Here is a 115,343-nt window from a genome sequence, read left to right as displayed (position 1 = left end):
GTCCTCGGCGCGCTGATGCTGGCCCCCGCCTACGCCGTCTCCCTCGCCGTCCAGGGCGGCTTCGAGGTCACCCCCGGCTCGGCCGGGCAACTGCTGTACGTCGGCGTCCTCTCCTCCGCCGTCGCCTTCTTCGCCTGGAACAAGGCCGTCTCGGTGATCGGCGCGGCCCGGGCGGGCGTCGTCTACTACCTCCAGCCCGTGTGCGTCGCCGGACTCGGCTTCCTGCTCCTCGGGGAACACACCGGCCCCGCGCAACTGCTGTGCATGGCGCTGATCCTGGGCGGCGTGGGACTGGGTGCCCGCCGGTAGGTTCGGTCCCATGACCGAGTGGGACATCAAGAAGCTGCGGATCCTGCGGACCCTGGCCGACCGGGGCACCGTGACCGCGACGGCCGAGGCGCTGCACATGACGCCGTCGGCCGTCTCGCAGCAGTTGACCAACCTGGCCCGGCAGCTCGGGGTCCCGCTGCTGGAGGCCCAGGGCCGGCGGGTCCGGCTCACCGACGCCGCCCACTTGGTCCTGCGGCACACCGAGGCCGTCTTCGCGCAACTGGAACGCGCCGACGCCGAACTCGCCGGGTACCTGTCCGGGGAGGCCGGCGAGGTACGGATCGGAGCCTTCTCCACCGCCGTGCCCGTCCTGGTCGTCCCCGCCGTCGCCGCCCTGCGGCGCACCCATCCGGGCGTGGAGGTACGGGTCCGCGAGACCGAGGCCGCCGAGTCGTACGAGCTGCTGACCGCCGGGGCCGTGGACCTCGCCCTGTCGCTGGCCGCGCACGCGCCCGGCGCCCGCGACCCCCGCTTCAGCCGGGTCACGCTGTTGGAGGACCCCCTCGACGTGGCCCTGCCGCCCGGCCACCCGCTGACGGCGGCGCCCGCGCTGCGCCTGGCCGACCTGTCCGGGGAGCGCTGGATCTACGGGGGCAGCGGCCCCTGGTCGGAGATCACCCGCAACGCCTGTGAGGCCGCCGGGTTCGTCCCCGAGCAGGCCCACTCGGCCTCCGGCTGGACCGCGATCCTGGCCATGGTGGAGGCCGGCATGGGCGTGGCGCTCGTCCCGCGCATGGTCACCGGCCGGGCCGCGGGGGTCACCGTACGGGTCCTGGCCCACGACCGGCCCGCCCGGCACGTCATCGCCGCACTGCGCCGGGGCTCCGAATCGGCGCCCGCGGTGTCCCGCGTCCTGGCGGCCCTCCGGGAGACCGCGGCCACGCTCCGCCGCACCGGGGCCGGACGCGACCCGGCCCCCGCCCCATGACCGGGGCGGGGGCCGGGGCCGGTCGGGGACCGGATCAGACGGCGGCGGCGGCGGCCGCCGCGTCGGCCTCCTGGGCCTTCAGGGCGCGCTCGACGCCCGACCGGGACTCCGACACCAGCCGGCGCAGGCCCGCGTTCGGCTCGGCCGACGCCAGCCAGGCGTCCGTGGCGTCCAGGGTCTCCTGCGAGACCTGGAGCGACGGGTACAGGCCCACCGCGATCTGCTGGGCGATCTCGTGGCTGCGGGTGTCCCAGACCTCCTTGACCGCGGCGAAGTACTTCGCCGTGTACGGGGCGAGCAGCTCGCGCTGGTCGGTCTGGACGAAGCCGCCGATCACGGCCTCCTGCACCGCGTTCGGCAGGTCGCCGGACTCCACCACCGAGGCCCACGCGGCGGCCTTGGCCTCCGCCGTCGGGCGCGCGGCCCGCGCGGTCGCCGCGTGGCGCTCGCCCGCGGCCGTCGCGTCCCGGGTCAGCTCGGCGTCGATCGCCGCCTCCCCGACGACGCCGGTCGCCACCAGGCGCTCCAGGAACGCCCAGCGCAGCTCGGTGTCCACGACCAGGCCTTCGAGCTCGGCCGCACCGTCCAGCAGCGCCGCCAGGTAGGTCAGCTGCCCCTCGGTGCGGGCCGTCGCCGCGAAGGCGCGGGCCCAGGCCAGCTGGTGATCGCCGCCCGGCTCGGCGCCGCGCAGGTGCTCCAGCGTGGCCTCCGTCCAGATGGCGAGGCCCTGCTCGCGCCAGGCCGGGTCGGCGTACAGCTCGACGGCCAGCTTCACCTGGCGGTGCAGCGACTGCACGACGCCGATGTCCGACTCCTTGCCGATGCCCGACAGCACCAGCGCGACGTAGTCGCGGGCCGCGAGTTCGCCGTCGCGGGTCATGTCCCAGGCGGAGGCCCAGCACAGGGCGCGCGGCAGCGACTCCGTGAAGTCGCCCAGGTAGGCGGTCACGTTGGCGAGGGACACCTCGTCCAGGCGGACCTTCGCGTACGACAGGTCGTCGTCGTTGAGCAGCACGACCGCCGGACGGGCCCGGCCCACCAGCTCCGGCACCGCCGTGAGGGCGCCGTCGATGTCCAGCTCGATCCGGTCCGTGCGCACGAGCGCGCCGTCGCTCAGGTCGTACAGGCCGACCGCGATGCGGTGCGGACGCAGCACCGGCTCGCCCTTCGCGCCCGCGGGGAGCGCCGGGGCCTCCTGGCGGATCGCGAAGGCGGTGATGACGCCCTGCGCGTCCGTCTCGACCTCCGGACGCAGGACGTTGATGCCGGCCGTCTCCAGCCACGCCGTCGACCAGGCCGTCAGGTCGCGGCCCGAGGTCTCCTCCAGGGCGCCCAGCAGGTCCGACAGCCGGGTGTTGCCGAAGGCGTGCGCCTTGAAGTAGGCCTGCACGCCCTGGAAGAAGGCGTCCTTGCCGACGTACGCGACGAGCTGCTTGAGCACCGAGGCGCCCTTGGCGTACGTGATGCCGTCGAAGTTGACCAGGACGTCGTCCAGGTCACGGATGTCCGCCATGATCGGGTGCGTCGACGGCAGCTGGTCCTGCCGGTACGCCCACGTCTTCATGGAGTTGGCGAACGTGGTCCACGCGTGCGGCCACTTCGAGCCCTCGGCGTCCGCCTGGCAGGCGATCGAGGTGTAGGTGGCGAACGACTCGTTCAGCCACAGGTCGTTCCACCACTCCATGGTGACGAGGTCGCCGAACCACATGTGGGCGAGCTCGTGCAGGATCGTCTCCGCGCGCACCTCGTACGCCGCGTCCGTCACCTTCGAGCGGAAGACGTACTGGTCGCGGATGGTGACCGCGCCCGCGTTCTCCATGGCGCCCGCGTTGAACTCCGGCACGAAGAGCTGGTCGTACTTCGCGAACGGGTAGTCGTAGGCGAACTTCTCCTGGAACCAGTCGAAGCCCTGCCGGGTCACGTCGAAGATCTCGTCCGCGTCGAGGAACTCGGCGAGCGAGGGACGGCAGTAGATGCCGAGCGGCACGGACTGGCCGTCCTTGCCCTCGTACGAGCTGTGCACCGCGTGGTACGGGCCCACGATCAGCGCGGTGATGTACGAGGAGATCCGCGGGGTCGGCTCGAAGGCCCACACCCGGTCCTTGACGTCGGCGGCGTCCGGCGTCGGGGAGTTCGAGATGACCGTCCAGCCCTCGGGGGCCGTCACGGTGAACTGGAACGTGGCCTTCAGATCGGGCTGCTCGAAGCTGGCGAACACGCGCCGCGCGTCCGGCACCTCGAACTGGGTGTACAGGTAGGCCTGCTGGTCGACCGGGTCGACGAAGCGGTGCAGGCCCTCCCCGGTGTTGGTGTAGGCGCAGTCGGCGACGACGCGCAGCTCGTTGTCCCCGGCGGCGAGGTGGTGCAGCGCGATCCGGGAATCCCGGAAGACGGCGGCCACGTCCAGCGACTTGCCGTTCAGGACGACCTCGTGCACGGCGGGCGCGACGAGGTCGATGAAGGTCTCGGCGCCGGCCTCGGCCGACCGGAAGCGCACGGTGGTGACGGACGGGTAGGTACCGCCCTCCTGCGCACCGCTGAGGTCGAGTTCGACCTCGTACGAGTCGACGGTGAGCAGCGCCGCGCGCTGCTGAGCCTCTTCACGGGTGAGATTCGTGCCAGGCACGCGGTCATCTCCTTTGATGGTGACGTAGCCCCGCCATCCTTCCACGAGGTCCGGGCGACCGCGCCGGAGTATCCCGCGGGCGAACGCGAGGTCCGATTCCCGCCGGCGCCGGCCGGCCGGCAGCGCCACGATCGCCGCCATGACCTCCTTCACTGCACCCCTCACCGCCCGCGCCGTCGACCCCGCCGCCCTCGCCGAACTGCGCCTGCGCGACGACGCGGGCCGGCCCTGCCTCCCGTACGCGGACCCGGAGGGCGGCGCCCCGCTGCGCTGCTGCCTGCGCCGCAGCCGGGCCGGCGAGCGCATCGCCCTGGTCTGCTACGCGCCGCTGCGCCGCTGGGCGGCCGGCGTCGGCGCCGATCCGGGGGCGTACGACGAGCAGGGGCCCGTGTTCGTGCACGCCGAACCCTGCGCCGGCCCGGCCGGGGGAGACGGCCTGCCCTTCGGGACCCCGGGGGCGCTGCGCGTCGCCCGGCGCTACGACGCGGCCGGCCGGATCCTCGGCGGCCGCGCGCTGGAACTCGGCGAGGAGCCCGACGCGGTCGTCGGGCGGGCGCTCGCCGAGGCCTTCACCGACCCGGAGGTCGCCCTCGTGCACGTCCGGGCGGTGGAGTACGGCTGCTTCCTCTACGAGGTGCGGCGGCCGTGAAACGGGGGAGGGGCGGGCGCCGTACGGCACCCGCCCCTCACGCGCCCGGAGGACCGGGTCAGCCCTGGCGGAGCTCCTCGGCGACGAGCTCGGCGATCTGCACCGCGTTCAGCGCCGCGCCCTTGCGCAGGTTGTCGTTCGACAGGAACAGCGCGAGGCCGTTGTCGACGGTCTCGTCCACGCGGATGCGGCCCACGTACGAGGCGTCCTTGCCGGCGGCCTGGAGCGGCGTCGGGATCTCGGACAGCTCGACGCCCGGGGCGTCCTTGAGCAGCTCGTAGGCGCGCTCGACGCCGAGCGGGCGCTCGAAGCGGACGTTGACCTGGAGCGAGTGGCCCGAGAAGACGGGAACGCGCACGCAGGTGCCGGAGACCTTGAGCTCCGGGATCTCCAGGATCTTGCGGGACTCGTTGCGGAGCTTCTGCTCCTCGTCGGTCTCGAAGGAGCCGTCGTCGACGATCGAGCCCGCCAGGGGGAGCACGTTGAAGGCGATCGGACGCTTGTAGACGCCCGGCTCCGGGAAGTCGACGGCCCCGCCGTCGTGGACCAGGGCGGCCGCGCCCTCGACCACGGCCTTGACCTGGCCGTCGAGCTCGGCGACACCGGCCACGCCCGAGCCGGAGACGGCCTGGTAGGTGGTGGCGATCAGCGCGGTCAGGCCGGCCTCCTCGTGGAGGGGGCGCAGCACCGGCATCGCGGCCATGGTGGTGCAGTTCGGGTTCGCGATGATGCCCTTGGGGCGGTTCTTGATCGCGTGCGGGTTGACCTCGGAGACCACGAGCGGGACCTCGGGGTCCTTGCGCCACGCGGACGAGTTGTCGATCACGACGGCGCCCTGGCCCGCGACCTTCTCGGCGAGGGCCTTGGAGGTGGCGCCGCCCGCGGAGAAGAGCACGATGTCCAGACCGGAGTAGTCGGCCGTGGAGGCGTCCTCGACGGTGATCTCCCGGCCCTCCCACTCCAGGGTCGAGCCGGCCGAGCGGGCCGAGGCGAACAGCCGCAGCTCGTCCAGCGGGAACTTCCGCTCGGCGAGGATTGCGCGCATCACTGCGCCGACCTGTCCGGTGGCTCCGACGATTCCGACCCTCACGGTGACTCCTCTGCGTTGGTACGACGCGGGCGCGCGTGGAGCCATCATGCGTTCGACCCCACGAGCCTTGTCCAATCCATTGTCCGAGGGACGGACGGCGTCCCGGACGCGGACCCCCGCGACGCGCGCGGGACGGGCGTGTCGCCGGGCCCGGTGAGGGGGCGGGCGCCCGGACCCGGTCCGGGCACGTGAGGAAGACCACCCACGACGTGATCGCCGGCACCCGCGGCTCCCGCGCCCGCCGGGTCCGCCCCCGCCTTCCGCCCGGGCTCCGGAAAGCCCGGAGGGGCGGTGCTCGTGGTGAGCGCCGCCCCTCCGGTTCGTGCGGGTCCTACCGGGTTACGGGAGGACCTTGTCGATCTGGACGCTGCCGGTGCCGGCGGCGGTGCCGCGGGCGTTGAGCAGCTGGACCTGGCCGAAGAACTGACGGCCCTCGGGGGCCGCGCTGTTGACCAGGACGTTCGCCGAGACCTGCGCCGAGGCGCCGGAGGCGAGGGTCACCGTGGCGGCCTCGTCGACCTGGACGGAGCCCAGACCGGCCGAGAAGAACACGTCGCGGTAGTCGTACGTGGTGGTGCCGGCCGGGATCGCGTAGCCGATCACCTTGACGCTGTAGGTGCCCGCGGCCGGCTTGACCAGGCTCACGGCCTCCTCGGAGTCGCCGTCGGCGGCCGTGCCGACCTTGACGCCGTCCTTGTAGACCTCCAGGTCCAGGTCGGCGCCCGTGTCGGACGTCTTGCCGATGGCGACGTCGAGGCGGGAGACGCCCTCGCCGATGGTGACCTCGGTGGTCTGGGTCTCACCGGCGGCGATGGTCGGCTTGGCGACCTTCGCGGAACCGAGCGGACCACCCAGGAGCTTGCCGCCGGCGATCGCCGCGGCCTCGTTCTTCACGGTCCACTGGACCGGCGCCGGGGTGCCCTGCTTGACCTCGGGAAGGACCTTGACCGCCGGGTCGAAGGCCGCGCCGAGGACGGACACGTCCAGCTTGTACGGGTTGTCGAGCAGCGGCGACGTACGACGCGACTCGACCTCGATCTCCCAGACGCCCGGGGTCGGCTCGGCGTACGAGCGCAGGTCGGGGCGGCAGGTGTTCGCCGGGTTGTCGTAGTTCGGGTAGCACTGGGTGGTCGCGCTGTCCTCGACGCCCAGACCGTACGGGTGGATCGAGATGAAGCGGGTCTGGCTGTCGGGCTTCAGACCGCCCAGGGCGACCTCAAGGGTCTTGGTGCCCGGGGGGACCGTCACGAAGTACGACTTGTGGCTGTTGCGCTGCACGGACGAGGTGTCCGACAGGGTGAAGGTCGGCTTGGCCAGCGGGGCGGCCGCGACGACCGTCGCCAGGACCTGCTTGTCGATGCCCTCGGTGGTCGGGTCGTCGAGCTGCAGGATGCCGCTGTGGACGCCGGCCGACTTGACGTTGGCCTCGACCTTGATGGTGACGGGCTTGTTCAGCGGCAGCGTGACGTAGTCGTAGCCGCCGATGACCTTGAAGCTACCGTCGTCGTTGCGCCAGCTGAGGTTGTGCCGGGTGCCGTACTTCACGCCGGTGGTGCGCGTGACGACGACGTTGTAGACCTTCTTCTGGCCGACCTTCAGACCGCCCTCGCGGTCGTAGACGCCGGTGCCGAAGCCGGGGGTCTTCAGGAACTGGTCGATCGCGGTGTCGACCGGGGCCTTGACCGTGAACTCCTCGGCCTTCGCGTCGCGCTGGATTGACTCCCACGCGGCGTTCACGTCGAGCAGGCCCGCGCCCTGGGCGTGCGCCGGGACGTCGGCGATCTTCTTGGCGGTGCTGGTCAGCGCGACCCGCAGGTTCGCCGGCTTCAGCGCGATGTTGTTCTGCTTCGCGGCCGAGATCAGCAGGGCGCCGGCGCCCGCCGCCTGCGGCGAGGACATCGAGGTGCCCTGGAGCATGCCGTAACCGGCCGGGAGGTTGTAGCCGGCCTCCTTCACGGGCGCGCCGGGCAGCCAGGTCTGGATGGTGTTGATGGCCGAGCCGGGGGCGGTGATGGTCGGCGTGAAGCCGCCGTCCTCACGCGGACCGCGGGAGGAGAACGGGAACATGTTGTACTGCTTGCTCACGCCGGAGCCGTAGTTGGCGGCCCAGGTCTCCTTGGAGACCGCGGCACCCACGGAGATGACCTTGTCGGCCAGTCCGGGGTCACCGATGGTGTTGACGCCGGGACCCTCGTTGCCCGCCGAGATGACGAGCTGGACACCGTAGGTGTCGATGAGGTTCTTGTAGAGCTCGGAACGGGCGTTGTTGCCGTCGTTGAGCGCCGGCAGGCCACCGATCGACATGTTGACGATGTCGACGCCGCGGTTGACGACGAGGTCGATCATGCCCTCGGTCAGCGCGACGTTGGTGCAGCCGCCGGACCAGGAGCAGGCGCGCGAGGAGACGAGCTTGGCGCCGGGGGCCTGGCCGTTCATCTGGCCGCCGAAGAGGCCGTTGGCGGCGGTGATGCCCGCGACGTGCGTGCCGTGCTCGGACTCGATGATGCCGACGTTGACGAAGTCGGCCTTCTTGCCGACCCAGTCACCGCCCAGCGGGTCCATCGGGACGTCCTTGCGGATCTCGATCACGAACGGGATGCGCTCGGCGACCTCGGTCGCCGGGTTGTCCGTCCCGAACCAGCCGATCTGGTTGCCGTCCTTGTACTGCTTCATCGGCTCGTTGTTGGTGAAGTCGCCGTCCTGGTCGGTGTCGACGCGGACGGTGCCGGCGGCGACGTCGTAGAGCAGGCCGAACCGGTCGGTGGTGTCCCCGTCCCGGTTGACGTCGCCCTTCATGTCACCGGTGGCGGTGATCGACTCGCTGAAACGGCTCCACTGGAAGTTGCCCTCCGGGGCCTTCCAGCTCTGCCCGCCCGCGCTGAAGGTGCCGCCCGCGGCCGTGACCGGGGTGATCTGGGCGCGCCAGGTCCCGTCGTTGTCCGTGATCGGGTCGGTCGCCGTCACCCAGTCGACGATCTTGCGCTCGCCGGTGGTGGTCTTCTGCAGGGCCGGGTGACCGACGTCGACGCCCGAGTCCATGATGCCGATGGTCACGCCGCGGCCGTCGGCCTGCGGGTTGTTCTTGACGAAGTCCACCGACCCGGTCTCGAACGAGGGGTTGTACGGGTTCTTCGCCGGGGTGTTCTTGTCCGGCGCCGCGTACGTCTCGGCCGCGGTCTTCTTGACCGTGCCGGTCTCCCGGTCGGCGTCCGGACGGGGGTCCGGACGCTGGATCTCGTGCCGCAGGTCGATGCCGTGGACGGAGTCCAGCTTGCCGGCGGCCTTCAGCGCCGCGTCGGCCTTGCCGGTCGGCAGGGTGGCGCGGACGTAACCGAGCTTGTCGTACGTCCGGCCCACCGAGGCGCCCTGGACGGCGCCCAGCTGGTCGGCGACCTGCTTGGTCCGGCCGGGGGCCGTCGCGACCATCACCGTGACGGTGGCGTCGCCCTTGGCCTTGGCCTCCTGGAGCAGTTCGGCGTCGGCCGAACCGAGCTTCTGGTCGGCGGACTTGACCGGCGCGGTGGCCGGACCCGGCACGGGGCCGGCGGCGGTGCCCACCGCGAAGGCGGGCATGGCGCCGGTGGCGCAGAGGGCGGCCACCAGGCCCGCGGCCGCGGCGACGCGGGCTACGCGCCGGGTGCCCGGTATGGCCCCGTTGGTGGAGCTGGGGGAGTCGAGGGTCATCAGCATCCCTGGCTAAGTGAAAGATACGGTCCGGATTTCGGTGCCGGATGACCGGTCAGCTTTGCCGAAGTGACTGCTGTTTGGGGAGTGTTGTCATTGACCGAGACCTGACATGGCGGACTCTCGCCACCGCGCAGCATCCGCCAGAGGGCGCAAGGTCGGGCAAGTCAGGGCAATTCATAGGTGTCTGCGAGTGGATTTATAGACTTTCCCGGCTCGCGGCATGGCCGGAGCGGGCTTCCGTCTCGCGTCGGGTGTGACAGATTCCGATCGCTCAGCGCACGCGCGTGCGCGCGTAATGACGCGAGGCCTTCGCGCGGTTTCCGCAGGCCGCCATCGAGCACCAGCGCCGGGTGCCGTTGCGCGAGATGTCGTGGAAGTGCAGGACGCAGGACTCGGCGGCGCACTTGCGGATCCGGTCCGGTCCGGCGACCAACAGGTCCAGGTAGTTCCGGGCGGCGATCCAGGCGGGACCCCAGGCGGGATCGGCGAACTCGGCCCGCTCGCCCGGCCCTTCGGACGTCAGGGTGGCCCGGATCCGGCCGTGTTCCAGGACGGCGTCGACCAATGCGCGCGCCCCCTCGTCGGCCGGGTCCGCGACGGCGCGGGCCAGCGACTCGCGCGCGGTCAGCAGGTGGACGAGCGTCGCCGCGTCGGCCCGGAAGCGGTCGGCGAGGCCGACGCTCTCCAGCCAGAGCGCGAGGCCTTCGACGCGGGTCAGCCCGAAGGCCCCGGCGAAGAGGTCGAAGGGTTCGCCGTCGACGACCCAGCGCGTGTTCAGCAGGTCGAGGGCGACCGGTTCCCCGGTCAGCGGACGCCGGTCCGTCACCTGTGCCGTCATGCCGCCTCCTCGCGTCGCTAACCGCTCAAGAGTACGTGGCCGGTTGACCTTCGGTGTCCTAACCGTTAATCTCGCACTAGAAGGTTAGAGCACCTCGGCAAATCCGGCATTCCTCCGGGAAGGGACCCACCATGACCACTGCCTCCGCCGCCGCCCTCGGCACGCTCCGCACCGGCCACATCGGCCTGAACGTCACCGACCTCGACCGCTCGCTGGCCTTCTACCGCGACGCGCTGGACTTCGCCCCGCTCGGCGAGGGCAAGGAGGAGGGCCGCCGCTTCGCCTTCCTCGGTCGGGACGGCGAACTGGTCCTCACGCTCTGGCAGCAGGCCGAGGACGGCTACCTGCCGACCACCGCCGGACTGCACCACCTGGCGTTCACCGCCGCCGGCATCGAGGAGGTCCGGGCGTACGAGGAGCGGCTGCGCGGGCTGGGCGTCACCTTCGCCCACGAGGGCGTCGTCGCCCACGCCGAGGGCGCGGCCTCCGGCGGGATCTTCTTCCACGACCCCGACGGCACCCGCCTGGAGATCTCCGTACCCACGGGCGCGGAAGGGGCGCCCGCCCCCACGGAATCCGCTCCCACCTGCGGGTTCTTCTAGACCACCCCGGTTCCGGGGCAACAGCGCGCAGGAAGAGGAGCACCGTCATGACGTACCACTGGGGCTCGCTGGCCGTGCAGGAACGGGTCGGCGTGCGCGACCTGGCCGATCACGTCGGCCGCTCGATCGGCACGGAGATCAGGGACGTGGCCGCGGCCTTCCTCGCCGAGCAGCCGCACCTCGTCGTCGGAGCCGCCGACACCGACGGCCGGATGTGGGCCTCGCTGCTCACCGGCGCGCCGGGTTTCGTACGAGCCACCGGGCGGGCCCGGATCGTGGTGACCGGGGGGCTGCCGCAGGGCGATCCGCTGGAGGGGGCGTTGGCCGCGGCCGGCACCCCGGTCGGCACCATCGCCCTCGACCCCCGGACCAGGCGCCGGATGCGACTGGGCGGCACGGTCACGCCGGTGCCCGGCGGCTTCGCGGTCGAGGCGGACCGGGTCTTCGCGAACTGCCCGAAGTACCTGCAGAAGCGCCGACCGCTGGAGCTGGTGGCGGAGGGGGCCGGGATCGTCCGGCGCGGTACGGCGCTCACTCCCGACCAGCGGGCGACGGTCCGCGCCGCCGACACCTTCTTCGTGGCCACCGCGTCGCCGGACGGGGCCGACGCCAGCCACCGGGGCGGGTTCCCGGGCTTCGTGGACGTGCTCTCGGCGACCGAGCTGAGCTGGCCGGACTATCCGGGCAACGCCATGTTCCTCACCCTGGGGAACCTGGCGGCCGACGGACGGGCCGGGCTGCTGCTGCCCGACTGGGAGGGCGGCGGCGTGCTCCAGCTGAGCGGGCGGGCCCGGACCGGCTTCGGGCCGGACGGGGCGCGGGCCGTGCGGTTCACCGTGGAGTCGGTGGTGGAGGGCGTGCACCCGGGACGGCTGCGCTGGAGCGCCCCGGAGTACTCCCCGGCCAATCCGCCGCTCGCGCGGCCGGCGGCTCACCGGGGGAGCACCACCAGGTAGGCCGCGGGCTCGCGGTCATCGGCGGCCGTCAGGGCGGTGCGGACGACGGCGGCCTGCTGCTCGGGCCAGTCCCGCAGCTTGCGCGGGGTCAGGTGCAGCACGGTCACCCCGAGGCGCTCCAACGCCTCGCGCTTGCGGACGCCCTCCGACCAGTCCTCGTCCTCGTGTTGGCGCGGGGCGCGGGTGTCGATCTCGATGGCGACCGCCTGCTCCGGCCAGTACGCGTCGACCCCGCCCAGGTGCGGGCCGCCGGGGAGGCGCAGGTCCACGTTCCAGACGGGCTCCGGCAGCTCGTAGCCCCGTACGAGCTGGTACAGCCGGTCCTCCGCGACGGCCCGGCCCTCGGCCAGCAGCGCTTCGACGGCGTCCACCACGTGCGGCCGGTTCAGCAGCTGGGCCACCGTCAGCTCGCGCACGACGGCCGCCGGTTCGCAGTGTCCGGCGCGGACGGCCTCGCTCAACAGGCGGCGTACGGTCGTGGCGTCGGACAGCTGCGCGACGGCGTCGGCCACGGCCCGGGCCACCGGCGCCACCGGCAGCCCGGTGACCTCCACGGAGCGCGGCGGGGTGTGCGTACGGATGATCCGCACGTCACCGGTGGACCGCAGCCGGCGGGTGTTGGTCACGAGGACGTCGATGTGGGAGAGCCCCAGCAGGGCGGGGGTGGAGGTGAACCGGTACAGCGCGAGGGCCGCCAGTCCGGTGATCATGACCTCGGCGCCGCCCCGGCGGCCGGCGTACAGCAGGGCCGCGTGCAGCCGCTCCTCGCTCGTCGCGGGACCGGCGTGGAGCAGGAACACCCCGGGCAGCACCTGCTGCCAGGGTCGCCCCGCCGCGTCGGAGGCGCTGACGCCGTGCTCGCGGAGCTGGGCGAGGGTCAGCACGCGCGGGCGGCCGGTGGTGAGGTGGGCGAGGGGGAGGGGTGCGTTCTGGTTCATGACGCGGTGATTCCCTCAGGCCATGGCCTTGCTAACGCCTGTTACACGCTCGTCGGCAAATCGGGACAAGCCAGGGCTAAAGTACGGGCGTTCGACTGCCGAAAGGGACCCCGCCGGTCGATATCCGTCGTATGACCATACTGATGCCGTGGTCGGCGGGGAAGCGGGCGGGAAACGGGCCCCAGGCGAGCGGACGGCGGACAGCGGGCGGGGGCGGGGACGGACCCGAGTCCGCCCCCGCCCCCGCCCACCGGTGGCCGTCTACCGCCTGCCGTCAGCCGGCCGCCGCGTCGCAGGCCTGGGCGCGCAGGGCCCGGGCCAGGTCGTCGCGGGACTCCAGCACCAGCCGCCGCAGCGCCGGCGCCGCGTCCGGGTGGGCCGTGAGCCAGGCGTCGGTCGCCGCGACCGTGGCCGGCGAGTCCTGGAGCGAGGGGTACAGGCCCCGCACCACGTGGATCCCGATCTGGATCGAACGGTCCGCCCACACCCGTTCGAGCACCTCGAAGTAGCGGTCCGCGTAGGCCGCCAGCAGGTCCCGCTGGGAGGCCTGCTGCATTCCCGAGATCGTCGCCTCCACCAGCGCGTTCGACAGGGCGTCCGATTCGACGGTCGCCGCCCACGCCTGGTCCTTGACCGCCGCCGACGGCCGCGCCGCCAGGCAGCGCACCTGGTGCTGCTTGCCCGACGCCGTGTCGTCGCGGACCAGTTCGGCGGCCAGGACGGCCTCGTCCACCGAGCCGTGCGCCGTCAGCGGCAGCAGGAAGTCCCAGCGCAGCTCCTGGTCGACCTCCAACCCGTCGATCCGCGCGCTCCCGTCCAGCAGGCCGAGCAGCAGCTGGTGGTCGCCCTCGGTGGCGGCGCTCGACGCGAAGAACCGCGCCCAGGTCAGCTGGTGCTCCGAGCCCGGTTCGGCCAGCCGCAGTTCGCGCAGCGCGCCGGCCGCCAGTTCCCGGCCGCGCTGCTCGCGCAGCTCCGGCGTCGTGTACCGGCTGACCGCGCCCAATGCCTGGACGTGCAGCATCTGCAGGACGCCCACGTCGGTCTCCCGGCCCGCGTGCGCGAGCAGCAGCGCGAGGAAGTCCCGGGCCGGCATCAGGGCGTCGCGGGTCAGGTTCCACAGCGCCGACCAGCACAGGGCCCGGGCGAGCGGGTCCGTCAGACCGCCCAGGTGGGAGCGGAGCGTGGCCAGGGACGCCTCGTCGAAGCGGATCTTGCAGTAGGTCAGGTCCTCGTCGTTCACCAGGACCAGGTCGGGCCGCTCGGACCCGGCCAGCTCGGCGACCACCGTACGGGTGCCCGCGACGTCCGCCTCGGCCCGCGCGTAGCGGACCAGGGTGCCGTCGGTCTCCAGGCGGTACAGGCCCACAGCGACCCGGTGCGGGCGGAGCTCGTCGCCCTCCTGGAGCACCGCCAGCTCCGTGACGCGACCGCCCGCGTCGCAGGTCAGCGCCGGCGTCAGCGCGTTCACGCCGGCCGTCTGGAGCCAGGCGCGCGACCACTCGGCCATGTCCCGGCCGGAGACCTCGCCGAGCACCGACAGCAGGTCGTCCAGCGTGGTGTTCCCGTAGGCGTGCGCCGCGAAGTAGCGCCGCGCGCCCTCCAGGAACGCCTCCCGGCCCACGTACGCGACCAGCTGCTTGAGGACGGCCGCGCCCTTGGCGTAGGTGATGCCGTCGAAGTTCAGCTTGGCGTCCTCCAGGTCACGGATGTCGGCCGTGATCGGGTGCGTGGACGGCAGCTGGTCGGCCCGGTAGGCCCACGCCTTGCGGCTGTTGGCGAAGGTGACCCAGGCCTGGTCGAAGCGGGTGGCCTCGACGAGCCCGAAGGAGCCCATGAAGTCCGCGAAGGACTCCTTCAGCCACAGGTCGTCCCACCACTTCATGGTGACCAGGTCGCCGAACCACATGTGCGCCATCTCGTGCAGGATGACGTTCGCGCGCCGCTCGTACGAGGCCTGCGTGACCTTCCCGCGGAAGATGTACTCCTCGCGGAAGGTCACCATCCCCGGGTTCTCCATCGCGCCCAGGTTGTACTCGGGCACGAACGCCTGGTCGTACTTGCCGAAGGGGTACGGGTAGTCGAAGAGCTCGTGGAACAGGTCGAAGCCCTGCTTGGTGACGAGGAAGACGTCGTCCGCGTCGAAGTGCTCGGCCAGCCCCTTGCGGCACATCGCGCCCAGCGGGATCGTCAGGTCCCCGCGGGTGTAGGTGTCCGTGACGTAGTGGTACGGGCCGGCCACCACGCAGGTGATGTACGTGGAGATCGGCGCGGTCTCGGCGAAGCGCCGGGTCAGCCCCTCGCGGGACTCCTCGACGCCGTTGCTCCACACCTGCCAGCCCTCGGGCGCGGTCACCTCGAAGCGGTACGGGGCCTTCAGGTCGGGCTGCTCGAAGTTCGCGTACACCCGGCGGGCGTCCGCCGGCTCGTACTGGGTGTAGAGGTAGACCTCGCCGTCCTGCGGGTCCACGAACCGGTGCATGCCCTCGCCGGTGCGGCTGTAGGCGCAGTTCGCGTCCACCACGAGGACGTTCTCGGCGGCCAGCCCGTCCAGGGCGATCCGGGTCCCGTCGAAGACGGCGGCGCCGTCCAGCGGCTTGCCGTTGAGGGTGACCGCGTTCACCGAAGGGGCGATCAGGTCCGCGAACGAGGAGGCACCGGGGGTCGCGGCGCGGAAGCGGACGGTCGTCACCGAACGGAAGGTCCGGGGGCCGTCGGCCGGCTCGGTCTCGTCCACCGCGGACCTCAGGTCGAGGACCACCTCGTACCCGTCGACGGACAGCAGCTCGGCCCGCTCGCGGGCCTCGTCACGGGACAGATTCTCTCCGGGCACGTGCACTCCTTCGTGCGTGATCGCGTTCTTCGGTTCGAATCCTCCCACGGGGAATGCGGCCGGTCCCGGCCTGGTTGGCGCAGGGGATGGTGCTGGGCAATGGCTTGTTGTGGACACAAGGAGAGACATGGCCGACACGCAGGTGAGCGAGAAGACTCCGGTCGACTTCTGGTTCGACCCGCTCTGCCCCTGGGCCTGGATGACGTCCCGGTGGATGCTGGAGGTCGAGAAGGTCCGTGACGTGGAGGTCCGCTGGCACGTGATGAGCCTGGGCGTCCTGAACGAGGACAAGCTCGACGAGCTGCCCGAGAGCTACCGCAAGCTGCTCGGCCCCGAGGCCTGGATACCGGTACGGGTGGTGACGGCCGCGCAGCAGAAGCACGGCAAGGAGATCACCGGCAAGCTCTACACCGCGCTCGGCACCCGCATCCACAACGAGGGACGCGGCAACACCGCCGAGGTCGTCGCGGAGGCGCTGGCCGAGGTCGGCCTGCCGGCCGAGCTCGCCGAGTACGGCACCTCCGACGCGTACGACGCCGAGCTGCGCGCGTCGCACAACGAGGGGATCAACCGGGTCGGCCAGGAGGTCGGCACGCCGGTCATCTCGGTGCCCGGCGCGGACGGCGCGGAGGTGGCCTTCTTCGGCCCGGTCGTCACCCCGACCCCGCGCGGCGACGACGCGGCCCGACTGTGGGACGGCACCCTGCTCGTCGCCTCCACCCCGGGCTTCTTCGAGATCAAGCGCACCCGCGACAAGGGCCCCAGCTTCGAGTAGTCCGCCCGCAGTGATGCGCAGAAAGCCCCCGCGAGTCACGTCCTCGCGGGGGCCTTCTGGTGGAAACGTCCGCTGTGAAGGTTGAGAAGACGATCACGAGGCGGACGGTCGGGGAGTGCCGATCAGCCCTTGGCGGGGATCAGCAGCGGGGTGTTCGCCTTGGCGTCGGCGTAGCGCTTGGCCACGTCCTGCCAGTTGACGACGTTCCACATGGCCTCGATGAAGTCGACCTTCTGGTTCTTGTACTGCAGGTAGAAGGCGTGCTCCCAGGCGTCGAAGACGAGGACCGGGGTGCTGGCGATGCCCACGTTGCCCTGGTGGTCGTACACCTGCTCGACGAGGAGGCGCCCGCTGACGGGCTCGTACGCGAGCACGCCCCAGCCGGAGCCCTGGGTCGCGGAGGCCGCGAACGTCAGCTGCTTCTTGAACTTCGCGAACGAGCCGAAGGACTCGGTGATCGCGTCGCTCAGGTCGCCGAGACCGTCGGCCGCGGTGGGCTCGCCGCCGCCCTCGCCGGTCTTCGGGCTGGCCATGTTGTGCCAGTAGATGCTGTGCAGGATGTGGCCGGAGAGGTGGAACGCGAGGTTCTTCTCCAGGCCGTTGAGGGCGCCCCAGTTCTCCTTGTCGCGCGCCTCCTCCAGCTGCTCCAGGGTGTTGTTGGCACCCGTCACGTAAGCCGCGTGGTGCTTGTCGTGGTGCAGCTCGATGATCTGCGGGTTGATCACCGGCTCCAGCGCCGCGTAGTCGTAAGGAAGCTCAGGAAGCGTGTAAATGGCCATGTCTGTATCCGGTCCCCTCGGCGTGCCAATCGCTTATTGCAATCAATGCGCAACTGCACGCTAGCAGTATCTAATCCTCCGTTCGAGTAAGGGTTACCTCTCCTGTGCGGGCCTCCGGAACGCCCGAGGCCGGGCCCATGCGGTCGCATGAACCCGGCCTCCGACGTGCCGTTCCTCGGGGGGTGTTACCCCGTTCCCGCGTGCTCCCGGTCAGGCTCCGGCGCGGGCTGCCGCGCGGCGCTGCATCACGTAACCCGTCACGGCGAGGGCCACCGTCAGCCCGCCGGTGAAGAGCACCTGCACCCGGGTGTCCTCGTCCCAGGCCATCAGCACCAGCACCCCGGCGACCCCGGCCAGCGCCACCCAGGTCAGGTACGGGAAGCCCCACATCCTCACGACGAGCTTCTCGGGGGCCTCGCGCTCGGTGCGGCGGCGCAGCACGAACTGCGAGACGGCGATGAAGCCCCAGACGACGAGGATGACGCCGCCGACCATGTTCAGCAGCCAGGCGAACAGGGTGTCCGGGTACCAGTACGAGAGCAGGACGGTGACGAAGCCGAAGCCGGAGGAGGCCAGCACCGCGCGGCGCGGGACCCGGCCGGTGACCTTGCCGAGCGCCCGGGGGCCCTGGCCGCGGGAGACCAGGGAGTACGCCATCCGGGAGGAGCCGTAGATGTTGGCGTTCATCGCGGACAGCAGCGCGATCAGGATGACCACGTTCATGATCTGACCGGCGGCCGGGATGCCCAGGTGGTCCAGGGTCGCCGCGTACGGACCGGTCCCGGTGACGGCCGGGTCGTTCCACGGCAGCAGGGTGACGATGACCAGCATCGAGCCGACGTAGACGATCGCGATCCGCCACATGGTGGTCCGCACGGCCCTGGCGACGCCCTTGATCGGGTCGTCGGACTCGGCGGCGGCGATGGTCACCGTCTCCAGACCGCCGTACGCGACGACCGAGGCGAGCAGGCCGACCAGCAGGCCGTCGAGGCCGTTGGGCAGGAAGCCGCCGTCGTGCAGCAGGTTCGCCGAGCCGGGGGAGGCGGTGCCGGGCAGCAGGCCGAGGACGGCCAGCACGCCCAGGCCCAGGAAGAGCCCGATGGCGCCGATCTTGAGGGCGGCGAACCAGAACTCGAACTCGCCGAAGTGGGAGACCGCGGCCAGGTTGCTGCCGCAGAACACCGCCATGAAGACCAGCACCCACATCCACGACGGGGTCCCGGGGAACCAGCCCGTCATGATGTGCGCCGCGCCGATCGCCTCGATGGCCACGCCCACGCACAGCAGGGTCCAGAACATCCAGCCCGCGGTGAAACCGGCCCAGGGGCCGATCGCCCGGTCGGCGTGCACCGAGAAGGAGCCGGAGGCCGGGTTGGCGGCGGACATCTCGCCGAGCATCCGCATCACGAACATCACGAGCAGCCCGGACGCGGCGTACGCGAGGACGATCGAGGGTCCCGCGGCCGCGATGCCGGCGCCGGAACCGACGAAGAGACCGGCGCCGATGACTCCGCCGAGGGCGATCATCGAGAGGTGGCGCTGCTTGAGGCCGTTGCCGAGGGGGGACCCGGTGTCGTCCTGCGGGGGCGCGGGGGGCGTCAGGGTGCTGCTGTGGCTCATGGGGGTGTGCCTGTCCGGTGTGCGGGGGTCGAACGATGCCTTCAGTGTGCCGAGCGTCCGTTCAGCGGACGTTTTCTGTCCGGTATCCGGACAGCTGGCTCACGGGCCGTGATCGCGGCCGCACGCTCACCCGGCCGTGCGCCGGGCCCCATCCGCGCCTCCCGCACGCGCGAGGACCCCCGCGCCGACGGGGCGCGGGGGTCCTTCGCGGACGGGGATCAGGCGGCGGCCCGGCGCGCCCGGACCTCCCGCAGCCACGCCACCAGCAGCACCGCCGCCGCAGCGCCCGAGGACCACAGCAGCTGGGGCCGGGCCGAGTCGTCGAGCAGCATCAGGACCAGCACCGCAGCCATCCCGATCAGCGCCGCCCACGTCAGGTACGGGAACAGCCACATCCGCAGCGTCAGCCGTTCCGGCATCTCCCGTTCCAGCATGCCGCGCAGCTTCAGCTGCGAGACCGCGATCAGCGCCCACACGAACAGCAGCACCGCGCCGACCGCGTTGAGCATGTAGAGGAACACCGTGTCCGGCCACAGCAGGTTCAGCACCACCGACACGAAGCCGAAGGCCACCGACGCGAACACGGCCCGGCGCGGCACGCCGCCGGGGGACACCTTCAGCAGCGATCGCGGGGCCTCACCGCGCTCGGCGAGCGAGAACACCATGCGGGAGGAGCCGTAGAGGTTGGCGTTGAGCGCCGACAACAGTGCCACGAACACCACGATGTTCATGATCTGACCGGCGGCCGGAATGCCGATCGAGTCGAGCACGGCCACGTACGGGCTCTGCCCGGGCTCCAGCGAGTCCCAGGGCAACAGGGTGACGATGACCAGCATCGAGCCGACGTAGAAGAAGAGGATGCGCCACACGGCGCTGCGCACGGCGCGGGCCACCGACCGGGCCGGGTCGTCGGACTCGGCGGCGGCGATGGTGACGACTTCCAGACCGCCGAAGGCGAAGACCACCGCGAGCATGCCGGCGACGACCCCGCCCATCCCGGCGGGGAAGAAGCCGCCGTGGCCGGTCAGGTTGGCCATGCCCACCGGATCGGTGTCCGGCAGCACCCCGAAGATCGCGAGCGTGCCGAGGATCAGGAACAGCACGATCGCGCCGACCTTGAGGGCGGCGAACCAGAACTCGAACTCACCGAATTTCCGCACGGCCGCCAGGTTGCAGACCGTGAACACCACCATGAAGACCAGCACCCACACCCACTGGTCGACCGAGGGCAGCCAGCCGTTCGCGATCTTCGCGGCGCCGGTCGCCTCCACGGCGAGCACCACGACCAGCAGGAACCAGTACAGCCAGCCCGCCGAGAATCCGGCCCAGCGCCCCAGTGCCTTCTGCGCGTAGACGGAGAAGGAACCGGACGCGGGCATCGCGGCGGACATCTCGCCGAGCATCCGCATCACCAGCATCGCGAGCACGCCCGCGAGGAGGTACGACAGGATGATCGCCGGGCCGGCGATGCCGATGCCGGCGCCGGAGCCGACGAAGAGCCCGGCGCCGATCACGCCGCCGAGGCCCAGCATGGTCAGGTGGCGCTGCTTGAGGCTGTGGCTCAGGGGTTCCTGGAACCCGTCCTCGGTGAGGGGCGGGTCGGGCAGGCGGTCGCGCATGAGGATGCTCGCACTCTCGGTCGGCCGAGCGGCGCTGGGGGCTGCACGGGGGATTGGCGGTGGCTGCACAGGGGATTGGCGGGAACCTACAGTCTGGCCGGAAGGCACCCGTCGGAGCAAAAAGGGCGTGGCGGTGAATGTCGCCCGTGATGCGGATCACTTCAACTCGGGCGTGGGTCGGGACCTTTGTCCACTCCCCACGAAACCGGGCAGTACGGCTTTGTGCCGGACGACGGTGGGGCGGCGGCCGGTCGCGGACTAACGTCACGGTGTCCCGATCGATCACCACCTCGCGGAGCCCCACGATGAGCACTGCTTCCGTTTCCTTCCGGCCCGGCGCCGTCCTCGCCGACCTGCTGCCCGCGAGCCGCGTCCGCGACGTCGCGCTGGTCGTCGGCGGAGCCGCGCTCACCGGCGTCGCCGCCCAGATGGCCGTCAAGGTCGACGGACTGGCCGCGCCGATCACCGGCCAGACCTTCGCCGCCCTGCTGGTGGGCACCGCCCTCGGCGCGGGCCGCGGCTTCCTCTCCCTCGCGCTGTACACGCTGGTCGGCATGGCCGGGGTTCCGTGGTTCGCGAACGGTGACTCCGGCGCTGGCGGCGCCACCTTCGGCTACGTGCTCGGCATGCTGCTCGCCGCCACCGTCGTGGGCGCGCTCGCGCGGCGCGGCGCCGACCGCTCGGTGCTCCGCACGGCCGGGGCGATGGTGCTGGGCTCGGCCGTGGTCTACGCGGTGGGCGTGCCGTACCTGATGGGCGTCACCGGGATGTCGCTCGGTACGGCCGTCGCGACCGGCCTGGTCCCGTTCCTGATCGGCGACGCCCTCAAGGCCGCGCTGGCCATGGGCGTCCTGCCGACCGCCTGGAAGCTGCTGGGCCACCGGGGCTGAACCCCCGCGCCGCACCCGCGCGAAACAGCCCCGGACCGCGAGCGCGGTCCGGGGCTGTTGCGTGCGTGCGGTCCGTTTTCGGTCCGTACTACGCGGCCGTGACGGCCTTGCGGCGGAGGGCGTCGCGGATCGCGCCGATCGCGACGACCACGCCCGCCACCACCAGCGACAGCACCACGACCTGGCGGTTGTCGTCGTCGAAGAGCATGTAGACCAGCACGAAGCTGATCATCGCGGCGGTCGCCCACGTCAGGTAGGGGAAGAGCCACATCTTGACGGTGACCTTCTCCGGCGCCTCGCGCATCAGGATCCCGCGCATCCGCAGCTGGGTGAAGCAGATCACCAGCCACACGAAGAGCGCGATCGCACCGGAGGAGTTCAGCAGGAAGTTGAAGACCGTGTCCTTGAAGGCGTAGTTGAAGTAGACGGCGGCGAAGCCGAAGACCACGGAGCCCAGGATCGCGGCCACCGGCACGCCCCGCTTGTTGACCTTGGCGAACGCCTTCGGCGCGTCGCCGCGCTCACCGAGCGAGAACGCCATGCGCGAGGCGGTGTAGAGGCCCGAGTTCAGGCAGGACAGCACGGCCGTCAGGACGATCACGTTCATGATCTGACCGGCGTGCGCGATGCCGATCGAGTCCAGGGCGGCGACGTACGAGCCCTTCTCGGTGATCGACTTGTCGTTCCACGGCAGCAGGGTGAGGACGACGAAGATCGAACCCAGGTAGAAGATGCCGATGCGCCAGATCACCGAGTTGGTGGCCTTGGTGACCGCGCGGCGCGGGTCCTCGGACTCGCCCGCCGCCAGGGTGACGATCTCGCTGCCCATGAAGGAGAAGACGACCATCAGCACACCGGTGAGGATGGCGCCCCAGCCGTTCGGTGCGAACCCGCCGGTGTCGGTCAGGTGGGCGAAGCCCGCGCCGGGGTTGTCGGAGCCGGGCAGCACGCCGAAGACGGCGAGCATGCCGATGACCACGAACGCGCCGATGGCGACGACCTTGATCCCGGCGAACCAGAACTCGAACTCGCCGTACGAGGCGACCGAGCCGAGGTTCGTGATCGTCAGCACGACCATCACGATCAGCGCCCAGGCCCACTGCGGGACGGCCGGGACCCAGCCTTCGAGGATGACGGCGCCGGCGGTGGCCTCGACGGCCAGCACGACGACCCAGAAGAACCAGTACAGCCAGCCGATGGAGAAGCCGGCCCAGCGGCCGAGCGCGCGGTCGGCGTACGCGGAGAAGGAGCCCGAGTTCGGGCTGGCCGCGGCCATCTCGCCGAGCATCCGCATCACGAAGACGACCATCGCGCCGACGAGGAAGTACGACACGAGGATGGCGGGGCCGGCCTTGGCGATGCCGCCGCCGGAGCCTACGAACAGGCCGGCGCCGATGACGCCGCCGATGGCGATCATGGAAAGGTGGCGGTTCTTGAGACCGGCCTTCAGTCCGTCGGAGGGCTGGCCGTCACCGGGGTTGCCGGAGGGGTCGCCTGCCTTCTGAAGGGTCGTCGTGGAGCTCATGGACGGATCCTTAGGTTCTCGGGTTTCGAGCCCCGGCATTCAAACCCGACACGCCGTCGGGACGGAAGACCCTATTCCGTATCGTTGCCTGGGGCAGGAAGTCCCGGACCTTCGTCCCGCCGCGTCCCATCTGCGTTGTTGTGGATTATTTGAGCTTCCGGAGTGACCTACGCGACACCCCTCCACCGGCCTTCGACCGCCCGCATGCCACACTCGACCCATGCGCGTGTACCTCGGATCCGACCATGCCGGTTTTGAGCTCAAGAACACCCTGGTGGACTGGCTCAAGAACAACGGCCACGAGCCCGTCGACTGCGGGCCCCACATCTACGACGAAGTCGACGACTACCCGCCGTTCTGCCTGCGCGCCGCCGCGAAGACCGCCGCGGACGCCGACAGCCTCGGCATCGTCATCGGCGGCTCCGGCAACGGAGAGCAGATCGCCGCGAACAAGGTGAAGGGCATCCGCGCCATCCTGGCCTGGAGCGTCCAGACCGCCGAGCTGGGCCGGGAGCACAACAACGCCAACGTCATCTCCGTAGGCGGCCGCATGCACACCCAGGACGAGGTGATCAGCTTCATCGACGCCTTCCTGAAGACCCCGTACTCCGACGCCGAGCGCCACACCCGCCGCATCGACATGCTCACCGCGTACGAGCAGACGGGCGAGCTGCCCCCGATCCCGGCCCACCACCCGCAGGACCAGTAGGACCCGCCCCGCCCGTTGCCGCCGGACCGGAGTCCGGCGGCACGGTCATGTCCACGCGCCGGTCACGTGTCGACTCACGCCCGGTCGCTTGCCGGTCGCGTGTCGACGTGTTCACGCCGAGGAGAACAGCCGTGCCCGAAGGGCATACGATCCACCGCCTCGCCCAGGACCACACCGAGCGGTTCGCCGCCCGACCCGTCCGGGTCAGCAGCCCCCAGGGCCGCTTCGCCGAAAGCGCCGCCCTGCTCGACGGCCGCACCCTGGAGAGCGCCGAGGCGCACGGCAAGCACCTCTTCCTCGAACTCGGCGACGCCTGGATCCACATCCACCTCGGCCTCTTCGGCAAACTCCGCTTCGGTCCCGCCCCCGCCCCGCCGGCCGGCGACACCGTCCGACTGCGCCTGCTGAACGACGAGCACCACGCCGACCTGCGCGGCCCCACCGCCTGCGCGCTGCTCGCCGAGGGCGAGAAGAAGGCGATACACGACCGGCTCGGCCCCGACCCGCTGCGCCCGGCCGACGACCCCGGCCGTGCCTGGGCCCGGATCTCGCGCTCCCGCACCACCGTCGCCGCCCTCCTCATGGACCAGAAGGTCGTCGCCGGAGTCGGCAACGTCTACCGCGCCGAAGTCCTCTTCCGGCACGGCATCGACCCGTACCGGCTCGGCAAGGACCTCACCCGCGCCGAATGGGACGCGATGTGGACCGACCTCGTCGACCTGATGCGCGAGGGCGTGCGCCACAACCGCATCGACACCGTCCGCGACGAGCACCTCCCCGAGGCCATGGGCCGCCCTCCCAGGGTCGACGACCACGGCGGCGAGGTGTACGTCTACCGCAGGGCGAACCTGCCCTGCCACATCTGCGGGGGCGAGATCCGCACCGCCGACCTCGCCGCCCGCAACCTCTTCTGGTGCCCGACCTGCCAGACCCGCTGAACCCCCCACGGGCGGCCGGCGTCGTCCAGGGCGTGTTGTGAAAGTCTCGCCTGACCCGCGACGCCCTAGAACTGGTGGGGCAGCCAGGGCGCCACGTCCCCGGCGAAGGCCCGCGAGGCCTCCCGCAGCGCGCCCGGACGCAGCTCGCGCACCCGGCCCGCCGCCGCCAACGCGTTCAGCGTCACCCCGCCCAGGTAGGCCGAGCCCAGCTCCCGCACCGACAGTGCCAGCTCCGCCGCGTCCTCGGTCCGAGCGCAGCGCGCGGCGCCCCCGGCGGCGGCCGTCAGCCGCCACCGGCCCGTGTTCCACGGGCAGAACGCGTCCTCGACCTCCAGGACCACGTCCATTGCAGCCCCGTACGTCCGCGCCTCCAACGCCGCGCCCAGCTCCACAAGCCGCAGGTGCAGCGCGTCGCGCTGCCACGCCCGGGTCCGGCGGACGTCACTGACCAGGTGCAGCAGGGGATCGTCCATCGGCCGCCCGAACGCCCGTACGTGCCAAGTCAGGTCGATCTCGAACAGGTAGCGCCACAGCGCCGCGTACGCCACCGGGTCCAACGCGTTCACCTCGCCGACGTGGACCTTGCCCTCCGAACCCGTCGGCTCCCAGTCCGGCGTGACCCGGTAGCGCGCGTACCCGACGACCTCGCCGTCCGTGCCCTCGGCCACCACGCACTTGAGCGGCGACGCGCCCTCCCGCCGCCCCGGCGGGTCCAGCAGCCCCTGCCGCTCCCAGCCCGGCCGGCGCGCCGTCATCCCCGGCCGGGTCGGGACCAGCGCCGCGTAGACCCGCTCGCAGTCGGCCAGCGCCTTCTCCGGGTCCACCAGCCGCAACCGCACCGCGTCCGCCCCCGGCGGCGCGATCAACCGCGCGCGGGTCGTGTCGATGTCCACGGACAGGGCGTACGCGGCCGTCCCGTAGCCGAACCGCCCGTAGATCTCCGGCTCCGAGGCCGTCAACACCGCGATCGGCTCACCGCCCGCCCGGACGTCGTCCAACTGGCGGCGCATCAACGAGGTCAGCACCCCGCGCCGACGGTGCGTCGGAGCCACCCCGACCATCGTGACCCCGGCCGCCGGAACCAGCGCACCGCCCGGCACCGACAGCCGGAAACTGAACGCGCCGGCCGAGCCGACGCACGTCCCGCCGTCCCAGACCCCCAGCGAACGCTCCGGCTCCGTCAACGAGCGGTACAGCTCCCGCTCCTCCGGCGGCTCGGCCACACCTCCGAACGCCAGTTCCAGATGGTCGTACCAGACATCCCACTCATCGGATTGCAATACTTGCGTGACCAGTGCCATAAGCCCATGCCTACCAGGGCCTTCCGCTCCGTACGAAGCGAATTTCTCCCGGAACGGACCGGTCGTCCGGGGGTACCCCTGCGCACACACAGCCAGGATGGATAAGGTCCCGAACAATGGCCGGAGCACGCGTGGAGACCCTCACGGCCCGGGCGCGCATGCTGTCGCACCGGGCCCGCACCGCCCTGCGCAAATCCGCCGTCGACTACTTCCGCGGCGACGCCTCCGACTGGCTCGCCTTCGGCGGCCTGCTCCTGACCATTCCCGCGATCGCCTGCGGCACGCTCATGATGCCGGTCTGGTTCTCACCCTCCGCCCTCGTCCTGCCCATCGTGGCCGGCGGCCTGCTGCTGCGCCCCGCGAGCCTGCTCGCCCTGTACGCCGCCTCCGCCGCCGCCCTCATCGTCGAGGCACTCGTCCTCGGCCCCTACACCCAGGGCCCGGCCCGGGTCACCCCCGGCACCGTCCTCGTCGTGGCCGCCTGCGGCTTCTTCGGACTGGTCATCGCCCAGTTCCGCAGCCGCGTCGGCGTGCCCTGGAGACGCGGCGGCACCATGCTCTTCGACCTGCGCGAACGCATCCGCGTGCAGAGCAAACTGCCCGCCCTGCCCCGCGGCTGGCACCAGGAGATGGCCCTGCGACCGGCCGGCGGGCAGTCCTTCTCCGGCGACTTCGTCGTCGCCGCCCGCACCAACGGGGGCCGGACCCTGGAGATCGTCCTCACCGACGTCTCCGGCAAGGGCATGGAAGCCGGCTCCCGCGCCCTGCTCCTGTCCGGTGCCTTCGGCGGCCTCCTCGGCGCGCTGCCCCCGCACGGCTTCCTGCCCGCCGCCAACGGCTACCTCCTGCGCCAGGACTGGGACGAGGGCTTCGCCACCTCCATCCACCTCGTCCTCGACCTGGAGACCGGCGACTACGAACTCCTCTCCGCCGGCCACCTCCCCGCCCTCCAACTCTCCGCCGGCACCGGCCGCTGGCAGGAGGTCTCCGGCGAGGGACCGCTCCTCGGCGTCTACGACGGGGCCGAGTTCGAACCCGCCCGCGGCAACCTGCGGCGCGGCGACGTCCTCATGCTCTTCACCGACGGTCTCGTCGAGACCGCCGAGCGCGAGATCAGCGAGGGCATGGACCGCCTCACCGGCGAAGCCGACCGCTACGTCGCCGCCGGCTGGGACGGCGCCGCCTGGCACCTGATCGAGAAGGTCGCCAAGGACGTCAACGACGACCGCGCGCTGCTCCTGATCCGCCGGTCGGCCTGACCGGGCGGTCGGCCTGATCGGCGGGCTCGGCTCCCTTCGCGCGGCCGGCTGATCCTCATGCCGGTCCGTCGGGTCCGTCGGGTCCGTCGGGTCCGTCGGTCCGTCCGGTCGGCCCGCCGACCCACCCGCCCCCACCCGCCCGGTGGGGTTTACCCCACCCCCGACCGACCGGCCTCCGTCATGTCCCCGTCGCACGCCGCTCCGTAGCGTCGAGGACATCACCCCGGCAGGGCACGGCACGCCGCGACGGACACGGCGTACGACGGCACGGAAGGCGGCACACCATGGGGCTCCGGCGGAGCAAGCGGCGCGACCAGGAGACCTCGCGGGGCCCGGTGGCGGAGACGACGCGGACGACGCGGACGGCTCGCGCGTACAAGGGCCCCGGCCCCACCGACCCCGGCCCCACCGACCCCACCACCGCCTGCGCCGTCGAACTGCGCGGCGTCCGACGCCGGTACGGGCGCGGCGCCGCCACCGTCCACGCCCTGCGCGGCATCGACCTCAGCCTGCCCCGCGGCAGCTTCACCGCCGTGATGGGCCCCTCCGGCTCCGGCAAGTCCACCTTCCTGCAGTGCGCCGCCGGACTCGACCTGCCCACCGAGGGCTCCGTCCGCCTCGGCGGCACCGAGATCACCGGCATGAACGAGAACGAACTCACCGAACTGCGCCGCGGCCGCCTCGGCTTCGTCTTCCAGGCCTTCAACCTGCTGCCCTCCCTCACCGTCGAGCAGAACGTGCTGCTCCCGATGCGCCTCGCCGGCGGCCGCGCCGCCTCCCGCGGCGCGCAGCGGGTCGCCGACCTGCTCGAACGGGTCGGCCTGGAGGGCAAGGGCCGCCGCCGCCCCGCCGAACTCTCCGGCGGCCAGCAGCAGCGCGTCGCCCTCGCCCGGGCGCTGGTCACCCACCCCGACGTCATCTTCGCCGACGAGCCCACCGGCGCCCTCGACACCACCACCGCCGCCGAGGTCCTCGCCCTGCTGCGCGACGCCGTGGACTCCCTCGGCGCCACCGTCGTCATGGTCACCCACGACCCGGTGGCCGCCTCCCACGCCGACCAGGTGCTCTTCCTCGCCGACGGCCTCATCGTGGACCGGCTGCCGCGCGGCTCCGCCGCCGCCGTCGCCGCCCGGATGGCCGCCCTCACGGCCCGCCCCGTCCCGGCGTACGCGGACGCGGCGCTCTGATGCCGATGCGCCCCAACGGACTCGCCCGCGCGGCGGTCCGGTTCCGTCCGGCCGCCTTCGCCGGCACCTTCGTCGCCCTGTTCCTGACCGTCGCCATCGTCTCCGCCTGCGGCATCCTGCTGGAGAGCGGCCTGCGCGCGAGCCTCCCGCCGACCCGCTACGCCGCCGTGCCCGTCGTGATCGCCGCCGACCAGGAGACCCACCTGCGGGTCGGCAGCGGCGAGGGCGCCTACGAGGTCTCGGCGCCGGTCCCCGAACGCGCCCGGGTCGACGCCGCCCTCCTCGACGCCCTGGCCCCCCTCGGCCGAGCGGTGCCGGACGTGGTGTTCCCCGTCCGCGACGCCGCGGGCGTCCGCCACGAGGCCTCCGGCTGGGGCGCCACCGCCTTCACCGGTACGCGGCTCAGCGCGGGCCGCGCGCCCGGCGCGGGCGAGGTCGTCCTCGGCGGCGCCGCGACCGGCCCGGACCAGGTGACCCTGGAAACCCCCGTCGGCACCCGCGCGTTCCGCGTGGTGGGACGCACCGCCGCCCCCGGCGCCCGCTTCTCCGACCCCGAAGCCCGCACCCTCTCCGGCCACCCGAACACCCTGGACGCCATCGCCCTCCTGCCCGCGTCGCCGGACGCCGCAGGGGCCGTCCTCGACCAGCGGCTCGCCGCGTCCGCCCGGGACGCCGTCGCCGGGCGGGCCGAGGTGCTCACCGGCGCGGACCGCGCCGTCGACCGGCGGCTCGCCGGGGCCAAGGAACTCCTGACCGCACTCGGCGGCTCGTTCGGCGGCACCGCCACCCTCGTCGCCGTCTTCACCGCCGCCGGGACCGTCGCCCTCTCCGTCGGGCAGCGCTCCCGCGAGTTCGCCCTGCTGCGCGCCGTCGGGGCCACCCCGCGCCAGATCCGCCGCACCGTCGCCACCGAGGCCCTCCTCGTGGCCCCCGTGGCCGGCGTACTCGGCTGCCTGCCCGGCTACGCCCTCGCCTCCTGGTGGTTCGGCGCGCTACAGACCAAGGGGGCCGTGCCCGACGCCGTCGAACTGTCCGTCTCCTGGATCCCCCTCGCCGGGGCCGCCGGCATCGGCCTGCTCACCGCCCTGGTCTCCGGCTGGGCCGCCGCCCGCAAACCCGCCCGGATCCGCCCCGGCCGGGCCCTCGCCGCCGCCGCGGTCGAACGCGTCCGCTCCGGGTGGATCCGTACGCCGCTCGGCGTCCTCGCCCTCGCCGGCGGCGTCGCCTGCGGCGGCCTCGCCGCCAGTGGCAGCGGGGCGGACGCCGCCAACGCCGCCCTCGGCGTCGTCATGCTCTTCATGCTGGCCGTCGCCCTGCTCGGCCCCCTCATCGCCCGCGCCTGCGCCACCGTCCTCGGGTTCCCGCTGCGCCTCGGCGACGCGTCCGCCTCACTCGCCGCCGCCAACTCCCGGGCCCACGCCCGCCGCCTCACCTCCGCGATCACCCCGATCGTGCTCGCCATGGCCTTCTCCTCGACCCTGGTGTTCCTGCACACCAGTGAGGACCGGGCCACCCGCGAACAGCAGACCAGCGGCCTGCTCGCCGACCGCGTCGTCACCGACCCGCCCGCCGACGTCGCCTCCCGACCACTGCCCGCCGGCGTCACCGCCGCCGTACCCGTCACCCGTACGTCCGTCATCGCCGAACTCGGCTCCGGTTCCGACCACTGGCTCCAGGGCGCGTCCGCCCAGGCCGTCACCGGACCCGGCGCGGCCCTCGCCCGCGTCCAGGACCTCGACGTCCGCGAGGGCGACCTCGACGCCCTGCGCCCCGGCACCGTCGCCGTCGACCGCAACCTCGCCGGCTCCGCGCACGCCGGCCTCGGCGACCGGCTCAGCCTGCGGCTGCCCGACGGCACCGAGGCCGCACCCGAGATCGTCGCCCTCTACACCCGAGGGCTCGGCTTCGCCGAAGTCACCCTGCCCGCCGCCGACCTGGCCGGGCACCTGACCTCCCCGGCCCCCACCGAACTCCTCGTACGCGGCGACTCGCCCGCCCTCGCGGAACTCGGCCCCGTCACCGACCGGCGCGGCTGGACCACCGCGCAGGACACCGACCGGCAGGTCAACGCCTGGGCCAACACCACCATGGCGTCCGTCCTCGGCGGCTTCGCGGCCGTCGCCGCCGTCAACACCCTGGTCATGACCGTCCTGGACCGCCGCCGCGAACTGCGGATGCTGCGCATGGTCGGCTCCACCCGCCGCCAGGTGCTCCGCATGATCCGCTGGGAGGCCCTGCTCATCACCGGCACCGGCGTCACCCTCGGTTCCGCGATCGCCTTCGCCACCCTGTTCCCCATGACCCGGGCCCTCACCGGCGCCCCGCCGCACATCCCGCCGCTGCTCTACGGCTCCTTCGTGGCCGCGGCCCTCGCCCTGGGCCTGGCCGCCACCACCCTCCCGGCCCGCAACGCCCTGCGCCACCCCGGCCCCTGACCGGCCGCCGATCGTCCCGCACCGCCCCCGGGGCAGCCGTCCCGCCCACCTTCGGACACCGCCCCGGTTCCCGTCCCGCACCACCGCGTCACCGCGGCGGGCCGTCACGTGGACCGGGCCGGCCCCCGCCCCGCCCACCGGCCAATCCCGCCGAATTGGCCCGCCCCCGACCACCGCGCCCCCGTCTACCGTGCCGCCATGGACCGCAGCCTCGCCGATGACCTCGCCCGCCTCCCCGAACTCCTCGACGCCACCCGCCGCGCCGCGACCGAGGCCCTCACGACCCTGGACGCCCGGCCCGTCGTACCGGCCCCCGCCGCCCCGCCCCCACCCGTACCGCTCCCCGAGCACGGCGACGGTACGGAGCAGGCCCTCGCCGAGTTCGGGACCCGCTGGGCGCCGCGCCTGTCGGCCTCCGCCGGCCCCCGCTACCTCGGCTTCGTCACCGGCGGCGCCACCCCCGCCGCCCTCGCCGGGGACTGGCTGACCGCCGCCCACGACCAGAACTCCAACTCCTCCTTCGACGGCGCCGGTCAGCTCCTCGAACGCGAGACCGTCGGCTGGCTCCGCGAACTGTTCGGCCTCTCCGACGCCCACAGCGGCACCTTCGTCAGCGGCGCCACCATGTCCAACACCACCGGCCTCGCGATCGCCCGCGAATGGCTCGGCGAACGCCTCGGGGTCTCCCCGGCCCAGGACGGCGCCGCCGCCCTCGGCCCCGTACGGGTGCTGTCCGGAGCCCCGCACTCCTCCATCGCCAAGGCCCTCTCGTTCCTCGGCCTCGGCCGCTCCGCCCTCGTACGGGTCCCCACCCTGCCCGGCCGCGAGGCCGTCGACCCCGCCGCCCTGGCGCGGGCCCTCGCCGACACCCCCGGCCCGGCGGTCGTCGTCGCCAACGCCGGCACCGTCAACACCGTCGACTTCGACGACCTCCGGGCCGTCGCCGCCCTGAAGGACCACCACGACTTCTGGCTGCACACCGACGCCGCCTTCGGCGCCTTCGCGGCCCTCTCCCCGCGGTACGCCCACCTCGCCGACGGACTCGACGCCTCCGACTCCGTCTGCGTCGACCTCCACAAGTGGCTCAACGTCCCCTACGACAGCGCCGTCCAGTTCACCCGCCGCCGCGACCTCCAGGCCCGCGTCTTCCAGAACGCCGCCGCCTACCTCGGCCCCCTCGGCGACCATCCCGACCTGGTCCACCTCACCCCCGAGAACTCGCACCGGCTGCGCGCCCTCGCCGCCTGGTTCACCCTGCGCGCCTACGGCCGCCGCGGCCACCGGGAGATCGTCGAACGCGACATCGCCTGCGCCCGCGACCTCGGCGAACGCCTCGCCGCCGACCCGGCCTTCAGGCTCCTCGCCCCGGTCCGCCTCAACGTCGTCTGCTTCACCCTCGCAGCCGACCCCACCCCCGAACGGCTCACCGCCCTGCGGGAGGCCGTCGCCGCCGAGGTGTTCGTCACCCCGACCGTCCACGAGGGAACCCCCGCGCTGCGCGCCGCGTTCTCCAACTGGCGTACCACGCAGGCAGATGTGCGCCGGGCCACCGAGGCCCTCCGTACGGCAGCGAAGGAGATCGCATGACGGGACGACCACTGACCCTCCTGGAGGTCGAAGCCCTCGCCCGCACGGCGCACGAGGGCCAGACCGACAAAGCCGGCCGGCCGTACGCCGAGCACCTCGCGGCCGTCGCCGAGGGCGTCCGCCTGCGCGGCGGCAGCGCCGAACAGCAGGCCGCCGCCTGGCTCCACGACTCCGTCGAGGACGACGCCCTCAGCGCCGAATGGCTGGCCGGCGCGGCCCTCCCGGACGCGGTCAAGGCCATGGTCCTGGCCCTGACCAAACGCCCCCGGGAGCCACTGGAGGAGTACGCCGCCCGCATCCTGGCCACCCCGGGCGCCGTCCTCGTCAAGGAGGCGGACCTCGCGCACAACGCCGACCCCGTCCGGCTCTCCGTCCTGGACGACCCCACCCGCGCGCGGTTGTCCGCGAAGTACGCGTATGTCCGCTCCCTCCTCGGCATCACCACGCCGTGAACCCCGCAACACGCCCGCGCGGACGCAAAGATGCGAGGGCGATTTGCCACGAGACGGATAGCCGGGGCCGGTTGGTGGGAGGATGGAGCGTGTGGGGGTGCACACGGCCGTGCACCCCGGGCCGGCCAGGGGACGACCGAAGGTGTGATCAGTAGTGGCCATTTCGCTGTCAGTGGTGGTTCTGTTGGCGATCATCCTGGTGATCATGATCCGCGGCAAGCACATGAAGGCCGGTCCCGCGATCGTCGCGGTCCTCTTCGGCTTCTTCCTGGCGTCCAGCTCCATCGCCCCGGACGTCAACCGCTTCCTGAACTCCCTCGCCGACACCATCGCCGGCATCAAGCTCTGACCCGCCCCCCCGAATCCCGCTGCGGGAGGGGCGCGGTGGGCTGATCGGAGCCCCGCGAACGGCGAAGGGCCAGGTCGAGGAAACATCCTCTGACCTGGCCCTTTTCGCTTCAGAGCGGGTGACGGGAATCGAACCCGCGTAGCTAGTTTGGAAGACTAGTGCTCTACCATTGAGCTACACCCGCAAGACGTGCGCCGCAGGTCCGTGGACCGCGGCACGGACAGCATCCTAGCGGGTTCCGCTGGGGGATTGCACACCGCTTTGTGCGCCGGCTCGCGCGCCCCGCGTCGCGCGCGCGGTCGTCCGCAGGGGAAACGCGCGTGTCGGAGGGTCTCCGGGCATGTACCCTACGTGTCGCACCGACGGGGTGTGGCGCAGCTTGGTAGCGCGTCCGCTTTGGGAGCGGAAGGTCGTCGGTTCGAATCCGGCCACCCCGACCATGAGTACGACCTCCACGAACGATCGCGTCGATGATCGCGTTGTGGGCTGATTGCCGCTTGCGGTTACTATGCAAGCTGCGTGCCCGTGTGTCTGATGCCGGGCCGAATCCGCTGAACCGCTGCACCGCAGCGTGACGGCAGAACCCCCAGCAGTCAGCCACAAGGAGACCGAACCGTGAAGAGCGCCGTGGAGACCCTGAACCCGACTCGGGTTCGGCTCACTGTTGAGGTGCCCTTCGAGGAGCTCAAGGACAGCCTCGACGCGGCCTACAAGAAGATCAACCAGCAGGTCACGGTGAAGGGCTTCCGCAAGGGCAAGATCCCGGCCCGCGTCATCGACCAGCGCTTCGGCCGCGGTGCGGTGCTGGAGGAGGCCGTCAACGACGCCCTCCCGAAGTTCTACACCGAGGCGGTCAACGAGGCCGACCTGAACCCGCTGGGCCAGCCCGAGGTCGACATCAAGGAGCTGAAGGACGGCGAGCTGCTGTCCTTCACCGCCGAGGTGGACGTCCGCCCCGAGATCGAGATCCCGGACTACTCCGGCATCGAGGTCGAGGTCGACGCCGTCGAGGTGTCCGACGAGGACGTCGAGAAGGCGGTCGAGCAGCTGCGCGGCCGTTTCGCGTCCACCAAGGACGTCGAGCGCGCCGCCCAGGACGGCGACGTCGTCACGATCGACCTTGAGGCCAAGGTCGACGGCGAGGTGCTGGAGGACGGCGTCGCGAGCGACGTTTCCTACACCATCGGCTCGGGCGAGCTCCTCGACGGCATCGACGAGGCCGTCAAGGGCCTGGAGGCCGGTGGCGAGGCCACCTTCACCTCCCAGCTGAAGGGCGGCTCCGCCGAGGGCAAGGACGCCGAGGTCACCGTCAAGGTCACCAAGGTCTCCGCCCGCGAGCTGCCGGAGCTGGACGACGAGTTCGCCCAGATGGCGAGCGAGTTCGACACCCTCGACGAGCTCAAGGCCGACAGCCGCAAGCGCCTTGAGGACACCAAGCAGTTCGACCAGGCCACCCAGGCCCAGGAGCGCGTGCTGGAGAAGTTCCTGGAGCTCGCGGAGATCCCGGTCCCCGAGAAGCTGCTCGCGGACGAGGTCCAGACCCGCAAGCACAACCTGGAGCACCACCAGCTCGGCCAGATGGGTCTGACCATCGAGAAGTACCTGGAGTTCCAGGGCAAGACGGTCGAGGAGTTCGACGCCGAGACCACCGAGCAGGCCGTCAAGGGCATCAAGACCCAGTTCCTGCTGGACGCCCTGGTCAACAAGGAGAAGCTGGGCGTCAACCAGGAGGAGCTCACCGAGCACCTCATGCGCCGCGCGCAGTCCTCCGGCATGTCGCCCGACCAGTTCGCCCAGGCGGTCGTCGAAGGCGGCCAGGTCCCGATGCTGGTCGGCGAGGTCGCTCGCGGCAAGGCCCTCGCGGTCGTCGTCGAGAAGGCCAAGGTCACCGACACCAACGGTGAGGTCATCGACCTCTCCGACGACGAGGACGAGACCGAGGCCGTCGAGGCCGCGGCCGACGCCGACGTCGAGGGCGACGCGGACGCCGAGCCGGCGGCCGACGAGACCAAGTAACACCCCGGGCGAAGCCCATTGAGCAGTGCCGTGAAGGGCCCGGACGCAGCCGCGTCCGGGCCCTTCCGCACGCCCGGTGCGAGAGGCCCGGACCTTGCGCTCCGAGCGAACAGTTCGGGAAGCGGGATGGCGTTGTCCTACCTGCGCGTTAGGGTCCATGAATACGAGGGCACGGGAGTACCCGAAGCCGGAGGGCATCGCTCCACCGGTAGGTCCGCGCCCCAGAACGAGACGCTGAGACGGCACATGGCCGTCGGAGACGAGCAGGTGGATACGTGACGAATCTGAAGCCTTACGCCGCGGGTGAGCCGTCCATCGGTGGCGGCCTCGGCGACCATGTCTACAACCGGCTGCTCGGCGAGCGCATCATCTTCCTCGGGCAGCAGGTCGACGACGACATCGCGAACAAGATCACGGCGCAGCTCCTCCTCCTGGCCGCCGAGCCGGACAAGGACATCTACCTGTACATCAACAGCCCCGGTGGCTCGGTGACGGCCGGTATGGCCGTCTACGACACCATGCAGTACATCCCGAACGACGTCGTCACCATCGGTATGGGCATGGCGGCCTCGATGGGCCAGTTCCTGCTCACCGGCGGCACCGCAGGCAAGCGCTTCTCGCTGCCGAACACCGACATCCTGATGCACCAGGGCTCCGCCGGCATCGGCGGCACGGCCTCGGACATCAAGATCCAGGCCCAGTACCTGCTGCGCACCAAGCAGCGCATGGCTGAGATCACCGCGCTCCACTCGGGCCAGACCGTGGAAGCGATCATCCGTGACGGTGACCGCGACCGCTGGTTCACGGCCGAGGAGGCCAAGGCGTACGGCCTGATCGACGAGATCATCTCCGCGGCGTCCCTGGTCCCGGGCGGCGGCGGCACCGGGGCCTGATCCCGGTCCCGCGCACGGACCCCCGTACGCCCGCCCGCTCCAGGCAAGCCTCAGCCCGCAGAACGCCACCAGGATGGTGAACACCCCGATGTACATGAACAACCTCTCTCCCGCGAGCGGCCTCCACAACGGTCCGCAGGTGGACAACCGCTACGTCATCCCGCGCTTCGTCGAGCGCACCTCGCAGGGCGTGCGCGAGTACGACCCGTACGCGAAGCTCTTCGAGGAGCGCGTGATCTTCCTCGGCGTGCAGATCGACGACGCGTCCGCGAACGACGTCATGGCGCAGCTGCTGTGCCTGGAGTCGATGGACCCGGACCGCGACATCTCCATCTACATCAACAGCCCCGGTGGCTCGTTCACCGCGCTGACGGCGATCTACGACACGATGCAGTTCGTGAAGCCGGACATCCAGACGGTCTGCATGGGCCAGGCGGCTTCCGCCGCCGCGGTCCTGCTGGCCGCCGGCACCCCCGGCAAGCGCATGGCGCTGCCGAACGCCCGCGTGCTGATCCACCAGCCCTCGGGCGGCACCGGCCGCGAGCAGCTCTCCGACCTGGAGATCGCGGCCAACGAGATCCTGCGCATGCGTGACCAGCTGGAGTCCATGCTGGCCAAGCACTCGACGACCCCGCTGGAGAAGATCCGCGAGGACATCGAGCGCGACAAGATCCTGACGGCCGAGGACGCTCTCGCGTACGGCCTGATCGACCAGATCGTCTCCACCCGTAAGAGCAGCGCGGTCTGATCCTTGCCGCCCATCGACGTGGGCGCGTCGCCGTTCGGCGATGTGAACCACGTCAAGGGGGCCCCGCACGGGGCCCCCGGCAAGGTACCGTCGGATATGAGGCACCAGGAGCGCTGAACCAGGCGTCTCCCAGGCGAAGGGGAAGCACCTCGTGGCACGCATCGGTGACGGCGGCGACCTGCTCAAGTGCTCGTTCTGCGGAAAGAGCCAGAAGCAGGTGAAGAAGCTCATCGCAGGACCCGGTGTGTACATCTGCGACGAGTGCATCGACCTCTGCAACGAGATCATCGAAGAGGAACTCGCGGAGACTTCCGAGGTCCGGTGGGAGGAACTCCCCAAGCCCCGTGAGATCTACGAGTTCCTGGAGAGCTACGTCGTCGGCCAGGAGCCGGCGAAGAAGGCGCTCTCCGTAGCGGTCTACAACCACTACAAGCGGGTCCAGGCCGGCGAGAACGGCGGCGCGCAGGGCCGTGACGACGCGATCGAACTCGCCAAGTCCAACATCCTGCTGCTGGGTCCCACGGGTTCCGGCAAGACCCTCCTCGCGCAGACGCTCGCACGCATGCTGAACGTCCCGTTCGCCATCGCGGACGCGACCGCGCTGACGGAGGCCGGGTACGTCGGCGAGGACGTCGAGAACATCCTGCTGAAGCTGATCCAGGCGGCGGACTACGACGTCAAGAAGGCCGAGACCGGGATCATCTACATCGACGAGATCGACAAGGTCGCCCGCAAGAGCGAGAACCCGTCGATCACGCGCGATGTCAGCGGCGAGGGCGTGCAGCAGGCCCTGCTGAAGATCCTGGAGGGCACGACCGCCTCGGTGCCGCCGCAGGGCGGACGCAAGCACCCGCACCAGGAGTTCATCCAGATCGACACGACGAACGTGCTCTTCATCGTGGGCGGCGCGTTCTCCGGCCTGGAGAAGATCATCGAGTCGCGTGCCGGCGCCAAGGGCATCGGCTTCGGGGCCACGATCCGCTCGAAGCGCGAGATCGAGGCCAGCGACCAGTTCCACGAGGTCATGCCGGAGGACCTGGTGAAGTTCGGGATGATCCCCGAGTTCATCGGCCGTCTGCCCGTACTGACCTCCGTGCACAACCTGGACCGCGAGGCGCTGCTGCAGATCCTCGTCGAGCCGCGCAACGCGCTGGTCAAGCAGTACCAGCGGCTGTTCGAACTCGACGGCGTCGAGCTGGACTTCGAGCGCGAGGCCCTCGAAGCCATCGCCGACCAGGCGATCCTGCGCCAGACGGGCGCGCGCGGTCTGCGCGCCATCATGGAAGAGGTCCTGATGTCGGTGATGTACGAGGTCCCGTCCCGCAAGGACGTGGCCCGCGTGGTCATCACCTCGGACGTGGTCCGCTCCAACGTCAACCCGACGCTGGTGCCGCGCATCGTCCCGAAGGACCAGGGCCCGCACGAGAAGTCGGCGTAGCGGTACCGAGGTTACGTACGAGAAGGGGCGCCCCCGCGGGGGCGCCCCTTCTCGCGTGTGCGGCCGATCGGTGTCAGTTCTTGACGCGGGCGGTGTTGTAGAGCTTCGCCGCGAACTCGGCGTTCTGCTCCAGGGTGTAGCCCGGCTTGCCCGCGAGGAGGGCTATTGCGTCGGAGGCGGAGACGAGGCTCAGGGTGCTGTAGTCACCCCAGACGCAGAGCGGGAACGTCATGACCTTGGGTCCCTTGAAGCTGGGGTCCGTGTTCGTGGCCTTCATCTCCTGGCACTTCATGATGGCTCCGTCGAAACCGGCGGGGCTCATCACCTTGGGGCTGCCGATCAGTTCGACCTGACCCTTGCCCTCCTTGGTGGCCTTCAGTTGGAACGCCGTGAAGTACGAGTCGACGGACTTCTCCGGGTCGGCGACCTCGCCGTAGAGCCCGTTGAAGCTCAGACCCTTGACCGCGAGGGGATTATTGGGGTCGGTGATCTGGTAATCCATGGCCACCGAGGTCGGGTTCTTGACGCCGGCGGCCTCCGCCTCCTTGCGGTCCTCGTCCGTGAACGGCTTCTGCTGGTACTTGGGGCTCTTCTTGAAGTCGTCCACCGTCTCCGGCGCGACCAGCTTGTAGCCCTTGGTGGCGTCGGAGACCGAACCGCCGCTGCCGCCGCCCAGGAAGTACCAGCCGCCGCCCGCGATCACCGCGACGGCCACGACCGCGCCGATGATGACGCCCGTCCTGGACTTCTTCGGGGTCTGCTGCGGGGGCGTCCCGCCGTACGGGGGCTGCTGGGGCTGCTGGTAGCCGTACGCGGGCTGCTGCTGCGGCTGCTGCGGGTAGCCGGGCGCCGCCGGGGGCTGCTGGGGGTAGCCCGGCGGGGGCGAGGCCGGGGGCTGCTGCCCGTAGCCCGGGGAGGGGGCGCCGGGCGGCGGCGGGGCCTGCTGCGGGTATCCGTAGCCGGGCTGCGGGGCGGGCTGTCCGTACGGGTTCGGCTGCTGCGGGGGCTGCTGCCCGTACGGTCCGGGCTGCTGCGGCTGCTGGCCGTATGGTCCCGGCTGGTTGAAACTCATCCCGCGTCCCCCTGTGAGGTGTGCTGCTTATCCGTTCCTCACATCCTGACGGAAGAGCGCCCCGGTCGGGGCGTCGGGGTCCCATGCGTTACCGAACCACGACGGGGCCGGGACCTCCGCGTACGCCCCCGGGGACGGTCCGGCCGCAGGTCGCGCCGACGCAGGGCCCGGGCGCGGAATGGATTCGTACCGTGGGCGGCACCCCCCGTATCCTGTGCCCCGTGACCGAGAACACGCAGACACCCAGCGCCCCCAACTCCGAATTGCCGACCCAGTACGCGCCGGCCGAGGTAGAGGGGAAGCTCTACGAGCGCTGGGTTGAGCGCGGTTACTTCGAGGCGGACGCCAAGAGCGAGAAGCCCCCGTACACGATCGTCATCCCGCCGCCGAACGTCACGGGCAGCCTGCACCTGGGGCACGCCTTCGAGCACACGCTGATCGACGCCCTGACCCGCCGCAAGCGCATGCAGGGCTTCGAGACCCTGTGGCAGCCCGGCATGGACCACGCCGGCATCGCGACGCAGAACGTCGTCGAGCGCGAGCTGGCCAAGGAGGGCAAGTCCCGGCACGACCTCGGCCGCGAGGCGTTCGTCGAGCGCGTCTGGCAGTGGAAGGGTGAGTCCGGCGGGCAGATCTCCGGCCAGATGCGTCGCCTCGGCGACGGCGTCGACTGGTCGCGCGAGCGCTTCACCATGGACGACGGCCTGTCCGAGGCAGTCCAGACGATCTTCAAGAAGCTCCATGACGACGAGCTGATCTACCGCGCCGAACGCATCATCAACTGGTGTCCGCGCTGCCTCACCGCGATCTCCGACATCGAGGTCGAGTACCAGGACGACGACGGCGAGCTGGTCTCCATCCGCTACGGCGAGGGCGACGACGCCATCGTCGTCGCGACGACCCGCGCCGAGACGATGCTCGGTGACACGGCCGTCGCCGTCCACCCCGAGGACGAGCGCTACAAGCACCTCGTCGGCACCGAGATCGAGTTGCCGCTGACCGGCCGCCGCATTCCGATCGTCGCCGACGAGCACGTCGACCCCGAGTTCGGCACCGGCGCCGTCAAGGTGACTCCGGCGCACGACCCCAACGACTTCGAGATCGGCCAGCGCCACGGCCTGCCGAACATCGCCGTCATGGACGAGCACGCCGTCATCACCGTCCACGGCCCGTTCCTGGGACTGGACCGCCTCGAAGCACGCTCCGCCATCGTCGCCGCGCTGCGCGCCGAGGGTCGGATCGTCGCCGAGAAGCGCCCGTACAGCCACTCCGTGGGCCACTGTTCGCGCTGCAAGACCACCATCGAGCCGCGCCTGTCGATGCAGTGGTGGGTCAAGGTCGCCCCGCTGGCGAAGGCGGCGGGCGACGCCGTCCGCGACGGCCGGGTCAAGATCCACCCGCAGGAGATGGAGAAGCGCTACTTCGACTGGGTCGACAACCTCCACGACTGGTGCATCTCGCGCCAGCTGTGGTGGGGTCACCGCATCCCGGTCTGGTACGGCCCGAACGGCGAGATCGTCTGCGTCGGACCGGACGAGCAGCCGCCGACGGGCGAGGGCTGGCACCAGGACACCGACGTCCTGGACACCTGGTTCTCCTCCGGCCTGTGGCCCTTCTCCACGCTCGGCTGGCCGCAGCAGACGGAGAGCCTGGCGAAGTTCTACCCGAACTCCGTCCTGGTCACCGGCTACGACATCCTCTTCTTCTGGGTCGCCCGGATGATGATGTTCGGCCTGTACGCGATGGACGGCACCCCGCCGTTCCACACCATCGCCCTGCACGGCATGGTCCGCGACCAGTTCGGCAAGAAGATGTCGAAGTCCTTCGGCAACGCCGTCAACCCGCTGGACTGGATGGACGAGTACGGCTCCGACGCCGTCCGCTTCACCCTGGCCCGCGGCGCCAACCCGGGCGTCGACGTTCCGATCGGCGAGGACTGGGTCCAGGCCTCCCGCAACTTCGCCAACAAGATCTGGAACGCCACCCGCTTCGCGCTGATGAACGGCGCGACCATCGAGGGCGAGCTGCCGGCCCCCGAGGAGATGTCGGCGACCGACCGTTGGATCCTGTCGCGGCTCAACAAGACCGTGGCCGAGGTCGACGCGTTCTACGACGACTACCAGTTCTCGAAGCTGTCGGACTCGCTCTACCACTTCGCGTGGGACGAGGTCTTCAGCTGGTACGTCGAGCTGTCGAAGACGACCTTCTTCGCGGGCGGCGAGCAGGCGAAGGTCTCCGGCCGGGTCCTGGGCGAGGTCCTCGACGTCATGCTGCGGCTCCTGCACCCGGTGGTCCCCTTCGTCACCGAGACGCTGTGGACCACGCTGACCGGCGGCGAGTCGCTCGTCATCGCCGACTGGCCGAAGGACAGCGGTTTCCGCGACGAGGCCGCCGAGGCCGAGATCGCGACCGTCCAGGCCGTGGTCACCGAGGTCCGTCGGTTCCGCAAGGAGCAGGGCCTCCAGGACGGGCAGAAGGTTCCGGCCCGTCTGGACCTGTCGGGTACCGCGCTCGCCGCGCACGAGGGTGCCATCCGGCAGTTGCTGCGCCTCCAGCCGGAGGGTGACGCGTTCAGCGCCACCGCGACGCTCCCGGTCGCCGGTGCCACCGTCGCGCTCGACCTGTCGGGCACCATCGACGTGGCCGCCGAGCGCAAGCGCCTCTCCAAGGACCTCGGCCTCGCGGAGAAGGAGAAGCAGCAGGCCGAGGCGAAGCTCGGGAACGAGGCGTTCATCGCCAAGGCCCCCGACAACGTCGTGGACAAGATCAAGGGCCGGCTGGCCAAGGCCGAGGCGGACATCGCCCGGATCCAGGCCCAGCTGGACGGGCTGCCCGCCGCGTAAGCACGGGTGAGGGGCCCCCGTACGGCTGTCCGGCCGTACGGGGGCCCTTCGCGTTTCCCGACCGCGCCCGACCGCGCTCTCCTCACAGCAGCCGGGTGCCGAACCGTTCCAGGACGAGGACGAGGGCGAGGACGAGGACGAGGGCGAGGACGGCGACGACCGCGTACGGGGTCACCGGGACCAGCCAGTGGGGGAGGGCGCGAGGGTCCGGAGCGCTCTCCCAGGGCGGAAGGTCGCGGGTGCGCGGGTCGAGCGGCCTTGTCGGGCGGCAACCGGAGTGCCGCATATCACTTCATATGCCCCCCGCGCGGCTCCGATCCCGGTACGCCGACCACGGATGATGGAGGGCATGCGCGTCAAGCCCGTCGCCCTCGCGGCGTACCACCGGGTCGCCGCCTCGGGCCGCCGGCGGGCCGAGTGCTGGGCGGCCTCGTCCCGGGCGTCGGACGTCCTCACGACGCTGAGTTGCCTGGCCCTGGTGGCGTTGGACCTGCCCGGTCTCGCCGCCGCCGACAACTCCCTGAACGGGTGGCTGGCCGCCCTCGTGCTGGCGGTGGGTTGCGCGAGCCTGCTGGTGCGGCGTCGGGCGCCCTGGGTGGCGTACGCGACGGCCCTGCTGTTCGTCGGTTGGCTGCACGAGCTGACCCTGATCCAGTTCGCGCTGTACTCGGTCGGCCGCTACCGGGGCCGACGGGCCGGGATCCTGGCCACCGTCGGCTACGTCGCCTTCGCGTTCGCGGTGTTCAGCATTCCGGGCTGGCCCGAGCCGCGGATCCAGACGCTGAGCTCCTTCCTCAGCCTCGTCGTGCCGATCGGGGTACTGGCCTCGGCCGTGGGCATCGCCGCCTACCGGCACGACCTGGTGCGGGAGCTGGAGGCCCGGCGGGCGGAGTCGGCGGTGCTCAACGCCGTCCAGCAGGAGCGGACCTCGGTCGCCCGGGACGTCCACGACTTCGTCGGGCGGGAGCTGACCCTGCTGACGGTGCGCTCCGAGGTGCTCTCGGTGCGGGCGCGCGGGACGGCGTACGCGAAGGACTTCGAGGAGCTCGCCGACACCGCGCGGAGGGCGCACCTGGTGCTGAACGAGATCATCGTGCAGCGCGGGGAGCGGGACGCGACCCCCGGCGTGGAGGGGCTCACCGCGCTGGCGCGGGAGAGCGACCGGGCGGGCTCGCCGGTCCGGCTGACGCTGGATCCGCAGGTGCACGGGCTGTCGCCGCTGCGGCAGGCGGCGGTGTACCGGGTGGTGCAGGAGTGCCTGACGAACGCGGCCAAGCACGCCCGCGGGGAGACCATCGAGGTGTCCATCGCCATGGACGGCCCGCTGCTGAGGATCGCCGTGAGCAACGGCCTCCCGGACGGGACGCCGGGCCGGGCCCCCGTCTCGGCGGGCTCCGGCACGGCGAGCATGTCCGAGCGCGTCGGCAGCCTGGGCGGCACCCTGACGGCGACCCGTACGGACGAGGCCTACCGGGTGGTGGCCACCCTGCCCCGCTCCTGACGGTGCGTTCCCGGCCCCGCGGGGTCAGCCCTTCGCCGGCGCGAGGAGGGCGCTCAGGGTGTCCAGGTCCTCGACGCAGCGGCCCGAGCCGAGGGCCACGCAGTCCAGCGGGTCGTCCGCGACGAAGACCGGGATGCCGGTCGCCGCGGCGATGCGCGGGTCCAGGCCGGGCAGGAGCGCGCCGCCGCCGGTGAGGACGATGCCGTGTTCCATGACGTCGCCGGAGAGTTCCGGGGGGCACTCCTCCAGGGTGGTGCGGACGGCCGCGATGATGGCCTCGATCGGTTCGTCGAGCGCCGCCCGGACGTCCTGGGCGGTGAGTTCCAGGGTCTTGGGCATGCCGCCCACCCGCTCGCGGCCGCGCACGGTGAAAGTGCGGGTCTCCAGTTCGGGCCGGTCCGGGACGGGCCCGGCGGAGCCGATGGCGACCTTGACGTCCTCGGCGGTGCGCTCGCCGATCAGGAGGGAGTGTTCCCTGCGGACGTGGTCGATGATCGCCGCGTCGAGCCGGTCGCCGCCGATCCGCAGGGACTGCGCGGTGACGATGCCGCCCAGCGAGATCACGGCCACCTCGGAGGTGCCGCCGCCGATGTCGACGACCATCGAGCCGCGGGCCTCGGCGACGGGGAGTCCCGCGCCGATGGCAGCGGCCATCGGTTCCTCGATGAGGTGGACGGACTTCGCGCCGGCCCGGGTGGAGGCGTTCACGATGGCCCGCCGCTCGACCGGCGTCACCCCCGAGGGCACGCAGATGACCATCCGGGTGCGCGGCCGGCGGCCCGGGACGGCCTTGCGCACGAAGTGCCGGAGCATCTCCTCGGCGGCCTCGTAGTCGCAGATCACCCCGCCCCGCAGGGGGCGGATCGCGGTGATGGAACCCGGGGTGCGGCCGATGGTCTCCTTGGCCTCCGTACCGACGGCGAGCGCCGTGGTCGTACCGGCCTTGACCGCCACCACGGACGGCTCATTGAGGACGATCCCGTGGCCCCGGGCGTAGACGAGGGTGTTGGCGGTCCTGAGGTCGATTCCTATGTCGCGGCTGGAAGCGGTCTTTTTGGTGCTGGCCTGCGGCATTTGTTCCCCAATCTCCTGTCCGCAAGGCTTGCATAACGATCCGGTCGCGTTCCCCGCCGAAGGTCCCGAAACGGCCGGGCCGAAAGTCCTCGGGGCCCCCGTCCGTAGACTGGGGTCCGTGAGTGACCAGCAGCCCGAGAGCCCCGACCGAGACAACACCGTCGACGCGTTCGACCAGATCGTGGCGGAGGAGTCCGACCGCGACCCCGACCTGGCGGTGATCGAGGCCGGCAGCCGCACCCTGCGCGCGCAGGCCGGAGCACCGCAGGGCGACCCCGTGCCGTCCCGCCCCGAGGACCCCGAGGTGGCGAAGGCGCTGCTGGAGGTGGAGCAGGAGCTGGCGACCCGCTGGGGCGAGACCAAGCTGGAGCCCTCCGTCAGTCGGATCTCCGCGCTGATGGACGTCCTGGGCGAGCCGCAGCGCGCGTACCCGTCGATCCACCTGACCGGCACCAACGGCAAGACCAGCACCGCCCGCATGATCGAGGCCCTGCTGAACGCCTTCGAGCTGCGCACGGGCCGCTACACCAGCCCGCACGTGCAGTCCGTCACCGAGCGGATCAGCCTGGACGGCGCCCCGATCAGCGCCGAGCGCTTCATCGAGACGTACCACGACGTGAAGCCGTACGTGGAGATGGTGGACGCCGCCGAGGAGTACCGGCTGTCCTTCTTCGAGGTGCTCACGGGCATGGCGTACGCGGCCTTCGCGGACGCGCCCGTGGACGTGGCCGTCGTCGAGGTCGGCATGGGCGGCAGCTGGGACGCGACGAACGTCATCGACGGCACGGTCGCGGTGGTCACCCCGATCAGCCTCGACCACACCGACCGGCTCGGCACGACGCCCGGTGAGATCGCCCAGGAGAAGGGCGGCATCATCAAGCAGGACGCGACGGTCATCCTGGCGCAGCAGCCGGTGGACGCGGCGCAGGTGCTGCTGAAGAAGGCCGTCGAGGTCGACGCGACGGTGGCCCGCGAGGGCATGGAGTTCGGCGTCGTCTCCCGCGAGGTGGCGGTCGGCGGCCAGATGCTGACCCTGCGCGGGGTGGGCGGCGAGTACGACGGCATCTTCCTGCCGCTGTACGGCGCCCACATGGCGCACAACGCGGCCGTCGCCCTGGCGGCCGTCGAGGCGTTCTTCGGGATCGGCGGGGAGCACGCCCGCGAGCTCGACGGGGACACCGTGCGGAAGGCGTTCGCCTCGGTGACCTCGCCGGGCCGCATGGAGGTGGTGCGCCGCAGTCCGACCGTGGTGTTGGACGCCGCGCACAACCCGGCCGGGGCGCGGGTCACGGCCGAGGCGGTCACCGAGGCGTTCGGCTTCAGCCGGCTCATCGGGGTCGTGGCGGCGAGCGAGGGCAAGGACGTCAAGGGGGTGCTGGAGGCCTTCGAGCCGATCTTCGCGGAGGTCGTCGTCACGGAGAACACCAGCCACCGGGCGATGGGCGCGGACGAGCTGGCGGCCGTCGCCGTCGAGGTCTTCGGCGCCGACCGGGTGCAGGTCGAGCCGCGGCTCGACGACGCGCTGGAGGCCGCCGTCACCCTGGCGGAGGAAGAGGCCGAGTACGGAGGGGCCGGGGTCCTGGTGACCGGTTCCGTGATCACGGTGGGCGAGGCCCGCCTGCTGTTCAAGAGAGGCTGAGGGATCGATGCGCACGCTCTGCGCGAGCACGCTGATCGGTGAGTTCTTCATCGTCGGCTTCGCGGGCCTGGTGGCCATGAAGAACCCGGACCTGACCCAGGCCCAGGTGTGGACGGTCTGCGGCGTGACGATGCTGCTGTCGGTGCTGTTGTGCGGGATGCTCTCGCGCCCGGGCGCCGTACAGCTGGGCTGGGCGCTCCAGGTCGGGCTGATCGCGAGCGGTTTCGTGGTGCCGACGATGTTCTTCCTGGGCGCGGTGTTCGCCGCCCTGTGGTGGTGCTCGGTGCACTACGGCCGGCGGATCGACGCCGTCAAGGCCCGCTGGGCCGCGCAGGCGGAAGCGGCAGCTCCTGACGCTGCGTGACGGTTCACCGTGACGGCCCTGTAGATTCGCCCTACCGCACCCGTATGCCGCAAGGAGTTCCCACATGACCCAGCGCACGCTCGTCCTGCTCAAGCCCGACGCCGTCCGCCGCGGCCTGATCGGCGAGATCGTCGGCCGCATCGAGCGCAAGGCCGGTTGGACCATCCCCGCGCTGGAGCTGCGCACGCTGGACGCGCAGACGCTGGAGACCCACTACGGCGAGCACCGGGGCAAGCCCTTCTACGAGCCGCTCATAAGCTTCATGTCGAGCGGTCCCGTCGTCGCCCTGGTGGTCGAAGGGGAACGCGTCATCGAGGGCGTCCGGCAGCTGGCCGGACCCACCGACCCGATCGCCGCCGCGCCCGGCTCCATCCGGGGTGACTTCGGCAGCATCACCCGGGAGAACCTGATCCACGCGTCGGATTCCGAGGAGTCCGCGGAGCGGGAACTGAAGCTGTTCTTCCCCGCGCTCTGATTAGTCCTTACTGACGAGACATCAGCCGAATAGCGCTCATGACCTGGGGCGACCGAAGTAATTTCGGTCGCCCTTCGGTATAGCCGGGCCCTTCGGGGAACGCATGGGCAGGACGCGACGTCACCACTAAGGGGACGGGTATCCGTTCCGGCGGGATTGCCGGAGTCCCGTCGCGCGGTGTCCGCACTTGCGGCACTACGATGGGGCCTCCACCCACACACCCACCTCGCCGACCTGACAGCAGCCGCTATCAACTGGAAGGCCAGACGCTCCTCATGGGGAACAAGGGGAACACTATGTCGTTCATCGGCCGTGACATGGCGATCGACCTCGGGACCGCCAACACGCTGGTGTACGTGAGGGGCCGGGGAATCGTCCTGAACGAGCCGTCCGTGGTCGCCATCAACACGAACACCGGTGGCATCCTGGCGGTCGGCTCCGAGGCGAAGAAGATGATCGGGCGGACGCCCGGCAACATCGTCGCCGTACGGCCCCTCAAGGACGGCGTGATCGCCGACTTCGAGATCACCGAGCGGATGCTCCGGTACTTCATCCTCAAGATCCACAAGCGCCGCTACCTGGCCCGCCCGCGCGTGGTGGTCTGCGTGCCCTCCGGCATCACGGGAGTGGAGCGGCGCGCCGTCATCGAGGCGTCCACGCAGGCCGGCGCCCGCCAGGTGCACATCATCGAGGAGCCCATGGCCGCCGCCATCGGCGCGGGCCTGCCCGTCCACGAGGCCACCGGAAACATGGTCGTGGACATCGGCGGCGGCACCACCGAGGTCGCCGTCATCTCCCTCGGCGGAATCGTCACGGCACAGTCCATCCGGGTCGCCGGTGACGAGCTGGACAACGCGATCATCCAGCACATCAAGAAGGAGTACTCGCTCCTCCTCGGCGAGCGCACCGCCGAACAGATCAAGATCACGATCGGGTCGGCGTACGACCTCGACAAGGACGAGCACACCGAGATCCGCGGTCGCGACCTCGTCTCGGGCCTGCCCAAGACCGTGGTCATCTCCGCGGCCGAGGTGCGCAAGGCCATCGAGGAGCCGGTCAACGCCATCGTCGACGCGGTCAAGACGACCCTCGACAAGTGCCCGCCGGAACTCTCCGGCGACATCATGGACCGCGGCATCGTGCTGACCGGAGGCGGCGCCCTGCTGCGCGGCCTCGACGAGCGGCTGCGCCGCGAGACGGGCATGCCGATCCACATCGCGGAGGATCCGCTCGACTCCGTCGCACTCGGCTCCGGCAAGTGCGTGGAGGAGTTCGAAGCCCTCCAGCAGGTCCTGGACGCCCAGCCCCGACGATGAGCGGATCCCCGTCGAAGGGGCAAGCGGAACACAAGGATCCGCCGTACGGGTGCTAGCGCGCCGGTGCGGCGGATCGTTGATATACAGGCACAGTCCGGTCGGAGTCCCGGCTCCACCGGAGCGGCTCCGCCGCACGGTATCTACGAGGAAGGCACGGCCGCCGCACGTGAGGGACACACGAGAGAGCCGGCTGCTCCTGGTGCTTCTGATCGCCATCGCGTTCGCATTGATCACGGTGGACATCAGAGCGGGTGAGGAGTCCCCGGTCGACGGTGCCCGGCAGGCCGCCGCGGCGGTCTTCGGCCCGGTGGAAAAGGGCGTCGCGACCGCGGTGGACCCGGTCGCCCACGCCATAGGGGCGGTACGCGACTCCGGTGAGCGCCACAACCGGATCGCCACGCTCGAACGCGAGAACAGCATGATGAAGGCGAAGCTCGGCAGCGAGGACCAGAACCGCAGCCGGATCCGCGAACTCGACGAGATGCTCAAGCGGGCCGGCGCCGGCCAGTACGGCATCAAGGGCGCCGAGGTCATCGCCATAGGAGCGGCCCAGGGCTTCTCCTGGACCGTCACCATCGACGCCGGCAGCAAGGACGGCATCGAGCGCGACATGACCGTCCTCAACGGCGACGGCCTCGTCGGCCGGGTCGCCACCGTCGGCCCCGACACCTCCACCGTCGTCCTGGCCAACGACCCCGACTTCACCGTCGGAACGCGGCTGGAGAAGACCAACGAACTCGGCTTCGCCACCGGGCAGGGCGACCGGGCGCTGTCCGTCCAGATGCTCAACGGCAAGGCCAAGGTGAGCCCGGGCGACCGGCTCGTCACCTTCGGCTCGCGCGGGAACAAGCCCTTCGTTCCCGGCGTCCCGATCGGCGAGGTCGTCAAGGTAGACCCCTCGCGCGGCGACCTGACCCGGACCGTGTGGATCCGCCCGTACGTGGGCTTCTCCCGTCTGGACATCGTCGGCGTCGTCGTCATGCCCCCGCGCGAGGACCCCCGCGACACCGTCCTGCCGCCCAAGCCCGAGGCCCCCAAGCCGACCCCGACCGTCACGGTCACCGTCACCCCGTCCGCCGGCGTGTCCGGCAAGCCGGCCGACGAGTAGGAGCTGACCGTCATGCGCTTCAACCGGATCCTGCTCTCGGCCACCCTCATCGTGGTAGCCCTCGTCGTCCAGGTCTGCGTGCTCGGCCGGCTCCAACTGCCGGGGGCGGTACCCGACCTCGTGCTGCTGACCGTCGTCGCCCTCGCCCTGGTCTACGGGCACCTCAGCGGTGCCCTCATCGGCTTCGGCGCCGGACTGCTCACCGACCTGGCGCCGCCCGCCGACCACGCCGCCGGGCGCTACGCGCTCGTGCTGTGCCTGATCGGCTACCTCGTCGGCCTGGTCCGGCCCGACAACGGACGGTTCCGCTCGGCCTGGGGGCCGATGCTCACCGTCGTCGCCGCCGCCATCGGCTCGACCCTGCTGTACGCCGGCGTGGGCGCCCTCGTCGGCGACACCGCCGCCCGGCACGTGGGCCTGACCGGGCTGGTGTTCACCGCCACCCTCTACGACCTGCTCCTCGCGCCCTTCACGGTGCCGTTCATCATGGCCCTGGCCCGGCGCGCCGAGAACGACCCGATGGCGGTCGAAGCGGGCGGCGGACCGCCCCAGGGCAACGACGTGTCCAGCGGCTGGCTCGCCGGCGGCACCGGACTGCGCATCGGCAGCCAGCGCGGCGGCCTGCGCCTGAAGACCGCACGGGGCCGTGCCAACCGGGCCGGCCGCATAAAGGGCGTCAAGGCAGTGAAGAGCGTGAAGAGCGTCAAGAAACTGTGAGACGGGAGCGGACGTGAGCAACATCCCCGAGACCGGCCGCACCTCACGGGTGCGGATCCGCCTGGTCATCATCCAGGTGCTCGTCCTCTCCATGTTCGTCACCCTCGGCGGACGCCTGTGGTACCTCCAGATCCGCAACGGCGAGGAGTACTACCACGAGGCGAAGAGCAACCACGTCCAGCGGGTCGTGCAGCCCGCCGTGCGCGGCTCCATCCTCGACGCCCGCGGCGTCGCCCTCGCCGACAACGAGACCCGCCTGGTCGTCTCCGCCAGCCGCACCCGACTGATGAAGATGAAGGACCGGGGCAAGGCCGTCATGACCCGCCTCGCCGGCGTCCTGGACATGACCCCCAAGGAGGTCATGGACAAGGTCAGGCTCTGCGACTCCGAGACCCCCAAGCCCTGCTGGAACGGCTCCCCGTACCAGCCGATCCCGGTCACCCTCGAAGCCACCACGCAGCAGGCACTGCAACTGCGCGAACGCCCCGAGGACTTCCCCGGCATCACCGCGGAACCCACCGCCGTCCGCCGCTACCCCGCCCCCGGCGGGACCCGTACCGCGCAGGTCCTCGGCTACCTCTCGCCCGTCACCGACGTGGAGATCCAGAAGGCCAAGGACACCGACTCGCCCCACCTGCGCTCCGACCAGGTCGGCCGCTCCGGCATCGAGCGGACCTACGACACGCAGCTGCGGGGCAAGGCGGAGGTCACCTCGTACGAGGTGGACAACCTCGGCCGCGTCATGGGTCAGACCAAGTCCGACCCGGGCGTCCCCGGGGCCACGCTCGTCACCAGCATCGACGCGCGGGTCCAGTCCGTCGCCGAGTTCGAACTCCAAGCGGCGATGAAGACCGTCCGCAACGAGACCGACAACATCACCGGCCGCAAGTACGAGGCCGACTCGGGCGCCGTCGTCGTCATGGAGACCAAGACCGGCCGCATCGTGGCGATGGCCTCCCAGCCCGACTACGACCCCAACGCCTGGGTCGGCGGCATCTCCGGCACCGACTACGCCCGGCTCACCAGCAAGAGCTCCAACTACCCGCTGCTCAACCGGGCCATCCAGGGCCAGGCCCCCGCCGGCTCCATCTTCAAGGTGGTCTCGGCGAGCGCGGCCGTACGGGCCGGCTACGCCTTCGACAGCAGGTACAACTGCAGCAGCTCCTACAGCCTGGGCGGCCGCAGCTTCGCGAACTTCGAGTCCAAGGGCCACGGCCCCATCAGCCTCGGGGACGCCCTCAAGTTCTCCTGCAACACCGTCTTCTACGCCCTCGGCCACAAGGAATGGCAGCGCGACGGCGGCCTCAAGCCCAAGAAGGACGCCCACGACTGGTTCTACCGGACCGCCCGCGAGTTCGGGCTCGGCTCGGAGACCGGCGTCGACCTGCCGAACGAGGTCACCGGCCGGATCCCCGACCGCCGCTGGAAGAAGAACTTCTGGACGGCCAACAAGGACTCCTGGTGCAAGCAGGGCAAGAAGGGCGGCACCTACGTCCAGCAGATCGCCTACGAGAACTGCCTGGAGGGCAACCAGCTCAAGGCGTTCGACAGCATCAACTTCGCCATCGGCCAGGGCGACGTCCTCGTCACCCCCATCCAGATGGCCACCGCCTACGCCGCCATCAGCAACGGCGGCACCCTCTACAACCCCACCGTCGGCAAGGCCGTGATCAGCCCCGACGGCAAGCGCGTCGACATGATCAAGCCCGCCTCCCACGGCCGGCTGCCCATCGACGCCAAGACGATCAACGACCTGGACAAGGGCCTGCGCTCCGTCGTCGCGCCCGGCGGCACCGCCGCCTGGCGGTTCGGCGGCTGGCCCCTCGACAAGATCCCGATGCGGGCCAAGACCGGCACCGCCCAGGTCTACGGCAAGCAGACCACCTCCTGGCTCGCGACCTACACCGACGACTTCACCATCGTCATGACGATCTCCCAGGGCGGCACCGGCTCCGGCGCCTCCGGGCCCGCCGTCCGCAACATCTACAACGCCATGTACGGGCTCGACATGGCCGGCAACCAGGACCCGAAGCGGGCCCTGCTGCCGAAGCCGCAGGCCCAACTCCCCAGGGTCAACCCGGACGGCTCCATCGAGGCCCCCGAGATCAAGCCCTACGTGCCGCCGTCCCCGGAGGAGCTGGCACCGCCCGCACTCGCCGGGCCCCCCGCCGCACCCCCCAAGCACCAGGACTGAGGACCGAGGACCGCACGACATGCAGACCCCCAACAAGTTCTCCGTCTCCCGGTACGCGCCCGAGCGCGGGACGGTGGCCAAGCTCACCGCCCGCGACTCCGTCGTACGCCGGCTCGACTGGCCGATACTCCTCTCCGCCCTCGCCCTGTCCTTCATCGGCTCCCTGCTGGTGTGGTCCGCCACCCGCAACCGGACCCAGCTGAACCAGGGTGACCCGTACTACTTCCTGTTCCGGCACGCCATGAACACCGGCATCGGCCTCCTGCTGATGATCGGCACCATCTGGCTCGGACACCGCACCCTGCGCGGCGCCGTACCGGTCCTGTACGGGCTCTCGCTGGTCCTGATCATCGCGGTGCTCACCCCGCTGGGCGCCACCATCAACGGCGCCCACGCGTGGATCGTCATCGGCGGCGGCTTCTCGCTCCAGCCCTCCGAGTTCGTGAAGATCACGATCATCCTGGGCATGGCGATGCTGCTCGCGGCGCGGGTGGACGCGGGCGACCTCGCCCACCCCGACCACCGCACCGTCGTCAAGGCGCTGTGTCTGGCCGCCGCCCCGATGGGCATCGTCATGCTGATGCCCGACCTCGGCTCCGTCATGGTGATGGTCGTCATCGTGCTCGGCGTCCTGCTCGGCTCCGGCGCGTCCAACCGCTGGGTGCTCGGCCTGATCGGCTCCGGCGCCGGCGGGGCGATCCTGATCTGGCAGCTCGGCGTCCTCGACGAGTACCAGATCAACCGCTTCGCCGCCTTCGCCAACCCCGAACTCGACCCGGCGGGCGTCGGTTACAACACCAACCAGGCCCGCATCGCGATCGGCTCCGGCGGACTGACCGGCTCCGGCCTCTTCAAGGGCTCCCAGACCACCGGCCAGTTCGTGCCCGAGCAGCAGACCGACTTCGTCTTCACGGTCGCGGGGGAGGAGCTGGGCTTCCTCGGAGCCGGAGTGATCCTCGTCCTGATCGGCATCGTGCTGTGGCGGGCCTGCATGATCGCCCGCGAGACCACCGAGCTGTACGGGACGATCGTCTGCGCCGGGATCATCGCCTGGTTCGCCTTCCAGTCCTTCGAGAACATCGGCATGACCCTCGGCATCATGCCGGTGGCCGGCCTGCCGCTGCCCTTCGTGTCCTACGGCGGATCCTCGATGTTCGCCGTGTGGATAGCGGTGGGCCTGCTCCAATCCATCCGGGTGCAACGGCCCCTGTCCGCCTGACGGCGGACGGGGCCGAACGGGGACCGACAGCGGGTCCGCGGGCGGGTCGGGACCACCCCGGCCCGCCCGCGGTGCGTCGTGGCGCCCTCCCGCCGCGACCCGAACCGGTCTAGATTCGGTTCATGGCGGACAGCAAGCGTGAGATCGAGCGGAAATTCGAGTTCGCGCCCGGCAAGGCCGGGAAACCCGCGAAGGACGACCGCCCCCGCAAGGGCGCGAAACCGGGCAAGCGCGCGAAATCCGGGGCGGACCCGGCCCGCGTCCCCGACCTGACCGGCACCGCCGGGATCGCGCGGACCCGCGGCCGCGGCACCGTCCTGCTCGACGCCGTCTACTACGACACCCCCGACCGCCGGCTCGCCGCCGGCGGGGTGACCCTGCGGCGCAGAACGGGCGGCGAGGACGCCGGCTGGCACCTCAAACTGCCCGTCTCCCCGGGAGTCCGCGACGAGGTCCACGCCCCGCTCGCCGCGTCCGAGGACCCCGATCGGGACTCCGACTCCGTACCCGGCGCCCTCGCCGCCCTCGTACGCTCCCGGATCCGGCGACAGCCCCTGGAACCGCAGGTCCGACTGGTCTCCTCCCGCGACCTGACCCACCTGCTCGACGCCGACGGCCACCTGCTCGCCGAACTGTCCACCGACGCCGTCCTCGCCGAGCGGGGCGCCGCCACCGCCGAATGGACCGAGGTCGAGGTCGAACTCGCCGACGGGACGGACCCCGCCCTGCTGGACGCCGTCGAGAAGACCTTCCACGCAGCCGGCCTCAAGGTCTCCGACGCCCCCTCGAAACTGGCCCGCGCCCTCGCCGACACCGGCGCCGCGCCGCCCGCCCCGCCCGGCACCGGGCCCGCCGACGGATCGGCCGGCGCGCACGTGCTCGCGTACCTGCGCGAGCAGCGCGACATCCTCGTGGCGCAGGACCCCGCCGTCCGCCGCGACCTCCCCGACTCCGTGCACCAGATGCGCGTCGCCACCCGCCGACTGCGCAGCGCCTTCAAGAGCCACCGCAAGGTCCTGGACCGCGAGGTCACCGACCCCATCGCCGAGCAACTGCGCCGGCTGGCCGCCGAACTCGGCGTCGACCGCGACCAGGAGGTCCTCGCGCGGCGGCTGCGCGAGCGGCTCGACGAGGTCCCCGCCGAGCTGCGGCTCGGCCCCGTCGCCGACCGGCTGCGGACCTGGGACACCGCCCGCCGCCAGGCCTCCCGCGGCAAGGCCCTGGCCGCGCTCGACAGCGCCTGGTACCTGGCCCTGCTGGACTCCCTCGACGCCGTGCTCGCCGACCCGCCGCTGCTCAAGGCCGCCGCCCGGCCCGCCGAAAGCGTCCTGCCGAAGGGCCTGCTGCACGACGACGAGCGCCTCGCGGAGCGCGTCGAGCAGGCCCTGGCGATGGAGCCGGGAGCCGACCGCGACGTGGCCCTGCACGGCGCCCGCAAGGCCGCCAAACGGGCCCGGTACGCGGCCGACGCCGCCCGCTCCGCGCTCGGCAAACCGGCGAAGCGGATGTCGAAGGCCGCCAAGTCCGTACAGACCCTGCTCGGCGACCACCAGGACAGCGTGGTGTCCCGCGAGGCGCTGCGCGGCATCGCCGAGGAGGCGGTCGGCGCGAGCGAGGCGTCCTTCACGTGGGGTCTGCTGTACGCCCGCGAGGAGGCGTTCGCCGAACGCCTCGAACGGGAACTCCCGGACGTCTGGGACCGGGCGCGCGACCCGGAACTGAGGTCCGCCCTCACGTGATCATGTGGGCGGGGGCCGGCGGCCCTCGGGGTACGCTTGAGAGTCGCCCCCTGCCCGCTTCACGAAAGTCGCGTGATGTCCGAGTCGGTCTTCCCACAGCTCGAAGCTCTGCTCCCGCATGTGCAGAAGCCCATCCAGTACGTCGGCGGTGAGCTCAACTCCACGGTGAAGCCGTGGGAGAGCGCGGACGTCCGCTGGGCGCTCATGTACCCGGACGCGTACGAGGTCGGGCTGCCCAACCAGGGCGTCATGATCCTCTACGAGGTGCTGAACGAGCGGGAGGGCGTCCTCGCGGAGCGCACCTACTCCGTGTGGCCGGACCTCGAAGAACTGATGCGCGAGCACAAGGTGCCGCAGTTCACCGTGGACAGCCACCGCCCGGTCGGCTCCTTCGACGTCTTCGGACTGTCGTTCTCCACCGAACTCGGTTACACCAACATGCTGACGGCCCTGGACCTCGCGGGCATCCCGCTGGAGGCCAGGAACCGCACGATCGACCACCCGATCGTCCTCGCGGGCGGCCACGCGGCCTTCAACCCCGAGCCGATCGCGGAGTTCATCGACTGCGCCGTCATCGGCGACGGCGAACAGGCCGTCCTCGACATGACCGAGATCATCCGCGCCTGGAAGGCCGAGGGCCGCCCCGGCGGTCGCGAGGAGGTCCTGCTCCGCCTCGCCAAGACCGGCGGCGTGTACGTCCCGGGCTTCTACGACGTCGAGTACCTGCCGGACGGCCGCATCGGCCGTGTCGTGCCGAACCGCTCCGGCGTGCCGTGGCGCGTGTCCAAGCACACCGTCATGGACCTCGACGAATGGCCGTACCCCAAGCAGCCCCTGGTCCCGCTCGCCGAGACCGTCCACGAGCGGATGTCCGTGGAGATCTTCCGCGGCTGCACCCGCGGCTGCCGCTTCTGCCAGGCCGGCATGATCACGCGCCCCGTACGGGAGCGAAGCATCACCGGCATCGGCGAAATGGTGGAGAAGGGCCTGAAGGCGACCGGCTTCGAGGAGGTCGGCCTGCTCTCGCTGTCCTCCGCCGACCACACCGAGATCGCCGACATCGCCAAGGGCCTCGCGGACCGCTACGCGGACGACAAGGTGGGCCTGTCCCTCCCGTCGACCCGCGTGGACGCCTTCAACGTGGACCTCGCCAACGAGCTGACCCGCAACGGCCGCCGCTCGGGCCTCACCTTCGCCCCCGAGGGCGGCTCCGAGCGCATGCGCAAGGTCATCAACAAGATGGTCTCGGAAGAGGACCTGATCCGCACCGTCGCCACCGCGTACGGCAACGGCTGGCGCCAGGTGAAGCTGTACTTCATGGTCGGCCTGCCGACCGAGACCGACGAGGACGTCCTCCAGATCGGCGACATGGCGGTCAACGTCATCGCCAAGGGCCGCGAGGTCTCCGGCCAGAACGACATCCGCTGCACGGTGTCCATCGGCGGGTTCGTGCCCAAGCCGCACACCCCGTTCCAGTGGGCGCCGCAGCTGTCGGCCGAGGAGACGGACGCCCGTCTCGGCAAGCTCCGCGACAAGCTGCGCGGCGACAAGAAGTACGGCCGCTCCATCGGCTTCCGCTACCACGACGGCAAGCCCGGCATCGTCGAGGGCCTGCTCTCGCGCGGCGACCGCCGCATCGGCGACGTCATCCGCGCCGTGTACGAGTCCGGCGGCCGCTTCGACGGCTGGCGCGAACACTTCTCGTACGACCGTTGGATGCAGGCCGCCGAGAAGGCGCTGCCCGCGTACGGCGTGGACGTGGCCTGGTACACGACCCGCGAACGCACCTACGAGGAGGTCCTGCCCTGGGACCACCTGGACTCCGGTCTCGACAAGGACTGGCTCTGGGAGGACTGGCAGGACGCCCTCGACGAGACCGAGGTCGAGGACTGCCGCTGGACCCCGTGCTTCGACTGCGGCGTTTGTCCGCAGATGGACACCCAGATCCAGATCGGCCCGACCGGCCAGAAGCTTCTGCCGCTGTCGGTCGTGAAGTGACCTCCGGCCGACCCGGCCGCTGAAGCTCCGGACGTGCCCCTCGCCGAAATCGGTGGGGGGCACGTCCGCGTTCGGTGCCCCTCCCGGGGAACCGGGGAGGTCACGGGCGCGTACTGTGGGTAGTACGAAAGCCGCAGGCAACGCGCCCGCTCCCGAGATCTCCCTGCGCAGGACGCAGGGGTGAGCCGGAGGCAGGGCGTGGCCGGCAGGCCCCACAGACACTCCGGGCGACGTGCGAGCCGCGCCGCCCCGCACAAGGAGAAGAACCACTGGGCAAGCGACAGCCCGAAGGCCCGCCTCCCGCACCGGTGGTGCAGCGCATTCGACTGCGTTACACCAAGCGTGGCCGCCTCCGGTTCACCAGCCACCGAGACTTCCAACGAGCCTTCGAGCGGGCCCTGCGCCGCGCCGAGGTCCCCATGGCGTACTCGGCCGGCTTCACCCCGCACCCCCGCGTCTCGTACGCGAACGCCGCGCCGACCGGTACCGGCAGTGAGGCGGAATACCTGGAGATCGCCCTCGCGGCCCCCCGGGACCCCGAGAAGCTCCGCGCCCTGCTCGACGAGTCCATGCCCACCGGGCTCGACATCATCGACGCCGTCGAAGCCCGCTCCTCGGGCCTCGCCGACCGGCTGACGGCCTCCGTGTGGGAACTGCGCCTGGAGGGCGTCGAGCCCGCGGACGCGGAGCGCGCCGTCACCACCTTCCTCGCGGCCGAGGCCGTGGAGGTCCAGCGCCGCACCAAGAACGGCGTGCGGACCTTCGACACCCGCGGGGCCGTGGTCAGCCTCGAAGCACTTCCGGCTGAGGCTGATAGGCCGCTGGACCAAGCTTGTGCGATACTGCGGCTGGTTGTTCGGCACTTGACACCTGCCGTGCGACCCGACGACGTCCTGTCCGGTCTCCACGCTGTGGCCGACCTCGCGCCGCCGGTCCCCGCAGCGGTGACCAGGCTGGCGCAGGGGCTCTTCGACGAGGAGTCCGGCACGGTGACCGACCCGCTCGCGCCCGACCGCGAGGCCGTCACGGCCGCCCTACCCACGGCCGCCGTAACGACCGACGCGAAGGCGCCGGAAGGTCCCGCCGCGTAGGGATCGTCGTTGTCGCGCCGCCCTGGCACTCGGGAGCCACCTGGGTCGGGCAGCGCATTGACCTAAAAGACTTCCGCCAGGCCGTACGGACAACACGTACGGAACCGGCGGCCATGGACTACAGCTCCCGTGTGGCGAACGCGCCCCGGAGGCCGGCTCCGCGCTCATTACGCGGCAGCCGTGCCGGACCGGACGTCAGCCGCGGCGCCCGGGAGCGTGACGGGAGAACCCCGCATGCTCAACACCGAAAACGAGAACACCCCCGCCGCCGACAGCGGCAGCCCCAGCGACAACCTGCCCCCGCGCAGGCGTCGTCGCGCCGCTTCCCGGCCCGCCGGCCCGCCCGGCGGCGGCGTCGCCGCTGCCGAGACCCCCACCGCGGAAGCCCCCGCGCCCGTGGTCGAGGAGCCCGCTGCCGCTCCGGCGCCGCGTGCCCGTCGTCGTGCCACCCGCGCCGTCGCCGCTCCGGCCGCCGTCGAGGCGGTCGCCGAGCCCGTGGTGGAGGCCGCTCCGGTCGCCGAGCCCGTGGCCGCGCCTGCGGTCGAGGAGCCCGTGGCGGCTCCGGTTTCCGCCCCGCGTGCCCGTCGTCGTGCCACCCGGGCGGGGACCGCTCCGGAGGCGCCCGTCGCCGAGCCCGTCGTGGAGGCCGTCCCCGCGCCCGTGGTCGAGGAGCCCGCCGCCGCTCCGGCGCCGCGTGCCCGTCGTCGTGCCACCCGCGCCGTCGCCGCTCCGGCCGCCGTCGAGGCGGTCGCCGAGCCCGTGGTGGAGGCCGCTCCGGTCGCCGAGCCCGTGGCCGCGCCTGCGGTCGAGGAGCCCGTGGCGGCTCCGGTTTCCGCCCCGCGTGCCCGTCGTCGTGCCACCCGCGCGGTGACCGCCCCCGAGGCGCCCGTCGCCGAGCCCGTCGTGGAAGCCGCGCCGGCGCCCGTCGCCGCTGCCGCGGCCGAGGACGAGGTCCCGGCCGCCGCTCCGCCGCGTGGCCGTCGTCGTGCCACCCGCGCCGTCGCCGCCCCGGCCGTCGTCGAGGCGCCCGCCGCCGAGAGCGCCGTCGAGACCCCGGCCGTCGTGCAGGAGGCCCCGCGGGCCGCCGCCCGCGCCGTGACCGTCGCCGACGCCGTCGACTCCCCGAAGCGCGGCGGTCGCCGCCGCGCCACCCGCGCCGGCTCGCCGGCCGCCCCCGCGCAGCCCGAGTCCGACGCGGCCGCCGCCCCGGCCCAGAACCGCGCCGCCCGCCGCGCCGCGCGTCCCGCCGTGGCCGTCTTCCAGGCCCCGGTCTTCGCCGAGCCGATGTTCCAGACCCCGGAGACCGCCGCCATGGCGGCCGCGGCCGCCGCCGCCTCCCCCGCGGAGGAGGTCGAGGAGGAAGAGGACGAGACCGAGGTCGAGGTCCTGGCCCCGGCCCCCGTGGAGCAGCCCGCCGGTCGCCGGCGCCGCCGTCGTGGCGCCGCCGCCGAGCCCGTCGCCGCACCGGCGCCCGCCGCCCCCGCGACCGGCGCCCCCGTGTCGCTGGCCGACGTCGAGCTGCTGGACGAGGAGCAGGACGCCGAGGCGGCCGACCTCGACGAGGACGAGGCCGACGAGTCGGGCGAACGCCCCTCGCGCCGTCGCCGTCGCGGTGGCCGTCGTCGCCGTCGCGGTGAGTCCGCCGACCTCGACGAGTCCGCCGAGGAGGAGACCGGCACCGCCGAGGAGCCCGAGGAGGAGGACGCCGACGACGCGGACGACGCCGAGCTCGGTTCCTCGTCCAGCCGTCGCCGCCGTCGCAGGCGCCGTCGCAGCGGTGAATCCGCCGCCGAGGCCGAGACCGCCGAGGACGACGGCGTACGCACCGTCGTCAAGGTCCGCGAGCCGCGTCCGGCGCGCGAGCGCGGCGAGTCCACCTCCGGCTCCACCTCCTCCGACGAGGTCCAGTCCATCAAGGGCTCGACCCGCCTGGAGGCCAAGAAGCAGCGCCGCCGCGAAGGCCGCGAGCAGGGCCGCCGCCGCGTCCCGATCATCACGGAGGCCGAGTTCCTGGCCCGCCGCGAGGCCGTCGAGCGCGTCATGGTCGTCCGCCAGGCCGGCGAGCGCACCCAGATCGGCGTGCTGGAGGACAACGTCCTCGTCGAGCACTACGTCAACAAGGAGGAGGCCACCTCCTACGTCGGCAACGTCTACCTGGGCAAGGTCCAGAACGTGCTGCCGTCCATGGAGGCCGCCTTCATCGACATCGGCAAGGGCCGCAACGCGGTCCTGTACGCCGGTGAGGTCAACTTCGAGGCGCTCGGCATGGCCAACGGGCCGCGCCGCATCGAGTCCGCCCTCAAGTCCGGCCAGTCGGTCCTGGTGCAGGTCACCAAGGACCCGATCGGCCACAAGGGTGCCCGCCTGACCAGCCAGGTCTCGCTGCCCGGCCGCTACCTGGTCTACGTGCCCGAGGGCTCGATGACCGGCATCAGCCGCAAGCTGCCCGACACCGAGCGCGCGCGTCTGAAGACCATCCTCAAGAAGATCGTCCCCGAGGACGCGGGCGTCATCGTGCGCACCGCCGCCGAGGGCGCGAGCGAGGACGAGCTGCGCCGCGACGTCGAGCGCCTGCAGGGCCAGTGGGAGGACATCCAGAAGAAGTCGAAGCAGATCTCGACCTCTTCGCCGAGCCTGCTGTACGGCGAGCCGGACATGACCGTCCGGGTCGTCCGCGACATCTTCAACGAGGACTTCTCGAAGGTCATCGTCAGCGGTGACACCGCCTGGGAGACCATCCACGGCTACGTGAACCACGTGGCCCCGGACCTTGCCGACCGGCTGTCGCGCTGGACCTCCGAGGTCGACGTCTTCGCGACGTACCGGATCGACGAGCAGCTCGCCAAGGCGCTCGACCGCAAGGTGTGGCTGCCCTCGGGCGGCTCCCTGGTGATCGACAAGACCGAAGCGATGATCGTCATCGACGTCAACACCGGCAAGTTCACCGGTCAGGGCGGCAACCTCGAAGAGACCGTCACCAGGAACAACCTGGAGGCGGCCGAGGAGATCGTGCGCCAGCTGCGGCTGCGCGACCTGGGCGGCATCGTCGTCATCGACTTCATCGACATGGTCCTGGAGTCGAACCGGGACCTGGTCCTGCGACGGATGCTGGAGTGCCTGGGCCGCGACCGCACCAAGCACCAGGTGGCCGAGGTCACCTCGCTGGGCCTGGTCCAGATGACCCGCAAGCGGGTGGGCCAGGGTCTGCTGGAGTCCTTCTCCGAGACCTGCGTCCACTGCAACGGGCGCGGTGTCATCGTGCACATGGAGATCCCGACCGTGGTCGGCGGCGGTGGCAACGGCAAGCGTGCCAAGCGCCGTGGCGGCCGTGGCACGGAGCACGACCACGACCACGAGACGGTCGAGGCCCTCGGTACCGACGGGTTCGAGGCGGACGCGGAGATCGAGTCGGAGACCGAGGCCGAGGTGGCCGCCGAGGCCGCCGCGCCGCGGGCCCTGCCCGAGCCGGAGTTCGTCGCCGACGAGGAGCTGTACGGCAGCGCCGCCGAGGCGGAGGCCGCGGCCGGTGTCAGTGGCCGTCGCAACCGCCGTCGCGCCACCCGCAAGGCGACCGCTCCGGCGGGTGCCCCGCGCGGTGCGGTGCGGCCCGCCGCGAGCCCGGTGACCCCGGTGGTCGAGGACGAGCCGGTCGCCGAGCCCGCCGACACGGTGCTGGAGCCGGCCCCCGAGGCCGTCGCGGTCGTCGAGGCGGTCGCCGTCGAGACCCCGCAGGCCCCGGAGGTTCCCGTCGAGGAGGCCGCGCCCAAGGGCCGGACCCGTCGTCGCGCCACCCGTAAGGCGACCGCTCCGGCGGGCGCCCCGGCCGGCGAGGCCGCTGCCCCGGAGGCGCCTGCCGCCGTCGAGGCCCCGGTGGCCGTCGAGCCGGAGCCCGTCGCCCCGGTCGTGGCCGAGGAGGCCCCGGCCGTCGTCGAGGCCGCACCGGCCGTCGAGGCCGCACCGGCCCGGCCGCGGCGTCGCGCCGTCCGCAAGGCCACCGCACCCGCGGGTGCGGCGGAGGCGGCCGTCGTGGTGGTCGAGAGCGCCGCGGGCGACGTCGCCGAGCCGGTGACCGCTGCCGAAGTCCCGGCCGCCGAGGCCGAGGTCGACGCCGAGGTCGAGCAGGCTCCGGTCAAGAAGGCCCGTAAGGCGCCGGCCAAGAAGGCGACGACCACGGCCGCGAAGAAGGCCCCGGCCAAGAAGGCGGCGGCCGCGAAGAAGACCGTCGCGAAGAAGACGACGGCCAAGAAGACCGTGGCGAAGCGGGCGACGAAGAAGACCGCGGCGGCGGAGCAGACGCTCCCGTCCGTCTCGGCTCCGACCGACGAAGCCTGATCCGCTCCACGCCGTTGGCCCCGCCGGAAGGCGGGGCCCACGGCCGTGCGGGGGCCGGTTTGACCCTCCGGAACCAGCCCCGTAACCTAGACCGTCGGCGTGTCTTGAACGATTACCGTTCAACGTGCGTCGCGCTCCTGAGCACCTTCCTCCCACATCGTCCGCGCGAGCGGACGGGTCACGGGAGAGGCCGCTCGTCCAATCCGGATCACCGTGGGCCCCGGCCCGCGTGAGTGGCTGGCTTCAGGAGCATCCGTCCCGAGTGAGAGAGAGATCCGCGTGTACGCCATCGTGCGCAGCGGTGGTCGCCAGCACAAGGTTGCTGTCGGCGACATCGTTGAGGTTGACAAGATTTCCACTGCCAAGGTTGGCGACACGGTCGAGCTCTCGACCCTGCTCGTTGTCGACGGCGACGCCGTGACCAGCGACCCGTGGGTGCTGGCCGGGATCAAGGTTCAGGCCGAGATCGTGGACCACCACAAGGGCGCCAAGATCGACATCCTGCGCTACAAGAACAAGACCGGCTACCGCCGTCGCCAGGGTCACCGCCAGCAGTACACGGCGATCAAGGTCACCGGTATCCCCACGGCTGCGAAGTAAGAGGGACTGAGACATGGCACACAAGAAGGGCGCATCGTCCACCCGGAACGGGCGCGATTCCAATGCTCAGCGGCTCGGCGTGAAGCGCTTCGGCGGTCAGGTCGTTTCCGCTGGTGAGATCCTCGTCCGCCAGCGCGGCACCCACTTCCACCCGGGTTCGGGTGTGGGCCGTGGCGGCGACGACACGCTGTTCGCGCTGCTTCCCGGTGCCGTCGAGTTCGGCACCCACCGCGGTCGCAAGGTCGTCAACATCGTTCCGGCCGCCTGATTCAGCTCCTGCTGATCAAGGCGTACTGAACTCCCCGAGGGCGGATCTCAACTCTTCCCGGCGCATGCCGGGAAGAGAGGTCCGCCCTCGGCGCGTTGTCATATCGACACGTTTAATGGGTAGCAAGGCCTACCCGGGACATTCCCGCATGTATCTGGAGGAACAACCATGACCACCTTCGTGGACCGCGTCGAGCTGCACGTCGCCGCGGGTAACGGGGGCCACGGCTGCGCCTCCGTTCACCGGGAGAAGTTCAAGCCGCTGGGCGGCCCCGACGGCGGCAACGGCGGCCGTGGCGGCGACGTCATCCTCGTGGTGGAGCAGGCGGTCACCACCCTGCTGGACTACCACCACAGCCCCCACCGCAAGGCGACCAACGGTCAGCCCGGCGCCGGCGACAACCGCTCCGGCAAGGACGGCCAGGACCTGATCCTGCCCGTGCCGGACGGCACCGTCGTCCTCGACAAGGAGGGCAACGTCCTCGCCGACCTCGTCGGCCAGGGCACCACCTACGTCGCCGGTGAGGGCGGTCGCGGCGGCCTCGGCAACGCCGCGCTCTCCTCGGCCCGCCGCAAGGCGCCCGGCTTCGCGCTCCTCGGCGTCCCCGGAACCACCGGTGACATCGTCCTGGAGCTCAAGACCGTCGCCGACGTCGCACTGGTCGGCTTCCCGAGCGCGGGCAAGTCCTCGCTGATCTCGGTGCTCTCCGCCGCCAAGCCGAAGATCGCGGACTACCCCTTCACCACCCTCGTCCCGAACCTGGGCGTCGTCACCGCCGGCTCGACCGTCTACACCATCGCCGACGTCCCGGGCCTGATCCCGGGCGCCAGCCAGGGCAAGGGCCTCGGCCTGGAGTTCCTGCGCCACGTCGAGCGCTGCTCGGTGCTGGTGCACGTGCTCGACACCGCCACCCTGGAGTCGGACCGCGACCCGCTCGCCGACCTCGACGTCATCGAGGAGGAGCTGCGGCTGTACGGCGGCGGCCTGGAGAAGCGGCCCCGCCTCGTCGTCCTCAACAAGGTCGACATCCCCGACGGCCAGGACCTCGCCGAGATGGTGCGCCCCGACCTGGAGGCCCGCGGTTACAAGGTCTTCGAGGTCTCCGCGGTCGCCCGCACGGGCCTGAAGGAGCTGTCGTACTTCCTCGCGGAGGTCGTCGCCAAGGCCCGCGCCCGCAAGCCGAAGGAGGAGGCGACCCGCATCGTCATCCGTCCGAAGGCCGTCGACGACTCCGGCTTCACCGTCACCTACGACGAGGTCGAGGACGTCTACCAGGTGCGCGGCGAGAAGCCCGAACGCTGGGTCCGTCAGACCGACTTCAACAACGACGAGGCCGTCGGCTACCTCGCGGACCGGCTCAACCGCCTCGGTGTCGAGGAAGCGCTGAAGAAGGCCGGCGCCCGCGCCGGTGACGGCGTCGCCATCGGCTCCGACGAGAACTCGGTCGTCTTCGACTGGGAGCCGACCATGATGGCCGGCGCCGAGATGCTGGGCCGCCGCGGCGAGGACCACCGCCTGGAGGCACCGCGCCCGGCCACCACGCGCCGCAAGGACAAGGAAGCCAAGCGCGGCGACTCCTCCCAGCAGGAGTACGACGAGTTCCGCCCGTTCTGATCCGGCGGTTCCGGGGACTTGAAGCCGGCTTTACACCGTTCGCCTAGGATCCTGCGGGTGAACAGCAGCAATTCCGGCACCGACGCCGCCCCCGCCGTCTCCGTGGTGGTGATCGCGTACAACGACGCCGGGCTCGTGGGCGAGGCCGTTTCCTCGGCCCTCGCCCAGGGCCCGGTGGTCGCCGAGGTCATCGCGGTCGACGACGCCTCCTCGGACGGGACCGGCCGGGTCCTGGACGAGTTGGCGGCCCTCCACCCCCGGCTGAAGGTCGTCCACCGCACCGACAACAGCGGCGGCTGCGGCACCCCGCGCAACGACGGGATCGCCGCCGCGAGCGCCCCGTACGTCCTGTTCCTGGACAGCGACGACGTCCTGCCGCCCGGCGCCGCCGCGGCGCTGCTGGCGGCCGCCGAGGAGCACCGGGCCCCCGTCACCGTCGGCGCGTGCGTGCGCCGCGAGCTGCCCGAAGGGCGCGACGTGCCGTGGATGCCCGGGCTGCACACGCCGGGCGAGGTCATCGAACGGCCCGCCGACCGGCCCGAACTGGTCCGCGACACGCTCTGCGTCAACAAGCTGTACGAGCGCGCCTTCCTGGAGGAGCACGGCATCCGCTTCCCGGACGGCCGCTTCGTCTACGAGGACTTCCTCTTCACCGCCCGCGTCCTGGCCGCCGCCCCCCGCATCGCCGTCATCGGCGACCTCGTCTACGTGTGGCACGTGCGCCGCAGCGCCGCCCGGAAGTCGATCTCCCTCGACCGCGCCGACGTCAGCAACTGGCGCTCGCGCGTCGAGGCCCACCGGGCCGCCTCCGCCACCCTCGCCGAGGCCTCCGCGGACCTCGGCCGGGCCTGCCAGGTCAAGTTCCTGGACTACGACCTGCGCATGTACCTGCGCGAGCTGGGCCAGGACTCCGGCTACCGCGCCGCTTGGTGGGACCTCACCCGGAGCTACCTGGCGGCCTTCGCCGAGGCCGACGTCGACGCCGCCCCCGCCCGCGCCCGGTGGACCGCCCGCGTGCTGCTGGCCGCCCCGGCCCCGCCCGCCGACGTGGAGCGGCTGACCCGTCTCGCCGCCGAGCCGGCCCGGCTGCCGCCCCCGTACGCCGGCGACCCGGCCGGGCTGCCGGTGTGGAGCGCGGAACTGCCCGTTCCGCTCGACGGGCTCGCCGAGCTGCCCGTCGCCGAACTGCCCGTCACCCTCGACGCCGAGCCCGCCGCGGGCGGCGCCGTCCGCCTGCGCCTCCACGACCTGTACGGCCGCCTCGCGCAGGCCGGGCCGCTGACCGTCGCGCTGACCTTCCACCCCCGCACCGGCGGGGATCCCGTACCGGCCCGTCCGGTGGAGCTGAGCCCCGACGGCGACGGCTGGACGGCCGTCATCCCGCTGCGGCCCGCCGCGCTCGCCGCCCTCGGCCGCCGCCGCGGCCTGCGCGGCATGCAGGCCTGGGACGTCCGGGCGGGCGTGCACTGCGCCGACGGGAGCTCCCTGATCACCTCCCTGCGCCCCCTCGGCGCCCTGCTCCGCCGTCGGGCACTGCCCAGCAGCCGGTACGGTGTTCTGCTGGCGCAGCCCTACCGGACGGCGGCGGGAGCACTGGCGCTGCGCCTGGCCCCCGGAGCCGGGGGCGCCCTGACCTTCGTACGCAACCGCCTCGACCGCGCCCGCACGCGCCGGTCACGCTAGAGCTCGGGAGATACGCATGACATTTCTGATCACCGGTGGCGCCGGTTACATCGGCGCGCACGTCGTTCGCGCGATGCTGCTCGCCGGGGAGGAGGTCGTGGTGCTCGACGACCTCTCCACGGGCAACGAGGACCGGGTCCCGGAGGGCGTCCCGCTGGTGGTCGGCTCGGTCCTGGACCGGCTGGTGCTCGACGAGACGATCCGCCACCACCACATCACGGGCGTCGTGCACCTGGCGGGCAAGAAGCAGGTCGGCGAGTCCGTCGAGAAGCCGATGTACTACTACCACGAGAACGTGCAGGGCCTGACGGTGCTGCTCCAGGCCGTGGCCGCCGCCGGCATCCGCAACTTCCTGTTCTCCTCCTCCGCCTCCGTGTACGGGATGCCCGACGTGGATTCGGTCACCGAGGAGACGCCCTGCCGGCCGCTGAGCCCGTACGGCGAGACCAAGCTGGCCGGCGAGTGGCTGGTGCGCGCCGCCGGCAAGGCGCACGGCATCTCCACCGCCTGCCTGCGCTACTTCAACGTGGCGGGCGCGGCCACCCCCGAGCTGGCGGACACCGGCGTCTTCAACCTGGTCCCGATGGTCTTCGAGCGCTACGACGCCGGCGAGGGCGCCCGCATCTTCGGCGACGACTACCCGACCCCGGACGGCACCTGCATCCGCGACTACATCCACGTCGAGGACCTCGCCGACGCCCACGTGGTCGCCGCGCGCCGGCTCGCCGAATGGGGTGCGGTCGGCGACCACAAGGACCTCACCGTCAACATCGGGCGGGGCGAGGGCGTCTCCGTCAAGGAGATGGTCGAGCTGCTGAACGAGGGCACCGGGCACACCCACGCCCCGGTCGTCACCCCGCGCCGCCCCGGTGACCCGGCGAAGGTCGTCGCCTCGGCCGACCGGATCGCCGCCGAGCTGGGTTGGAAGGCCCGGCACGACGTACGCGAGATGATCACCTCGGCGTGGGCCGGCTGGGAGGCCAACAAGGCGGGCGCCCGCCGGGACCCGCACAAGGACGTCCACGCGGTCTGACGCCACGGCGCCGACGAAGCCGCCCGCCCCGGAACGGTCCGGGGCGGGCGGCTTCGTCGGTACTGCGGGGGCTCAGCGGTCCAGGAACGCGAACAGGGTTTCCCAGCGGTCGGTGATCTCGGCACTGGAGAAGCGCCGCACGTGACGGAAGCCCGCGTCGCCGAGCCGGTCGCGCAGGGCCGCGTCCGACATCAGGGCGTCCAGGTGCCCGGCGAGTTCCATGGTGTTGCCGAGGCGGGCCAGCAGCCCGTCCTCGCCGTGCTCCACGATGGCCCGTACGCCCGGCGCGCAGTCGAAGGCGGCCACCGGCAGGCCCGCCGCCATCGCCTCCAGGAGGGTGATCGGGAAGCCCTCGGCGCGGGAGGCCTGGGCGAAGACCGAGGCCTCGCGCAGGGAGCCCAGTACGTCGTCGGTGCTGCCCATCCACTCCACGCAGTCGTCGAGCCCCAGCGAGGCGCAGTGCGCCCGCAGGGACGTCTCCTCGACGCCGGCGCCGTAGATCCGCAGGGTCCAGTCGGGGTGGTGCGGGGCGGCGTCCGCCCACGCGTCGAGTAGCAGGTCCACGCCCTTCTCGAAGGCGAGGCGGCCGACGCTCGCGACGACCTTCGCGGTGCGCGGGGCGGGGGAGTCCGGCATGAACGGCAGCGGGTTCGGCATGCTGTCGACGTTCTCCATGCCGGCCCGGATCCACAGGTCCGCGTCCTCCGGGGTCAGCACCAGCAGCCGGTCGACCTCGCGGTAGTGCCGACGGACCCGCTCGCCCCGGGTGGACTTCTGGCTGGCCTCGAAGGACTCGTGGCTCATCCCGATGACCGACAGCCCCTTGGTGTCGGCGAGGGCCACCCACTCCATCGCCCAGACCTGGGTGACGATGACCACGGCGCCGGGCCGGGCCGCGCGGAACAGACCGCTCAGCGTCTCCGCCCGGTCGCGCATCCCGGCCCGCCGGGCCGCCTGCCGGCGACGCTCGGGGGCGTTCAGCCGGCCCTTGATGCCGCGCAGCCGGCGGGCCTTCGGCGGGTGGGTGTCGTAGAGCGTCGTCGTCGCGTACGGCAGGTCGGCCGGCAGCTTCTGCCGGATCTCCTCGGCGACGGGAGCGATGCCGACGACGTGCACCCGGTGCCCGCGGTCGGTCAGCAGCCGGGCCATCTGGTGCGACCAGGTGGTGACCCCGCCGAGTTCGTCCACGCTGTTGGAGACGAGGAAGACGTCGCGGCCGCCCGGCGCCGCGGACCCGTGGGGCTGGAGGCTCACTTGCCGCTCCTGGTGAAGAACTTCTCGACGATCTGGCGGGCGGCGTCGCCGCGGTCGTACTCGCCGAACTCGGTGAGGAAACGCTGACGGGCCTCGGCGTACTTGGCGTCCGCCTCGTCGAAGGCCGCGACGGCCTGCATCAGCTCGTCGGCCGTGGACACGACGGGGCCGGGCGCCTTCTCCTTCAGGTCGAAGTACGTGCCGCGGATGTCCGTCGCGTACGCCTCGTAGTCGTACGCGAAGAACAGCATCGGCCGGTCCAGCACCGCGTAGTCGAACATCACGGACGAGTAGTCAGTGATCAGCCCGTCGGCCAGGGCCAGCAGCGGGGTGACGTCGTGGTGCCGGGACACGTCCAGGACCCGGCCCGCGACCGACGGCGGCAGCGACACGCTGTTGAGGTAGTGCGTGCGCACCAGCAGGGTGAAGCGGTCGCCGAGCCGGTCGGCGAACTCCTCCACGTCGAAGGGGAACGTGAAGTTCTCCACCGTGCCGTCCGCGTTCGCCCGGAACGTCGGCGCGTACAGCAGCACCTTCTTGTCCGGGTCGATGCCCAGCTCCGCGGCGAGCGGACCGCGCAGCCGCTCCCCGCTGTCCGCCTCGGCGCGGTGCGCCTCGACCAGGGCGTCGTTGCGCGGGTAGCCGGTGCGCAACAGGACCTCGTCGCGCAGGCGGAACCCCTTCGCGAGGGTGCGGGTGTCGTGCTCGGAGCGGATCAGGAAGTGGTCGAAGCGGTCGACGGCCGCCTGGAAACGGTCCTGCCCGGCCTTGCCCTGCGCCTTGGTACGGGGCTCGTGGAAGCCCATCCGCTTGAGCGCGGACCCGTGCCAGGTCTGGATGTACGTGGTTCCGGGGCGCTTGGTCAGGGCCAACGGGAAGCCCTGGTTGTCGACCCAGAACTCGGCCTGCGCGAGCGCCCGCAGGTACGGCCAGCTCCAGCGCCGCACGAGGGTGGCCTCCTTGGGGAAGCCGGTGGGCTTGCCGCCCGCGTACGACCAGATCGCCTCGAACGGCGCGCCGCTGCGGACCAGCTCCTCGTAGATGGCCTTGGGGCTGTCGCTGTACTGCTTGCCCATGTGGCTCTCGAAGACGACCGTGCCCTTCTTGACGGGCAGCTTCGAGAAGACCTCGTGGTAGACCTTCACCTTCTGCTCGCCCGAGCCGATGTTGCGGCGGGCCCGCAGCGCGCGGCGCAGGCCGCGCTTGACCACCCCGGCGGCCCTGCCGTGCATCGCGCTGTTGATCAGCGTCCGGGTGCGGACGGCCGCGGCGCCCTCGGCGGTCAGCACGTACGAGAGGTTGCCCTTCTTCGTCATCTCCGGCTCGAAGCGGTCGGAGACGAGCCGGGTCAGGCGCGGGCGCACGCGCAGCCGGGCCGCCGAGTCGAGGTCGACGGCGCCGACGGACACGCGGGTCGTCATCCGGTCGGCGCCCGCCGTCAACTTGAGCCGGACGTCCCAGACGGCGTCGATGATGCCGAGCGGGCGGACGGTGGCGCCGACGTCGGCCGTCGTGGACCACTCGATCGAGTCACCGGCGTGGCGCACGTGGGTGACCGGGAAGCTGAACGAGCGGACCCCGATCTGCCGGCGGGCCCGGAATTCGAGCGTCGCCTTCAAGTCGCTGTCGGCGGCGATGCGGCCCAGCGGGTTCACGACGGAGCCGGCCAGGGTGACGGTGCCGCGCCCGTCGTCCGCGTAGGAGGTCAGACGGTTGCCGAGGGCCAGGGAGGCGAGCGGGGCGGTGTGGAAGCCCTGGCCGGTGACGTCCAGTATCCGGCGGCCCTCGGCGTCGTCGAGATGGCCCCCGCACCAGTAGACGCGGCCGTCGCGCTCCGCGAGGGGGGAGGACAGCCGGCCCTTGTTGGTCATCGCGTCGGCCGCGGCGAGCAGGTTGTCCCAGTCCTCCTTGCCGAGCAGGTAGGCGCAGATGGCCTGGAGGTGGGTGACGTTCTCGTACGCGGCCGGGTCGAGGTCCGCGAGGTAACCGTTCGCCAGCCGGGCGAACTGCTGCCGGTAGTCGTGACCGAGGAGCGGCAGGTCACGCAGGTGCAGCACCAGGTCGTGCTTGAGGAACTTGGCGTCCTTCGCCGACTTGATCGCGGTGTGGCCGTTGGCGGCGAGCAGGTCGTCGACGCGGCGGTGGATCTCCATCCGGTGGACGAAGTTCGCGATCTCGTGGCGTCGGTTGCTGATCGACTTCGCCGCCGCCTTCTCGACCACGTTCCAGAAGTAGACGTGGTTCGGGATCAGCGTGATGCGGCGGGCGGCCACGTAGGCCTGCGCGGAGAACAGCAGGTCCTCGTAGTGGATGCCGACCGGGAACTCCAGGCCCTGCTCCAGCAGGAACGCGCGCCGGTAGCACTTGTTCGTGGAGAGGGTGTCGTAGACCAGCAGGTCCGGGTACTCGGTGATCGACTCCAGCGTCCGGGTGCGCGAGTAGATCCACGGGTACCACTCGGTGGTCTTGTTCCACCGGTTGTCCAGGTGCACGCGCACGCACATGCCCGACACCAGGTCGGAGCCGGTGCGCTCGGCGGCCGCCAGCATGTTCCGGCAGGCGTTGCGCTCCAGTACGTCGTCACTGTCCAGGAACATGACGTACGTGCCCGTGGCCTGCTTGATGCCGTGATTGCGCGGCGCGCCGCAGCCGCCGCTGTTCTCGGGCAGCCGGAAGGCGCGCACCCGCCCCGGATGCGCCGCTTCCAGCTCCTTGGCGACCGCGTAGGACCCGTCCTTGCTGCAGTCGTCCACGATCACGACTTCGACCCCGCGCAGGGTCTGGTCCAAAACCGACTGGACGGCTGTCGGCAGACGCTCTGCGTCGTTGTAGACGATGACGACCACGGAGACGTCAGGCACGTGCACCTCGATCCCTTCGTTCCATTCCGCTTATCCCGTCAAAGCTACCGTGTACCGCACGCGACTCCGGCAGGCCGGCCACCGGCGTGCATACTTCTGAGGAAGAGGTGAGTGGCGGGTCCGGTCGCCGACAATCACCCGTTCGGACCCACCAGGAAGTACTCATGACCAAGCTGTCGGTAGTCGTCCCTTGTTACAACGAAGAAGCAGTGATCGACAGCTTCGACGCGGAGATCAGGCGGGTGCTCGACGCCCTGCCCGTCGAGTACGAGGTCTGCTACGTCGACGACGGCAGTCGTGACGGAACTCTCGAGAAGCTCCGCAAGATCGCCTCCGAGTGCCCCGACCGGACCCGGTACGTCTCCTTCAGCCGCAACTTCGGCAAGGAGGCCGGCATGCTCGCCGGTCTGCGCGAGGCCACCGGCGACGCCGTCGTCATCATGGACGCCGACCTCCAGCACCCGCCCGAGCTGATCGCCACCATGCTGGAGCACTACCGGCAGGGCCACGACCAGATCATCGCCCGCCGCACCCGCGAAGGCGACAAGAAGCTCCGCTCGGCCCTGAGCCGCCTCTACTACCGGGGCGTCAACCGCTGGGTCGACGTCGAGCTGGCCGACGGCGTCGGAGACTTCCGCATGCTGTCCCGGCCGGCGGTGGACGCCCTCCTGGCGCTCCCCGAGTACAACCGCTTCTCCAAGGGCCTCTTCTCCTGGATCGGCTTCGACACCGTCCACTTCGACTACCGCAACGCCCAGCGCGGGGCCGGCGAGACGAAGTGGAAGTTCGGCAGCCTGCTGAACTACGGCATGGACGGGCTGATCTCGTTCAACAACCGTCCGCTGCGGATCGGGATCTGGCTCGGCGTGTCGCTCGTCGGGCTGACCGGCCTGTATGCCCTGTGGATCACCGTCATGGCGATCACCAACGGCATCGACTCCCCGGGCTACGTCACCCTCGTCGCGATGATCGCCGGCATCGGCGGCATGCAAATGATCATGCTGGGCCTGATCGGCGAGTACATCGGCCGCATCTACTACGAGACCAAGCGCCGGCCCCACTTCCTGGTCAAGGAGGCCCACGGAGCCGAGCGCATGCCCGAGATCTCCGAAGCCGTGATCGCGGAGCGCAGCCGAGGATGACGAAGAAGGAACAGCTCGGCCAGATCTTCCGGTTCGGCCTCGTCGGCGGCGTCAACACCTGCAGCTTCTTCGGGTGCTACCTGCTCCTGCACCCGTGGATGCCGTACTTCGCCGCCTACACCCTGGCCTTCCTGCTGTCGATGATCGGGTCGTTCTTCATGAACACCTACTTCACCTACCGCACCCGGCCCACCTGGAAGAAGTTCCTCTTCTTCCCGCTGACCAACGTCACCAACTACGTCATCCAGTCCGTCGGCCTCTACGCCCTGGTCAGCTGGGCCGGCATGGACACCCGGATCGCGCCGCTCGTCGCGGCCGTCGTCGCCATCCCCTTCACCTTCCTGCTGTCCCGCAGGATCCTGGTACCCGGCGCCCCCCGCGAAGCGGAACCCGCACCGCGGCCGCCGTCCTCGTCCACGGTCTGAAACCGCCGAGCGCGCGCTCACGGCCACCCCGTAGATTGGGCGGGTCGGCCGGACCAACCGTCCGGCCGTCCGGCAAGGGGCAAGGGGACAGACGTGTCAGCGGCAAGGCAAGGCGTGCTGGACGCCCGCAGGATCGTGGTCAAGGTCGGTTCCTCGTCCTTGACCACGGCCGAAGGCGGACTCGACGCCGACCGGGTGGACGCCCTGGTCGACGTACTGGCCAAGGCGCGCGGCGGCGGGGAGAAGGAGATCGTCCTGGTCTCCTCCGGAGCCATCGCCGCCGGACTCTCCCCGCTCGGGCTGCGCCGCCGGCCCAAGGACCTCGCCCGCCAGCAGGCCGCCGCCAGCGTCGGCCAGGGCCTGCTCGTCGCCCGGTACACCGCCTCCTTCGCCCGCTACGGAATCCGCGTCGGCCAGGTCCTGCTCACCACCGACGACACTAGCCGGCGCGCGCACTACCGCAACGCCTACCGGACCCTCGACCAACTCCTGGCCATGGGCGCGCTGCCCGTCGTCAACGAGAACGACACCGTCGCCACCGACGAGATCCGCTTCGGCGACAACGACCGGCTCGCCGCCCTCGTCGCCCACCTGGTCCGCGCAGACCTCCTCGTCCTGCTGTCCGACGTCGACGGCCTCTACGACGGCGACCCCTCGCAGCCCGGCACCACCCGCATCGACGAGGTGCGCGGCCCCCAGGACATCGCCCACGTCAGCATCGGCAGCGCCGGCAAGGCGGGCGTCGGCACCGGCGGCATGGTCACCAAGGTGGAAGCCGCCCGGATCGCCGCCGCGGCGGGCATCCCCGTCGTCCTCACCTCCGCCAGCCAGGCCGCCGACGCGCTCTCCGGCCGCCCGACCGGTACGCACTTCCACGCCACCGGCCGTCGCTCCGCCGACCGGCTCCTGTGGCTCCAGCACGCCTCGACCCCGCAGGGCCACCTCGTCCTGGACGACGGCGCCGTCCGCGCCGTCACCGAACGCGGCAGCTCCCTGCTGCCCGCCGGGATCGCCGCCGTCGAGGGGGACTTCATCGCGGGGGACCCCGTGGAGCTGCGTTCCGCGGACGGCCGCGCCGTCGCGCGGGGCCTCGTCAACTTCGACGCCAAGGAGCTCCCGCAGCTCCTCGGCCGCTCCACCCGCGAGCTCGCCAGGGAGCTCGGACCGGCGTACGAGCGGGAGGTCGTACACCGTGACGATCTGGTGCTGCTCCAGGGCTGAGGTTCGGCAAAACCGCCGCGCGGGGGGCCGGGGACTGGTCAACTGTGAGGGGCGGACAGGCGTAGCGCAGACAGGAGGCGGCTGGTGAGACGAGCGCTGACCAGCGTCGGCACCGGGGACGGCCACGGCCGGGGGAACGGGCACGGAAACGGGGACGGGGACGGGGACCACGGCCACGGGGACGACGGCCACGGGGACCGGGACGAGTCCCGCCTGTGGCACATCACCCTAAGCGTCTCCGGAAAGCCCGCACCCCTGTCGGAGGTCCGGCGCGGGCTGGAACAACTCGCCCACGACCACCCCTTCCTGCTGACCAGCCGGTACGCCGACGACCACGCGGAGATCCGCTACTGGGAGGAGGCCCGCGACCTCCACGACGCGGCGGCCGTCGCCCTGCGCCTATGGGGCGAACACCGCTCCTCGGCACAACTACCGCCCTGGGAGATCGTCGGCCTGGAGGTCATCGACCGCGCGACCTACCACCAACGCGTGGCGGAGGGCTACGGCCCGCCCCCGGCGCACCCGGTGGGCGTCCACCCGTACTAGGCGGGGACGGGGCGCCCGAAGTCCCCGTCGTCCGACGTCGGAGCCCGGCCCATCCGGCCCCGCCGGCGTTCGAGGCGCGGGGTCCGGGGCGGAGCCCGGCCCCCGACCGGCGGGAGCCGGGGGAGCAGCCCCGCGCAGCGTCCCGCGCCCCCGTCTCGGGGGATGGAACCCCTTCGGACCCGGCCGGACCGGGGACTACCCTGACCGCATGACCTCGCTCGACGACGCCCCCGCCACCACCCCCGTCCTCGCCACCGCGCAGCGGTCCCGTACGGCGGCCGCCACCCTCGCGCCACTCCCGCGGTCCGCCAAGGACACGGCCCTGCTGGCCATCGCGGACGCCCTGGAGGCCCGTACGGCGGAGATCGTCACCGCCAACGCCGTGGACACGGCCAAGGCGCGCGAGGCCGGTACGAGCGAGACGGTCATCGACCGCCTCACCCTCACCCCGGAGCGGATCGGGGCCATCGCCTCCGACGTGCGCGACGTCGCCGCCCTCCCCGACCCCGTCGGCGAGGTCGTCCGCGGCTCGACCCTCCCCAACGGCATCGACCTCCGCCAGATCCGGGTACCGCTCGGCGTCGTCGGCATCATCTACGAGGCCCGCCCCAACGTCACCGTCGACGCCGCCGCCCTCTGCCTGAAGTCCGGCAACGCCGTTCTCCTGCGCGGCAGTTCGTCCGCCTACGCCTCCAACACGGCCCTCGTCGCCATCCTGCGCGACGCCGTGGAGAGCGTCGGCCTGCCCGCCGACGCGATCCAGCTCGTCCCCGGCGAGTCCCGCGACTCCGTCCGCGAACTGATGCGCGCCCGCGGCCTCGTCGACGTCCTCATCCCGCGCGGTGGCGCCTCCCTCATCAAGACCGTCGTCGAGGAGTCGATCGTCCCGGTCATCGAGACCGGTACCGGCAACTGCCACGTCTACGTCGACGCCCAGACGGACCTCGGCATGGCGGTGGACATCCTCGTCAACTCCAAGGCGCAGCGGCCCTCCGTCTGCAACTCCGCCGAGACCCTCCTCGTGCACCGCGACATCGCCGACGCGTTCCTCCCGCTCGCCCTCGACGCCCTCGCCGACGCCGGCGTCACCGTCCACGGCGACGAGCGGGTCCTGGCCGCCGCCGAGGGCACCAAGGCCACCGCGCTGCCCGCCACCGACGAGGACTGGGCCGCCGAGTACCTGTCCTACGACATCGCCGCCGCCGTCGTGGACTCCCTCGACGACGCCGTCACCCACATCCGGCGCTGGACCTCCGGCCACACCGAGGCGATCGTCACCACCTCCCAGGCCGCCGCCCGCCGGTTCACCCAGCTGGTCGACTCCACCACCGTCGCCGTGAACGCCTCCACCCGCTTCACGGACGGTGGCCAGTTCGGCTTCGGCGCCGAGATCGGCATCTCCACCCAGAAGCTGCACGCCCGGGGCCCGATGGGCCTTCCCGAGCTCACCTCCACCAAGTACATCGTCACCGGCGACGGTCACATCCGGTAACCGCCCCGGGAACACGCTGTGGCCGGATGCCGGCGTACGCCTGCCCAAAGCCGCCCCCCAGGTCTACGCTGGTGCTGTGCCGGACGACGTGGGGGGCAAGCCGTTCCCGGACGACGGGGCCCCCGAAGACGATGCAGACGACCGCGGAGGCGCGGAACACGACTTCGCCTCCGTGGTGTTCGACGAGGCCTTCGTCCGGAACGCCGAGATCCATGAACCGAGCGCCGCCGAGCGCCAACGGGCCGCCGACCGGGCCCGCGCCGAGGCCGAGGCCGCCCGCGTCGCCGGAGGCTGGAACGGCGACGACGACCACGGCTACGGCCACCCCGACGGCTACGGCCTCGACGACCCCGGCTGGGACCCCGACCACCACGGCTACGCCGAAGGCCCGTACGGGGCCTACGGCGGCAGCCTGCGCCCCTACCGCGGCCGGTCGCCGTGGCTGCGCCCGGTCGCCTGGGTGCTCGCCTTCGTCATGGGGCTCGGCATGGTCGCCCTCGCCTTCAGCGCCGTGTACCGCAACACCTCCGGCGAAGCGGACCCCACCCCGACACCCGCCAGCACCCCGCTCAGGGAAGTCGGGGACGTCGGCGCGTTTACGTACCCCGTGGTTCGCCAACCCTGAAGGTACGACCCCGCTTGCGCGAACCGGAGACGGGGGCTTCTCTGAAGCGGGGACAGCGGGGAGAAGCGATGGCCGTTCCAGGAGATCCACCAGGCGGCACCCCTGACGGCATCGGCGGGGGCGATGACGAACCGCGCCCGGACGAGTACCGGTCGGTGGTGTTCGACGAGGACTTCGTCCGCGCTGCCCGGCTCCAGGAGTACTCCGCCGAGGAACGCATGGGCGAGCACGCCCGGGCCGTCCGCAGCCGCTCCCTCTGGTCGGCCGGCGGAGCCGCCGCCGGGCAGGGGACGAGCACTCCGGGGCGCGGCGCCCGCCAGGGCATGCTCCTCGTCCTGCTCATCGCCACCGCCTTCGCGGTCGCCGTCTACATGGGCCTGCGCAACCCGTACGTCCCACCGCCCGGTGGCACCGCCGAGCCGCTCAGCAGCGTCGTCGTCCCCCTCGCCCCGGCCGAGCCGGTGCCCGGCGGGAAACCCGCCGAGCTGTACGAGAGGAGCCGGGCGGCCGACTACCGGGTCGGCGCGGCCGGGATCACCCTTCCGGCCCTGCGCCGCACGCACCACTTCACCGAGGGGCAGGTCGTCGCCGCGCTGTCCATCGCCAAGGACTACCTGGTGCAGTCCTCGCTGGACCCCGACGTGCTGTCCGGGACCGCCTCGCGGCCCGTCCGGGTCCTGCTCGACCCCGGTCAGCTCACCCAGTTCGACCGGAGCATGACCGCGCCCGCCGGGGACGGCGGGCACGCCGCGACCGGCTGGCTCGTCCGCTTCGACCCGACCGTCGCCCTGGTGGCCGACACCAGGGTCAGGGTCAGCGGCACCCTCGCCTTCCGGGAGCTGACGCCGGAGGCCCTGGAAGTGACCACCGACCACACCTTCGTGTACGCCGTCCGCCCGGCGGGCGGCGCGCCGGCCGGCGCCGACGGGGCCTCGCTGTTCACCGTCCGGCGCGAGCTGCGGATGCGCATCGACAAGGACGACCTCACGGCCCGCCGCACCGAGCTGACCTCCGCCTACGTGCTCGCCGGCCCGCAGGACTGCGCCAGTGACCCCGCGGGCGGCTTCCGCCCGCTGACGGCCGGGGCGGCGCCCACCACCGTGGGCCCGCCCGCGACCGATCCGTACACCGACGGCAGGCCCCGGCGCACGGCCGGGCTGTGCGGGGTACTGGCTCCGGGCGCGGCGCCCACGGCGCAGCCGCCGCCGGCGCCGCTCGTGCCGGCGCCCGCGCCGCAGGTGGCGGTTCCCGTCAGCCCTGCTCCGGCCCCGTAGCGCCCTTGCCATCGGTACCGCCGCCGGCGGTACCCGTACCCGTACCCGATCCGGATCCCGTGCCCCCGCCGGCCCCGGCTCCGGTGAACCGGTCGCGGAGCTTGCCGCCGAGGTCACCCGCGCCGCCGGCGATGTCCCCGACCAGCTTCATCAGCGGGTCCTTGCTGGTGCGCACGGTGTCCGCGTAGTGCGAGGCCGACTGGCGGAAGGAGTCGGTCACCGAGGTGTCCTTGTCCTCCTCGCGCCGCGGGTAGTGGCCGTCCATGATCCGCTGGTAGTCGCGGTGCTGGGACCACTTCTTCAGCTCGGCCGCGCGGACCGTGGTGAAGGGGTGGGTGCGCGGCAGCACGTTGAGGATCTTCAGCACGGAATCGCGCAGGTCCCCGCTCTTCTCGTACTCGTCCGCCTGGGCCAGGAACGCGTCGACGTTCATCTCGTGGAGGTGGTTGCCGCCCGCGATCTTCATCAGGCCGCGCATCGAGGCGTTCAGGTCCTGGCCGACCAGCAGACCGGCCCGGTCCGCGGACAGCTCCGACTTGCGGAACCACTCCCGCAGCGCGGTGACCAGCGCCATGATCGCCACGTTGCCCAGCGGGATCCACGCGACCTTCAGCGCCAGACCCGTCAGGAACAGCAGGATCGTGCGGTACACGGAGTGCCCGGACAGCGCGTGGCCCACCTCGTGGCCCACCACCGCCCGCATCTCCTCCTCGTCGAGCAGCTCCACGAGGCCGGTCGTCACCACGATGATCGGCTCGTCCAGGCCGATGCACATGGCGTTGGGCGTCGGGTCCTGCCGCACGTACATCTGCGGGACGGTCTCGAGGTCCAGGATGTAACAGGCGTCGCGCAGCATCCCGTGCAGGTGCGGGAACTGCGTCTCGCCGACCCGCACCGAGTCCGACAGGAAGAGCAGGCGCAGACTGCGCTCCGGGAGCAGCCCGCTCAGGGTTTTGAACACCGTGTCGAAGCCGCTCAGCTTGCGCAGCGCGACCAGCGCGGAACGGTCCGCGGGGTGCTCGTACGCCCGTGAGGAGATTCCGGGGAACCTCCTGCGATTGCGTGCCGGTGCCTTCTCGAAACCCGTGTCCGTCATAGCGCCTCCCCCTCGATCGACCTGTGCCCTGTGGCGTCCATCCTCTCCAACGACTGAGTCGGCGTGAGCGTGCCCAGGGGCCCCGCTTACGATGTGAGCGAAGTCTCCGCACGCTCCCCGACTCGATAGGTATCTGCCTGATGAGCCTCTCCACCACCGCCCACAACATGGTCGTTCTCGCATCGGGGGGCGCCGAGCACGGCAGCAACCACGACAGCCTGAGCCCCTACCTCACCGGTGGCGCTGCGTTCGTCATCCTGATGCTGATGCTCTGGGTGACCACGCGCCTGAACCGCGACCGCTAAGCCCCTCCGTGCACGCGGCACCGGGCCAGTAGGCTCTGCGCTCATGGGAGAGCAGGAAATGCCTACCGGCCCGGTCAAGCGCCGGCTCGGCGTGATGGGCGGGACATTCGACCCGATCCACCACGGCCACCTCGTGGCCGCCAGTGAAGTCGCCGCGCTGTTCCACCTCGACGAGGTGATGTTCGTACCGACCGGTGAGCCCTGGCAGAAGTCGCAGCGGGCCGTGTCGCCCGCCGAGGACCGGTACCTCATGACGGTCATCGCGACGGCCTCGAACCCCCAGTTCTCGGTGAGCCGCATCGACATCGACCGCGGCGGCCCGACGTACACGATCGACACCCTGCGGGACCTGAGCGCGCTCAACGACGACGCCGACCTGTTCTTCATCACCGGCGCCGACGCCCTCGCCCAGATCCTGACCTGGCGCAACGCCGAGGAACTCTTCTCCCTCGCGCACTTCATCGGAGTGACCCGCCCCGGCCACGTGCTCACCGACGACGGACTGCCCGAAGGCGGCGTCTCCCTCGTCGAGGTCCCCGCACTGGCCATCTCCTCCACGGACTGCCGAGCCCGGGTCGCCCAGGGCGATCCGGTCTGGTATCTCGTTCCCGACGGTGTGGTGCGCTACATCGACAAGCGTGAGCTGTACCGGGGAGCCTGAGCTTCCGGAAGAGAGGGGCCCGCGGTGAACGACCCACAGGATCCGTACGACCCGTACGCCGCCCAGGAGCGCGAGCTCATCGGCTACGACCCGTACGGCAGACCCGTGTACGGCCCGGTCGCCGCGCCACCCGCCGCCCCGCCCCCGGCCGCGCCCCCTCCGTACGGGTACGCGTACGAATACGGATACGAGCAGCAGCCGTACCCGCAACAGCCGTACCCGCAGCAGCAACAGCAACAGCCGCCCCAGCAGTACCAGCAGCCGTACCAACAGCAGCAGTACCAGCAGCCCCCCTACCCACAGGAGCTCGATCCCGGGTACGACACCCGGCGGGCGCAGCAGTGGATCCCGCAGCAGAGCGCCCCGGAGCCGACGTACCGGCCCCAGGACCCGGAGCCGCCGCACCAGCGGTACGAGGCGGCTCCGGAGCCGCCCCCGCAGGTCCCCGAGCCGCGCCGCGAGCCGACCGGCGACCAGGGCGCCGGCGCGGACCGGCGCGCCGAGCGGTTCGACTTCGTCGACCAGCCCGACGAGGACTCCGAGGACGTCATCGACTGGCTCGCCTTCACCGAGAGCCGCACCGAGCGCCGCGAGGAGGCCCGCCGGCGGGGTCGCAACCGCGGGGTCGCGCTGATCGTCGTCCTGTCCCTGTTCGTCGTCGGGGGCGCCGGCTACCTCTGGTACGCGGACCGGCTGCCGTTCCTCGACGGCCCCGGCGAGCAGCGGAACACCGCGGCTCCCGCCGGCGAGCAGAAGCGCGACATGATCGTCGTCCACCTGCACAACACCAAGCGCGGCGGCACCTCCACCGCCCTCCTCGTGGACAACGTCACCACCCGCCGGGGCGCCACCGTCCTGTTGCCCAACACCCTCGGAGTCACCAAGCAGGACGGCACCCCGGCGGCCCTCGGCAAAGCCGTCGAGGAGGGCGCCCCCGGCACCCGCGAATCCCTCGACACGGTCCTCGGCACCCGCATCGGCGGGACCTGGCGCCTGGACACCCCCTTCCTGGAACGCCTCGTCGAGCTGGTCGGCGGCATCGAGACGGACACCGACACCGCCGTCCCGGCCGACGAGCGGGCCAGGACCCCCGCCGTCGGACAGGGCCCCGAGCAGAGCCTCACCGGGGCGATGGCCGTCGCGTACGCCACCCACCGCGCTCCCGGGGAACCGGAGGCCAAGCAGTTGGAGCGCACCGGCCGCGTGCTGTACGCCGTCCTGCGCAAGATCCCCGGCGATCCGAAGTCGGCCGCGACGACCGTGGAGAGCATGGGCCAGATCCTGGACCCCGGACTCGACGCGCAGAACCTCGGCGCGCTCCTGTCGCGGATCGGCGAGCACGCCAAGGTCGGCGCGTACCGCACTGACGTCCTCGGCGTGAAGCCCGACGGCGGCCTGACCGACGAGGCGAACAAGAAGGTCGTCAAGGAGGTCCTCGGGGGTTCCTTCACCGCGGCCCAGCCGGGCGCCGCCCCCCGGGTCGGTCTCAAGGACGCCACGGGCGACGAACGGACCGGGACCGCGGCGAAGGCGGCCCTGCTCAACGGCGGCTACGCGTTCGTGGACGGCGGGAAGGCCGACAGGACCGACGCCACCTCGCGGATCACCTACCAGGACGACGCCCAGCGGGACCGGGCGATCGACGTCGCCAAGACGCTCGGCCTGCCGGAAACGGCCGTGAAGAAGGCGGAGAACGCGGTCAACGCGGACGTCGTGGTCGTCCTGGGCCGCGACTACAAGGCGTCCTGAGGGCTCCTGAGCTCCCCCGCAGGGGCCCTGAGCTGGGCCTGTGCCCGCGCGGAACGTTCTGCGCGGGCGGGGTCGGCGGTACATGAGACCCTTGTAAGGATCTGCCCGTCAACCCGAAAGCATGGCCACGTGACCGCCACGGACCGCTCCATCGAGCTCATCACCGCCGCCGCCCAGGCCGCGGCCGACCGGCTCGCGCACGACATCATCGCGTACGACGTCAGCGATGTGCTGTCGATCACCGATGCCTTCCTCCTCGCCTCCGCGCCCAACGACCGCCAGGTCAAGTCGATCGTGGACGAGATCGAGGAGCAGCTCCTCAAGAAGCTCGGCGCCAAGCCGGTGCGCCGCGAAGGCGACCGCGACGCCCGCTGGATCCTGCTCGACTACGTCGACATCGTCGTCCACGTCCAGCACAGCGAAGAGCGCGTCTTCTACGCGCTGGAGCGCCTGTGGAAGGACTGCCCCGAGATCGAGCTCCCCGAGGACGCCAAGCTCACCATCGGCAAGGCCGAGGAGCACGCCAAGCTGCGCGAGGCGGCGGGCGACGACGACGAACTGGACGGTGATCTGTTCTGAGCACCAGCCAAACGGGCACGACCAGCAGGAAGATCGTCCTCTGGCGGCACGGCCAGACCTCGTGGAACCTGGAGCGACGCTTCCAGGGCTCCACGGACATAGAGCTGACCGGGACGGGTGTGGCGCAGGCGCGCCGCGCCGCTCGGCTGCTCGCCTCGCTGCAGCCGGACGCCATCGTGGCCTCCGACCTCCGGCGGGCCGCGGACACGGCCGCCGAGCTGGCCGCCGTCACGGGCCTGTCCGTCCAGCACGACGAGGCGCTGCGCGAGACCTACGCCGGCGAGTGGCAGGGCCTCACCCACGACGAGATCCTCGCGAAGTACGGCGAGCAGTACGCCGCCTGGAAGCGCGGCGAGCCCGTCCGCCGCGGCGGCGGTGAACTGGAGACCGAGGTCGCCGACCGCGCCGCTCCGGTGGTGCTGCGGCACGCCGAGGCGCTGCCCGCGGGCGGCACCCTCGTGGTGGTCAGCCACGGCGGCACCATCCGTACGACGATCGGCCGCCTGCTGGGCCTGGAGTCGTACTACTGGGAGGGTCTCGGCGGACTCTCCAACTGCTGCTGGTCCGTCCTCGGCGAGGGCGCGCGCGGTTGGCGGCTGTTGGAGCACAACGCCGGCACGCTGCCCGAACCGGTGCTCGGCGACGACGACTGAGCCCGCGCGGAGCCCGGCCCGAGGCATCGGAACGGGCCTCCCACCCGGATTTCACTTTCCGGCTGGTCGCAGGCTAGAGTTCTTCTTGTTCGCAGCGAAGAACACCGGAAACGGGGGGAACGCGGCGAAGAGCGGGGCTATAGCTCAGTTGGTAGAGCGCCTGCATGGCATGCAGGAGGTCTGGAGTTCAATTCTCCATAGCTCCACAATCAGGATCCCGTCCCCAACAGGGGGCGGGATCCTTGCGTTTGTTCCTTTTGCGACGGCTGCCCCCGCCGGCACCGGCATGGCAGAATCGGACGGCCGGAGGGGGTCACGACGGCCCGACGCGGGAGGGAGTCGCTGACGGATGGGTGCACACCGGCGGCGGTGCGACTGGTGCGACAACGGCACGCCGATCGTGCGGGACATGGAACCGGTCAACCACGACTACCAGTACTGGTGCGAGGAATGCGCGCGGGCGCTGATCATAAAAGGCGACCCGATCGAGACGTACCGGGAGCTCGAAGGGGAACCGATCTACGGGCGGCTGCTCGATGAGCACTGCACGTTGAAGCGGTTCTACCAGTTCGCGCGGGCCTGACGAGCCCGACGAGCCCGACGTGAAGGCGGCGAGAAGGCGGCGATACACCCCAAAGCGGACATGGCCCGGGATCGGCGGAAACCGATTTTTGGACCAGGGCCATGACCGTGTAATGTTTGGGACGTCGCCAAGGGAAACCGGCAAGGGAAACCGAAGCGGCAAGCGGAACAAGGGGCTATAGCTCAGTTGGTAGAGCGCCTGCATGGCATGCAGGAGGTCTGGAGTTCAATTCTCCATAGCTCCACAAGATTCAAGATGAAGAAGCGGGCCACCCTGATCGGGTGGCCCGCTTCTCGTTGTGCCCACCGCTCGGAACGGCAGAGCGGTCGCGGGGGCCGCTGCGGTACCCTGACGCCATGCGTGCCGTACGCCTTCTGCTTACCGAGCCGCGCTGATCAGTACCGACCCATCGAGCCCACGGATGCGTTCGGCATCGGCGTGGCGTCCCCTCCTGTGCGAGGGGTTTTTTCGTTTGGGCAGGCAGAGACGGCAGAGTCGATCGATGGAGCTTCAGGAATCATGAGCGAGACGAACACCCCGGCCCCCGAGGCGGCCGAGGGGCACCGCTACACGGCTGCCATGGCCGCCGACATCGAGGCACGCTGGCAGGACGTATGGGACGCGGAGGGCACGTACGAGGCCCCGAACCCGAGCGGGGACCTGGCCGGTGACCCCGCCGTGGTCGCCCGGCCCAAGAAGTTCATCATGGACATGTTCCCGTACCCGTCCGGTGCGGGCCTGCACGTCGGCCACCCGCTCGGGTACATCGCCACCGACGTCTTCGCCCGCCACCAGCGGATGACCGGCCACAACGTCCTGCACACCCTGGGCTTCGACGCCTTCGGCCTGCCGGCAGAGCAGTACGCCGTGCAGACCGGCACGCACCCGCGCGTGTCGACCGAGGCGAACATCGAGAACATGAAGGTCCAGCTGCGCCGGCTGGGCCTGGGCCACGACAAGCGCCGCTCGTTCGCGACGATCGACCCCGAGTACTACAAGTGGACGCAGTGGATCTTCCTGCAGATCTACAACTCCTTCTACGACACCGAGGCGCGCAAGGCCCGCCCGATCTCCGAGCTGGTCGCCGCCTTCGAGGACGGCAGCCGTGAGGTGCCCGGCGGCCGCGCCTGGGCCCAGCTGACCGCGGGCGAGCGGGCCGACGTGCTGAACGGCTTCCGGCTGGCCTACGCCTCCGACGCGCCGGTCAACTGGTGCCCCGGGCTGGGCACCGTACTGGCCAACGAGGAGGTCACCGCGGACGGCCGCTCCGAGCGCGGCAACTTCCCCGTCTTCAAGGCCAAGCTGAGCCAGTGGAACATGCGGATCACCGCCTACGCGGACCGCCTGCTGGACGACCTGGACGCGCTGGACTGGCCCGAGGCCATCAAGCTGCAGCAGCGGAACTGGATCGGCCGCAGCGAGGGCGCCCGCGTCGACTTCGCCGTCGGCGACGCCGGTGCGATCACCGTCTTCACCACCCGCCCCGACACCCTGTTCGGCGCGACCTACATGGTCCTGGCGCCCGAACACGAGCTGGTCTCCGCGATCGTCCCGGCCGCGTGGCCCGAGGGCACCCACCCGGTGTGGACCGGCGGCTGGGCGACGCCCGCCGAGGCCGTCGACGCGTACCGCAAGCAGGCGGCGTCGAAGTCGGACGTCGAGCGACAGGCCGAGGCCAAGGACAAGACCGGCGTCTTCACCGGCGCCTGGGCGACCAACCCGGTCAGCGGCGAGCAGGTCCCCGTCTTCATCGCCGACTACGTGCTGATGGGCTACGGCACCGGCGCGATCATGGCCGTACCCGCCCACGACGGCCGGGACTTCGAGTTCGCGCGCGCCTTCGAGCTGCCGATGCGCTGCGTCGTGCAGCCGACGGACGGCCGGGGCACCGACCCGGCCGAGTGGGACGCCGCGTTCGTCGCGTACGACGCCACCCTGGTCAACTCCGCCGGCGAGGGCATCTCGCTGGACGGCCTGGGCGTCGTCGAGGCCAAGGCCGCCATCACCGACTGGCTGGCCGAACGCGGCATCGGCGAGGGCACCGTCAACTTCCGCCTGCGCGACTGGCTGTTCAGCCGCCAGCGGTACTGGGGCGAGCCCTTCCCGATCGTCTACGACGAGGACGGCGTCGCCCACCCGCTGCCCGCCTCGATGCTGCCCCTGGAACTGCCCGAGGTCGAGGACTACTCGCCGCGCACCTTCGCCCCGGACGACGCCGCCTCCCAGCCCGAGACGCCGCTGTCGCGCAACGAGGCCTGGGTCAACGTCGAGCTGGACCTGGGCGACGGGGCGGGCGTCAAGCGCTACCGCCGGGAGACCAACACCATGCCCAACTGGGCCGGCTCCTGCTGGTACGAGCTGCGCTACCTGGACCCGCACAACGCGGACGCGCTGGTCGACCCGGAGATCGAGCAGTACTGGATGGGCCCGCGGGAGGGCGCCCCGCACGGCGGCGTCGACCTGTACGTCGGCGGCGCCGAACACGCCGTCCTGCACCTGCTGTACGCCCGCTTCTGGTCGAAGGTGCTGTTCGACCTGGGTCACGTCTCCTCCGTCGAGCCGTTCCACAAGCTGTTCAACCAGGGCATGATCCAGGCGTACGCGTACACCGACTCGCGCGGTGTGTACGTCCCGGCGGCCGAGGTCGAGGAGCGCGACGGCGGCTGGTTCCACCAGGGCGAACCCGTCAAGCGCGAGCACGGCAAGATGGGCAAGTCCCTGAAGAACGCCGTCACGCCGGACGAGATGTGCGAGGAGTACGGCGCGGACACCCTGCGCCTGTACGAGATGGCCATGGGCCCGCTGGACGTCTCGCGTCCGTGGGACACCCGCGCCGTCGTCGGCTCGTACCGACTGCTGCAGCGCCTGTGGCGCAACGTGGTGGACGAGGAGAGCGGCGAGGTCACGGTCGTCGACGCGGAGCCGGGCGAGGACACCCTGCGGGCGCTGCACAAGGCGATCGACGGGGCCGGCGCGGACATGGCGGCGCTGCGGTTCAACACCGCCATCGCCAAGATCACCGAGCTGAACAACTTCCTGACGAAGGCGGGCCGCCCGCTGGAGCGCTCCGTCGCCGAGCGGCTGGTGCTGCTGGTCGCGCCGCTGGCCCCGCACATCGCGGAGGAGCTGTGGCACCGCCTGGGTCACGGCGACTCGGTGGTCCACCAGGACTTCCCGGTCGCGGACCCGGCGTACGTCGTGGACGACGCCGTCACCTGCGTCGTCCAGGTCAAGGGCAAGGTCAAGGCGCGGCTGGAGGTGCCGCCCACGATCTCCGACGCGGACCTGGAGCAGCTGGCCCTCACCGACGCGGGCGTGGTCGCCGCGCTGGGCGGCGCGGAGGTCCGCAAGGTGATCGTGCGGGCGCCGAAGCTGGTCAACATCGTCATCTGAGGAGGGCCTCGTGCGGGGCGCCCTGAGTGAGGGGCGGTTCCGGGTGAGGGACATCCCGTAAGGGCAGGTTGGGGGTTCGACGGGAACCCCCGACCTGCCCTTGGCGTTTACGGTGGAGGGGACGGATTCGGCGGAGGAAGGGAACCTCATGGAGGCGGGCGCTTTGATCATCTTTGCCCTGTTGGTGCTGTTCGCCTTCTTGGGGCTGGGTGCCTGGGCCACGGTGAAGGTGGTGGGCGCGGCGAAGCGCGGCGTGGACCGTACGATCACGCAGGCCCGCCGGACGGTCGAGGACACGACCCTGAAGGCGAAGAGCTTCGGCCAGGTCGGGGTCACGGGGGCACTGGCGCAGCTGCGGCTGGACCTGCGCAACTCCATGCGGGCCACGCAGCAGGCGCTGTACCAGGGCGTGCAGGCGGACAGCTCGCTGAAGGAGTCGATCCACCTCTTCGAGCGGCTCAGCGCCCACGGGTACGAGCTGGACGACGAACTGAAGCGGCTGGAGCACGACCCGGACCGCAAGCGCATCGAGGAGAGCCTCCCGGCCCTCCGCGAGCGCACCGCCAAGATCACGCAGGCCGCGGACGCGCTCCGCTGGGCCGCGCGGGATCGTGCCCGCCGGTTCGCGCAGGACGACCTGGACCTGCTGTCGACCCAGATCGGCGTCGAGTCGGACGCGCTGCGCGACTGGTCCCCGGAGTCGGTCGACGAACTGGCCGCCGCCGCGGCCGCGTGGGACGCGCAGCAGGCCGGGGCCGGGGCCGGGGCCGGGGCCGGTGCTGGTGCTGGTGCTGGTGCGCAGGGCGTGCCGGGCGGGCCGGAGGCACAGGGTTCGCAGGCGCCGGCCGGGTGGGCGGCTCGGGAGGGGCGGCCGGAGGCTGCCGCGCTGAACCCGCCCGCGCCGCAGGTGCGGTACCCGTGGCAGAAGGCTCCCCGGCCTGAGGCCACCACCTGAGGTGGCCGGTGAGCCGGTGCGGTGAGCCGGTGAGCCGGTGAGGTGAGGTGGCCGGTTACGTGGTGGGGCGCGGTGGGTCGGCTGAGGTGGCCGGGCGCGGCGGTTGGCCGCCGTGACCCGGGGCTCGGCGCGTCGTGGTGATGGGCTGAGGTTCGTGGTGGTGGTGAGGCGTGCCCCGGCGCTTTTGGCTCCCGTGGTGGGGGCTCGGGTCCGTCGTGATGAGGGGCCGGGGCTGACGTACGCGCGGGGCTCGGACATGCTGTTCTTCAGGAGAGCAGGGGCCGGGCTGCCGGATCGCCGCCGGTGGCGGTAACCTCCGGCTCATGTCCCGCCATGTCGCGATCATCACCGATTCCACGGCCTATCTGCCCCCACCGGCGATGGCGCGGCACGGGATCAGTTCCGTCCCCCTGACCGTGGTCCTGGGGGGCGAGGCCCTGGAAGAGGGCACCGAGATCTCGGCCCGCAGCCTTGCCACCGCCCTGCAGAAGCGCCGCTCGGTCACCACCTCCCGGCCGGGCCCGGAGGAGTTCGTACGGGCCTACCGGGCCGCCGCGGACGCCGGTGCGACCGGCATCGTCAGCCTCCACCTCTCCGCCGAGTTCTCCGGCACCTACGACGCCGCCGTGGTGGCGGCGAGGACCGCTCCGGTACCCGTGCGGGTCGTCGACACCGGCATGGTCGCGATGGCCCTCGGCTTCTGCGCCCTCGCCGCCGCCGAGGCGGCCGAGGCGGGCGGTTCCGTCGACGAAGCCGTGGCCGCGGCGGAGAAACGGGCCGCGGAGATGTCGGCGTACTTCTACGTGGACACCCTCGACTACCTACGCCGCGGCGGCCGGATCGGGGCCGCGCAGGCCCTCCTCGGCTCGGCCCTGGCGGTCAAGCCGCTGCTGACGCTGGACGGCGGCCGCATCGAGATGCTGGAGAAGGTGCGTACGGCCTCCAAGGCCATCGCGCGGCTGGAGGAACTGGCCGTCGAGCGGGCGGGTTCGCGCAGTGTCGACGTCGCCGTGCACCACCTGGCGGCGCCCGAGCGCGCCGAGAAACTGGCGCAGCGGCTTCGGGAACGGATCCCGGGGCTGGTCGAGCTGCACGTCAGCGAAGTCGGCGCGGTCATCGGGGCGCATACGGGTCCGGGGCTGTTGGCGGCGGTCATTTCGCCGCGTTGAGCGTTGGGCGGTGGGTGCTGGGCGCTGTTGGGGGCGGGGCGGGGCGGGGTCGGGTCCGGAGTCGTGCACGTGCGTTCGGTGCGGGTTGGGCTCGGGGGTCCGTCACCGGAACGGGTGGTCGGGTTATCCACAACGCGACTGATATCCCCTGGAATTGAGGGTTCCGAGCGGGGTTCGGGATTCGTTCCTAACGTCGTGGCATGACTGTGCGAACGCGCTCCTCGCGCCACTCCGTAGCCCTCGGCGCCACCCGTGGCCCCAGCCGGCCCCGCCGTTTCGACGGCCGTCTCCGCGACCGTCGTCGCACCCATCCCGACCCCGACCGCATGCGGCGGCGCGCCGAGGCGTTGCTGTCCGGTGGTGCGGTCGGGGGCGGCCGGGAGACCGGGCGGGCGCCCGATCCGCCACCGCCCGACGTTCGGGAAGGGCCTGACGGGTTCGGCTTGCGCGGGGTGCGGACCGCGGGTGAGGGGCTCGGGCTCGGCGTGGATGCGGAGGGGGTTCGGCCCGCCGTCATCGGTGCGGCGGGGGCGCGGGCCGGAGCGCGGGCTCCGGTGTCGGGTGGATCGGCGGAGGAAGCCGGTGCGCTGAGCGGGGCGGTCGTGCGGCGGCTTGCCGTGCGGGAGCGGCTGCCGGTGTGGGTGCAGGCCCGCTGCGGGGTGGAGCGGCGCACGGTGGCCGCCGTGGCCGTGGTGCTGGCCGTGGCGGTCGGATGCGCCGCCCAGCAGTACTGGTCGGGCCGGCCGCAGCCGGTGACGGCGCCCGCGGTGTTCACCCCGGCGCCCGCGCCGGCTCCCGGCCCGGCGCCGGGGGCCGTCCCCGCGGTGGCGCCGGGCGGGCGCATCGTGGTGGACGTCGGCGGCAAGGTCCGGGACCCCGGCGTACGGAGGCTGCCCGCCGGTTCACGGGTGGAGGACGCGCTGGCGGCGGCCGGAGGAGTGCGGCCGGGCACCGACACCACCGGGCTCAACCGGGCCCGGATCCTGGTGGACGGCGAACAGGTGCTGGTGGGGGTGGCGTCGCAGCCGCCGGTGGCGGGCGCTGCGGGTGCGGCTGCGGGTGCGGGTGCGGGTGCCGGTGGGCGTGCGGGTGCCGGTTCGGGTTCGGGCGTCGTGCCGCTGAGCCTTGCCAGTGCGACCGTCGAGCAGTTGGACGGGCTGCCCGGCGTGGGTCCGGTACTGGCCCGGCACATCATCGACTTCCGTACCGCCCGGGGTGGATTCCGGGCCGTGGAGGAACTCCGTCAGGTCAACGGCATCGGTGAACGCCGCTTCGCCGACCTACGCCCCCTGGTCCGGCTATGAGTCCCCCGGACGGGCGTGGTCCTGAGGGGTACGGGTCCGCCCGGCGTGCTTCAGGCGCCGGGCGTGGCTCGGGTGGGTGCGGTTCGGACGGGGGTGGTGTGGGCGGGTGTGGCTCGGGTGGGTGCGGGGCGTGTGGACCTGGTGAGGGGGGTGGCGGGGGTGCCCCTGGTGGGCGTGTGTCCGGCCGGGTTGGGGTCGTGGGGCGCGTGCGGCGGCCGGCCTTGTCGGTGGAGGCGTCCGGTGGGGTGGAGCGGGCGGTGGAGGCGTCCGGTGGGGCGGAGGGGGCGGGTGGTGCTGCGGGGTTGCGGCGGGGGCGGGGTGGGCCGGTGGATCTGCGGCTCGTGGTGCCGGCGCTCGGCGCTTGGGCGGCGGCGGCCGTGGCCCTAGTGGTTCCGGGGTTCTGGAACGCCGTCGGGGTGGGGGTCGCGGTGGTCGCGGCGGGGGTGCTGCTGGTGTGCGGCGCCCGCGGGCCGCAGCTGTTGCGGGGGGTCGGGGTGACCGCGGCCGCCACCCTGCTCTGCGCGGCCGCGGCGGCGGGCGTGGCCGGGCTGGAGCGGGCCGAGGCGCGGGCGGGACCCATGCCCCGGCTGGCCGGGGAGCACGCCCGGGTCCTCGTGGAACTCACCGTGGGCACTGACCCCCGATCGGCCCGCGCGGGAACCGGGCCGCCCGTGGTGGTGCTGGACGCGGTGGCCACCCGGGTGACGGGCCCCGACGGGACGGTGAGCCGGATCCGGACCCCGGTGCGGGTGCTCGCCGCGCACCCCGGATGGCTTGGGCTGCAGCCCTCCACCCGGGTCGCGGTGCGGGCCCGCCTCGCGCCGGCCCGGAGCGGGGAACGGGCCGTGGCGTTGGTCCGCCCCGCGGGCGATGTGCCGCCCCGGGTGACGGGCGGCCCGGAGGCCGCGCAGCGCCTCGCCGGGATCCTGCGGGCCGGCCTGCGCGAAGCCACCGACGGCCTCGCGCCGGATGCCAGGGCCCTGCTGCCGGGCCTGGTGGTCGGCGACACCTCCCGGGTCACGACCGATCTGCACGACGCGTTCAGGGCCACCGACCTGCTGCACCTGCTGGCCGTCTCCGGGGCGAACCTGACCGTCGTGCTGTACCTGCTCATCGGGCCTCCGGCCCGCGCGCAGCACGTCGAGCGGCAGGGGCTCGCGCCCCGCCTGGGGCTGTCGCTGAGGGCCACCGCGTGGTGCGGGGCGGCGCTGACCCTGGCCTTCGTCGTGGTCTGTCGCCCCGAGCCGAGCGTGCTGCGCGCCGCCGCCTGCGGAGGGATCACCCTGCTGGCCCTCGCCACCGGGCGGCGCAGGTCCCTGATCCCCGCGCTGGCCGGGGCCGTCCTGCTGCTGGTGCTGCACGAGCCGTGGCTGGCCCGCAGCCCCGGGTTCCTGTTGTCCGTCCTGGCCACCGGGTCGCTGCTCACCCTCGGGCCCCGCTGGAGCGAGGCCCTGCGGCGGCGGGGGATGCGGCCACGGTTCGCCGACGCGCTGGCGGCCGCCGTCGCGGCGCAGGCCGTGTGCGCCCCCGTCGTGGTCGTGCTCTCCGCCCGGGTGAGCCTCGTCGCCATCCCGTGCAACCTGCTGGCGGAGCTCGCGGCGGGGCCGGCCACGGTGCTGGGCTTCGCGGTCCTCGCCACGGCTCCGTGGTGCATGCCGCTGGCGGAACTGCTGGCGAGGTGCGCGGGCGTGCCCGCCGGGTGGATCGCCGCGGTCGCGCGGGCCGGGGCGGCGCTGCCGGGGGCGGAGCTGCCCTGGCCGGGCGGGCTGGGCGGAGCCGGGCTGCTGGTGGCCACCACGGTGGTCCTCGTAGGACTCGGCGTCAGGTTCGGCCGGCGGCGGGGCGTGTGCGTCGCCGTCGCCGTGGTGCTGCTGGTCGTGGTGCTACGGCCGCCGTTGCTGATCCGTACGTTCACGGGCTGGCCGCCGCCCGACTGGAGCTACGTACAGTGCGCCGTGGGCCAGGGCGACGCCGCCGTGCTCGCCGTCGGCCCGGGCACCGCCGTCGTGGTGGACACGGGGCCGGAGCCCGGTCCGGTGGACGCCTGCCTGCGGGCCCTGGGTGTGAGTCGCGTCCCACTCCTGCTCCTGACGCACTTTCACGCCGACCACGTGGGAGGGCTCCAGGGGGTGCTGCGGGGTCGGTCCGTGGGTGTGATTCAAACCACCACCGTGCGGGAGCCTCCCGGGCAGGCGGCGTTCGTCGGGCGGGCCGCGGCGGCCGCCGGGGTGCCCGTGACGCAGGCCGTGGCGGGGGAGCGGCGGAGGGCCGGAAGGCTGGAGTGGCAGGTGCTGTGGCCCTCGGCGGCGGGGCCCGCGCCCGAGGGTGCCAACGACGCCAGCGTCGCCCTGCTGGTACGTACCTCCGGATTGACGTTCCTGCTGCTGGGGGACCTGGAACCGCCTTCCCAGGAAGCCCTCTTGAGGGAACATCCCGAGCTGGGACCGGTGGACGTGCTGAAGGTCGCCCACCACGGTTCGGCCCGCCAGGACCCCGCTCTCCACGACCGCGTACGACCGCGGATCGCGATCGTTCCGGTCGGCCCGGACAACCGCTACGGCCACCCCGCGCCGAGCGCGCTGGCCCGGTTGCGGGCCCTCGGGACGACCGTCCTGCGCACCGATACCGACGGTTCGGTCGCGGTTTCCGGCAGTGGCCCCCGGATGCGGGCCTTTCCGGCCGGCCGCCGACGGCGCGGGCTCGGGCATACCGGGGCCGACCATTCTGTTTGCCCACAACCCGGCAGCATGATCGAATGCGTCTTCGCCGGATCGGTCCAGGTCCACACAGCACGGGGGTGCGTCAACCATGTTCGGTCGTCGACGGGGGATGGAGTCGGCCGGAAGCGTCGACTCGCAGAGGACCGCGACGCTCACGCTGCCGCCGACGGCGCGGCTGTTGAGCTGTCGGGTCCTCGACACGGTCCACCAGCCCATCCGGCAAGCCAAGTTCGAGGTCACGGATCCGATCGGCAGACGGGTCGTCAGCGGCGAGACCGACCCGTACGGAGGGTTCACCGCCGCGATGCCGGAGGGCGAGTACCGGCTGGCGGTGACCGCCGAGGGGTACGCGCCGTTCCACGGGGCGATGCTCGTGGGCGACCCGGCGCAGCTCGACACCGCCGAGATCATCCTGGACGCGGTGGAACCGCCGCGGCTGCCGCAGCCGGGCCACTGGGAGCTCGATCCGTCGCACTCCTCGATCGGCTTCGCCGCACGGCACATCGGCTTCGCCCGGATCAACGGCCGCTTCAACACCTTCGCGGGCGCGGTGCGGATCGCGGACCGCATGGAGGAGTCCTCCATGCACGTGATCATCGACGCGACGAGCATCGACACCGGATTGCGCCTACGGGACGACCACCTGCGGTCCGCGGACTTCCTCGACGCCGCCCGGCATCCGACGGTGGAGTTCTACAGCGAGCGGTTCATCCACCGCTCCGGCAGCCGCTGGGCGGTCGCGGGCGCCCTCACCCTCCACGGCGTCAGCCGTTCCGTCACCCTGGACACCCAGTACCTGGGCAACGGCACGGGCCTGGAGGGCGAACCGCGGGCCGCCTGCCGCGCCACGGCCGAACTGAACCGCGAGGACTTCACCCTGAACTGGCAGTCGATGTTGGCGGCCGGGGTCGCGGCGATCGGCGCCAGTGTGGAAGTGGCGCTGGACGTGCAGATCGTCCACAAGGCCTGACGCCGCGTCCCCGCCGCCCGGGCGGGCCCGGCCTGCCGTCAGGGGGCTTCCAACCAGCCCTCGTACTCGGCGGCGAGGTCGTCCAGGGAACCGGCGTCGAGCCGTTCCCGCGGGTCCTCCACGACCACCAGCCACTGGGCGTCCTCGGCGTCGTCCTCACCGGCGAGGGCGTCGCGCACCAGCTGGGGTTCTTCGGGCAGGCCGAAGCGGTCGACGGCTTCCTGGGCCACCTCTTCGGCGGCGTCGCGGTCCGGGAGGACCAGTACATGTCGCACGTTCACCCGACCATTCTCGGGTACCGGACGCGGGGGACTGTCGGTGTGGCGTGGGATGCTGGAGCCGATGGCCACCAGGAAGAACTCAACCGACGACCTGCTCGCCCCGCTCACCCTCGCGGTGGGGCAGGAGGACCTGCTGCTCGACCGTGTCGTACGGGACGTGGTGACGGCGGCCCGCGCGGCCGACGCCGACACGGACGTCCGGGACCTCACCTCCGACCAGCTCCAGCCCGGCACGCTGGCCGAGCTGACCAGCCCCTCGCTCTTCTCCGAGCGCAAGGTCCTGATCGTGCGCAACGCGCAGGACCTGGGGGCGGACACGGTCAAGGAGGTCAAGGCCTACCTCGGCGCACCGTACGAGGAGATCGCCCTCGTCCTCCTCCACGCGGGAGGCGTCAAGGGCAAGGGCCTGCTCGACGCGGCACGCAAGGCGGGTGCCCGCGAGGTCGCCTGCCCGAAGATGACCAAGGCGGCGGACCGGCTGTCGTTCGTGCGCGGAGAGTTCCGGACGTTGGGGCGCTCCGCGACCCCCGAGGCCTGCCAGACCCTGGTCGACGCCATCGGCAGCGACCTGCGGGAGTTGGCGAGTGCGGCGGCGCAACTGTGCGCGGACGTCGAGGGGACCATCGACGAGGCCGTGGTCGGCCGCTACTACACCGGCCGGGCCGAGGCCTCCAGCTTCACAGTCGCCGACCGGGCCGTCGAGGGGCGGGCCGCGGAAGCGCTCGAAGCGTTGCGCTGGTCCCTGTCCACGGGGGTCGCGCCGGTCCTGATCACCAGCGCGCTGGCCCAGGCGGTCCGGGCGATCGGCAAGCTGGCCTCCGCGCCGCGCGGGGCCCGCCCGGGCGACCTCGCCCGTGACCTCGGCATGCCGCCGTGGAAGATCGACCGGGTCCGGCAGCAGATGCGGGGTTGGTCGGCGGACGCCGTCTCCGACGCGTTGCGTGCGGTGGCCGCGGCGGACGCGGGCGTCAAGGGCGGGGGCGACGACCCCGAGTACGCACTGGAGAAGGCAGTCGTGGCGGTGGCCCGCGCGGCCCGCCCGTCCCGCCAGTAGAGCCCGCGAAGGCATCCGTACCGACCCTGCGGGTTCCGTCGGAGGATCAACGCTGCTCCCGGCCCGGCCCGGCCCGAGATGACCCGGGCCGGCCCATACGTCCGACGGCCGCAGCCCCACACGGGCGGCCCGCTCCACGGCGCACGCCGCGAGTCGGCCGGCCGAGGGCCGCTCCCGGTAGGCCCCCGGGGCTCGGCCCGTGGGGAGGTGCCGGGCGCCACCGTGAGGGGGCAGCGCGAAGGCCCCGCAGTCGGTACCGGCATGCCCCCGGGGCTCGGCCCGTGGGGAGGTGCCGGGCGTCACCGTGGTGGGCAGCGCGAAGGCCCCGGCGGTCCGTCCTGGGGAAGGGCGGAGGCCGGGGCCTTCGGTCACTGCTTGGTTGCGCCGCACCCGCGTGGCGAACGCAGGCCGCGTGCGGCGCGTTGTGCCGGTACGGAGCGGGAGAGAGGGCCCGCTGAGTCCCTACCGGCGATTCACATCGAGAGCTCAGCCCTGGAGGGAGCCAACCTTGGTGGCCAGCGCCGACTTCTTGTTGGCGGCGGCGTTCTTGTGGATGACACCCTTCGAGACAGCCTTGTCGAGCGCACGCGCGGCGGCCCGAGAAGCCACGGTGGCCTTCTCGACGTCACCGGCGACGACGGCCTCGCGGGCCTTGCGGATCGCGGTCTTGAGCGAGGACTTGACGGCCTTGTTGCGCAGGCGCGCCTTCTCGTTCGTCTTGTTCCGCTTGATCTGGGACTTGATGTTCGCCACGAAAGAGCCTTTTCAGGTTCAGAGTTTTGTTCTTCGGATTGCGTCCCGCAGCTGAGAGGGCATACGAGACACAGCTGCCCAGGCTACCAGGCACGCTCCGACCGGCCCAAACCGAGCGCACTGCCCCGTCCATGGGACCATGGGAACCTGCGTACAGATCCCCCATCGCGCCGACGAGGCGACGAGAGCCGAACTTCACTTCGGACAACGCTTCCGACTCCGACCGAGAATCAGGACACTGCGTGCCCGCGATCCCCAGCCACGTGCCCGAGCCGAGCCGTACCGACCCGGCGCTGATCCGCAACTTCTGCATCATCGCGCACATCGACCACGGCAAGTCGACGCTCGCCGACCGGATGCTTCAGCTCACCGGTGTCGTCGACCAGCGGCAGATGCGCGCCCAGTACCTCGACCGCATGGACATCGAGCGTGAGCGCGGCATCACGATCAAGTCGCAGGCGGTCCGTCTGCCCTGGGCGCCCACGGAGGGCGAGGGCAAGGGCACCACGCACATCCTGAACATGATCGACACGCCCGGTCACGTCGACTTCACGTACGAGGTCTCGCGGTCGCTGGCGGCCTGCGAGGGCACGGTCCTGCTCGTGGACGCCGCTCAGGGCATCGAGGCGCAGACCCTCGCCAACCTGTACCTGGCGATGGAGAAGGACCTCGCGATCGTCCCGGTCCTGAACAAGATCGACCTGCCGGCCGCCCAGCCGGAGAAGTTCGCCGAGGAGCTCGCGAACCTGGTCGGCTGCCAGCCGGAGGACGTGCTGCGCGTCTCGGCGAAGACCGGTCTCGGCGTGGACGCGCTGCTCGACAAGATCGTCGCCACGGTGCCCGCCCCGGTCGGCCCCAAGGACGCCCCGGCCCGCGCCATGATCTTCGACTCGGTCTACGACTCGTACCGCGGCGTCGTGACGTACGTCCGTGTCGTCGACGGCCAGCTCAACAAGCGCGAGCGCATCCGGATGATGTCCACCGGCGCCACGCACGAGCTGCTGGAGATCGGCGTCTCCTCCCCGGAGATGACCCCGGCCGACGGCATCGGCGTCGGCGAGGTGGGTTACATCATCACCGGCGTGAAGGACGTCCGTCAGTCCAAGGTCGGTGACACCATCACCAGCCTGCACAACGGCGCGACCGAGGCCCTCGGCGGCTACAAGGACCCGCGTCCGATGGTCTTCTCGGGCCTGTACCCGCTCGACGGTTCGGACTACCCGGACCTGCGCGAGGCGCTGGACAAGCTCCAGCTCAACGACGCCGCGCTGGTCTACGAGCCGGAGACCTCCGCGGCCCTCGGCTTCGGCTTCCGCGTGGGCTTCCTCGGCCTGCTGCACCTGGACGTGGTGCGCGAGCGCCTGGAGCGCGAGTTCGGGCTCGACCTGATCGCCACCGCGCCGAACGTGGTCTACCGCGTGGTCCTGGAGGACGGCAAGGAAGTCACCGTCACCAACCCGAGCGAATTCCCCGAGGGCAAGATCTCGGACGTGTTCGAGCCGGTCGTACGGGCCACCGTGCTCGCGCCCACCGAGTTCATCGGCGCGATCATGGAGCTCTGCCAGACCCGCCGCGGCACGCTGCTCGGCATGGACTACCTCTCCGAGGACCGGGTCGAGATCCGCTACACCCTCCCCCTCGCGGAGATCGTCTTCGACTTCTTCGACCAGCTGAAGTCCAAGACGCGCGGCTACGCCTCCCTCGACTACGAGCCCACCGGCGAGCAGTCCGGCAGCCTCGTCAAGGTCGACATCCTGCTGCACGGCGACAAGGTCGACGCCTTCTCCGCCGTCACGCACAAGGACGCCGCCTACGCCTACGGCGTGCGCCTGGTCGCCAAGCTGCGCGAGCTCATCCCGCGGCAGGCCTTCGAGGTGCCGATCCAGGCCGCGGTCGGCTCCCGCGTCATCGCCCGCGAGACGATCCGAGCCATCCGCAAGGACGTCCTCGCAAAGTGCTACGGCGGTGACATCTCCCGTAAGCGGAAGCTGCTGGAGAAGCAGAAGGAGGGCAAGAAGCGGATGAAGATGGTCGGCTCCGTGGAGGTCCCGCAGGAGGCCTTCATCGCCGTCCTCTCCAGCGACGAGTCCGGCGGCAAGAAGAAGTAGCCGTACCCGCGGTCGCCGCGCGCGGCAGCCAAGGGAACACCAAGGGCGGGTCAAGAAGCGGCATCGCCCAAGTCGTACGAAACGGGCCCACATGCACACGCATGGGGGCCCGTTTCGTTATGAAGCGGCCGCTCGCGGGCTCTTACGTGCCGGGCACGCGGCCTCTAGTCTGATCACTGCCCCATGGTTACTCGCCAGTTCTATTGCGCCAGTCGAACCGCCATCCGCACGGGTGGCGGCTGCACCCCGCCAGCCCAAGCGCCCCACGCCCACGCCCTGCCGCGTGGACCCGGTCCGGAGGATGTCGTGAGCGACACACAGACCATGATCGAGAACCGTCCGCCCTCCGTGGCGGCCCTCTTCCTTGACCGCGTCGCCGCCACGCCGAACAGGGAGGCCTACCGCTTCCCCGTGCCGGCGGCCGGCCCCGAGGGCGGACCCGACGACTGGAAGTCGCTCAGCTGGGGACAGGCCGCGGAACGCGTCTTCGCCATCGCCGCCGGACTCATCGAGCTGGGCATCCAGCCCGAGCAGCGCGTCGCCCTCGCCTCGAACACCCGGGTCGAGTGGATCCTCGCCGACCTCGGTGTGATGTGCGCGGGCGGCGCCGTCACCACGATCTACCCCAGCACCAACGCGGAGGAGTCGGCGTACATCCTCGCGGACTCCGAGAGCCTGGTGCTGATCGCCGAGGACGGCACGCAGCTGGCGAAGGCGCGCGAGCGCCGCGCCGACCTGCCGCACCTCGCCCACGTGGTGGTCGTGGAGGCCGCCGACGCGGTCGCGGTCGACGGTGACCCCGAGGGTTGGGTGCTCTCGCTCGCCGACCTGGAGGCGCGCGGCGCGGAGTACCTCGCCAAGCACCCGGAGGCGGTGAAGCAGCGGATCGCGGACATCACCGCGGACCAGCTCGCCACCCTGATCTACACCTCCGGCACCACCGGCCGGCCCAAGGGCGTACGGCTGCCGCACGACAACTGGTCGTACATGGCCAAGGCCACCGTCGCCACCGGTCTGATCACCGCGGACGACGTCCAGTACCTGTGGCTGCCGCTGGCGCACGTCTTCGGCAAGGTGCTCACCTCCGGCCAGATCGAGGTCGGGCACGTCACCGCCGTCGACGGACGCATCGACAAGATCATCGAGAACCTGCCGATCGTCCAGCCGACCTACATGGCGGCCGTCCCGCGCATCTTCGAGAAGGTCTACAACGGTGTCGCGGCCAAGGCCCGGGCGGGCGGCGGCGCCAAGTACAAGATCTTCCAGTGGGCGGCCGGCGTCTCCCGCGAGTACGCCAAGGTCACCCAGGACAACTTCCGGCGCACCGGCCGGGCGAGCGCCCCCTTCGGCCTCAACACCCAGCACAAGATCGCTGACGCGCTCGTCTACTCCAAGCTCCGCGAAGCCTTCGGCGGCAACCTCCGCGCCGCCGTCTCCGGGGCCTCCGCCCTCGCCCCCGAGATCGGCTACTTCTTCTCCGGCGCCGGCATCCACATCCTGGAGGGCTACGGCCTGACGGAGTCCAGCGCGGCCTCCTTCGTAAACCCCGGCGAGGCCTACCGCACCGGCACCGTCGGCAAGCCGCTCCCCGGCACCGAGGTCCGCATCGCCGACGACGGCGAGGTCATGCTGCGCGGCCCCGGCATCATGCAGGGCTACCACCAGCAGCCCGACAAGACCGCCGAGGTGCTGGAGTCGGACGGCTGGCTGCACACCGGTGACATCGGGGAGCTCTCGCCCGACGGCTACCTGCGCATCACCGACCGGAAGAAGGACCTGATCAAGACCTCGGGCGGCAAGTACGTCGCCCCCGCGGAGATCGAGGGCCAGTTCAAGGGCATCTGTCCCTACGTCTCCAGCATCGTCGTGCACGGCGCCGACCGGAACTTCTGCACCGCGCTGATCGCCCTCGACGAGCCCTCGATCCTGGTCTGGGCCGCCGACAACGGCCTGGAGGGCAAGTCGTACGGGCAGGTCCTGGCCGCGCCGGAGACCGAGCGCCTCATCGAGACGTACGTCCAGACCCTCAACGAGGGCCTCCAGCGCTGGCAGACGGTCAAGAAGTTCCGGCTGCTGCCCCGGGACCTGGACGTCGAGCACGGCGACCTCACGCCCAGCCTCAAGCTGAAGCGCCCGGTCGTCGAGCGCGAGTTCAAGTACCTCATCGAGGAGATGTACGAGGGCTCGCGCGAGGCCTGACACCCGCCCGTCCGGACCCGCCCGCGGCCACCTCGCGGGCGGGATCCCGGGCGCCCCGCCGCGGGCGGGCCGCCCGGGGCGGCGGGTGCGGGACAATGGGGGCATGCCTTCCGCACTCCCCGACGGTGAACCCATGCCCGAAGACGGCTCGCTGCCGTCGCACGCCCTGGTGGGTGCGGGGGACCGGCCGCTCGGGTTCTACCTGCACGTCCCGTACTGCGCCACCCGCTGCGGGTACTGCGACTTCAACACCTACACGGCCACCGAGCTGCGCGGCACCGGCGGCGTGCTCGCCTCCCGGGAGAACTACGCCGACACCCTGATCGACGAGGTCCGCCTCGCCCGCAAGGTGCTCGGCGACGACCCGCGCGCCGTGCGCACCGTCTTCGTGGGCGGCGGCACGCCCACGCTGCTGCCCGCCGGTGATCTCGTACGGATGCTCGCGGCGATCCGCGACGAGTTCGGCCTGGCCGAGGACGCGGAGATCACCACCGAGGCCAACCCCGAATCGGTGGACCCGGCCTACCTCGCCGAACTGCGGGCCGGCGGCTTCAACCGGATCTCCTTCGGCATGCAGAGCGCCAAGCAGCACGTCCTGAAGGTCCTCGACCGCACCCACACGCCCGGGCGCCCCGAGGCGTGCGTGGCGGAGGCCCGGGAAGCCGGCTTCGAGCACGTGAACCTGGATTTGATCTACGGCACCCCCGGGGAGTCCGACGACGACTGGCGGGCCTCCCTGGAGGCCGCGCTGGGCGCCGGGCCCGACCACGTCAGCGCCTACGCCCTGATCGTCGAGGAGGGCACCCAGCTGGCCCGCCGCATCCGCCGCGGCGAGGTCCCCATGACCGACGACGACGTGCACGCCGACCGGTACCTGATCGCGGACTCGGTGATGGCCGACGCGGGCTACCACTGGTACGAGGTGTCGAACTGGGCGACCTCGCCGGCGGGCCGCTGCCTGCACAACGAGCTGTACTGGCGCGGCGCCGACTGGTGGGGCGCCGGACCGGGCGCCCACTCGCACGTCGGCGGGGTCCGCTGGTGGAACGTCAAGCACCCCGGCGCCTACGCGGCCGCCCTCGCCCAGGGCCGCTCCCCGGGCGCGGGGCGCGAACTCCTCTCGGCGGAGGACCGGCGGGTGGAGCGGATCCTGCTGGAGCTGCGCCTCGTGGACGGCGTCCCGCTGACGCTGCTCGCCCCCGCCGGGCTCGCGGCGGCCGGCCGGGCCCTGTCCGACGGCCTGCTGGAACCGGAACCGTACGCGGCCGGCCGGGCGGTGCTGACCCTGCGCGGGCGGCTGCTGGCCGACGCGGTGGTCCGGGACCTGGTCGACTAGCCCGGGCGCGGGGCCGGTCGGCCGGGCGCCGGGCCCGTCGGCCGGGCGCGGGGCGCGTCGGCCGGGCCCTCAGGGCGCCGTCACGAAGTCGATCAGCTCTTCGACGCGCCCCAGCAGGGCGGGCTCCAGGTCCCGGTACGAGGTCACCCGCGACAGGATGTGCTGCCAAGCGGCCCCGGTGTTCTCCGGCCAGCCCAGCGCACGGCAGATGCCCGTCTTCCAGTCCTGGCCGCGCGGCACCACGGGCCAGGCCGCGATGCCCAGCGCGGACGGCTTCACCGCCTGCCAGACGTCCACGTACGGGTGGCCCACGACCAGCACGTCCGCGCCGGTCACGGCCGCCGCGATCCGGGACTCCTTCGAGCCGGGAACCAGGTGGTCCACCAGGACGCCCAGGCGGGCGTCCGGAGCCGGGGCGAACTCCGCCACCACGGCGGGCAGGTCGTTGACGCCCTCCAGGTACTCCACGACCACGCCCTCGACGCGCAGGTCGTCGCCCCAGACCCGCTCCACGAGCTCCGCGTCGTGCCGGCCCTCGACGTAGATGCGCCCCGCCCGGGCCACCCGGGCCCGGGCCCCGGGGACGGCCACCGAACCCGACGCCGTACGGGCGGGCGCGGCCGGCGCCCGCGCGGCGCGCACCAGGGTCACGGGGGCGCCCTCCAGCAGGAAGCCGGCCGGCTCCAGGGGGAAGGCCCGGCGCTTGCCGAAGCGGTCCTCCAGGGTCACGACGCCGGCCTCGCACTCGACGACCGCGCCGCAGAAGTCGCCGCCGGCGACCTCGACCACCAGGCCGGGATCGGCCGGCACCTGGGGCACCGCCCGGGGGCGCTTCCACTGCGGGGTCAGGTCGGGGGAGTACTCGCGCATCCGGCCGAGCGTAGGAGAGCCGCGCCGATCACGCCTCCGACACGCCGAACCTGGCCGCCAGTGTGGCGCGTTGCTCACGTACGAAGCCGGCCGTGACCAGCGCTCCGTGACCCGGCACGTACACGGCGTCGTCCCCGCCCAGCGACAGCAGCCGGTCCAGGGCGGCGGGCCACTGCCCGGGAACCGCGTCCCGGCCCGCCTGGGGCTCGCCCGACTCCTCGACGAGGTCCCCGCAGAACACCACCTCGCGCTCGCCCGGCACGAAGACGGTCAGGTCGTACTGCGAGTGCGCGGGCCCCAGATTGGCCAGCAGCACCTGCACCCCGCCCAGCTCCAACGTCCACTCGCCCGACACCAGGTGCCGCGGCGCCCGCAACAGCTCCGCCGCCTCGGCCGCGTCCTGCGGCGCCAGCCCGTTGCGCACCGCGCTCGCCCGCAGCTCCTCGCGGCCCTTGGCGGACGCCAGCAGCCGCTCCAGGCCGACCGCGCCGAAGACCTCGGCCTCCGGGAAGGCCGGCGCACCCATGACGTGGTCGAAATGTCCGTGTGTGAATGCGATATGGGTCACGCGGCGCCCCGTCAGCCGCTCCGCCTCGGCGCGCACCTCGGCGCCCTCCCGGACCGAGGAACCCGGGTCGATCAGGAGGACCGACTCGTCCCCCACCACCAGTCCCACCGTGCAGTCCCACACCGGAAGGCGGCGCCGACCGGCCCGTCCGGTCAGTCGTTCCCAGCCCGCCTCTTCCCAACGTACGTCCATGGCGCGACGCTACCCTGACGGGCCGCCCTTGCCCCGCTCGTACCACCCGGCCGTACACTGACCGGGGGATCTCTGGCACTCGCCCGCCCGGAGTGCCAACAGCGGTCGATCGAGCCGGACCGAAGCAGGGCCGAAGATCGACCGAAGCAGGACCACAGCCCGACCACAGCCCGACCGAGACCGACCGATACGACCGCTTCCGGAGGTGTGCGCGATGCTCAGTGAACGCAGGCTCGAAGTGCTGCGCGCCATCGTCCAGGACTACGTCGGGACGGAGGAACCGGTCGGTTCCAAGGCGCTCACCGAGCGGCACCGCCTCGGCGTCTCCCCGGCGACCGTGCGCAACGACATGGCCGTGCTGGAGGAGGAGGGCTACATCGCCCAACCCCACACCAGCGCCGGTCGGATCCCCACGGACAAGGGCTACCGCCTCTTCGTCGACAAACTGGCGGGGGTCAAACCGCTGTCGACGCCCGAGCGCAGGGCCATCCAGAATTTCCTCGACGGGGCCGTCGACCTCGACGACGTGGTGGGCCGCACGGTGCGCCTGCTGGCGCAGCTCACCCGCCAGGTCGCCGTCGTCCAGTACCCGTCCCTGACCCGCTCCACCGTCCGGCACGTCGAGCTGCTCTCCCTGGCCCCGGCCCGGCTGATGCTCGTGGTGATCACGGACACCGGGCGGGTCGAGCAGCGGCTCGTGGACTGCCAGACGCCCTTCGGGGAGACCTCCCTGGCCGACCTGCGGGCGCGGCTCAACAGTCGGGTCGTCGGCCGTCGGTTCACCGACGTGCCGCAGCTCGTGCAGGACCTTCCGGAGTCGTTCGAGACCGAGGACCGGGCGACGGTCAAGGCCGTCCTCGACACCCTCCTCGAAACGCTGGAGGAGGAGGCGGAGGAGCGGCTGATGATCGGCGGCACCGCCAACCTCACCCGCTTCGGACATGATTTTCCCTTGACGATCAGGCCGGTGCTCGAAGCGCTGGAGGAGCACGTCGTGCTGCTCAAGCTGCTGGGCGAGGCAGGGGAGTCGGGGATGGCGGTACGGATCGGTCACGAGAACGCCTACGAGGGGCTCAACTCCACGTCGGTCGTCTCCGTCGGCTACGGTTCGGGCGGCGAGGCAGTCGCCAAACTCGGCGTGGTCGGACCGACCCGCATGGACTACCCCGGAACGATGGGAGCGGTACGCGCAGTGGCACGTTACGTCGGACAGATCCTGGCGGAGTCGTAAGTGGCCACGGACTACTACGCCGTACTCGGCGTGCGCCGCGACGCATCGCAGGACGAGATCAAGAAGGCGTTCCGGCGGCTCGCCCGCGAGCTGCACCCGGACGTCAATCCCGATCCCAAGACGCAAGAGCGCTTCAAGGAGATCAACGCCGCCTACGAGGTCCTCTCGGACCCGCAGAAGAAGCAGGTCCACGACCTCGGCGGGGACCCACTCTCCGCCGGCGGCGGTGGCGGCGCGGGCGGCTTCGGAGCCGGTGGCTTCGGCAACTTCTCGGACATCATGGACGCCTTCTTCGGCCAGTCCCAGCAGCGCGGACCGCGCTCGCGGACCCGCCGCGGCCAGGACGCCATGATCCGCCTGGAGCTGGAACTGGACGAGGCGGCCTTCGGGACCACCAAGCCCATCCAGGTCGACACGGCCATCGTCTGCACCACCTGCTCCGGTGAGGGCGCCGCACCCGGCACCTCCGCGCAGACGTGCGACATGTGCCGCGGTCGCGGCGAGGTCTCGCAGGTCACCCGGTCCTTCCTGGGCCAGGTCATGACCTCGCGCCCCTGCCCCCAGTGCCAGGGCTTCGGCACCGTGGTCCCCACCCCGTGCACCGAGTGCGCGGGCGACGGCCGGGTCCGGTCCCGCCGCAACCTGACGGTCAAGATCCCCGCCGGCGTCGAGAACGGCACCCGGATTCAGCTCGCGGGCGAGGGCGAGGTCGGCCCCGGCGGCGGCCCCGCCGGCGACCTCTACGTGGAGATCCACGAGCTGCCCCACCCGACCTTCCAGCGGCGCGGCGACGACCTGCACTGCACGGTCACCATCCCGATGACCGCGGCCTCCCTGGGCACCAAGTGCCCGCTGGAGACCCTGGACGGCATGGAGGAGATCGACATCCGGCCCGGCACCCAGTCCGGCCAGTCGATCCCGCTGCACGGGCGCGGCGTCACGCACCTGCGCGGCGGCGGCCGCGGCGACCTCATCGTCCACGTCGAGGTGACCACCCCGAGCAAGCTGGACGCCCCGCAGGAGGAACTGCTGCGCCAGCTGGCCAAGCTGCGGGGCGAGGAGCGGCCCACGGGGCAGTTCGCGCCTGGCCAGCAGGGTCTGTTCAGCCGTCTGAAGGACGCGTTCAACGGCCGCTGAGCGGCCCGCGACACCGCCGCAGGAGCCCGGCCCGGGTCACCCCGGACCGGGCTCCCGCGCGTTCGCGCAGGCCCGAACGGGCCGGGCGGGAAGGGGACTATGCCAGGCGAATGCCGTGATTCGGTCCGGTGGTCGGGACGTGGCACGATGCAGTCCATGTCCTCCGCACCGAACGGTCTCTCCCGGTACCCGATCGTGCAGGCTCCCATGGCGGGCGGCGCCTCCTGCCCGCCCCTGGCGGCCGCCGTGTGCGAGGCCGGCGGGCTGGGCTTCCTCGCCGGCGGCTACAAGACCGCCGACGGCATGTACCAGGAGATCAAGCAGACGCGCGGGCTCACCCGCCGCCCCTTCGGCGTGAACCTCTTCATGCCGCAGACCGGCTACGTCGACCCGGCCGCCGTCGAGGCCTACCGCGGGCAGCTCGCCGGCGAGGCCAGCTGGTACGAGGTCTCCCTCGCCGAGGAGGACATCATCGGGACCTGCGACGACGGCTACGACGCCAAACTCGCCATCCTCCTCGACGACCCCGTCCCCGTCGTCTCCTTCACCTTCGGCTGCCCCGCGCCCGCCGTGTTCACCCGGCTGCGCAACGCCGGCACCTACGGCATCGTCACCGTCACCTCCGTCGACGAGGCCCGCGCCGCGCAGGAAGCCGGCGCCGACGCCCTCTGCGTCCAGGGCGTCGAGGCCGGCGGCCACCAGGGCACCCACCGCGACGACCCGCAGATCGACGGCACCGCCGGCGTGGGCCTGCTCGCCCTGGTCACCCAGGTACGGGAAGCGGTCACCCTGCCCCTCATCGCCTCGGGCGGCCTCATGCGCGGCGCGCAGATCGCCGCCCTCCTCGCCGCCGGCGCGGAGGCGGCGCAGCTCGGCACCGCCTTCCTCGCCTGCCCCGAGTCGGGCGCGCACCCGCTGCACAAGAAGGCCCTGACGGACCCCCTGTTCGCCCACACCGAACTCACCCGGGCGTTCTCGGGCCGGCCGGCCCGGGGCCTGGTCAACCGGTTCATGCGCGAGCACGGACCGTACGCCCCCGCCGCCTACCCGCAGATCCACCACATGACCTCCGGGCTGCGCAAGGCGGCCGCCGCCGCCGGCGACCCGCAGGGCATGTCCCTGTGGGCCGGCCAGGGACACCGCATGGCACGGACGATGCCGGCCGGCGACCTGGTGGAACTACTGACGGCCGAACTGGCCGAGGCACAGAGCACGTTGAAGATGTTGCACCCGAGGAGAGCGTCATGACGGCCCCCGTGTTCGTGGTCGAAGAGGTCCCCGCGGGGCCCGAGTTCGTACTGGACGGCCCCGAGGGCCGGCACGCCGTGTCCGTGAAGCGACTGAACCCGGGCGAGGAACTCGTCCTCACCGACGGCCGCGGCCGCTGGGCCGAGGCCGTCGTGAAGTCCGCCGAGGGCAAGGACCGGCTCGTCGTCTCCCTCTCCGAGGTGTCCGAGGAAGCCGAACCGGCCGTCCGCATCACGGTCGTCCAGGCCCTGCCCAAGGGCGACCGGGGCGAGGTCGCCGTCGAGACGATGACCGAGACCGGCGTCGACGCGATCGTCCCCTGGCAGGCCTCGCGCTGCATCACCCAGTGGCGCGGCGACCGCGGCGCCAAGTCGCTGGCCAAGTGGCGGGCCACCGCCCGGGAATCCGGCAAGCAGTCCCGCCGCGTCCGCTTCCCCGAGGTCGCCGAGGCGCTCTCCACGAAACAGGTCGCCGCGCTGCTCGCCGAGGCCGACCTGGCCATGGTGCTCCACGAGGACCGCGACGCCGCCTCCGACGCCCTCGCCACGGCCCCGCTGCCGGAATCGGGCTCCGTCGTCCTGGTCGTCGGCCCCGAGGGCGGCGTCTCGCCCGAGGAACTGGCCGCCTTCGCGCAGGCGGGCGCCCGGCCCCACCGGCTGGGCCGCAGCGTCCTGCGCACCTCCACCGCGGGCACGGCCGCGACCGCCGTCCTGCTGGCGCGCACCGGCCGCTGGTCCTGAGCCGCCGCCCCCGCCGGGGCGGCCGGGCTCCGGTGGATCTCCGGCGGACCGAGCCTTCCACGGCGCCGGGGGCGGCTACGATGCCCGGACCGATCAACGTCACGGGAGGCGCAGCAATGGCCGGGGAACCGCAGGCGGACTGCCTGTTCTGCAAGATCGTCGCGGGCGCCGTCCCGGCGACCGTGGTCCGGGAGACCGCGACGACCATCGCCTTCCGGGACATCAACCCGCAGGCACCGACCCACGTCCTGGTCATCCCCAAGGCGCACTACCCCGACGCCGCCTCCCTCGCGGCCGGCGCGCCGGCCCTCGCCGCCGACGTACTGGCCGAGGCCGGCCGGGTCGCCGCCGACGAGAAGATCGAGGAGCACGGCTACCGGATCGTCCTCAACACGGGCGCCGGCGCCGGCCAGACCGTCTTCCACGCGCACGCGCACGTGCTCGGTGGCCGCGGCCTCGAATGGCCCCCGGGATAAGTCGTGTCCGTACGCGAATTCGTGGTGCTCGGCACCGCCAGCCAGGTCCCCACGCGGCACCGCAACCACAACGGCTACCTGCTGCGCTGGGACGGCGAGGGCATCCTCTTCGACCCGGGCGAGGGCACGCAGCGCCAGATGCTGCGCGCCGGGGTCGCCGCGCACGACATCAACCGGATCTGCGTCACGCACTTCCACGGTGACCACAGCCTCGGCCTGGCCGGGGTGATCCAGCGCATCAACCTGGACCAGGTCCCGCACCCGGTCACCGCGCACTACCCGGCCTCCGGGCAGAAGTTCTTCGACCGGCTCCGGTACGCGACGGCCTACCGGGAGACGGTGGCGCTCGCCGAGGAGCCCGTCTCGCGGGACGGGGTGCTCGCGCGGGGGCCCTCGTACGTCCTGGAAGCACGACTGCTCTCGCACCCGGTGGAGTCCTTCGGCTACCGGATCACCGAGCCGGACGGGCGTCGGATGGTGCCGGAGCTGCTCGCGCGGCACGGGATCAAGGGGCCGGACGTGGGGCGGATCCAGCGCGAGGGCCGGCTGGGCGGGGTCGGTCTCGACGACGTCAGCGAGCACCGGGCCGGTCAGCGGTTCGCCTTCGTCATGGACACGCGGCTGTGCTCCGGGGTGGACGAGCTGGCGCGGGGCTGCGACATGTTGGTGATCGAGTCGACGTTCCTGGAGGCCGACGAGCGGCTCGCCACCGACCACGGCCACCTCACCGCGGGGCAGGCGGCGCGGGTGGCGCGGGACGCGGGCGTCCGGCACCTGGTCCTGACGCACTTCTCGCAGCGGTACTCCGACCCCTCGGCATTCGAGCGGGAGGCGCGGGCGGCGGGGTTCGAGGGCGAGCTGACGATCGCGGCGGACCTGGTGACGGTGGCGGTACCGAAGCGCCCCTGACGGGGCGCCCGGGCCGCGCGCGGCGGGTGTCGCCCGGAGCGGCGATCCGGCGGTGAGGTGCGTCACACTGGGTTCGGCTCTGCCGGGCGGGGCGGCGCCGGCAGTTTTCCGGCGCCCGTCAGGGCTTTTCACCCGCGACCCCCGAGGAGAAACGACACTTCGCAGACCCGGCCGGAGCCGGCCGGACCGTCCGCACCCATCGGGAGCTTCATGAAGCCTCATGGAGCGCCACAGACCTTCGCGCAGCGGGGAGACCACCGTGACCAGTCGGGACAGCCTCATCGGCCCGCAGGGAGAGCCGGACGAGCCGGGCGAGCCGGACGAGCCGGGCGAGCTGGATGGGCCGGGCGAGCTGGATGGGCCGGGTGAGTCGGACGAGCTCGACCACCTGGACCCGCTGGGTCCGGTCCGCGATCCCCACGAACCGGGCTGCGACGTCTACCTCACCGGCACCGTCTTCCTCGACATCATCTTCACCGGCCTCGACTCCGCCCCGGTGCGCGGTACGGAGTCCTGGGCGCGCGGCATGGGCTCCAGCCCCGGCGGCGTCGCCAACATGGCCACCGCGCTGGCCCGGCTCGGCCTGCGGACCTCCCTCGCCGCCGCCTTCGGCGACGACCACTACGGCGAGTACTGCTGGGACGCGCTCGAACAGGGCGAGGGCATCGACCTCGCCATGTCGCGGACCATCCCCGGCTGGCACAGCCCCGTCACCGTCTCGATGGCCTACGAGGGCGAGCGCACGATGGTCTCCCACGGCCACGAGGCCCCGCCCCCCGCCGGATCCGGGGCCGTCCCCCGCTGCCCCCCTAAGGCCCGGGCGGCCGTGGCCTCGCTGGCCGCCGGGCCGGGGGAGCCGTGGATCGCCGAGGCCGCCCGGCGCGGCTCGCGGATCTTCGCGGACGTGGGCTGGGACGAGACCGGGCGCTGGGACCTGGGCGCCCTCACCGATCTGGAGCACTGCGAGGCCTTCCTCCCCAACGCGGGCGAGGCGATGCGCTACACCGGGACCGAGTGTCCGCGCGCCGCCGCCCGGGCGCTCGCCGAGAAGGTGCCGGTGGCGGTGGTGACGATGGGCTCCGAGGGCTCGTACGCGGTCGACTCCCGGACCGGGGAGACCGCCGAGGTGCCCGCGATCACGGTGGACGCCCTGGACCCCACCGGCGCGGGGGACGTGTACGTCGCCGGGTTCGTCACCGGCAGCCTGGCCGGGTGGCCGCTGGCCGACCGGCTGGCCTTCGCCGGGCTGACGGCCGCCCTGTCCGTCCAGGAGTTCGGCGGCTCCCTCTCCGCGCCGGGCTGGCCGGAAGTGGCCCACTGGTGGCGCGCGGCCCCGGACCCGCTGCGGGAGCGGTACGGCTTCCTGGACGCACTGGTGCCCCCCGGCGCCACCCCCTCGCCGCGCCGCCGCGCCGTCCCGACGATCGGGTTCAAGCACCCCGTGTGACCGTACGCCCGTATCCGACGCGGCCCAGCCGGAAAACCCCTCGGGGAAGCGAGGTCGTGGACGTACCCTTGGTACTCCGGAGGTCGGCGATCCGCGCGACCCTTCAGTGGGAGGTATGCGCAGGCCACAGTGCCGGCCCATGACTCAGACACCGACAGGCCACACCCCCGCGCCGGGTCAGGCGCGCGCCCACTTCACGGTTCCGGCCACCCACCCCATGGTGACGGTGCTCGGTTCCGGCGACGCCCTGCTGCGCGTGATCGAGAGGGCTTTCCCGAAGGCCGACATCCACGTGCGGGGCAATCAGGTCAGCGCGGTGGGTGAAGCGGCGGAAGTCGCACTCATCCAGCGCTTGTTCGACGAGATGATGCTGGTGCTCCGCACCGGGCAGCCGATGACGGAGGACGCAGTGGAACGCTCGATCGGCATGCTCCGGGCCAACGGCTCGGGAGGCGGCGAGGACGAGACCCCCGCCGAGGTGCTCACGCAGAACATCCTCTCCAGCCGCGGCCGGACGATCCGCCCCAAGACGCTCAACCAGAAACGGTACGTCGACGCGATCGACAAGAACACGATCGTCTTCGGCATCGGCCCCGCCGGTACCGGCAAGACCTACCTCGCCATGGCGAAGGCGGTCCAGGCGCTGCAGTCCAAGCAGGTCAGCCGGATCATCCTGACCCGCCCCGCCGTCGAGGCCGGCGAGCGCCTCGGCTTCCTGCCCGGCACCCTGTTCGACAAGATCGACCCGTACCTGCGGCCGCTCTACGACGCCCTGCACGACATGATCGACCCGGACTCCATCCCCCGCCTGATGGCGGCCGGAACGATCGAGGTGGCACCCCTGGCATATATGCGGGGTCGCACCCTTAATGAGGCTTTTGTCGTTCTCGACGAGGCGCAGAACACCACCACCGAGCAGATGAAGATGTTCCTGACCCGGCTCGGCTTCGATTCGAAGATCGTGGTCACCGGGGACGTGACGCAGGTCGACCTGCCGGGTGGCGCCCGTAGCGGTCTGCGGCAGGTGCAGGACATCCTGGAAGGCCTGCCCGACATCCACTTCTCGCGGCTCACGTCCGAGGATGTCGTCCGCCACAAGCTGGTCGGCCGTATCGTCGACGCGTACGAGAAGTACGACGACAGCCAGCAGGCCACGAACGGCCACCAGCGGAAGTAGAGCTCAGCGCACCATGTCGATCGACGTCAACAACGAGTCCGGAACCGAGGTCGACGAGCAGGCGATCCTCGACATCGCCCGCTACGCGCTCACCCGGATGCGGATCCACCCGCTCTCCGAGCTCTCCGTCATCGTCATCGACGAGGACGCCATGGAGCAGCTCCACATCCAGTGGATGGACCTGCCCGGCCCGACCGACGTCATGTCCTTCCCGATGGACGAACTGCGTCCGCCGACGAAGGACGACGAGGAGCCCCCGCAGGGGCTCCTCGGCGACATCGTGCTGTGCCCCGAAGTGGCGAAGAAGCAGGGCGAGGACGCCCCGACGCAGCACTCCATGGACGAGGAGCTCCAACTCCTCACCGTCCACGGAGTGCTGCACCTCCTCGGGTACGACCACGAGGAGCCGGACGAGAAGGCCGAGATGTTCGGCCTCCAGGCGGCCATCGTCGACGGCTGGCGCGGTGAACGCGGCGTGACCGGCCCGTCCCCGGCCCCGACCGTCTCGTGAACGCCCCCCAGCTGATCACGGGAGCGGTCCTGCTGGTGGTGGTGGCCTGGTTCGCGGCGTGCGCCGAGTCCGGGATCGCCCGCGTCTCCAGCTTCCGCGCCGAGCAGGCCGTACGGGAGAACCGGCGCGGCAGCGCGAAGCTCGCGCAGGTCACCGGCGACCCCACCCGCTACGTCAACGTGGCGCTACTGGTGCGCGTCACCTGCGAGATGGCGGCGGGCGTGCTCGTCACGTACGTCTGCCTCGACGAGTTCGGCGAGAACTGGACGGCGCTGTTCGTCGCCATCGGCGTGATGGTGCTGGTCTCCTACGTCGCGGTCGGCGTGTCCCCGCGCACCATCGGCCGCCAGCACCCGCTGAACACCGCGACGGCGGCCGCGTACGTCCTCGTACCGCTCGCCCGGATCATGGGGCCGATCCCGCAACTGCTGATCCTCATCGGCAACGCGCTCACGCCGGGCAAGGGATTCCGCAAGGGGCCGTTCGCCTCCGAGGCGGAGCTGCGCGCGATGGTGGACCTCGCGGAGAAGGAATCGCTGATCGAGGACGACGAGCGCCGGATGGTGCACCAGGTCTTCGAGTTGGGCGACACCCTCGTGCGCGAGGTGATGGTGCCGCGCACCGACCTGGTCTGCATAGAGCGGTACAAGACGGTCCGTCAGGCCACCACGCTCGCCCTGCGGTCCGGTTTCTCGCGGATCCCCGTCACCGGGGAGAACGAGGACGACATCGTCGGGATCGTCTACCTGAAGGACCTCGTCCGCAAGACCCACATCAGCCGGGAGGCGGAGACCGACCTGGTCTCCACGGCGATGCGGCAGGCGGTGTTCGTGCCGGACACGAAGAACGCCGGTGACCTGCTGCGCGAGATGCAGTCGGTGCGCAACCACGTGGCCGTGGTCATCGACGAGTACGGCGGCACGGCCGGGATCGTCACCATCGAGGACATCCTGGAGGAGATCGTCGGCGAGATCACCGACGAGTACGACCGCGAACTGCCGCCCGTCGAGGACCTGGGTGGTGACCGCTACCGGGTCACCGCGCGGCTGGACATCACCGACCTCGGCGAGCTGTTCGGGGCGTTGGCCTTCGACGACGAGGACGTGGAGACGGTCGGCGGGCTGCTGGCGAAGGCGCTGGGCCGGGTGCCGATCGCGGGTGCCTCGGCGATGGTCGACCTGCCGGACGGGCGCCCGCTGCGGCTGACGGCCGAATCCCCGGCGGGCCGCCGGAACAAGATCGTGACGGTGCTGGTCGAGCCGGTGCCGCCGGCGGCGGCCGACGGGGAGCAGGGCGAATGACGCCCGCCGAACTGCGCGAATTCTGCCTGGGCTTCAACGCGGCGGTCGAGGAGTTCCCGTTCACCCCGGAGACCTCGGTGTTCAAGGTGCTGGGCAAGGTGTTCGCGCTGAGCGCGCTGGATGCGGAGCCGCTGAAGGTCAACCTCAAGTGCGAGCCGGAGTTGGCGGTGCGCCAACGCGAGGAGCACGAGGCGATCGTGCCGGGTTGGCACATGAACAAGCGGCACTGGAACACGGTCACCGTGGGCGGTCTGCCGGACGCGCTGGTGCGCGAGCTGGTGGAGGACTCGTACGACCTGGTCGTCGCGGGGCTCCCGAAGGCGGAGCGGCTGCGGCTCGACCGGCCGTGAGCCGACCCGCTCGGGTCCGTGGACGGGGCCGGTCGTAGGGCCCCGCCCGCGCTCTCCCTATGCTTTCGACCATGACGGAGAGCACGGGCATCGACCCCGAGGACACCAAGATCATCACGCTGGCCCGCAGTGCCCGCGCCCGCAACGGGGTGCCCGAGGGGGCGGCCGTGCGCGACGAGACCGGCCGGACGTACGTCGCCGGGACGGTGGCGCTGGACTCCCTGCGGCTGAGCGCGCTGCGGACGGCGGTCGCGATGGCCGTGGCGAGCGGGGCGCGGTCGCTGGAGGCGGCGGCCGTGGTGACGGAGGCCGGGGCTCCGGCGGAGGCCGATCGCGCCGCCGTCGCGGACCTGGGCGGCCCGGACACCCCGATCCTCCTGGCGGCCCCGGACGGCACCCTCCAGTCGACCACCCCGGCCGGCGCCCCGGCCTGACCCGCCGCAGCGGCCTGGGGCTCCGCCCCCGCGGCCGGGGGTTCCGCCCCCGCCCGGACCCCGCGCCTCAATCGCCGGCGCGGCGTCCGGTTCGGCGGCTTGGGGGGCGTCGGGCGCCGGTCCCGGGGGGGGGGGGGGCCCGCCCCCCGCCCCCCCCCCCCCGGGGCGCG

Annotated in this window: 93 protein-coding genes, 4 tRNA genes and 1 pseudogene (1 of these 98 running past the window's edge); 76 read left to right on the top strand and 22 right to left on the bottom strand. The window is 71.8% G+C overall.

The genetic code is table 11. The annotated features are described in order from the left end of the window. Both AB0D46_RS10195 and AB0D46_RS10190 read left to right on the top strand, forming a co-directional pair. Window positions 1-309 carry the 3' portion of a DMT family transporter gene (locus tag AB0D46_RS10195; RefSeq protein WP_362876880.1) on the top strand. Its footprint begins 543 nt before the window's first position, so the window shows 309 of its 852 coding nt (coding positions 544-852); the start codon falls outside the window, past its left edge; the stop codon is at window positions 307-309. Between the two features lie 10 nt (window positions 310-319). Further along, window positions 320-1,258 (top strand): LysR family transcriptional regulator, encoded by a 939-nt coding sequence (locus AB0D46_RS10190; protein WP_362876838.1) that lies wholly within the window; start codon window positions 320-322, stop codon window positions 1,256-1,258. A gap of 34 nt (window positions 1,259-1,292) precedes the next feature. On the opposite strand, the gene pepN (AB0D46_RS10185) is transcribed toward AB0D46_RS10190, so the two are convergent. Then, window positions 1,293-3,884, bottom strand: a complete 2,592-nt coding sequence (pepN, locus tag AB0D46_RS10185) for an aminopeptidase N (RefSeq protein ID WP_362876837.1) — start codon at window positions 3,882-3,884, stop codon at window positions 1,293-1,295. 139 nt (window positions 3,885-4,023) lie between these two features. On the opposite strand from pepN (AB0D46_RS10185), the gene AB0D46_RS10180 reads away from it, so the two are divergent. Then, a complete protein-coding gene (locus AB0D46_RS10180; RefSeq protein ID WP_362876836.1) occupies window positions 4,024-4,533 on the top strand; it encodes a DUF1203 domain-containing protein in 510 nt (169 codons plus the stop codon). Window positions 4,534-4,591: 58 nt separating this feature from the next. Here the strand turns inward: AB0D46_RS10180 and AB0D46_RS10175 are convergent, their stop codons facing one another. The 3 genes from AB0D46_RS10175 to AB0D46_RS10165 form a co-directional block, all read right to left on the bottom strand. Further along, on the bottom strand, window positions 4,592-5,623 hold the full coding sequence (locus AB0D46_RS10175; RefSeq protein ID WP_362876835.1) for an aspartate-semialdehyde dehydrogenase: 1,032 nt from the start codon (window positions 5,621-5,623) through the stop codon (window positions 4,592-4,594). A 339-nt stretch (window positions 5,624-5,962) separates the two neighbouring features. Further along, window positions 5,963-9,307, bottom strand: coding sequence for a S8 family serine peptidase (locus AB0D46_RS10170; protein WP_362876834.1), 3,345 nt, complete (start codon window positions 9,305-9,307; stop codon window positions 5,963-5,965). Between the two features lie 274 nt (window positions 9,308-9,581). Then, window positions 9,582-10,148 carry a CGNR zinc finger domain-containing protein gene (locus AB0D46_RS10165; protein ID WP_362876833.1) on the bottom strand — a complete coding sequence of 189 codons (567 nt, stop codon included), beginning with the start codon at window positions 10,146-10,148 and terminating at the stop codon, window positions 9,582-9,584. A gap of 131 nt (window positions 10,149-10,279) precedes the next feature. Here AB0D46_RS10165 and AB0D46_RS10160 point away from each other — a divergent pair, with 131 nt between their 5' ends. Further along, complete coding sequence (locus tag AB0D46_RS10160) at window positions 10,280-10,750, top strand: VOC family protein (protein ID WP_362876832.1); 471 nt, start codon at window positions 10,280-10,282, stop codon at window positions 10,748-10,750. A 47-nt stretch (window positions 10,751-10,797) separates the two neighbouring features. Next, window positions 10,798-11,706, top strand: a complete 909-nt coding sequence (locus AB0D46_RS10155) for a pyridoxamine 5'-phosphate oxidase family protein (RefSeq protein ID WP_362876831.1) — start codon at window positions 10,798-10,800, stop codon at window positions 11,704-11,706. Here AB0D46_RS10155 and AB0D46_RS10150 read toward each other — a convergent pair. Beyond that, window positions 11,682-12,644 (bottom strand): hypothetical protein, encoded by a 963-nt coding sequence (locus AB0D46_RS10150; RefSeq protein WP_362876830.1) that lies wholly within the window; start codon window positions 12,642-12,644, stop codon window positions 11,682-11,684. The two genes, AB0D46_RS10155 and AB0D46_RS10150, sit on opposite strands and share 25 nt — an antisense overlap. Window positions 12,645-12,918: 274 nt before the next feature. After that, complete coding sequence (pepN, locus tag AB0D46_RS10145) at window positions 12,919-15,474, bottom strand: aminopeptidase N (protein WP_362876829.1); 2,556 nt, start codon at window positions 15,472-15,474, stop codon at window positions 12,919-12,921. 127 nt (window positions 15,475-15,601) lie between these two features. On the opposite strand from pepN (AB0D46_RS10145), the gene AB0D46_RS10140 reads away from it, so the two are divergent. Next, on the top strand, window positions 15,602-16,249 hold the full coding sequence (locus AB0D46_RS10140) for a DsbA family protein (RefSeq protein ID WP_362876828.1): 648 nt from the start codon (window positions 15,602-15,604) through the stop codon (window positions 16,247-16,249). A 122-nt stretch (window positions 16,250-16,371) separates the two neighbouring features. Here AB0D46_RS10140 and AB0D46_RS10135 read toward each other — a convergent pair whose 3' ends face one another. The 3 genes from AB0D46_RS10135 to AB0D46_RS10125 all read right to left on the bottom strand — a co-directional run bounded on the left by AB0D46_RS10135 (window position 16,372) and on the right by AB0D46_RS10125 (window position 20,267). Then, the gene (locus AB0D46_RS10135) at window positions 16,372-17,028 is read right to left on the bottom strand and encodes a superoxide dismutase (protein ID WP_362876827.1); all 657 of its coding nucleotides are present in this window, start codon (window positions 17,026-17,028) and stop codon (window positions 16,372-16,374) included. Between the two features lie 210 nt (window positions 17,029-17,238). Further along, window positions 17,239-18,648, bottom strand: a complete 1,410-nt coding sequence (locus AB0D46_RS10130; RefSeq protein ID WP_362876826.1) for an amino acid permease — start codon at window positions 18,646-18,648, stop codon at window positions 17,239-17,241. Window positions 18,649-18,866: 218 nt separating this feature from the next. After that, window positions 18,867-20,267 (bottom strand): amino acid permease, encoded by a 1,401-nt coding sequence (locus AB0D46_RS10125; protein ID WP_362876825.1) that lies wholly within the window; start codon window positions 20,265-20,267, stop codon window positions 18,867-18,869. Window positions 20,268-20,572: 305 nt separating this feature from the next. Here AB0D46_RS10125 and AB0D46_RS10120 point away from each other — a divergent pair, with 305 nt between their 5' ends. After that, entirely contained in the window at window positions 20,573-21,157 is a 585-nt protein-coding gene (locus AB0D46_RS10120; protein WP_362876824.1) for a biotin transporter BioY, read from the top strand. A gap of 88 nt (window positions 21,158-21,245) precedes the next feature. Here AB0D46_RS10120 and AB0D46_RS10115 read toward each other — a convergent pair whose 3' ends face one another. After that, window positions 21,246-22,682 (bottom strand): amino acid permease, encoded by a 1,437-nt coding sequence (locus AB0D46_RS10115; RefSeq protein ID WP_362876823.1) that lies wholly within the window; start codon window positions 22,680-22,682, stop codon window positions 21,246-21,248. Window positions 22,683-22,902: 220 nt separating this feature from the next. Here AB0D46_RS10115 and AB0D46_RS10110 point away from each other — a divergent pair, with 220 nt between their 5' ends. Together AB0D46_RS10110 and AB0D46_RS10105 are read left to right on the top strand one after the other, a co-directional pair. Beyond that, complete coding sequence (locus AB0D46_RS10110; protein ID WP_362876822.1) at window positions 22,903-23,391, top strand: ribose-5-phosphate isomerase; 489 nt, start codon at window positions 22,903-22,905, stop codon at window positions 23,389-23,391. Between the two features lie 131 nt (window positions 23,392-23,522). Next, window positions 23,523-24,329 (top strand): DNA-formamidopyrimidine glycosylase family protein, encoded by an 807-nt coding sequence (locus AB0D46_RS10105; RefSeq protein WP_362876821.1) that lies wholly within the window; start codon window positions 23,523-23,525, stop codon window positions 24,327-24,329. A 65-nt stretch (window positions 24,330-24,394) separates the two neighbouring features. Here AB0D46_RS10105 and AB0D46_RS10100 read toward each other — a convergent pair whose 3' ends face one another. Further along, a complete protein-coding gene (locus AB0D46_RS10100; protein ID WP_362876820.1) occupies window positions 24,395-25,630 on the bottom strand; it encodes a GNAT family N-acetyltransferase in 1,236 nt (411 codons plus the stop codon). 116 nt (window positions 25,631-25,746) lie between these two features. Between AB0D46_RS10100 and AB0D46_RS10095 the strand changes: the two genes are divergently transcribed. The 6 genes from AB0D46_RS10095 (at window position 25,747) to AB0D46_RS10070 (ending at window position 32,899) form a co-directional block, all read left to right on the top strand. Further along, on the top strand, window positions 25,747-26,889 hold the full coding sequence (locus tag AB0D46_RS10095; protein ID WP_362876819.1) for a PP2C family protein-serine/threonine phosphatase: 1,143 nt from the start codon (window positions 25,747-25,749) through the stop codon (window positions 26,887-26,889). A 284-nt stretch (window positions 26,890-27,173) separates the two neighbouring features. Further along, window positions 27,174-28,076, top strand: a complete 903-nt coding sequence (locus AB0D46_RS10090; protein WP_362876818.1) for an ABC transporter ATP-binding protein — start codon at window positions 27,174-27,176, stop codon at window positions 28,074-28,076. Further along, window positions 28,076-30,511, top strand: coding sequence for an FtsX-like permease family protein (locus AB0D46_RS10085; protein ID WP_362876817.1), 2,436 nt, complete (start codon window positions 28,076-28,078; stop codon window positions 30,509-30,511). Before AB0D46_RS10090 ends, AB0D46_RS10085 begins: the two co-directional genes overlap by 1 nt. Before the next feature lie 198 nt (window positions 30,512-30,709). Beyond that, the gene (locus AB0D46_RS10080; protein ID WP_362876816.1) at window positions 30,710-32,098 is read left to right on the top strand and encodes a pyridoxal-dependent decarboxylase; all 1,389 of its coding nucleotides are present in this window, start codon (window positions 30,710-30,712) and stop codon (window positions 32,096-32,098) included. Further along, a complete protein-coding gene (locus AB0D46_RS10075; protein ID WP_362876815.1) occupies window positions 32,095-32,550 on the top strand; it encodes an HD domain-containing protein in 456 nt (151 codons plus the stop codon). The genes AB0D46_RS10080 and AB0D46_RS10075 overlap by 4 nt, the downstream gene beginning before the upstream one ends. A gap of 154 nt (window positions 32,551-32,704) precedes the next feature. Further along, the gene (locus tag AB0D46_RS10070) at window positions 32,705-32,899 is read left to right on the top strand and encodes a hypothetical protein (protein ID WP_361601697.1); all 195 of its coding nucleotides are present in this window, start codon (window positions 32,705-32,707) and stop codon (window positions 32,897-32,899) included. A 113-nt stretch (window positions 32,900-33,012) separates the two neighbouring features. Here AB0D46_RS10070 and AB0D46_RS10065 read toward each other — a convergent pair. Then, a tRNA-Gly gene (locus tag AB0D46_RS10065) sits at window positions 33,013-33,083 on the bottom strand. Between the two features lie 179 nt (window positions 33,084-33,262). Between AB0D46_RS10065 and AB0D46_RS10060 the strand changes: the two genes are divergently transcribed. The 5 genes from AB0D46_RS10060 to clpX all read left to right on the top strand — a co-directional run bounded on the left by AB0D46_RS10060 (window position 33,263) and on the right by clpX (window position 37,994). Next, window positions 33,263-33,339 (top strand) — tRNA-Pro (locus tag AB0D46_RS10060). A 175-nt stretch (window positions 33,340-33,514) separates the two neighbouring features. Then, a complete protein-coding gene (gene tig, locus AB0D46_RS10055; RefSeq protein WP_362876814.1) occupies window positions 33,515-34,915 on the top strand; it encodes a trigger factor in 1,401 nt (466 codons plus the stop codon). 275 nt (window positions 34,916-35,190) lie between these two features. After that, complete coding sequence (locus AB0D46_RS10050; protein WP_362876813.1) at window positions 35,191-35,808, top strand: ATP-dependent Clp protease proteolytic subunit; 618 nt, start codon at window positions 35,191-35,193, stop codon at window positions 35,806-35,808. 73 nt (window positions 35,809-35,881) lie between these two features. Then, window positions 35,882-36,556, top strand: a complete 675-nt coding sequence (locus AB0D46_RS10045) for an ATP-dependent Clp protease proteolytic subunit (RefSeq protein ID WP_362876812.1) — start codon at window positions 35,882-35,884, stop codon at window positions 36,554-36,556. A 151-nt stretch (window positions 36,557-36,707) separates the two neighbouring features. Further along, entirely contained in the window at window positions 36,708-37,994 is a 1,287-nt protein-coding gene (gene clpX, locus AB0D46_RS10040; RefSeq protein ID WP_362876811.1) for an ATP-dependent Clp protease ATP-binding subunit ClpX, read from the top strand. 73 nt (window positions 37,995-38,067) lie between these two features. Here clpX and AB0D46_RS10035 read toward each other — a convergent pair whose 3' ends face one another. Next, window positions 38,068-39,066: a hypothetical protein gene (locus AB0D46_RS10035; RefSeq protein ID WP_362876810.1), complete on the bottom strand. Its 999-nt coding sequence runs from the start codon at window positions 39,064-39,066 to the stop codon at window positions 38,068-38,070. 221 nt (window positions 39,067-39,287) lie between these two features. Between AB0D46_RS10035 and AB0D46_RS10030 the strand changes: the two genes are divergently transcribed. Beyond that, window positions 39,288-41,909 (top strand): valine--tRNA ligase, encoded by a 2,622-nt coding sequence (locus AB0D46_RS10030; RefSeq protein ID WP_362876809.1) that lies wholly within the window; start codon window positions 39,288-39,290, stop codon window positions 41,907-41,909. A gap of 82 nt (window positions 41,910-41,991) precedes the next feature. Here AB0D46_RS10030 and AB0D46_RS10025 read toward each other — a convergent pair whose 3' ends face one another. Next, window positions 41,992-42,195, bottom strand: a complete 204-nt coding sequence (locus AB0D46_RS10025; RefSeq protein ID WP_362876808.1) for a hypothetical protein — start codon at window positions 42,193-42,195, stop codon at window positions 41,992-41,994. 63 nt (window positions 42,196-42,258) lie between these two features. On the opposite strand from AB0D46_RS10025, the gene AB0D46_RS10020 reads away from it, so the two are divergent. Then, window positions 42,259-43,410, top strand: a complete 1,152-nt coding sequence (locus AB0D46_RS10020; protein WP_362876807.1) for a histidine kinase — start codon at window positions 42,259-42,261, stop codon at window positions 43,408-43,410. Window positions 43,411-43,434: 24 nt separating this feature from the next. Here the strand turns inward: AB0D46_RS10020 and AB0D46_RS10015 are convergent, their stop codons facing one another. Beyond that, a complete protein-coding gene (locus tag AB0D46_RS10015; RefSeq protein WP_362876806.1) occupies window positions 43,435-44,484 on the bottom strand; it encodes a rod shape-determining protein in 1,050 nt (349 codons plus the stop codon). A 118-nt stretch (window positions 44,485-44,602) separates the two neighbouring features. On the opposite strand from AB0D46_RS10015, the gene AB0D46_RS10010 reads away from it, so the two are divergent. The 17 genes from AB0D46_RS10010 to galE all read left to right on the top strand — a co-directional run bounded on the left by AB0D46_RS10010 (window position 44,603) and on the right by galE (window position 67,874). Then, window positions 44,603-46,123, top strand: coding sequence for a folylpolyglutamate synthase/dihydrofolate synthase family protein (locus AB0D46_RS10010; protein ID WP_362876805.1), 1,521 nt, complete (start codon window positions 44,603-44,605; stop codon window positions 46,121-46,123). A 7-nt stretch (window positions 46,124-46,130) separates the two neighbouring features. Beyond that, entirely contained in the window at window positions 46,131-46,487 is a 357-nt protein-coding gene (locus AB0D46_RS10005) for a DUF4233 domain-containing protein (protein ID WP_362876804.1), read from the top strand. Between the two features lie 64 nt (window positions 46,488-46,551). After that, the gene (ndk, locus tag AB0D46_RS10000) at window positions 46,552-46,962 is read left to right on the top strand and encodes a nucleoside-diphosphate kinase (protein WP_362876803.1); all 411 of its coding nucleotides are present in this window, start codon (window positions 46,552-46,554) and stop codon (window positions 46,960-46,962) included. A 296-nt stretch (window positions 46,963-47,258) separates the two neighbouring features. Further along, window positions 47,259-48,278, top strand: coding sequence for a rod shape-determining protein (locus tag AB0D46_RS09995; protein WP_069923827.1), 1,020 nt, complete (start codon window positions 47,259-47,261; stop codon window positions 48,276-48,278). Window positions 48,279-48,444: 166 nt separating this feature from the next. Continuing rightward, window positions 48,445-49,386, top strand: a complete 942-nt coding sequence (gene mreC, locus AB0D46_RS09990; protein WP_362876802.1) for a rod shape-determining protein MreC — start codon at window positions 48,445-48,447, stop codon at window positions 49,384-49,386. A 12-nt stretch (window positions 49,387-49,398) separates the two neighbouring features. Then, a complete protein-coding gene (gene mreD / locus AB0D46_RS09985; RefSeq protein WP_281209717.1) occupies window positions 49,399-50,103 on the top strand; it encodes a rod shape-determining protein MreD in 705 nt (234 codons plus the stop codon). A gap of 13 nt (window positions 50,104-50,116) precedes the next feature. Further along, complete coding sequence (mrdA, locus tag AB0D46_RS09980) at window positions 50,117-52,297, top strand: penicillin-binding protein 2 (RefSeq protein WP_362876801.1); 2,181 nt, start codon at window positions 50,117-50,119, stop codon at window positions 52,295-52,297. Between the two features lie 19 nt (window positions 52,298-52,316). Further along, window positions 52,317-53,516: a rod shape-determining protein RodA gene (gene rodA / locus AB0D46_RS09975; protein WP_362876800.1), complete on the top strand. Its 1,200-nt coding sequence runs from the start codon at window positions 52,317-52,319 to the stop codon at window positions 53,514-53,516. A 122-nt stretch (window positions 53,517-53,638) separates the two neighbouring features. Beyond that, the gene (locus AB0D46_RS09970) at window positions 53,639-55,255 is read left to right on the top strand and encodes a CYTH and CHAD domain-containing protein (RefSeq protein WP_362876799.1); all 1,617 of its coding nucleotides are present in this window, start codon (window positions 53,639-53,641) and stop codon (window positions 55,253-55,255) included. 72 nt (window positions 55,256-55,327) lie between these two features. After that, a complete protein-coding gene (locus AB0D46_RS09965) occupies window positions 55,328-57,253 on the top strand; it encodes a TIGR03960 family B12-binding radical SAM protein (RefSeq protein ID WP_362876798.1) in 1,926 nt (641 codons plus the stop codon). A 311-nt stretch (window positions 57,254-57,564) separates the two neighbouring features. Further along, the gene (locus AB0D46_RS09960) at window positions 57,565-58,344 is read left to right on the top strand and encodes a TIGR03936 family radical SAM-associated protein (protein ID WP_362876797.1); all 780 of its coding nucleotides are present in this window, start codon (window positions 57,565-57,567) and stop codon (window positions 58,342-58,344) included. 234 nt (window positions 58,345-58,578) lie between these two features. Next, entirely contained in the window at window positions 58,579-62,676 is a 4,098-nt protein-coding gene (locus AB0D46_RS09955) for an Rne/Rng family ribonuclease (protein ID WP_362876796.1), read from the top strand. Window positions 62,677-62,955: 279 nt separating this feature from the next. Next, entirely contained in the window at window positions 62,956-63,276 is a 321-nt protein-coding gene (rplU, locus tag AB0D46_RS09950; protein ID WP_030159347.1) for a 50S ribosomal protein L21, read from the top strand. 13 nt (window positions 63,277-63,289) lie between these two features. Continuing rightward, complete coding sequence (rpmA, locus tag AB0D46_RS09945; RefSeq protein WP_362876795.1) at window positions 63,290-63,544, top strand: 50S ribosomal protein L27; 255 nt, start codon at window positions 63,290-63,292, stop codon at window positions 63,542-63,544. A 168-nt stretch (window positions 63,545-63,712) separates the two neighbouring features. Further along, complete coding sequence (obgE, locus tag AB0D46_RS09940; protein WP_362876794.1) at window positions 63,713-65,158, top strand: GTPase ObgE; 1,446 nt, start codon at window positions 63,713-63,715, stop codon at window positions 65,156-65,158. Between the two features lie 51 nt (window positions 65,159-65,209). Next, window positions 65,210-66,841, top strand: a complete 1,632-nt coding sequence (locus AB0D46_RS09935) for a glycosyltransferase (RefSeq protein WP_362876879.1) — start codon at window positions 65,210-65,212, stop codon at window positions 66,839-66,841. Between the two features lie 16 nt (window positions 66,842-66,857). Beyond that, window positions 66,858-67,874, top strand: coding sequence for a UDP-glucose 4-epimerase GalE (galE, locus tag AB0D46_RS09930; RefSeq protein ID WP_362876793.1), 1,017 nt, complete (start codon window positions 66,858-66,860; stop codon window positions 67,872-67,874). 72 nt (window positions 67,875-67,946) lie between these two features. On the opposite strand, the gene AB0D46_RS09925 is transcribed toward galE, so the two are convergent. Beyond that, window positions 67,947-69,128 (bottom strand): glycosyltransferase, encoded by a 1,182-nt coding sequence (locus tag AB0D46_RS09925; protein ID WP_362876792.1) that lies wholly within the window; start codon window positions 69,126-69,128, stop codon window positions 67,947-67,949. Beyond that, on the bottom strand, window positions 69,125-71,995 hold the full coding sequence (locus AB0D46_RS09920; RefSeq protein WP_362876791.1) for a bifunctional glycosyltransferase family 2 protein/CDP-glycerol:glycerophosphate glycerophosphotransferase: 2,871 nt from the start codon (window positions 71,993-71,995) through the stop codon (window positions 69,125-69,127). The genes AB0D46_RS09925 and AB0D46_RS09920 overlap by 4 nt, the downstream gene beginning before the upstream one ends. 158 nt (window positions 71,996-72,153) lie before the next feature. Between AB0D46_RS09920 and AB0D46_RS09915 the strand changes: the two genes are divergently transcribed. The 7 genes from AB0D46_RS09915 (at window position 72,154) to AB0D46_RS09885 (ending at window position 78,714) form a co-directional block, all read left to right on the top strand. Continuing rightward, on the top strand, window positions 72,154-73,131 hold the full coding sequence (locus AB0D46_RS09915) for a glycosyltransferase family 2 protein (protein ID WP_362876790.1): 978 nt from the start codon (window positions 72,154-72,156) through the stop codon (window positions 73,129-73,131). Beyond that, window positions 73,128-73,556 (top strand): GtrA family protein, encoded by a 429-nt coding sequence (locus AB0D46_RS09910; RefSeq protein WP_362876789.1) that lies wholly within the window; start codon window positions 73,128-73,130, stop codon window positions 73,554-73,556. Before AB0D46_RS09915 ends, AB0D46_RS09910 begins: the two co-directional genes overlap by 4 nt. Before the next feature lie 93 nt (window positions 73,557-73,649). Then, window positions 73,650-74,777 carry a glutamate 5-kinase gene (gene proB, locus AB0D46_RS09905; protein ID WP_362876788.1) on the top strand — a complete coding sequence of 376 codons (1,128 nt, stop codon included), beginning with the start codon at window positions 73,650-73,652 and terminating at the stop codon, window positions 74,775-74,777. 81 nt (window positions 74,778-74,858) lie between these two features. Continuing rightward, complete coding sequence (locus AB0D46_RS09900; RefSeq protein ID WP_362876878.1) at window positions 74,859-75,323, top strand: hypothetical protein; 465 nt, start codon at window positions 74,859-74,861, stop codon at window positions 75,321-75,323. 208 nt (window positions 75,324-75,531) lie between these two features. Next, window positions 75,532-76,815: a glutamate-5-semialdehyde dehydrogenase gene (locus AB0D46_RS09895; RefSeq protein WP_362876787.1), complete on the top strand. Its 1,284-nt coding sequence runs from the start codon at window positions 75,532-75,534 to the stop codon at window positions 76,813-76,815. Window positions 76,816-76,891: 76 nt separating this feature from the next. Then, on the top strand, window positions 76,892-77,440 hold the full coding sequence (locus AB0D46_RS09890) for a hypothetical protein (protein ID WP_362876786.1): 549 nt from the start codon (window positions 76,892-76,894) through the stop codon (window positions 77,438-77,440). Between the two features lie 68 nt (window positions 77,441-77,508). Next, complete coding sequence (locus AB0D46_RS09885; RefSeq protein WP_362876785.1) at window positions 77,509-78,714, top strand: hypothetical protein; 1,206 nt, start codon at window positions 77,509-77,511, stop codon at window positions 78,712-78,714. Here AB0D46_RS09885 and AB0D46_RS09880 read toward each other — a convergent pair. Beyond that, window positions 78,692-79,810, bottom strand: coding sequence for a M48 family metallopeptidase (locus AB0D46_RS09880; RefSeq protein WP_362876784.1), 1,119 nt, complete (start codon window positions 79,808-79,810; stop codon window positions 78,692-78,694). The genes AB0D46_RS09885 and AB0D46_RS09880 overlap by 23 nt on opposite strands. 140 nt (window positions 79,811-79,950) lie before the next feature. On the opposite strand from AB0D46_RS09880, the gene AB0D46_RS09875 reads away from it, so the two are divergent. The 14 genes and pseudogenes from AB0D46_RS09875 to AB0D46_RS09810 all read left to right on the top strand — a co-directional run bounded on the left by AB0D46_RS09875 (window position 79,951) and on the right by AB0D46_RS09810 (window position 94,851). Continuing rightward, window positions 79,951-80,115, top strand: coding sequence for a hypothetical protein (locus AB0D46_RS09875; protein ID WP_362876783.1), 165 nt, complete (start codon window positions 79,951-79,953; stop codon window positions 80,113-80,115). 43 nt (window positions 80,116-80,158) lie between these two features. Further along, window positions 80,159-80,776: a nicotinate-nucleotide adenylyltransferase gene (gene nadD / locus AB0D46_RS09870; RefSeq protein ID WP_281206789.1), complete on the top strand. Its 618-nt coding sequence runs from the start codon at window positions 80,159-80,161 to the stop codon at window positions 80,774-80,776. Between the two features lie 24 nt (window positions 80,777-80,800). Then, window positions 80,801-82,525: a LytR C-terminal domain-containing protein gene (locus AB0D46_RS09865; protein ID WP_362876782.1), complete on the top strand. Its 1,725-nt coding sequence runs from the start codon at window positions 80,801-80,803 to the stop codon at window positions 82,523-82,525. Between the two features lie 129 nt (window positions 82,526-82,654). Beyond that, window positions 82,655-83,104: a ribosome silencing factor gene (gene rsfS / locus AB0D46_RS09860; RefSeq protein ID WP_362876781.1), complete on the top strand. Its 450-nt coding sequence runs from the start codon at window positions 82,655-82,657 to the stop codon at window positions 83,102-83,104. After that, window positions 83,101-83,757, top strand: a complete 657-nt coding sequence (locus AB0D46_RS09855; protein WP_362876877.1) for a histidine phosphatase family protein — start codon at window positions 83,101-83,103, stop codon at window positions 83,755-83,757. Before rsfS ends, AB0D46_RS09855 begins: the two co-directional genes overlap by 4 nt. A gap of 133 nt (window positions 83,758-83,890) precedes the next feature. Beyond that, window positions 83,891-83,963: transfer RNA gene (locus AB0D46_RS09850), tRNA-Ala, on the top strand. Between the two features lie 143 nt (window positions 83,964-84,106). Beyond that, the gene (locus AB0D46_RS09845) at window positions 84,107-84,340 is read left to right on the top strand and encodes a hypothetical protein (protein WP_362876780.1); all 234 of its coding nucleotides are present in this window, start codon (window positions 84,107-84,109) and stop codon (window positions 84,338-84,340) included. 171 nt (window positions 84,341-84,511) lie between these two features. Next, a tRNA-Ala gene (locus tag AB0D46_RS09840) sits at window positions 84,512-84,584 on the top strand. Between the two features lie 275 nt (window positions 84,585-84,859). Continuing rightward, window positions 84,860-87,733 carry a leucine--tRNA ligase gene (gene leuS, locus AB0D46_RS09835; RefSeq protein WP_362876779.1) on the top strand — a complete coding sequence of 958 codons (2,874 nt, stop codon included), beginning with the start codon at window positions 84,860-84,862 and terminating at the stop codon, window positions 87,731-87,733. A gap of 148 nt (window positions 87,734-87,881) precedes the next feature. After that, window positions 87,882-88,688: a hypothetical protein gene (locus tag AB0D46_RS09830; protein WP_362876778.1), complete on the top strand. Its 807-nt coding sequence runs from the start codon at window positions 87,882-87,884 to the stop codon at window positions 88,686-88,688. Between the two features lie 323 nt (window positions 88,689-89,011). Beyond that, window positions 89,012-89,857, top strand: coding sequence for a DegV family protein (locus tag AB0D46_RS09825; RefSeq protein WP_362876777.1), 846 nt, complete (start codon window positions 89,012-89,014; stop codon window positions 89,855-89,857). 200 nt (window positions 89,858-90,057) lie between these two features. Continuing rightward, on the top strand, window positions 90,058-91,161 hold the full coding sequence (locus AB0D46_RS09820) for a ComEA family DNA-binding protein (protein WP_362876776.1): 1,104 nt from the start codon (window positions 90,058-90,060) through the stop codon (window positions 91,159-91,161). Window positions 91,162-91,463: 302 nt separating this feature from the next. Further along, window positions 91,464-93,833 (top strand): annotated as a pseudogene (locus AB0D46_RS09815) (ComEC/Rec2 family competence protein); the annotation flags it as partial. A 157-nt stretch (window positions 93,834-93,990) separates the two neighbouring features. After that, entirely contained in the window at window positions 93,991-94,851 is an 861-nt protein-coding gene (locus tag AB0D46_RS09810) for a YceI family protein (protein WP_362876876.1), read from the top strand. Between the two features lie 38 nt (window positions 94,852-94,889). On the opposite strand, the gene AB0D46_RS09805 is transcribed toward AB0D46_RS09810, so the two are convergent. Next, window positions 94,890-95,132: a hypothetical protein gene (locus tag AB0D46_RS09805; protein ID WP_281206795.1), complete on the bottom strand. Its 243-nt coding sequence runs from the start codon at window positions 95,130-95,132 to the stop codon at window positions 94,890-94,892. Between the two features lie 61 nt (window positions 95,133-95,193). Here AB0D46_RS09805 and holA point away from each other — a divergent pair, with 61 nt between their 5' ends. Beyond that, a complete protein-coding gene (gene holA, locus AB0D46_RS09800) occupies window positions 95,194-96,186 on the top strand; it encodes a DNA polymerase III subunit delta (protein WP_362876775.1) in 993 nt (330 codons plus the stop codon). A gap of 486 nt (window positions 96,187-96,672) precedes the next feature. On the opposite strand, the gene rpsT is transcribed toward holA, so the two are convergent. Continuing rightward, a complete protein-coding gene (gene rpsT, locus AB0D46_RS09795) occupies window positions 96,673-96,939 on the bottom strand; it encodes a 30S ribosomal protein S20 (RefSeq protein WP_362876774.1) in 267 nt (88 codons plus the stop codon). Between the two features lie 242 nt (window positions 96,940-97,181). Here rpsT and lepA point away from each other — a divergent pair, with 242 nt between their 5' ends. The 3 genes from lepA to hemW all read left to right on the top strand — a co-directional run bounded on the left by lepA (window position 97,182) and on the right by hemW (window position 102,582). Further along, window positions 97,182-99,047, top strand: coding sequence for a translation elongation factor 4 (gene lepA / locus AB0D46_RS09790; protein WP_362876773.1), 1,866 nt, complete (start codon window positions 97,182-97,184; stop codon window positions 99,045-99,047). A gap of 306 nt (window positions 99,048-99,353) precedes the next feature. Continuing rightward, the gene (locus AB0D46_RS09785; RefSeq protein WP_362876772.1) at window positions 99,354-101,246 is read left to right on the top strand and encodes an AMP-binding protein; all 1,893 of its coding nucleotides are present in this window, start codon (window positions 99,354-99,356) and stop codon (window positions 101,244-101,246) included. A 103-nt stretch (window positions 101,247-101,349) separates the two neighbouring features. After that, on the top strand, window positions 101,350-102,582 hold the full coding sequence (gene hemW, locus AB0D46_RS09780; protein WP_362876771.1) for a radical SAM family heme chaperone HemW: 1,233 nt from the start codon (window positions 101,350-101,352) through the stop codon (window positions 102,580-102,582). A gap of 69 nt (window positions 102,583-102,651) precedes the next feature. On the opposite strand, the gene AB0D46_RS09775 is transcribed toward hemW, so the two are convergent. Then, window positions 102,652-103,452, bottom strand: a complete 801-nt coding sequence (locus tag AB0D46_RS09775; protein ID WP_362876770.1) for a DUF3097 domain-containing protein — start codon at window positions 103,450-103,452, stop codon at window positions 102,652-102,654. A gap of 28 nt (window positions 103,453-103,480) precedes the next feature. Next, a complete protein-coding gene (locus AB0D46_RS09770) occupies window positions 103,481-104,212 on the bottom strand; it encodes an MBL fold metallo-hydrolase (RefSeq protein WP_362876769.1) in 732 nt (243 codons plus the stop codon). A gap of 214 nt (window positions 104,213-104,426) precedes the next feature. Here AB0D46_RS09770 and hrcA point away from each other — a divergent pair, with 214 nt between their 5' ends. From hrcA to AB0D46_RS09710, 12 genes are all read left to right on the top strand, one after another. Further along, a complete protein-coding gene (gene hrcA / locus AB0D46_RS09765) occupies window positions 104,427-105,443 on the top strand; it encodes a heat-inducible transcriptional repressor HrcA (protein ID WP_362876768.1) in 1,017 nt (338 codons plus the stop codon). Then, window positions 105,444-106,580, top strand: a complete 1,137-nt coding sequence (gene dnaJ / locus AB0D46_RS09760) for a molecular chaperone DnaJ (RefSeq protein ID WP_362876767.1) — start codon at window positions 105,444-105,446, stop codon at window positions 106,578-106,580. Between the two features lie 156 nt (window positions 106,581-106,736). Further along, on the top strand, window positions 106,737-107,828 hold the full coding sequence (locus AB0D46_RS09755) for a nitronate monooxygenase (RefSeq protein ID WP_362876766.1): 1,092 nt from the start codon (window positions 106,737-106,739) through the stop codon (window positions 107,826-107,828). After that, window positions 107,825-108,568, top strand: coding sequence for a 16S rRNA (uracil(1498)-N(3))-methyltransferase (locus AB0D46_RS09750; RefSeq protein ID WP_362876765.1), 744 nt, complete (start codon window positions 107,825-107,827; stop codon window positions 108,566-108,568). The genes AB0D46_RS09755 and AB0D46_RS09750 overlap by 4 nt, the downstream gene beginning before the upstream one ends. Before the next feature lie 116 nt (window positions 108,569-108,684). Then, window positions 108,685-109,044, top strand: a complete 360-nt coding sequence (locus AB0D46_RS09745; RefSeq protein WP_362876764.1) for a histidine triad nucleotide-binding protein — start codon at window positions 108,685-108,687, stop codon at window positions 109,042-109,044. Window positions 109,045-109,047: 3 nt separating this feature from the next. Beyond that, window positions 109,048-109,953, top strand: coding sequence for a ribonuclease Z (locus AB0D46_RS09740; protein ID WP_362876763.1), 906 nt, complete (start codon window positions 109,048-109,050; stop codon window positions 109,951-109,953). Between the two features lie 388 nt (window positions 109,954-110,341). Next, window positions 110,342-111,400, top strand: a complete 1,059-nt coding sequence (locus AB0D46_RS09735; protein WP_362876875.1) for a PfkB family carbohydrate kinase — start codon at window positions 110,342-110,344, stop codon at window positions 111,398-111,400. Window positions 111,401-111,539: 139 nt separating this feature from the next. Continuing rightward, the gene (locus tag AB0D46_RS09730; protein ID WP_362876762.1) at window positions 111,540-112,577 is read left to right on the top strand and encodes a PhoH family protein; all 1,038 of its coding nucleotides are present in this window, start codon (window positions 111,540-111,542) and stop codon (window positions 112,575-112,577) included. Between the two features lie 13 nt (window positions 112,578-112,590). Continuing rightward, a complete protein-coding gene (ybeY, locus tag AB0D46_RS09725; RefSeq protein WP_362876761.1) occupies window positions 112,591-113,088 on the top strand; it encodes an rRNA maturation RNase YbeY in 498 nt (165 codons plus the stop codon). Then, the gene (locus AB0D46_RS09720) at window positions 113,085-114,389 is read left to right on the top strand and encodes a hemolysin family protein (protein WP_362876760.1); all 1,305 of its coding nucleotides are present in this window, start codon (window positions 113,085-113,087) and stop codon (window positions 114,387-114,389) included. Before ybeY ends, AB0D46_RS09720 begins: the two co-directional genes overlap by 4 nt. Continuing rightward, window positions 114,386-114,739: an MmcQ/YjbR family DNA-binding protein gene (locus tag AB0D46_RS09715; protein WP_362876759.1), complete on the top strand. Its 354-nt coding sequence runs from the start codon at window positions 114,386-114,388 to the stop codon at window positions 114,737-114,739. Before AB0D46_RS09720 ends, AB0D46_RS09715 begins: the two co-directional genes overlap by 4 nt. A gap of 59 nt (window positions 114,740-114,798) precedes the next feature. Then, a complete protein-coding gene (locus AB0D46_RS09710; RefSeq protein ID WP_362876758.1) occupies window positions 114,799-115,173 on the top strand; it encodes a cytidine deaminase in 375 nt (124 codons plus the stop codon). Window positions 115,174-115,343 lie beyond the last annotated feature (170 nt).

Source organism: Streptomyces sp. NPDC048383 (assembly GCF_040651775.1).
Lineage (GTDB): Bacteria > Actinomycetota > Actinomycetes > Streptomycetales > Streptomycetaceae > Streptomyces.
Note: the sequence above shows the minus strand (reverse complement) of the source record. Positions and strands in the feature narration are given on the sequence as shown.

Bases quoted from the DNA above. Each gene is read 5' to 3' on its own strand.
- AB0D46_RS10190 (WP_362876838.1), top strand. From the start codon at position 320: ATGACCGAGTGGGACATCAAGAAGCTGCGGATCCTGCGGACCCTGGCC.
- AB0D46_RS10180 (WP_362876836.1), top strand. From the start codon at position 4,024: ATGACCTCCTTCACTGCACCCCTCACCGCCCGCGCCGTCGACCCCGCC.
- AB0D46_RS10170 (WP_362876834.1), bottom strand. From the start codon at position 9,307: ATGACCCTCGACTCCCCCAGCTCCACCAACGGGGCCATACCGGGCACC.
- AB0D46_RS10165 (WP_362876833.1), bottom strand. From the start codon at position 10,148: ATGACGGCACAGGTGACGGACCGGCGTCCGCTGACCGGGGAACCGGTC.
- AB0D46_RS10160 (WP_362876832.1), top strand. From the start codon at position 10,280: ATGACCACTGCCTCCGCCGCCGCCCTCGGCACGCTCCGCACCGGCCAC.
- AB0D46_RS10155 (WP_362876831.1), top strand. From the start codon at position 10,798: ATGACGTACCACTGGGGCTCGCTGGCCGTGCAGGAACGGGTCGGCGTG.
- AB0D46_RS10150 (WP_362876830.1), bottom strand. From the start codon at position 12,644: ATGAACCAGAACGCACCCCTCCCCCTCGCCCACCTCACCACCGGCCGC.
- AB0D46_RS10140 (WP_362876828.1), top strand. From the start codon at position 15,602: ATGGCCGACACGCAGGTGAGCGAGAAGACTCCGGTCGACTTCTGGTTC.
- AB0D46_RS10135 (WP_362876827.1), bottom strand. From the start codon at position 17,028: ATGGCCATTTACACGCTTCCTGAGCTTCCTTACGACTACGCGGCGCTG.
- AB0D46_RS10130 (WP_362876826.1), bottom strand. From the start codon at position 18,648: ATGAGCCACAGCAGCACCCTGACGCCCCCCGCGCCCCCGCAGGACGAC.
- AB0D46_RS10125 (WP_362876825.1), bottom strand. From the start codon at position 20,267: ATGCGCGACCGCCTGCCCGACCCGCCCCTCACCGAGGACGGGTTCCAG.
- AB0D46_RS10120 (WP_362876824.1), top strand. From the start codon at position 20,573: ATGAGCACTGCTTCCGTTTCCTTCCGGCCCGGCGCCGTCCTCGCCGAC.
- AB0D46_RS10115 (WP_362876823.1), bottom strand. From the start codon at position 22,682: ATGAGCTCCACGACGACCCTTCAGAAGGCAGGCGACCCCTCCGGCAAC.
- AB0D46_RS10110 (WP_362876822.1), top strand. From the start codon at position 22,903: ATGCGCGTGTACCTCGGATCCGACCATGCCGGTTTTGAGCTCAAGAAC.
- AB0D46_RS10100 (WP_362876820.1), bottom strand. From the start codon at position 25,630: ATGGCACTGGTCACGCAAGTATTGCAATCCGATGAGTGGGATGTCTGG.
- AB0D46_RS10095 (WP_362876819.1), top strand. From the start codon at position 25,747: ATGGCCGGAGCACGCGTGGAGACCCTCACGGCCCGGGCGCGCATGCTG.
- AB0D46_RS10090 (WP_362876818.1), top strand. From the start codon at position 27,174: ATGGGGCTCCGGCGGAGCAAGCGGCGCGACCAGGAGACCTCGCGGGGC.
- AB0D46_RS10085 (WP_362876817.1), top strand. From the start codon at position 28,076: ATGCCGATGCGCCCCAACGGACTCGCCCGCGCGGCGGTCCGGTTCCGT.
- AB0D46_RS10080 (WP_362876816.1), top strand. From the start codon at position 30,710: ATGGACCGCAGCCTCGCCGATGACCTCGCCCGCCTCCCCGAACTCCTC.
- AB0D46_RS10075 (WP_362876815.1), top strand. From the start codon at position 32,095: ATGACGGGACGACCACTGACCCTCCTGGAGGTCGAAGCCCTCGCCCGC.
- AB0D46_RS10045 (WP_362876812.1), top strand. From the start codon at position 35,882: ATGGTGAACACCCCGATGTACATGAACAACCTCTCTCCCGCGAGCGGC.
- AB0D46_RS10035 (WP_362876810.1), bottom strand. From the start codon at position 39,066: ATGAGTTTCAACCAGCCGGGACCATACGGCCAGCAGCCGCAGCAGCCC.
- AB0D46_RS10025 (WP_362876808.1), bottom strand. From the start codon at position 42,195: ATGCGGCACTCCGGTTGCCGCCCGACAAGGCCGCTCGACCCGCGCACC.
- AB0D46_RS10020 (WP_362876807.1), top strand. From the start codon at position 42,259: ATGCGCGTCAAGCCCGTCGCCCTCGCGGCGTACCACCGGGTCGCCGCC.
- AB0D46_RS10015 (WP_362876806.1), bottom strand. From the start codon at position 44,484: ATGCCGCAGGCCAGCACCAAAAAGACCGCTTCCAGCCGCGACATAGGA.
- AB0D46_RS10005 (WP_362876804.1), top strand. From the start codon at position 46,131: ATGCGCACGCTCTGCGCGAGCACGCTGATCGGTGAGTTCTTCATCGTC.
- ndk (WP_362876803.1), top strand. From the start codon at position 46,552: ATGACCCAGCGCACGCTCGTCCTGCTCAAGCCCGACGCCGTCCGCCGC.
- AB0D46_RS09995 (WP_069923827.1), top strand. From the start codon at position 47,259: ATGTCGTTCATCGGCCGTGACATGGCGATCGACCTCGGGACCGCCAAC.
- mreD (WP_281209717.1), top strand. From the start codon at position 49,399: ATGCGCTTCAACCGGATCCTGCTCTCGGCCACCCTCATCGTGGTAGCC.
- rodA (WP_362876800.1), top strand. From the start codon at position 52,317: ATGCAGACCCCCAACAAGTTCTCCGTCTCCCGGTACGCGCCCGAGCGC.
- AB0D46_RS09970 (WP_362876799.1), top strand. From the start codon at position 53,639: ATGGCGGACAGCAAGCGTGAGATCGAGCGGAAATTCGAGTTCGCGCCC.
- AB0D46_RS09955 (WP_362876796.1), top strand. From the start codon at position 58,579: ATGCTCAACACCGAAAACGAGAACACCCCCGCCGCCGACAGCGGCAGC.
- rpmA (WP_362876795.1), top strand. From the start codon at position 63,290: ATGGCACACAAGAAGGGCGCATCGTCCACCCGGAACGGGCGCGATTCC.
- obgE (WP_362876794.1), top strand. From the start codon at position 63,713: ATGACCACCTTCGTGGACCGCGTCGAGCTGCACGTCGCCGCGGGTAAC.
- galE (WP_362876793.1), top strand. From the start codon at position 66,858: ATGACATTTCTGATCACCGGTGGCGCCGGTTACATCGGCGCGCACGTC.
- AB0D46_RS09915 (WP_362876790.1), top strand. From the start codon at position 72,154: ATGACCAAGCTGTCGGTAGTCGTCCCTTGTTACAACGAAGAAGCAGTG.
- AB0D46_RS09910 (WP_362876789.1), top strand. From the start codon at position 73,128: ATGACGAAGAAGGAACAGCTCGGCCAGATCTTCCGGTTCGGCCTCGTC.
- AB0D46_RS09895 (WP_362876787.1), top strand. From the start codon at position 75,532: ATGACCTCGCTCGACGACGCCCCCGCCACCACCCCCGTCCTCGCCACC.
- AB0D46_RS09885 (WP_362876785.1), top strand. From the start codon at position 77,509: ATGGCCGTTCCAGGAGATCCACCAGGCGGCACCCCTGACGGCATCGGC.
- AB0D46_RS09880 (WP_362876784.1), bottom strand. From the start codon at position 79,810: ATGACGGACACGGGTTTCGAGAAGGCACCGGCACGCAATCGCAGGAGG.
- AB0D46_RS09875 (WP_362876783.1), top strand. From the start codon at position 79,951: ATGAGCCTCTCCACCACCGCCCACAACATGGTCGTTCTCGCATCGGGG.
- nadD (WP_281206789.1), top strand. From the start codon at position 80,159: ATGGGAGAGCAGGAAATGCCTACCGGCCCGGTCAAGCGCCGGCTCGGC.
- AB0D46_RS09845 (WP_362876780.1), top strand. From the start codon at position 84,107: ATGGGTGCACACCGGCGGCGGTGCGACTGGTGCGACAACGGCACGCCG.
- leuS (WP_362876779.1), top strand. From the start codon at position 84,860: ATGAGCGAGACGAACACCCCGGCCCCCGAGGCGGCCGAGGGGCACCGC.
- AB0D46_RS09830 (WP_362876778.1), top strand. From the start codon at position 87,882: ATGGAGGCGGGCGCTTTGATCATCTTTGCCCTGTTGGTGCTGTTCGCC.
- AB0D46_RS09825 (WP_362876777.1), top strand. From the start codon at position 89,012: ATGTCCCGCCATGTCGCGATCATCACCGATTCCACGGCCTATCTGCCC.
- AB0D46_RS09820 (WP_362876776.1), top strand. From the start codon at position 90,058: ATGACTGTGCGAACGCGCTCCTCGCGCCACTCCGTAGCCCTCGGCGCC.
- AB0D46_RS09810 (WP_362876876.1), top strand. From the start codon at position 93,991: ATGGAGTCGGCCGGAAGCGTCGACTCGCAGAGGACCGCGACGCTCACG.
- holA (WP_362876775.1), top strand. From the start codon at position 95,194: ATGGCCACCAGGAAGAACTCAACCGACGACCTGCTCGCCCCGCTCACC.
- hemW (WP_362876771.1), top strand. From the start codon at position 101,350: ATGCCTTCCGCACTCCCCGACGGTGAACCCATGCCCGAAGACGGCTCG.
- AB0D46_RS09775 (WP_362876770.1), bottom strand. From the start codon at position 103,452: ATGCGCGAGTACTCCCCCGACCTGACCCCGCAGTGGAAGCGCCCCCGG.
- AB0D46_RS09770 (WP_362876769.1), bottom strand. From the start codon at position 104,212: ATGGACGTACGTTGGGAAGAGGCGGGCTGGGAACGACTGACCGGACGG.
- hrcA (WP_362876768.1), top strand. From the start codon at position 104,427: ATGCTCAGTGAACGCAGGCTCGAAGTGCTGCGCGCCATCGTCCAGGAC.
- AB0D46_RS09755 (WP_362876766.1), top strand. From the start codon at position 106,737: ATGTCCTCCGCACCGAACGGTCTCTCCCGGTACCCGATCGTGCAGGCT.
- AB0D46_RS09750 (WP_362876765.1), top strand. From the start codon at position 107,825: ATGACGGCCCCCGTGTTCGTGGTCGAAGAGGTCCCCGCGGGGCCCGAG.
- AB0D46_RS09745 (WP_362876764.1), top strand. From the start codon at position 108,685: ATGGCCGGGGAACCGCAGGCGGACTGCCTGTTCTGCAAGATCGTCGCG.
- AB0D46_RS09730 (WP_362876762.1), top strand. From the start codon at position 111,540: ATGACTCAGACACCGACAGGCCACACCCCCGCGCCGGGTCAGGCGCGC.
- ybeY (WP_362876761.1), top strand. From the start codon at position 112,591: ATGTCGATCGACGTCAACAACGAGTCCGGAACCGAGGTCGACGAGCAG.
- AB0D46_RS09715 (WP_362876759.1), top strand. From the start codon at position 114,386: ATGACGCCCGCCGAACTGCGCGAATTCTGCCTGGGCTTCAACGCGGCG.
- AB0D46_RS09710 (WP_362876758.1), top strand. From the start codon at position 114,799: ATGCTTTCGACCATGACGGAGAGCACGGGCATCGACCCCGAGGACACC.